General features: G+C 67.1%; 97 protein-coding genes, 1 tRNA gene and 1 pseudogene (1 of these 99 only partly in view). 56 read left to right on the top strand and 43 right to left on the bottom strand.

Going from position 1 to position 115,343, the window contains the following annotated elements; genetic code table 11:
• From ACT54L_RS13680 to ACT54L_RS13590, 19 genes are all read left to right on the top strand, one after another.
• A protein-coding gene (locus ACT54L_RS13680) for an EscU/YscU/HrcU family type III secretion system export apparatus switch protein (protein WP_476086135.1) crosses the window boundary here: on the top strand, nt 1-435 show its 3' portion. 648 nt of this gene lie to the left of the window's left edge; only the last 435 of its 1,083 coding nucleotides appear in the window; the start codon falls outside the window, past its left edge; its stop codon occupies nt 433-435.
• On the top strand, nt 413-865 hold the full coding sequence (locus ACT54L_RS13675) for a hypothetical protein (protein WP_476086133.1): 453 nt from the start codon (nt 413-415) through the stop codon (nt 863-865). The genes ACT54L_RS13680 and ACT54L_RS13675 overlap by 23 nt, the downstream gene beginning before the upstream one ends.
• 107 nt (nt 866-972) lie before the next feature.
• Nucleotides 973-1,353, top strand: a complete 381-nt coding sequence (gene flgB / locus ACT54L_RS13670; RefSeq protein WP_476086132.1) for a flagellar basal body rod protein FlgB — start codon at nt 973-975, stop codon at nt 1,351-1,353.
• The gene (flgC, locus tag ACT54L_RS13665; RefSeq protein ID WP_476086347.1) at nt 1,353-1,769 is read left to right on the top strand and encodes a flagellar basal body rod protein FlgC; all 417 of its coding nucleotides are present in this window, start codon (nt 1,353-1,355) and stop codon (nt 1,767-1,769) included. Before flgB ends, flgC begins: the two co-directional genes overlap by 1 nt.
• Nucleotides 1,769-2,101 (top strand): flagellar hook-basal body complex protein FliE, encoded by a 333-nt coding sequence (gene fliE / locus ACT54L_RS13660; RefSeq protein ID WP_476086131.1) that lies wholly within the window; start codon nt 1,769-1,771, stop codon nt 2,099-2,101. The genes flgC and fliE overlap by 1 nt, the downstream gene beginning before the upstream one ends.
• Before the next feature lie 9 nt (nt 2,102-2,110).
• A complete protein-coding gene (gene flgG, locus ACT54L_RS13655; protein WP_476086130.1) occupies nt 2,111-2,899 on the top strand; it encodes a flagellar basal-body rod protein FlgG in 789 nt (262 codons plus the stop codon).
• The gene (gene flgA / locus ACT54L_RS13650) at nt 2,899-3,549 is read left to right on the top strand and encodes a flagellar basal body P-ring formation chaperone FlgA (RefSeq protein ID WP_476086129.1); all 651 of its coding nucleotides are present in this window, start codon (nt 2,899-2,901) and stop codon (nt 3,547-3,549) included. Before flgG ends, flgA begins: the two co-directional genes overlap by 1 nt.
• Nucleotides 3,546-4,670 carry a flagellar basal body P-ring protein FlgI gene (gene flgI, locus ACT54L_RS13645; protein WP_476086128.1) on the top strand — a complete coding sequence of 375 codons (1,125 nt, stop codon included), beginning with the start codon at nt 3,546-3,548 and terminating at the stop codon, nt 4,668-4,670. The genes flgA and flgI overlap by 4 nt, the downstream gene beginning before the upstream one ends.
• A 225-nt stretch (nt 4,671-4,895) precedes the next feature.
• On the top strand, nt 4,896-5,891 hold the full coding sequence (locus ACT54L_RS13640; RefSeq protein ID WP_476086127.1) for a MotE family protein: 996 nt from the start codon (nt 4,896-4,898) through the stop codon (nt 5,889-5,891).
• Complete coding sequence (locus tag ACT54L_RS13635; RefSeq protein WP_476086126.1) at nt 5,891-6,619, top strand: flagellar basal body L-ring protein FlgH; 729 nt, start codon at nt 5,891-5,893, stop codon at nt 6,617-6,619. Before ACT54L_RS13640 ends, ACT54L_RS13635 begins: the two co-directional genes overlap by 1 nt.
• Before the next feature lie 12 nt (nt 6,620-6,631).
• Complete coding sequence (locus ACT54L_RS13630; RefSeq protein WP_476086125.1) at nt 6,632-7,147, top strand: flagellar basal body-associated FliL family protein; 516 nt, start codon at nt 6,632-6,634, stop codon at nt 7,145-7,147.
• Entirely contained in the window at nt 7,147-7,992 is an 846-nt protein-coding gene (locus ACT54L_RS13625) for an EscR/YscR/HrcR family type III secretion system export apparatus protein (RefSeq protein ID WP_476086124.1), read from the top strand. The genes ACT54L_RS13630 and ACT54L_RS13625 overlap by 1 nt, the downstream gene beginning before the upstream one ends.
• 272 nt (nt 7,993-8,264) lie before the next feature.
• The gene (locus ACT54L_RS13620; protein WP_476086123.1) at nt 8,265-9,308 is read left to right on the top strand and encodes a flagellin N-terminal helical domain-containing protein; all 1,044 of its coding nucleotides are present in this window, start codon (nt 8,265-8,267) and stop codon (nt 9,306-9,308) included.
• A gap of 304 nt (nt 9,309-9,612) precedes the next feature.
• Nucleotides 9,613-11,283 carry a flagellar basal-body MS-ring/collar protein FliF gene (gene fliF, locus ACT54L_RS13615; protein WP_476086122.1) on the top strand — a complete coding sequence of 557 codons (1,671 nt, stop codon included), beginning with the start codon at nt 9,613-9,615 and terminating at the stop codon, nt 11,281-11,283.
• A 3-nt stretch (nt 11,284-11,286) separates the two neighbouring features.
• Nucleotides 11,287-11,949 carry a hypothetical protein gene (locus ACT54L_RS13610; RefSeq protein WP_476086121.1) on the top strand — a complete coding sequence of 221 codons (663 nt, stop codon included), beginning with the start codon at nt 11,287-11,289 and terminating at the stop codon, nt 11,947-11,949.
• Nucleotides 11,950-11,959: 10 nt separating this feature from the next.
• Nucleotides 11,960-13,222 (top strand): MotB family protein, encoded by a 1,263-nt coding sequence (locus ACT54L_RS13605; RefSeq protein WP_476086120.1) that lies wholly within the window; start codon nt 11,960-11,962, stop codon nt 13,220-13,222.
• Between the two features lie 359 nt (nt 13,223-13,581).
• Nucleotides 13,582-15,294 carry a chemotaxis protein MotC gene (locus tag ACT54L_RS13600; protein WP_476086119.1) on the top strand — a complete coding sequence of 571 codons (1,713 nt, stop codon included), beginning with the start codon at nt 13,582-13,584 and terminating at the stop codon, nt 15,292-15,294.
• Complete coding sequence (gene fliK, locus ACT54L_RS13595) at nt 15,291-17,345, top strand: flagellar hook-length control protein FliK (protein ID WP_476086118.1); 2,055 nt, start codon at nt 15,291-15,293, stop codon at nt 17,343-17,345. The genes ACT54L_RS13600 and fliK overlap by 4 nt, the downstream gene beginning before the upstream one ends.
• Entirely contained in the window at nt 17,302-17,883 is a 582-nt protein-coding gene (locus tag ACT54L_RS13590; protein WP_476086117.1) for a lytic transglycosylase domain-containing protein, read from the top strand. Before fliK ends, ACT54L_RS13590 begins: the two co-directional genes overlap by 44 nt.
• Nucleotides 17,884-17,895: 12 nt before the next feature.
• Here ACT54L_RS13590 and ACT54L_RS13585 read toward each other — a convergent pair whose 3' ends face one another.
• Nucleotides 17,896-19,491, bottom strand: a complete 1,596-nt coding sequence (locus tag ACT54L_RS13585; protein WP_476086116.1) for a gamma-glutamyltransferase family protein — start codon at nt 19,489-19,491, stop codon at nt 17,896-17,898.
• A 211-nt stretch (nt 19,492-19,702) separates the two neighbouring features.
• Between ACT54L_RS13585 and ACT54L_RS13580 the strand changes: the two genes are divergently transcribed.
• Nucleotides 19,703-19,942 (top strand): hypothetical protein, encoded by a 240-nt coding sequence (locus tag ACT54L_RS13580; protein WP_476086115.1) that lies wholly within the window; start codon nt 19,703-19,705, stop codon nt 19,940-19,942.
• 112 nt (nt 19,943-20,054) lie between these two features.
• Here the strand turns inward: ACT54L_RS13580 and ACT54L_RS13575 are convergent, their stop codons facing one another.
• From ACT54L_RS13575 to ACT54L_RS13565, 3 genes are all read right to left on the bottom strand, one after another.
• Nucleotides 20,055-21,737, bottom strand: a complete 1,683-nt coding sequence (locus ACT54L_RS13575; protein ID WP_476086114.1) for a B12-binding domain-containing radical SAM protein — start codon at nt 21,735-21,737, stop codon at nt 20,055-20,057.
• A gap of 323 nt (nt 21,738-22,060) precedes the next feature.
• Complete coding sequence (locus ACT54L_RS13570) at nt 22,061-22,702, bottom strand: nitroreductase family protein (protein WP_476086113.1); 642 nt, start codon at nt 22,700-22,702, stop codon at nt 22,061-22,063.
• Nucleotides 22,703-22,711: 9 nt separating this feature from the next.
• Nucleotides 22,712-24,406, bottom strand: a complete 1,695-nt coding sequence (locus tag ACT54L_RS13565; protein ID WP_476086112.1) for a SulP family inorganic anion transporter — start codon at nt 24,404-24,406, stop codon at nt 22,712-22,714.
• Nucleotides 24,407-24,914: 508 nt separating this feature from the next.
• On the opposite strand from ACT54L_RS13565, the gene ACT54L_RS13560 reads away from it, so the two are divergent.
• Complete coding sequence (locus ACT54L_RS13560) at nt 24,915-25,436, top strand: cold-shock protein (protein ID WP_476086111.1); 522 nt, start codon at nt 24,915-24,917, stop codon at nt 25,434-25,436.
• Nucleotides 25,437-26,217: 781 nt separating this feature from the next.
• Nucleotides 26,218-26,409: a hypothetical protein gene (locus ACT54L_RS13555; RefSeq protein WP_476086110.1), complete on the top strand. Its 192-nt coding sequence runs from the start codon at nt 26,218-26,220 to the stop codon at nt 26,407-26,409.
• Between the two features lie 538 nt (nt 26,410-26,947).
• Here the strand turns inward: ACT54L_RS13555 and yihA are convergent.
• The 7 genes from yihA to ACT54L_RS13520 all read right to left on the bottom strand — a co-directional run bounded on the left by yihA (nt 26,948) and on the right by ACT54L_RS13520 (nt 34,181).
• The gene (gene yihA / locus ACT54L_RS13550; RefSeq protein WP_476086108.1) at nt 26,948-27,613 is read right to left on the bottom strand and encodes a ribosome biogenesis GTP-binding protein YihA/YsxC; all 666 of its coding nucleotides are present in this window, start codon (nt 27,611-27,613) and stop codon (nt 26,948-26,950) included.
• Between the two features lie 127 nt (nt 27,614-27,740).
• A complete protein-coding gene (gene yidC / locus ACT54L_RS13545) occupies nt 27,741-29,579 on the bottom strand; it encodes a membrane protein insertase YidC (protein WP_476086107.1) in 1,839 nt (612 codons plus the stop codon).
• Nucleotides 29,576-29,956, bottom strand: a complete 381-nt coding sequence (gene rnpA / locus ACT54L_RS13540) for a ribonuclease P protein component (RefSeq protein ID WP_476086106.1) — start codon at nt 29,954-29,956, stop codon at nt 29,576-29,578. The genes yidC and rnpA overlap by 4 nt, the downstream gene beginning before the upstream one ends.
• 27 nt (nt 29,957-29,983) lie before the next feature.
• Nucleotides 29,984-30,118 carry a 50S ribosomal protein L34 gene (rpmH, locus tag ACT54L_RS13535; RefSeq protein WP_274775623.1) on the bottom strand — a complete coding sequence of 45 codons (135 nt, stop codon included), beginning with the start codon at nt 30,116-30,118 and terminating at the stop codon, nt 29,984-29,986.
• A 204-nt stretch (nt 30,119-30,322) separates the two neighbouring features.
• Complete coding sequence (gene ybaL / locus ACT54L_RS13530) at nt 30,323-32,305, bottom strand: YbaL family putative K(+) efflux transporter (RefSeq protein ID WP_476086105.1); 1,983 nt, start codon at nt 32,303-32,305, stop codon at nt 30,323-30,325.
• Nucleotides 32,306-32,544: 239 nt separating this feature from the next.
• On the bottom strand, nt 32,545-33,150 hold the full coding sequence (leuD, locus tag ACT54L_RS13525; RefSeq protein ID WP_476086104.1) for a 3-isopropylmalate dehydratase small subunit: 606 nt from the start codon (nt 33,148-33,150) through the stop codon (nt 32,545-32,547).
• Nucleotides 33,151-33,503: 353 nt separating this feature from the next.
• The gene (locus tag ACT54L_RS13520) at nt 33,504-34,181 is read right to left on the bottom strand and encodes a hypothetical protein (RefSeq protein WP_476086103.1); all 678 of its coding nucleotides are present in this window, start codon (nt 34,179-34,181) and stop codon (nt 33,504-33,506) included.
• Between the two features lie 209 nt (nt 34,182-34,390).
• Here ACT54L_RS13520 and ACT54L_RS13515 point away from each other — a divergent pair, with 209 nt between their 5' ends.
• Complete coding sequence (locus ACT54L_RS13515) at nt 34,391-36,238, top strand: sulfotransferase (RefSeq protein ID WP_476086102.1); 1,848 nt, start codon at nt 34,391-34,393, stop codon at nt 36,236-36,238.
• A gap of 207 nt (nt 36,239-36,445) precedes the next feature.
• Here ACT54L_RS13515 and ACT54L_RS13510 read toward each other — a convergent pair whose 3' ends face one another.
• The 11 genes from ACT54L_RS13510 to ACT54L_RS13460 form a co-directional block, all read right to left on the bottom strand.
• Nucleotides 36,446-36,994, bottom strand: coding sequence for a cytochrome b (locus ACT54L_RS13510; protein ID WP_476086101.1), 549 nt, complete (start codon nt 36,992-36,994; stop codon nt 36,446-36,448).
• Between the two features lie 109 nt (nt 36,995-37,103).
• Entirely contained in the window at nt 37,104-37,553 is a 450-nt protein-coding gene (locus ACT54L_RS13505) for a metallopeptidase family protein (protein WP_476086346.1), read from the bottom strand.
• A gap of 413 nt (nt 37,554-37,966) precedes the next feature.
• Nucleotides 37,967-39,385, bottom strand: a complete 1,419-nt coding sequence (leuC, locus tag ACT54L_RS13500) for a 3-isopropylmalate dehydratase large subunit (protein WP_476086100.1) — start codon at nt 39,383-39,385, stop codon at nt 37,967-37,969.
• An 89-nt stretch (nt 39,386-39,474) separates the two neighbouring features.
• The gene (locus ACT54L_RS13495; protein ID WP_476086099.1) at nt 39,475-39,645 is read right to left on the bottom strand and encodes a hypothetical protein; all 171 of its coding nucleotides are present in this window, start codon (nt 39,643-39,645) and stop codon (nt 39,475-39,477) included.
• Between the two features lie 86 nt (nt 39,646-39,731).
• The gene (locus ACT54L_RS13490) at nt 39,732-40,988 is read right to left on the bottom strand and encodes an MFS transporter (RefSeq protein WP_476086098.1); all 1,257 of its coding nucleotides are present in this window, start codon (nt 40,986-40,988) and stop codon (nt 39,732-39,734) included.
• 143 nt (nt 40,989-41,131) lie between these two features.
• Nucleotides 41,132-41,905, bottom strand: a complete 774-nt coding sequence (locus ACT54L_RS13485) for a hypothetical protein (RefSeq protein ID WP_476086097.1) — start codon at nt 41,903-41,905, stop codon at nt 41,132-41,134.
• 275 nt (nt 41,906-42,180) lie between these two features.
• Nucleotides 42,181-43,794, bottom strand: a complete 1,614-nt coding sequence (locus ACT54L_RS13480) for a phosphoenolpyruvate carboxykinase (protein ID WP_476086096.1) — start codon at nt 43,792-43,794, stop codon at nt 42,181-42,183.
• Nucleotides 43,795-44,082: 288 nt separating this feature from the next.
• Nucleotides 44,083-44,967, bottom strand: coding sequence for an NAD(P)-dependent oxidoreductase (locus tag ACT54L_RS13475; protein ID WP_476086095.1), 885 nt, complete (start codon nt 44,965-44,967; stop codon nt 44,083-44,085).
• Between the two features lie 172 nt (nt 44,968-45,139).
• Nucleotides 45,140-47,254 carry a xanthine dehydrogenase family protein molybdopterin-binding subunit gene (locus ACT54L_RS13470; protein WP_476086094.1) on the bottom strand — a complete coding sequence of 705 codons (2,115 nt, stop codon included), beginning with the start codon at nt 47,252-47,254 and terminating at the stop codon, nt 45,140-45,142.
• Entirely contained in the window at nt 47,251-47,718 is a 468-nt protein-coding gene (locus ACT54L_RS13465; RefSeq protein WP_476086093.1) for a (2Fe-2S)-binding protein, read from the bottom strand. The genes ACT54L_RS13470 and ACT54L_RS13465 overlap by 4 nt, the downstream gene beginning before the upstream one ends.
• Nucleotides 47,719-47,892: 174 nt before the next feature.
• Nucleotides 47,893-48,603, bottom strand: a complete 711-nt coding sequence (locus ACT54L_RS13460; protein ID WP_476086092.1) for a HugZ family pyridoxamine 5'-phosphate oxidase — start codon at nt 48,601-48,603, stop codon at nt 47,893-47,895.
• A 201-nt stretch (nt 48,604-48,804) separates the two neighbouring features.
• Between ACT54L_RS13460 and ACT54L_RS13455 the strand changes: the two genes are divergently transcribed.
• From ACT54L_RS13455 to ACT54L_RS13420, 8 genes are all read left to right on the top strand, one after another.
• Nucleotides 48,805-49,506: a response regulator transcription factor gene (locus ACT54L_RS13455; RefSeq protein WP_209103452.1), complete on the top strand. Its 702-nt coding sequence runs from the start codon at nt 48,805-48,807 to the stop codon at nt 49,504-49,506.
• A gap of 26 nt (nt 49,507-49,532) precedes the next feature.
• Nucleotides 49,533-51,302, top strand: coding sequence for a stimulus-sensing domain-containing protein (locus ACT54L_RS13450; protein WP_476086091.1), 1,770 nt, complete (start codon nt 49,533-49,535; stop codon nt 51,300-51,302).
• Between the two features lie 3 nt (nt 51,303-51,305).
• Nucleotides 51,306-51,770, top strand: a complete 465-nt coding sequence (locus ACT54L_RS13445; RefSeq protein ID WP_476086090.1) for an HPr kinase/phosphorylase — start codon at nt 51,306-51,308, stop codon at nt 51,768-51,770.
• Between the two features lie 114 nt (nt 51,771-51,884).
• Entirely contained in the window at nt 51,885-52,286 is a 402-nt protein-coding gene (locus ACT54L_RS13440; RefSeq protein WP_274775608.1) for a PTS sugar transporter subunit IIA, read from the top strand.
• The gene (locus ACT54L_RS13435; RefSeq protein WP_476086089.1) at nt 52,255-52,611 is read left to right on the top strand and encodes an HPr family phosphocarrier protein; all 357 of its coding nucleotides are present in this window, start codon (nt 52,255-52,257) and stop codon (nt 52,609-52,611) included. The genes ACT54L_RS13440 and ACT54L_RS13435 overlap by 32 nt, the downstream gene beginning before the upstream one ends.
• A gap of 286 nt (nt 52,612-52,897) precedes the next feature.
• The gene (locus tag ACT54L_RS13430; RefSeq protein ID WP_476086088.1) at nt 52,898-54,376 is read left to right on the top strand and encodes an ATP-binding protein; all 1,479 of its coding nucleotides are present in this window, start codon (nt 52,898-52,900) and stop codon (nt 54,374-54,376) included.
• A gap of 208 nt (nt 54,377-54,584) precedes the next feature.
• Nucleotides 54,585-54,661: transfer RNA gene (locus ACT54L_RS13425), tRNA-Arg, on the top strand.
• A 205-nt stretch (nt 54,662-54,866) separates the two neighbouring features.
• Nucleotides 54,867-55,982 (top strand): hypothetical protein, encoded by a 1,116-nt coding sequence (locus ACT54L_RS13420; RefSeq protein WP_476086087.1) that lies wholly within the window; start codon nt 54,867-54,869, stop codon nt 55,980-55,982.
• On the opposite strand, the gene ACT54L_RS13415 is transcribed toward ACT54L_RS13420, so the two are convergent.
• From ACT54L_RS13415 to ACT54L_RS13405, 3 genes are all read right to left on the bottom strand, one after another.
• On the bottom strand, nt 55,979-56,968 hold the full coding sequence (locus ACT54L_RS13415) for a DNA-methyltransferase (protein WP_476086086.1): 990 nt from the start codon (nt 56,966-56,968) through the stop codon (nt 55,979-55,981). The genes ACT54L_RS13420 and ACT54L_RS13415 overlap by 4 nt on opposite strands.
• A 975-nt stretch (nt 56,969-57,943) precedes the next feature.
• A complete protein-coding gene (locus tag ACT54L_RS13410) occupies nt 57,944-58,708 on the bottom strand; it encodes an SDR family oxidoreductase (protein WP_476086085.1) in 765 nt (254 codons plus the stop codon).
• Nucleotides 58,709-58,743: 35 nt separating this feature from the next.
• Nucleotides 58,744-59,538, bottom strand: coding sequence for an SDR family NAD(P)-dependent oxidoreductase (locus tag ACT54L_RS13405; protein WP_476086084.1), 795 nt, complete (start codon nt 59,536-59,538; stop codon nt 58,744-58,746).
• Between the two features lie 120 nt (nt 59,539-59,658).
• On the opposite strand from ACT54L_RS13405, the gene ACT54L_RS13400 reads away from it, so the two are divergent.
• Nucleotides 59,659-60,606, top strand: coding sequence for a GlxA family transcriptional regulator (locus ACT54L_RS13400; RefSeq protein ID WP_476086082.1), 948 nt, complete (start codon nt 59,659-59,661; stop codon nt 60,604-60,606).
• Nucleotides 60,607-60,660: 54 nt separating this feature from the next.
• Here the strand turns inward: ACT54L_RS13400 and pbfA are convergent, their stop codons facing one another.
• The 9 genes from pbfA to ACT54L_RS13355 all read right to left on the bottom strand — a co-directional run bounded on the left by pbfA (nt 60,661) and on the right by ACT54L_RS13355 (nt 70,895).
• Nucleotides 60,661-61,998: a (R)-1-hydroxy-2-aminoethylphosphonate ammonia-lyase gene (gene pbfA / locus ACT54L_RS13395; RefSeq protein WP_476086081.1), complete on the bottom strand. Its 1,338-nt coding sequence runs from the start codon at nt 61,996-61,998 to the stop codon at nt 60,661-60,663.
• Nucleotides 61,999-62,033: 35 nt separating this feature from the next.
• Nucleotides 62,034-62,843 (bottom strand): phosphonoacetaldehyde hydrolase, encoded by an 810-nt coding sequence (phnX, locus tag ACT54L_RS13390; protein ID WP_476086080.1) that lies wholly within the window; start codon nt 62,841-62,843, stop codon nt 62,034-62,036.
• Complete coding sequence (locus tag ACT54L_RS13385; protein WP_476086079.1) at nt 62,840-63,979, bottom strand: TIGR03364 family FAD-dependent oxidoreductase; 1,140 nt, start codon at nt 63,977-63,979, stop codon at nt 62,840-62,842. Before ACT54L_RS13385 ends, phnX begins: the two co-directional genes overlap by 4 nt.
• Nucleotides 63,976-65,997, bottom strand: coding sequence for a putative 2-aminoethylphosphonate ABC transporter permease subunit (locus tag ACT54L_RS13380; RefSeq protein ID WP_476086078.1), 2,022 nt, complete (start codon nt 65,995-65,997; stop codon nt 63,976-63,978). The genes ACT54L_RS13385 and ACT54L_RS13380 overlap by 4 nt, the downstream gene beginning before the upstream one ends.
• Nucleotides 65,990-67,150 (bottom strand): putative 2-aminoethylphosphonate ABC transporter ATP-binding protein, encoded by a 1,161-nt coding sequence (locus ACT54L_RS13375; RefSeq protein WP_476086077.1) that lies wholly within the window; start codon nt 67,148-67,150, stop codon nt 65,990-65,992. The genes ACT54L_RS13380 and ACT54L_RS13375 overlap by 8 nt, the downstream gene beginning before the upstream one ends.
• A 226-nt stretch (nt 67,151-67,376) precedes the next feature.
• The gene (locus tag ACT54L_RS13370; RefSeq protein WP_476086076.1) at nt 67,377-68,390 is read right to left on the bottom strand and encodes a putative 2-aminoethylphosphonate ABC transporter substrate-binding protein; all 1,014 of its coding nucleotides are present in this window, start codon (nt 68,388-68,390) and stop codon (nt 67,377-67,379) included.
• A gap of 364 nt (nt 68,391-68,754) precedes the next feature.
• Nucleotides 68,755-69,093 (bottom strand): NIPSNAP family protein, encoded by a 339-nt coding sequence (locus ACT54L_RS13365; protein WP_476086075.1) that lies wholly within the window; start codon nt 69,091-69,093, stop codon nt 68,755-68,757.
• 70 nt (nt 69,094-69,163) lie between these two features.
• Nucleotides 69,164-69,565: a cupin domain-containing protein gene (locus ACT54L_RS13360; protein ID WP_476086074.1), complete on the bottom strand. Its 402-nt coding sequence runs from the start codon at nt 69,563-69,565 to the stop codon at nt 69,164-69,166.
• Between the two features lie 100 nt (nt 69,566-69,665).
• A complete protein-coding gene (locus ACT54L_RS13355; protein WP_476086073.1) occupies nt 69,666-70,895 on the bottom strand; it encodes an ABC transporter substrate-binding protein in 1,230 nt (409 codons plus the stop codon).
• Between the two features lie 339 nt (nt 70,896-71,234).
• Here ACT54L_RS13355 and ACT54L_RS13350 point away from each other — a divergent pair, with 339 nt between their 5' ends.
• Nucleotides 71,235-72,089: an IclR family transcriptional regulator gene (locus ACT54L_RS13350; protein ID WP_476086072.1), complete on the top strand. Its 855-nt coding sequence runs from the start codon at nt 71,235-71,237 to the stop codon at nt 72,087-72,089.
• A 366-nt stretch (nt 72,090-72,455) separates the two neighbouring features.
• Nucleotides 72,456-73,232, top strand: coding sequence for an SDR family NAD(P)-dependent oxidoreductase (locus ACT54L_RS13345; protein ID WP_476086071.1), 777 nt, complete (start codon nt 72,456-72,458; stop codon nt 73,230-73,232).
• 45 nt (nt 73,233-73,277) lie between these two features.
• On the opposite strand, the gene ACT54L_RS13340 is transcribed toward ACT54L_RS13345, so the two are convergent.
• Nucleotides 73,278-73,973, bottom strand: a complete 696-nt coding sequence (locus ACT54L_RS13340) for a helix-turn-helix domain-containing protein (RefSeq protein WP_476086070.1) — start codon at nt 73,971-73,973, stop codon at nt 73,278-73,280.
• Between the two features lie 458 nt (nt 73,974-74,431).
• Between ACT54L_RS13340 and ACT54L_RS13335 the strand changes: the two genes are divergently transcribed.
• From ACT54L_RS13335 to ACT54L_RS13285, 11 genes and pseudogenes are all read left to right on the top strand, one after another.
• Complete coding sequence (locus ACT54L_RS13335) at nt 74,432-77,200, top strand: nitrate/nitrite transporter (RefSeq protein WP_476086069.1); 2,769 nt, start codon at nt 74,432-74,434, stop codon at nt 77,198-77,200.
• 14 nt (nt 77,201-77,214) lie between these two features.
• Entirely contained in the window at nt 77,215-80,970 is a 3,756-nt protein-coding gene (locus tag ACT54L_RS13330) for a nitrate reductase subunit alpha (RefSeq protein WP_476086068.1), read from the top strand.
• A complete protein-coding gene (narH, locus tag ACT54L_RS13325; protein ID WP_476086067.1) occupies nt 80,967-82,490 on the top strand; it encodes a nitrate reductase subunit beta in 1,524 nt (507 codons plus the stop codon). The genes ACT54L_RS13330 and narH overlap by 4 nt, the downstream gene beginning before the upstream one ends.
• A 5-nt stretch (nt 82,491-82,495) precedes the next feature.
• On the top strand, nt 82,496-83,209 hold the full coding sequence (gene narJ, locus ACT54L_RS13320) for a nitrate reductase molybdenum cofactor assembly chaperone (RefSeq protein WP_476086066.1): 714 nt from the start codon (nt 82,496-82,498) through the stop codon (nt 83,207-83,209).
• Between the two features lie 12 nt (nt 83,210-83,221).
• The gene (gene narI, locus ACT54L_RS13315) at nt 83,222-83,998 is read left to right on the top strand and encodes a respiratory nitrate reductase subunit gamma (RefSeq protein ID WP_476086065.1); all 777 of its coding nucleotides are present in this window, start codon (nt 83,222-83,224) and stop codon (nt 83,996-83,998) included.
• Nucleotides 83,999-84,003: 5 nt separating this feature from the next.
• A complete protein-coding gene (locus ACT54L_RS13310) occupies nt 84,004-84,849 on the top strand; it encodes a peptidylprolyl isomerase (RefSeq protein WP_209103493.1) in 846 nt (281 codons plus the stop codon).
• Between the two features lie 10 nt (nt 84,850-84,859).
• Entirely contained in the window at nt 84,860-85,234 is a 375-nt protein-coding gene (locus tag ACT54L_RS13305; RefSeq protein WP_476086064.1) for a hypothetical protein, read from the top strand.
• A pseudogene (locus ACT54L_RS13300) lies at nt 85,215-85,838 on the top strand (carbonic anhydrase); the annotation flags it as partial. The gene ACT54L_RS13305 and the pseudogene ACT54L_RS13300, both read left to right, overlap by 20 nt.
• A 227-nt stretch (nt 85,839-86,065) precedes the next feature.
• A complete protein-coding gene (moaA, locus tag ACT54L_RS13295) occupies nt 86,066-87,088 on the top strand; it encodes a GTP 3',8-cyclase MoaA (RefSeq protein ID WP_476086063.1) in 1,023 nt (340 codons plus the stop codon).
• Nucleotide 87,089: 1 nt separating this feature from the next.
• On the top strand, nt 87,090-87,617 hold the full coding sequence (gene mog / locus ACT54L_RS13290) for a molybdopterin adenylyltransferase (protein ID WP_476086062.1): 528 nt from the start codon (nt 87,090-87,092) through the stop codon (nt 87,615-87,617).
• A 60-nt stretch (nt 87,618-87,677) separates the two neighbouring features.
• Nucleotides 87,678-88,373 carry a Crp/Fnr family transcriptional regulator gene (locus ACT54L_RS13285; protein WP_476086061.1) on the top strand — a complete coding sequence of 232 codons (696 nt, stop codon included), beginning with the start codon at nt 87,678-87,680 and terminating at the stop codon, nt 88,371-88,373.
• Between the two features lie 14 nt (nt 88,374-88,387).
• Here the strand turns inward: ACT54L_RS13285 and ACT54L_RS13280 are convergent, their stop codons facing one another.
• The 6 genes from ACT54L_RS13280 to tagH all read right to left on the bottom strand — a co-directional run bounded on the left by ACT54L_RS13280 (nt 88,388) and on the right by tagH (nt 98,421).
• The gene (locus ACT54L_RS13280; RefSeq protein ID WP_476086060.1) at nt 88,388-89,611 is read right to left on the bottom strand and encodes an NnrS family protein; all 1,224 of its coding nucleotides are present in this window, start codon (nt 89,609-89,611) and stop codon (nt 88,388-88,390) included.
• Between the two features lie 206 nt (nt 89,612-89,817).
• A complete protein-coding gene (gene tagF, locus ACT54L_RS13275; protein WP_476086059.1) occupies nt 89,818-90,516 on the bottom strand; it encodes a type VI secretion system-associated protein TagF in 699 nt (232 codons plus the stop codon).
• A 5-nt stretch (nt 90,517-90,521) separates the two neighbouring features.
• Nucleotides 90,522-94,088: a type VI secretion system membrane subunit TssM gene (tssM, locus tag ACT54L_RS13270; RefSeq protein WP_476086058.1), complete on the bottom strand. Its 3,567-nt coding sequence runs from the start codon at nt 94,086-94,088 to the stop codon at nt 90,522-90,524.
• A gap of 64 nt (nt 94,089-94,152) precedes the next feature.
• Entirely contained in the window at nt 94,153-95,640 is a 1,488-nt protein-coding gene (icmH, locus tag ACT54L_RS13265; protein ID WP_476086057.1) for a type IVB secretion system protein IcmH/DotU, read from the bottom strand.
• Complete coding sequence (gene tssK, locus ACT54L_RS13260; RefSeq protein ID WP_476086056.1) at nt 95,637-96,974, bottom strand: type VI secretion system baseplate subunit TssK; 1,338 nt, start codon at nt 96,972-96,974, stop codon at nt 95,637-95,639. Before tssK ends, icmH begins: the two co-directional genes overlap by 4 nt.
• A gap of 58 nt (nt 96,975-97,032) precedes the next feature.
• Nucleotides 97,033-98,421: a type VI secretion system-associated FHA domain protein TagH gene (gene tagH / locus ACT54L_RS13255; protein WP_476086055.1), complete on the bottom strand. Its 1,389-nt coding sequence runs from the start codon at nt 98,419-98,421 to the stop codon at nt 97,033-97,035.
• Nucleotides 98,422-98,748: 327 nt separating this feature from the next.
• Here tagH and ACT54L_RS13250 point away from each other — a divergent pair, with 327 nt between their 5' ends.
• Nucleotides 98,749-99,192: a PAAR domain-containing protein gene (locus tag ACT54L_RS13250; RefSeq protein WP_476086054.1), complete on the top strand. Its 444-nt coding sequence runs from the start codon at nt 98,749-98,751 to the stop codon at nt 99,190-99,192.
• Between the two features lie 128 nt (nt 99,193-99,320).
• On the opposite strand, the gene ACT54L_RS13245 is transcribed toward ACT54L_RS13250, so the two are convergent.
• Nucleotides 99,321-99,881, bottom strand: coding sequence for a DUF6931 family protein (locus ACT54L_RS13245; RefSeq protein WP_476086053.1), 561 nt, complete (start codon nt 99,879-99,881; stop codon nt 99,321-99,323).
• A gap of 10 nt (nt 99,882-99,891) precedes the next feature.
• Complete coding sequence (gene tssI / locus ACT54L_RS13240) at nt 99,892-101,685, bottom strand: type VI secretion system tip protein TssI/VgrG (RefSeq protein WP_476086052.1); 1,794 nt, start codon at nt 101,683-101,685, stop codon at nt 99,892-99,894.
• A 373-nt stretch (nt 101,686-102,058) separates the two neighbouring features.
• Here tssI and ACT54L_RS13235 point away from each other — a divergent pair, with 373 nt between their 5' ends.
• From ACT54L_RS13235 to ACT54L_RS13190, 10 genes are all read left to right on the top strand, one after another.
• Nucleotides 102,059-103,369 carry a type VI secretion system protein TssA gene (locus ACT54L_RS13235; RefSeq protein WP_476086051.1) on the top strand — a complete coding sequence of 437 codons (1,311 nt, stop codon included), beginning with the start codon at nt 102,059-102,061 and terminating at the stop codon, nt 103,367-103,369.
• Nucleotides 103,370-103,556: 187 nt separating this feature from the next.
• Nucleotides 103,557-104,090 carry a type VI secretion system contractile sheath small subunit gene (gene tssB / locus ACT54L_RS13230; RefSeq protein WP_476086050.1) on the top strand — a complete coding sequence of 178 codons (534 nt, stop codon included), beginning with the start codon at nt 103,557-103,559 and terminating at the stop codon, nt 104,088-104,090.
• On the top strand, nt 104,087-105,568 hold the full coding sequence (gene tssC, locus ACT54L_RS13225) for a type VI secretion system contractile sheath large subunit (protein WP_476086049.1): 1,482 nt from the start codon (nt 104,087-104,089) through the stop codon (nt 105,566-105,568). The genes tssB and tssC overlap by 4 nt, the downstream gene beginning before the upstream one ends.
• Nucleotides 105,569-106,009: 441 nt before the next feature.
• Nucleotides 106,010-106,504, top strand: a complete 495-nt coding sequence (locus ACT54L_RS13220; RefSeq protein WP_476086048.1) for an Hcp family type VI secretion system effector — start codon at nt 106,010-106,012, stop codon at nt 106,502-106,504.
• A 379-nt stretch (nt 106,505-106,883) separates the two neighbouring features.
• Nucleotides 106,884-107,432: a type VI secretion system baseplate subunit TssE gene (gene tssE, locus ACT54L_RS13215; RefSeq protein ID WP_476086047.1), complete on the top strand. Its 549-nt coding sequence runs from the start codon at nt 106,884-106,886 to the stop codon at nt 107,430-107,432.
• A 6-nt stretch (nt 107,433-107,438) separates the two neighbouring features.
• Nucleotides 107,439-109,400, top strand: a complete 1,962-nt coding sequence (tssF, locus tag ACT54L_RS13210) for a type VI secretion system baseplate subunit TssF (RefSeq protein WP_476086046.1) — start codon at nt 107,439-107,441, stop codon at nt 109,398-109,400.
• Nucleotides 109,397-110,428 carry a type VI secretion system baseplate subunit TssG gene (gene tssG / locus ACT54L_RS13205; RefSeq protein ID WP_476086045.1) on the top strand — a complete coding sequence of 344 codons (1,032 nt, stop codon included), beginning with the start codon at nt 109,397-109,399 and terminating at the stop codon, nt 110,426-110,428. Before tssF ends, tssG begins: the two co-directional genes overlap by 4 nt.
• Nucleotides 110,429-110,444: 16 nt before the next feature.
• Nucleotides 110,445-113,093 carry a type VI secretion system ATPase TssH gene (gene tssH / locus ACT54L_RS13200; RefSeq protein WP_476086044.1) on the top strand — a complete coding sequence of 883 codons (2,649 nt, stop codon included), beginning with the start codon at nt 110,445-110,447 and terminating at the stop codon, nt 113,091-113,093.
• 28 nt (nt 113,094-113,121) lie between these two features.
• The gene (locus ACT54L_RS13195; RefSeq protein ID WP_476086043.1) at nt 113,122-113,895 is read left to right on the top strand and encodes an NlpC/P60 family protein; all 774 of its coding nucleotides are present in this window, start codon (nt 113,122-113,124) and stop codon (nt 113,893-113,895) included.
• Nucleotides 113,892-115,313, top strand: a complete 1,422-nt coding sequence (locus tag ACT54L_RS13190) for a tetratricopeptide repeat protein (protein WP_476086042.1) — start codon at nt 113,892-113,894, stop codon at nt 115,311-115,313. The genes ACT54L_RS13195 and ACT54L_RS13190 overlap by 4 nt, the downstream gene beginning before the upstream one ends.
• The last annotated feature ends 30 nt before the right edge of the window (nt 115,314-115,343 follow it).

Raw genomic sequence — 115,343 nt, 5'->3', positions numbered from 1 at the left:
TGGCGCACGGACCTGCGCATGTCGCACCAGGAATTGAAGGACGAGTTCAAGCAGGCCGAAGGCGATCCCATGGTGAAGGCGCGCATGCGCTCGCTGGCCCAGCAGCGCGCGCGCCAGCGCATGCTGACCAATGTGCCACGCGCCTCGGTGGTGATCGCCAACCCCACCCATTATGCCATCGCGCTCCAGTACGACCGCCAGAAGGGGGGCGCGCCGCTGGTGGTGGCCAAGGGGCTGGACCTGGTGGCGCTAAAAATCCGCGAGATCGCGGAGAGCAATGGCGTGCCGGTGGTCGAGGACCGGGCGCTGGCCCGGGCCATGTACGACGCGGTGCAGGTGGACCAGTGGATTCCGGCTGAATTCTATCGTCCGGTCGCCAAGATTCTATACTTCATCTATTCAAAGGCCTCCAATGGACCAAAGCAGCGCTCGTAATCTGTTGAACGTCCGCGCCCTGCCCCCGGTCGAGGCGATGACCTATGAGCGGCTGCTGGCGACCGCCCTGCGGCCGCTGCTGTCCGAGCTCGTCTATACCAATGCCGGCGTGCTGATGGCCTATATCCATGCCGGCAAGACCAATCTCATCGACGACATCATGGAATCCTCCGCCGAGCTGTCCTTGAAGCCCGGCGCGCTGCGCTATGCCAGGAATGCCACCACCCATACGGACTGGGGGACGGCGCCGGTGGTGACCATCGACATGGAATTCCATCAGGACGCCCTGTCCTCCTTCTTCAAGATCGTGTTCGACGCGAAGACCGTGGGCGTGCAGATCGACAGCGTGCTCTATCGCGACGGGATCAAGGACGGGCCGGCCAACCTTGCCCGCTTCGCCGACGCCCTCGCCGCCGCCCGGCACGACTGAGCCGGGGGGCGCCCCCGGCGCTCAAGCTTCGTGCAAGGTTCCTCGGAGAGGCTGGCCACACCCAGGCTGGAGGTCCTTTTTTCCGCCAGCTCATCCGGGAGGCGACCGTGGAACCGCTTTATCTGTTCAAGCTGGCATCGCAGCAGGCCCGTTGGGCCTCGGTGCGGCAGGCGGCCATCACCGGCAACATCGCCAATGCCAATACCCCCGGCTACAAGGCCGTGGACGTGGTGCCCTTCAACGCCATCCTGGACAAGACCCATTTGGATATGGCCCGCACCCGCTCCGGCCATATCGAGCCCGCCGGCGGCCGCGACCCGGTCACCAAAGTGGGCAAGGACGAGGCCTGGGACGTCAATCACAGCGGCAATTCGGTGAGCCTGGAGCAGGAAATGCTGAAGGCGTCCGAGGTCAACCGCACCTTCTCCCTCAACACGAGCATCGTCCGAAGCTTCCACCGGATGGTCCTGGCGAGTGTGAAATCATGATCGATCCGCTGCAGACCGCCATCGGCGTTGCCAGTTCCGGCCTCCAGGCGCAGTCCACGCGCCTGCGCATCACCGCGGAGAACCTGGCCAACGTGCATTCCACGGGCTCGAGCCCCGGCGCCGATCCCTATGCCCGCAAGACCGTCCAATTCGCCGCCGAGTTGGACCGGGCCTCGGGCGCGGCGTCGGTGAAGATCAAGCGCGTGGGTGTGGACCCCACCCCCTTCTCGACTGAGCTCGACCCCGGCAACCCGGCCGCCGATGCCCAGGGCCGGGTCAAGATCTCCAACGTCAACGCCATGGTGGAAATGGCCGATATGCGCGAGGCGGGCCGCTCCTATGAGGCCAACCTCCAGATGATCAAGCAAACCCGCTCGATGGTGATGGCTACCATCGATCTCCTGAGGAACCCGTGATGATCGACGGCATCTCCTTCTCCTCCTCCCTCTCGCGCACCGGGACCCTCTCACAGGTGCGCACCACGACCCAGGCCAGCGGCCCCGACGTGGCGGCGGCCTCGGCGGCCTCGGCGGCGGACTTCTCCACCATGCTGGCGCGCATGTCCTCCGACGCGGTGGATTCGGTCCGCACCGGCGAGGCCACGGCCATTTCCGGCATCGGCGGCAAGGCCTCGGTCCAGCAGGTGGTGGAGGCCATCATGAATGCGGAGCAGACGCTGCAGACGGCCATCGCGGTGCGCGACAAGGTTGTCGCCGCCTACCAGGAAATCAGCCGGATGGCGATCTGAGGATAGATTATGAGAGCCCTTGCAATCGCCGCCACCGGCATGGCCGCCCAGCAGACCAATGTTGAGGTGATCGCCAACAACATCGCCAACATCAACACCACCGGCTTCAAGCGCGCCCGTGCCGAGTTCACCGACCTGCTCTACCAGGCCGAGCGCGCCCAGGGCGTGCCCAACAAGGACGGCGCCGGCCCGGTCCCGGAAGGCGCGCTGGTGGGCCTCGGCGTGCGCACCGTGGGCATCCGCAACCTGCATCTTCAGGGTCCGCTGGCGCAGACCGGCAACCCGCTCGACCTCGCCATCAACGGGCGCGGCTGGTTCCAGATCACCAGCCCCTCGGGCGAGACGCTCTATACGCGCTCTGGCACCTTCAACAAGGGGCCCAACGGCCAGCTGGTGACTGTGGACGGCTATACGGTGGACCCGGCCATGACCTTGCCGGCCAATGCCACTTCCATCGTCATCAACGAGACCGGCCAGCTTTATGCCCAGATCCCGGGTCAGCAGGCGCCGCAACTGGTGGGCCAGCTGACGCTGACCAATTTCGCCAATGATTCCGGCCTCCACCCGCTCGGCAACAACCTCTATCGGGAGACCGAGGCCTCCGGCCAGCCGGTGGTGGGCGTGGCCGGCGACGTGGGCTTCGGCTCGGTGGTGCAGGGCTATCTGGAAGGCTCCAACGTGGACCCGGTGAAGGAAATCACCGAGCTGATCTCCGCCCAGCGCGCCTATGAGATGAATTCCAAGGTCATCACCGCCGCCGACGAGATGGCCAGCACCGTCTCCAAGGGAATCCGGTGATGAACCACCCGTCGATGAAGGATCGGCAACGGGCAGACCGCCGGCCGTCTTGGGCGCGCCGCGGCGCGGGCCGCGCACCGGCCCTCGGCCGGCTCGGCGCGATCGGGCTTGCGTGCGTCCTGGGGCTTGCCGCCCCGGCGGGCGCGCAGTCCATTTCCAGCCTCGCCGCCCGCGCCGCCGACGCCAATGCCGCCCCCCCCGCACCGGCGCCGGCCGCCCCGCCCGTCCAGGCGGCGGCGCCCGCACCCCTGGCGCCCAACACCATCCTCGTGCCGGTCCCGGCCGTCACGCTTTATGCCGGCGATGTCATCACCGAGGCCGTGCTGACCGACCGCGCCATTCCGGTGGCGACACTGGAGCGCGGCGGCATCGTGGGCGGGCGCGGGGCGCTCATCGGCAAGGCGGTGCGCCGCACCGTGCTGGCCGGCGTGCCGGTGCCGATGAATGCGGTCGCGGACGTTCAGGTTGTCACCAAGGGGGTGGCGACGCGGGTCCGCCTCCAGGAAGGCGGCCTCACCATTTCCGGCTATGCCACGCCGCTGGAATCGGGATCGGTCGGGTCGGTCATCCGCCTCAAGAACATGGAAAGCGGCCAGACCATTCTTGGCACGGTGCAGTCCGACGGCTCCGTGCGCGTGACCATCCAATGAGCGCCCGCCCTCTCCTTTTCCGCCTGGCGGGCCTGGCCCTTGCGGTCCTCGCCGTGGTGGCGGCCGTCGCCCCCGCGCGCGCCCTCACCCGCATCAAGGACATTTCCGGCATCCAGGGCGTGCGCGAGAATCAGCTGGTCGGCTACGGCCTGGTGATCGGCCTCCAGGGCACCGGCGACACGCTGCGCAATTCGCCTTTCACCGAGCAGGCGCTGCAGGCCATGCTCGATCGCATGGGCATCAATGTGAAGGGCATCGCGCTGCGCGCCCGCAACGTGGCGGCGGTGGCCGTGACCGCCAACCTGCCGCCCTTCGCCACCGTGGGCACGCGCATCGACGTAACCATCGCCTCGCTGGGCGATGCCACCTCGCTGCGCGGGGGGACGCTGCTCATCACCCCGCTGAACGCCGCCGACGGCCAGGTCTATGCGGTCGCCCAGGGCCAGCTCGTCTCCGGCATCCAGATCACCGGCCAGGCCGAGACGCTCAGCCAGGGCGTGCCCACCGCCGGGCGCATCGCCAATGGCGCTCTGGTGGAACGCCAGCTGCCCGGCCAGTTGCGGGATCTGGGCGAACTGACCATCGAACTGACCAATCCCGATTTCAAGACCGCCGCCATGATCGCCGACGTGGTCAACGCCTATACCAAGGCGCGCTATGGCCGGGAGCTGGCCCGCGAGCGGGATCTGTCCACCGTGGTGGTGCAGCGCCCGCCCAATGCCAATCCGGCCCGCTTCATCGCCGAACTGGGCGACCTCAGGGTCGATCCCGACACCCCGGCCAAGGTGGTGGTGGACCAGCGCACGGGCACGGTGGTCATCGGCCGCAACGTGCAGATTTCCACCTTCGCGGTGACCCAGGGCAATCTCACGGTGCAGGTGACCGAGATGCCGGTGGTGTCCCAGCCGGCGCCCTTCTCCAATGGCGAGACGGTGGTGGTGCCGCGCACGGAGATCACGGCGCAGGAAACGGGTGGCCCCATCGGCATCGTGAACGGCACCAATCTCCAGACGCTGGTGAACGGGCTGAACCGCTTCGGGCTGAAACCGTCCGACATCATCTCCATCCTCCAGGCGGTGAAGACCTCGGGGGCCTTGCAGGCGGAGCTGGTGTTCCAATAGCCCGGCCGGCGCCGGGAAGGAGTGTGAGGGCGCGTCCTGCGGGGCGCGCCCTTTCGCGCGTGCGCGTGTCCGGCGCCGACGGCGGGGGACAGCGTCACGCAAGGCAAGCTTCCTAGAACCCCAGAAGACGCAGGGCGCCATGAGGGCGCCCACGCGCCTTCGATAGGAAGTCGGCCCATGCCCTCGTCCCTGCCGGACATGTTCTCGTCCCTCCCGGGCGCTCTGATGCAAGACGCCCCCGTGATCGCCGCCGCAGCCGTCGGGTCGCTGGCCTTGACCGCGCGGCGTGCGCCTCGCCTGCGTGCCCTCGCCGTCCGCCGGCCTCCCCTGCTTGGCCTCGCCGTCGTCTGCGCGCTGGCCGGACTGGGGCTTCCTGCGGCCCCCGCGTGGGCCCAGTCGGCCCCCGCCGCGACGGTTGCGGCCCCCACCCGGGTCTCGCCCATGACCTTGCAGCCCTCGGGCGCGCCGGCGGCGCAGGCCGCTCCCGCCCAGCCGGCGCCCGCAGCGGCGGTTCCCGTCCAGACCGTTCCGGTTCAGGCGGTTCCGGTGCAGACCCAGCAGGTGATTCAGGCCCAGCAGGCGGTCCAGGCCCAGCAGATCATCCAGGCGCAGCAGGCCGCGCAAGCCGTGCAGGCGGCCGCCGCCGCAGGTGCTGCCGCCCGCCCGGCGCCCGTCCCGGCCAAGACCGCCGGAGCGACAGCTGGCCCCGCCACCGCGGCGTCCGCCGCCGGCATTGCCATTCCCGCCGCCTATTCCACGCAGGGCGAAGCCCCGGCGCTGCCTCCGGCGACGCCGGTGGCCGTCGGTGCGCCGGACAATGAGAACGCGCTCCAATATTGCAGCTCCATCATCAATGCCGCCGCCGATGCGCGCTTCGTGCGCCAGAAGGAAGCGCTGGCGGCCATGGAGAAGCAGATCCAGGAACGCATCGCCCAGCTGGAGGCCAAGCGCGCCGAATATCAGGAGTGGCTGCAGCGCCGGGAAGCCTTTCTCAAGAAGGCGGACGAGGCCCTGGTCCAGGTCATGTCCCAGATGCGCCCCGACGCCGCCGCCGCCCAGCTGACCGCCATGAGCGAGGATGCCGCCGCCGCGGTCCTGGCCAAGCTTTCGCCCCGCGTCGCCAGCGCCATTCTCAATGAGATGGAACCCGCCCGCGCCGCGCGCCTGACAACCACCATGGTGGGCATTTCCCGCCGGACCCTCGATGGGAGGGCCAGCTGATGCGCCCCACTGCCCTGCTTGCCGCCGCCCTCCCCCTCGCGCTCGCGCTCGGGGGCTGCCAGACCACCTATGACAGCCTCGCCTTTGGCCCAGCGCTGACCCCGGTGGGCAACGGCCTCGATACCACCCGCCAGCCGGTGCCGGTGGCATTCCAGAAGCCGGAGCAGAAGACCTTCCGCTCCACCTACGACCTGGCCAACACCCAGAGCATGTATCGCGACCTGCGGGCCTCCAAGGTGGGCGACGTGATCCGCGTGTCCATCGCCATCGACGACAAGGCCCAGTTCGACAATGCCACCGACCGCTCCCGCAAGGCCAAGACCGGCCTCGGGGTGGATGCCGGCCTCGACATGAGCGGCTTCGGCAAGGGCGCCAATGCGGGTTCGCTGTCGGGCAATCTGGACATCAATTCCGACACCAGCACCAAGGGCAAGGGCACCATCGACCGGTCCGAGAAGCTGCGCCTGTCCATCGCGGTGGTGGTCACCGAGGTGCTGCCGAACGGCAATCTGGTGATTTCCGGCTCGCAGGAGATCCTGGTGAATTACGAGGTGCGCGTCCTCAACATCGGCGGCATCGTCAATCCGCTGGACGTGTCGGCCAACAACATCATCGCCTATGACAAGATCGCCGAGGCGCGCATCTCCTATGGCGGGCGCGGGCGGTCCATGGACGTGCAGCAGCCCGCCTGGGGCCAGCGCATCTACGACCTCGTCGTGCCGTTCTGAGGGGGGCGCGACATGGCCAAGGACAAGGACAAGGCGTCCAAACCCCAGGCGGAAGGCGCAGCCCCCAAGAAGGGGGGCGGTGCCCTCATTGCCCTCATCATCCTCACAGTGCTGGCGGGCGCCGGCGGCGGTGGGCTCGGCTACAAGATGGCCGGCACGGTGGAGCATGTAGTGGAGGCGCGGATCGCCGCCGAGCCGCCCAAGAAAGAGGAAAAGCCCCTGAAATTCGAGGGCGACCTGGGCTCCCAGGGACTCAAGCCCGTGGTGGTGAACCTCGCCGCCCCCTCCAGCACCTTCGTCCGGCTTGAAGGCACGCTCGTCTACAAGAACGGCGCGCTCCCCAACCCGGCCGTCACCGCCTCGGAGGTGCGCGAGGACATCATGGCCTATATGCGCACGCTCACGCTCAGCCAGCTGGAAGGGCCGAGCGCGCTCCAGCACTTGCGCGAGGATCTCAACGAGCGCGCGTCGGTGCGCTCCCAGGGCAAGGTCAAGGAACTGATCCTCGAAACCATGGTGGTTCAATGATGACCCGCGCCGCTGCGCGCTGCGCCGGGCGGACGCCGCGCGCCGGAACGGGCCTTCTCCTCCTCGCCGCGCTCGCCGCCGGCCTGCTTCTGGCCGCCGCAGGCCCCGCCGCGGCCCAGATGCCGAGCCTCGACCAGTTCATCCCGGCGGGCGACGGGTCCACCTCCGGGCGCATCATCCAGATGCTGGGCCTGCTCACCGTGCTGTCGGTGGCGCCGGGCCTGCTCATCATGATGACGAGCTTCACCCGCTTCGTCATCGCCTTCTCCTTCCTGCGCTCGGGCCTCGGCCTGCAGACGACGCCGGCGAACCTGGTGCTGGTGAGCCTGTCGCTGTTCATGACCTTCTATGTCATGGGTCCCACCTTCGACCGGGCCTGGCAGAACGGGTTGCGCCCGCTCACCGCCGGTGAGATCACCGAGCAGGAGGCGGTGGAGCGGATCGCCGATCCCTTCCGTGACTTCATGCTCACCCAGGTGCGCGACAAGGACCTGCGCCTGTTCGCCGATATGTCCGCCGCGCTGAAGACGCCCGGCGCCAAGGACGGCCGGGCCGGCCCCGCACCGGCCGCGCCCGCCGACCCGGGGGCGCCCGCCGAGAAGGTGGAGATGCGCGTGCTCATCCCCGCCTTCATGATTTCGGAATTGCGGCGGGGCTTCGAGATCGGCTTCCTGATCGTGCTACCCTTCCTCATCATCGACATGGTGGTGGCGACCCTCGTCATGTCCATGGGCATGATGATGATGCCGCCTGCGGTGATCGCCCTGCCGTTCAAGATCTTGTTCTTCATCCTCATCGACGGCTGGAACCTCCTGGTGAGCGGGCTGGTGCGCTCCTTCATGTAAGGCTTCCCCCCTTTTCCCGTCCCGACGCCGCCCCCGGACCTCCGGCGGGCGGCGTTTGCTTGGGGAGGCCCATCCGCCCCCCGCCGGCCGCGCAAGCCTCGCGCAAGCTTGACCGGTCAAGGTCGCATCCATGGCAGGTTGGCTGCTCGAAAGGGCAGCGTGCCGCACCCCGCAAGGGACGGCCGACAAAGGCATGACGCCGCCCTGCCATGCCGGTGTAAGTCCGGCATGTCCCTGACAAACGTCACTTTCTCGAACGAGGGACATTCATCATGACCAGCATGATCACCAATACTTCCGCGATGGTCGCCCTGCAGACTCTGCGGACGATCAACAGCACGCTCGACACCACCAACAATCATGTCTCCACCGGCAAGCGCATCAACTCCGCTTCCGATGGCGCGGCTTATTGGTCCATCGCCACCACGCTTACCTCCGACAACGGGGCGCTCGGCGCGGTGAAGGATGCCATGAGCCTGGACAAGAACTCGGTGGATGCGGCAAGCAGCGGCGTGAACGCCGTGATCTCCTCGCTGTCCAAGATCAAGAACAATCTCACCGCGGCCCTGTCTCCGAACGTCGACCGTGCCAAGCTGCAGACGGAAATCTCCTCCTATGTGAGCGAGATCAAGACCACTGCCAACAACACGGTGATGAACGGCAGCAACTGGCTGTCGGCGGATTCGAGCGCCACTGGCTTCAATGCCACCAAGAACCTGCTGTCCTCCTTCTCCCGGACCGGCAGCACGGTGACCGTTGGCTCGACCTCCATCGACACCGGCGCCTTCGCCATCTATGACGCCGCCACTGCCGGCACCTCCACTGGCACCAGCACGACCATCGACAAGGCGGTCACCGCTGTTGCCACCGCGGCCAATGTCTCGGGCGGCGCCACCGTCGCCGTGGATACCGCGGCCGGCAGCCTGAAGGGCTTCATGGACACCAAGTTCAAGATCGGCGGTACCGCCACGGCGGGCACCGAATCGATCGCGCAGTTCGACGTGTCCACCCTGGGCAACACGACTGCGGACCTGGCGAAGATCCAGGCCTACGTGAAGGTTGTCGACGCCACCATGCAGCAGCTGCAGAACGGCGCCACCACGCTCGGCACCACTTCCACCCGGCTTGGGTCTCAGCAGACCTTCGCCCAGAGCCTGATCGACCTCAACACGTCGTCCATCGGCTCTCTGGTCGATGCCAACATGGAAGAGGAATCCACCAAGCTGAAGGCGCTCCAGACGCAGCAGCAGCTGGCGGTGCAGTCGCTGTCGATCGCGAACAACTCCACGCAGAACGTGATGACGCTGTTCCGTTGATCGGTGAAAAAAGCCCGTCCCGGCCGACGCCGGGGCGGGCATCTTCTTGACTACCTTTTCTCTTGAGTCCTGTTGGGTCAGCCGCTCTCCTGCGGCCAACTGGCCACGCTCCGTCCCCCTCGGAGCGTGGCTTTTGTGTTTCAAGGCCCCTGCAACGCCCAGGCAAGGTTGCCTGCCGAGATTGCGCCAAGGCACATGAGCGCGGATCCGCAAGGAACCGTGCGTGCCGGACCCGAATGTCCCCGTTCCCTTCCCGTAGCGCCAGCGCGTGCGGGGACGGGCCGCAATCGCGAGTGACCCGCCGATGATCGGCCGCATGCAGCTTGAAGCCATCCTTGCCAATCTCCGCAATCTGGGCGCCCGCCGCCTGATTGCGCTGGGCCTGATCGGCGCCACCGTGGTGGCCGCCATCGCCCTTGGCGCCTATTTCCTCAGCCAGCCGGAGCGCGAGACGCTCTATGCCAACCTCAATCGCGAGGATGTGGGGCGCATCGGCGGCGCGCTGAAGGACGCCGGCATCTCCTTCGACGTGAATGCGGACGGCACCTCCGTCCTCGTCGCCCATTCCGACACCGCCCGCGCCCGCATGCTGCTGGCCGTCAAGGGCCTGCCCCAGAGCGCCAACACCGGCTACGAGCTGTTCAACGACATGCGCTCGTTCGGCCTGACCTCCTTCATGCAGGAAGTCACGCGGGTGCGCGCCCTGGAAGGCGAGATCGCCCGCACCATCCAGACCATGAAGGGCATCAAGGCGGCGCGGGTGCATATCGTCCTGCCCGACCGCGGCTCGTTCCGGCGCGACCAGCAGGGCGCCTCGGCCTCGGTGGTCATCCGCACCGAGAATGCCGACGACAGCTCCACCGCCGCCGCCATCCGCCACCTGGTGGCCGCCGCCATTCCCGGCATGAAGCTCGACAATGTCACCGTGCTCAACACCGAGGGTGCGGTGCTCGGCTCCAGCGAGGACGGCGCCAATGCCTCCGCCGGCAAGAAGGCGATGCTGCAAAGCCAGGTGAACCGGGAGACCGAGGAGAAGATCCGCCGCACCCTCATTCCCTATCTCGGCCTCGGCAATTTCGAGGTGTCGGTGTCCTCGCGCCTCAACACCGACAAGGTGACCACCAACGAGACCGTCTTCGACCCCGCCTCCAAGGTGGAGCGCTCGGTGCGCGCGGTGAAGGAGCAGGGCCAGTCCCAGAACCGCACCAAGCAGCCCAACGCCTCGGTGCAGCAGAACATCCCCAACGCCCAGACGCCTCCCGATGCCGGCAATGATTCCAACGAGAACAGCCAGCGCCGCGAGGAGCTGACCAATTTCGAGATTTCCTCGCGCACCGTGCAGACCGTGCGCGACGCCTATGCGGTGCAGAACCTGTCCATCGCGGTGCTGCTCAACAAGGACCGGCTGACCGCCGCCAATCCCCAAGGCGGGGAGGTCATCCCGGTGGAGCAGCAGATCTACGAGGTGGAGCAGCTGGTCGCCTCCGCCGCCGGCTTCGACAAGGAGCGCGGCGACAAGCTGAAGGTGGCGGCGGTGGCCTTCGCCAATGGCGGCCGCGACATGGACGCGGTGCCCGCGCTGCCCTGGACCGAGCTGCTGCTGCGCCAGGCGGGCACCCTCATCAACGCCATCACCATCCTCATCGTCGCCGGCCTCCTGATCTGGTTCGGCCTGCGCCCCGCCGTGCGCTCCATCCTGGAGCGGCCGCGCGAGCAGGAGATCGCCGAGCTGGAGGCGCGCGAGATCGAGGCCACCATGCTGGCCGCCCAGCCGGGCGCCCCCGCGCTGGCCGGCCCCGCCGCCGAGGAGGAGCCCACCGGCCCCATCGCTGGCTCCACCTTGAACCTGATCGAGAACCTCACCGGCCAGATGTACCGCAACCCGCAGAAGCGCCTGGAGCAGATCGTCGACTTCGACGAGGAGCAGGCCGCGGCCATCCTGCGCCAGTGGCTGAACCAGGAAGCGAGGGCCTGATCCATGCACGCTCTGTCCCGCCACCTGCCCCATTTCGGCCCCCTGCCGGCGCTGACGGCCCGACCGGCCGCGCCGGCGGAAAAACCCGCGCCCGCCCCCGCCCGCTCGGCCCTGGTGGCGGAGCGCCCGCGGCAGGACGCCCGCTTCTCCCAGGACGAGCTGTCCCGCGCCGTGGACTTTGCCCGCACGGAAGGCCGGCGCGAGGCGGAGGAAGCGGCGCAGGCCGCCCTCGCCGCCGCCGAGGCGGCCCGCCTGGAGGACCAGCAGGCGTTCGAGGCCCGCATCGCAGCCATGCGCGAGGAATGGACCCTCCAGGAGGCCGACCGTCTGGCCAGCGGCTTCAAGGACGCCCTGGACGGCCTCGGCGCGCAGTTGTCCGACGCGCTCGCCCCCATCCTCGCGCCGTTCGTGGAGGAAAAGGTCCGCGCGCACGCGCTGCGGGATCTGGCCAGCCTCGTTCGCCAGCAGATGGCACTGGGCTCGGGTGCCATTCGCATCAGTGGTCCGCAGGACCTCATCGACGCCCTCGACGCCCGCCTCGGCGCGGCGAGCGGCATCACCTTTACCCCGGCCGCGACGGCAGAGGTGCGCATGGAAGCCGACGGCGCGGTCATCGAGACCCAACTTGAAGCCTGGCGCCACCGGCTCGCCGGCCTTTCGGACTGAGGAGACGGCCATGTCCGACAAGGAAGGTCACGGCGAAATCATCATCATCAAGCGTCACGAGGACGACGAGCACGAGGCCCATTCCAGCGCCTGGAAGGTGGCGCATGCGGACTTCATGACCGCCATGATGGCCTTCTTCCTCGTCATGTGGCTCATCAACGTCACCGACAAGGATGTGCGCAAGGCCATCGCCCAATATTTCAACCCGGTGGACCTTGCCTCCTCCGTCACCGACGTGAGCGGCCTCAACGATCCCGACGACACCGTCGCCAAGGGCACCTCGTCCAATGGAGACAAGCAGTCGTCGCTGAAGAACACGGTGGGTGAGAAGACCGGCGCCGGCGCCGACCGCCAGCAGGGCGACAAGGAGCGCACTGCGTTCCAGGACCCCTATGCGCTCTTGGACAAGCTGGCCGGCGATGCCGAGCCCACCCCGGGCGCCACCCCCGACGCCGCCATTGGCGAGGTGGGGGCTCAGGGCAATGCGTTCGGCGACACGGTCCGCGATCCCTTCGACCCGACCTATTGGCAGATGAGCCAGGGCCGCAAGCCGCGCTCCGACGAGGGCGGCAAGCCCGCGCGCATCACCATGCCCTCGCCCGGCGGCAAGCCCGACGCGGCCGCCGCCCGTCAGATCCCCGGCCAGCCCGACGCGACCAGCGGCGATCAGGCCAAAGGCGACCAAGGAAAGGGCGACCAGGGCAAGAGCGATCCGGCCCAGAAGGCCGGCGTCGCTGGCGCTCAGGCCGGCATGCCCGTGCCCGGCACGGGCGGCGGCCAGGGCGGTTCCGCCGGCCAGACCGCGGCCCAGGCCCAGCTTCAGGCGGTGCAGCAAGCGGTGCAGCAAGCGGTCAAGGACACCATGACCGGCCCTGGCGCGCCCCGCGTGGACGTGCGCCTCACCAAGGAAGGGCTGGTGGTCAATCTGACCGACGACACGGATTTCTCCATGTTCCCCGTGGGCTCGGCGGTGCCTGATCCGCGGGTGGTGCGGATGATGGCGAAGATCGCGCAGATCCTGGCCGCGCGCCCCGGCGAGATCGTGGTCCGCGGTCATACGGATGCCCGCCCGTTCCGCTCCGACACCTATGACAATTGGCGCCTGTCCACCGCCCGCGCCCACATGGCCCATTACATGCTGGTGCGCGGCGGCCTCGACGAGAAGCGCGTGCTGAAGATCGAGGGGCTCGCCGACCGCGAGTTGAAGAACACCACCGATCCCAACGCCGCCCAGAACCGGCGCATCGAGATCCTGCTGCGGAGCCCGTCATGACGGCGGGGCGCCCTCTCCTGTCCCCGGCGCTGGCCGCGCTGGCGGTGGCTTGGGTTCTCGCGCTGGCGCCGCATCCGGCGGGCGGCGCGGAAGCGGACCCGTGGGGCGGCATGCGCGCGGCCGGCGAGCAGCCGAAGGCCGCGGCCAACGCGCCGACGCCGGCGTCTGCCAAACCCGAATCCGCCAAGCCCGATTCGTCAAAACCCGCTCCCGCAAAGCCCGCTCCCGCAAAGCCGGCCGCGACGCCCGCCCCCCCGGCGGCTTCGCCCCCGGCACTCGCCTTCCCCGTGCCCCTGCCTCTGCCCCGCCCGGCTCGGGCCCCCGGCCCGGCGGTGATAGCGGACGCGCCGGCGGAGGCCGTGCCGCAAACGGACGGTCCTTTCGACGGGGCGGTGAACGCCTTTGCCGCGCCTGACGCCGCCATGTCCGTGCCCGGCTCCGCCATGTCCGCGACTGGACCTGCCATGTCCGTCCCGGGGGCTGCCTTGGCCGCGCCGGAGACTGCCTCGCCCGCGACGGCTCCGGCAGCGCTGGGGGCCGTGGATGCCCTTCAGGCCGCGGTCTTCCCGTCGGCCGCCGCCGCGCCCGCCGCGGCGGGCGGCGCAATCCCCGTGCCCTCTCCCGCCGCAGCGCCGGCGAACCAGGAGGCGGCGGGCGCCGCTCTCCCCGCCGCGCCGGCGTCTGACGCTCCGGCCGCTTCCGAGCGCGCGCCCGGCCAGGAGCCGCAAATGGCCCAGGCTCAAGGTCAGAACCAGAACCCGGCCGGCGATGCATCCGCCACCGGGGCCGAGGGCGAGGCCGGCTCCGACGCGCCAGGTCCTGCACAGGCCGATGGCCATGCCGAGGCCTCAGCTCCCGCCAGCACCGCAGCCGCAGCGCCAAGCCAGGGTGACGGCCATGGTGACGGGCACGGCGATGGCCACGGCGCCCCCGCCGCGCCGCCCCGCGACACCCGGCCCGTGGACCTGCTCCGCCGCCTCCAGCGCCTGCAGGACCGGCTCGCCGCCGGCACCAGCGAGGGGCTGCCCGCCCAGCGGGACCTCATCAACCAGATCGATGCCGCCTATGCCTCCTACCCCCAGGAGATCTGGCAGGACGAGCGCAATGCGCGCGCGCTGGCGGTCTATTTCCTCAGCGGCGGCACGCCCGGCGTGCTGCGCAAGATCATCGACCGCGAGCCGGCGCCGGCGGGCGACATCCGCATGCTGCGCGGCATCCTGGCCTATGCGGAAGGGCGCGGCGAGGAGGCCCTGCGCTTTCTCGGCGAGGTGGATGCGCGCGCCCTGCCCAATGCGCTGGGCGGCCAGATCGCGCTTGCCCAGGCGGCGCTGGTGGTGCGGCAGGACCCGTCCAAGGCGTCCGGCCTGCTCGACCTCGCCCGCCTGCTCCTGCCCGGCACGCTGGTGGAGGAAGCCGCCCTGCGCCGCCAGATCCTGGTGGAGAGCCAGGGCAATGACATCACCCGCTTCGAGCGGCTGACCCGGCAATATCTCTTCCGCTTCCGCCATTCCATCTATGCGGGCAATTTCCGCCAGCGTTTCGCCGCCGCGCTCACCCGCATGGCGTTCGTGAACGATCCCGCCCAGTTTGGCCGGCTGGAAGAGATGCTGAAGCCCATCGAGACCGAGGGGCAGCGGGACATCTACCTGCTCATCGCCCGCGCCGCCCTCACCCAGGGCCGCACCACGGCGGCGGCGCTGTGCGCCCAGCGCACCCTCGCCCTTGCTCCGCCCGCCAGCATCGACGCGGAGCGGGCGCGCCTTTACGGGGCGGCGGCGGCGGCGGCTTCCGCCACCGGCCACGAGGCCGCCCTCAAGACCTTGGCGGGCGTCGACCGCAGCCGGCTCGACCCGTCCGACATTGCCCTGCTGGACGCCGCCACCGAGGCCGCGCGCACCGTGCGCGACGCCTCCCGCGTGAACATCCAGGCGGTATCGACGGCGGCCCCGCCCGCCGCGGCCCTGCCCCCCACCGCGCCTGCCGCCACCCCGGCGGAAGAACCGGACGCCATGAAGGGCGCCCGGGCCCGGATCGAAGCCGTGGACGCCCTGCTGAAGGAGGCCCCCCGATGATGCCGCTGGACGCCCGTTTCGCCACCATTCCCACCCCGGCCAATGACACCCGCGCGCCGGACGAGGGCGATGCCCGCCGCCCCGGCGAGGGCAATCCGTTCGGCGGCCTTCTGGCTGAACTGGGCCGCCCCGGCGCGGCTTCGGATGAGCCCTCCTCGGGGCACGCGGCCGCGCCGGCGACGGACGCGTCGGCCGACCCGGCCCAGGGGAACGTCAAAGCGAACGTCAAAGCGGACGCCAGAGAAGAGGCGATGGCGGACGCCCTGGGCGAGCCGAACGGTCCCGCCGATCTCGCCCGCCTCATCGATCGGGCGCTGGGCCGGACCGCGCCCGGCCAGAAGGGCACCGGGCGCGCCGGCGCACCTGGCCAGGGCACCGGCCTTCACGGCACCGGCGCGCCGACCACCCTTGCCGCCCAGCTCAGGGCGGCCTCTGCCGCCGCCGCCGAGGCGCTGCGGGGCGGCGTGTCCGAGGCCGATCAGGACAATGCCAAGGCGGTCCCGACCGACGGGGAGGCCGCCGCGCTCCGGGAGGAAGGTCTCACCTCGGACACCGTCAGCGCGGGCCTTGCCAATCCCGGCACCGCGCAGATGGCGGCCACGGCCGCCCTGGTGGTCGCCGCCCCATCCGCCGGTCCGCCGGCCGCGTCCGGTCCGTCGGACGATCCGCATCCGGCTGGGCGAGCGCCGGCCGAGGGTGCCGCTGGCGGCCCGGCGCTGCCGCAGGCCGCCGAGAACGGCGACCTAGACGCGCCCGCCTTGCGGGCGACCGTCATCGATGTGCAGACCCATTTTGCGCCCATCCGCTCGCTCGCCTCGGGCGGAAGCATCGCCACGGCGAGGGACATCCCCGCCGCCGGCACCGGCGCCAGCACCCGAGCTGCGCCCGTGCCTCAGGACGGCGGGCAAGCGGATGCCACTGCTGGCGTGAACACGGCGGTGGGGTCTCCCGCCGCCGGCCCCCCGGGGCCGGCTGTCCCGTCCGCTCCGTGGGGCGCGTCCGCCGCGAGCCTCTCGCGCACCGCCATGCCGGCCGCCAGCACCCCGCAGGCCGTGGACCGGCCTGGCTCCGGCCCGCAGGTGGTGCCGCCCCGCGCGGACACCGCTGGCCAGGCGCAGGCCGTGCAGGCCCTGCCGGACAGCCCCGATCGCGCCGGACGGCAGGACGCGGCGCTCGCCGCCGCGGCGGAGACCGACCGCCCGCTGCGGCGCGCCGAGCCTGCCGCCGCGCCCCGCCCTGCGCTTGGGGCCAGCCCTGTCGCCGACCCTGCGCCCGGAACCCGTCCCGTGGAAGGCATGATCCCTGGCCGGGAGGCCGACGCCCATGGACGGGGACGGGATGACGGCCGCGAGGACCATCGCGCCCCGGCGCTTGCCTCGGCCAGCGCCGGCGTGGGTACCGGCGGCCTGACGGCACCTGACGCCACCGGCGCCCTTTCCGGCGCCGCTTCCGCCGCCACGCCGGGAACGGCGGCCGTGGCCAGCGCCATCGCCGAGGCGGCGGGCCGCCTGACGCGGGCCAATGCGGGCGTCGACCTGTCCGTTGCCCCGCGCCCGGGCGATCCCGTGCGCATCATGGAGATCGCGCTCGCCCCCGAGGGCCTCGGCACGGTGACGGTGCGCCTGCGCCTCACCTCCGACGGGCTGGAGGTGCGGGTGCGCGCCAGCGATGCCGGCACTGCCGCCCTGCTCCAGCAGGACAAGGCGCAGCTGGCGGGCATCCTGCGGGAATTCGGCTGCAGCGAGGACCGGATGGACGTGTCCGGCCCCGATACCAGCGCCATCGGCGCGAGCGCGGGGGCGGACCTGCGCCCCACCGCCGCCTCCGCCAGCGACGACAGCCGGGGGGATGGCCAGCGGGGACAGCAGGGGGACCGCTCGCAAGGCGGATTCCAAGGGGGATTCCAGGGGGGATCTGGACGCAATGAGGGACGACATGACGACCAAGGCTCCCGGACGCCGGCACGCGGCGCCGTTCGCGATCCCGGCTTCGATTCAAGCTTTGATCTTGGCATTCATCCTGGCTTCGACCCTGGCCTGCGGCGGACCTAGCCCCGCCGCGGCGGCGAGCCCCGCCCCCGGCGGGCCGCCCAATGTGTGCGAGCGCGAGCTGCAACGGGCCTCGGTGAAGTACAACGTGCCCCTGCCCATCCTCTATGCGGTGGGGCTGACGGAGAGCGGCTATCGCGGCTTTCTCCAGCCCTACACGCTCTATATCGAGGGCAAGGATTACATCTCCAGCAACCTGCAGGACGCCCTGCGGCTGTTCAATGCGGCGCGGGCGCGGGGCGTGCAGCTCATCGACATCGGCTGCATGCAGGTGAATTATTACTGGCACAAGCAGGAGTTTCGGACCGTCGAGGAGATTTTCGACCCGCGCCTGAATGTGGAACAGGCGGCCCGCTTCATTCAGGAACTCAAAAAACGCCACGGCACCTGGACCATGGCGCTCGCCCGCTACAATGCGGGCCCCAACAACACGCCGGCCCAGAAGCGCTATGTCTGCCGGGTGATGAAGAATCTGGTCGCGGCCGGGGTCGGCTCCTGGACCCCGGACGCGCGTACCTTCTGCATCGGCGAGAAGGTCTGAGGCGCTGATACCTCAGATGCCGTCCGCCCCGCCATCGGCGCGCGGATCATGGGCGCCTTCCAGGCCCCCCTTGGGATGCAGGATCACCGCGCCCGCATGGCCCATGGTGTCGGAGAAGGCCTCCGGGATCACCTCCAGGTCATGGCCGGCGGAGACGAGGGCGCGCACCAGGCTCTCATCGAAGCGGTTTTCCAGCCGCAGATTGTTGTGGCTGGAGCCCCAGGTCCGCCCCAGCAGCCAGCGCGGCGCGGCGATGGCCTCGCCCAAAGGCTCGCGGAAAAGCACATGGCGGGTGAAGACGGCGGCCTGCGTCTGCGGCTGGCCCTCTCCGCCCATGGTGCCATACGCCATGATCCGCCCGTCGGCCAGTTCGGCCAGCGCGGGATTGAGGGTGTGGAAGGGCCGCCGGCCAGGGGTGAGCGGATTTACCGCCTTCGGGTCCAGCGAGAAGGAGGCGCCCCGGTTCTGCATCAGCACGCCGGTGGCCGGCAGCACGCAGCCCGAGCCGAACTCGAAATAGATGGACTGGATATAGGACACCGCCAGCCCCGAGGCATCGGCTGCCCCGAGCCAGATGGTGTCGCCATGGGCCGCCGGCTGCGGCCAGGGCAGCGCGCGCTTCATGTCGATGCGGGCGGCTTCCGGGTCGAGGAAGGCGGGGGCGAGATAGCGCGTCACGTCCTCGGCGAGGAGATCATGATCGCGCACCACGGTGTCGCGCACCAGGAAGGCGCGCTTGGTGGCCTCCACCAAGCCATGCACATGATCGAAGCCCTCCGGCGCCCGGACATTCAGGCGGTCGAACAGGCCGAGAATGATGAGCGAGGCCAGCCCCTGGGTGGGCGGGGGCGCGTTATAGACGGTGCCGGCCTTCAGCTTCACCTGGAGCGGCGCGCGGGTCACCGCCCGGTAGCGTTCAAGATCCGCGCGGGTCACCGGGCTGCCGATGCGCTCCAGGTCGCCGGCGATCTCCCGGCCCACATCGCCGCGATAGAAATCGTCGAGGCCCGCGCCCACCAGATGCTCCAGCGTTTCCGCAAGGCCCGGCTGCACCAGCACCTGGCCCAGGTCCGGCACTTTGCCGCCGGGCAGGAAGGTGCGGGCAAAGCCGGGGGACGGCTCCAATTCCGCCCGCCGGCTGGCGGTCAATTCCACCTGCGAGCGCGACACCGGCACGCCGGCGCGGGCATGGCGAATGGCCGGCTCCAGGATTTCGGCGAGGCCCAATTTGCCGCCGAAGGCACGCGCCGCCTCATGGGCCAGTGCCCAGCCGCCCACGGCGCCGGGCACGGTGAGGGCCGCCAGCGGCCCCCGGAAGGGAATGGCGTCATGGCCGAGGTCGCGATAATGGGCGATGGTGGCCTTGGCGCCGGCAAAGCCGCAAGCCTCGATATAGCGCACCCGGCCGGAAGGCTCGCGGATGAGCCAGAAGCCGTCGCCGCCCAGATGGTTCATGTGCGGATAGACCACCGCGATGGCCGCCGCCGCCGCCAGCGCCGCCTCCACCGCATTGCCGCCCTCGGACAGGATCTGCCGGCCCGCCTGCGTGGCGAGATGATGGGGGGTGGCGACCATGCCCCGGCCGGTGCGGGTGCTCTCATGGCTCATTGCGGGTGTCTCCGAAGCTGGCGATTCGCCCCGCCGGGGCGCCGTCGCGCCTCTATATCAGGTCCGCAGCCCTTGGGCCCCGCCCGCAACGCTTGACCCGCCGACCTTTGGGGCGCAGTGTCCGGCGCGAAACGCCCGGCCCCGCCGGGGCGAATGGATCGATGTGAGGTCGCCTGCCGCAAGAGTGCCGGGCGACAGGAGAGGACGGGACATGGCAGGGAACGCACGCACAGGCCGCGCCAACAAGATGACGGTGGCGAGCGCGACGCTGTTCGTGGCCCTTGAGGCCCTCGCCACGGCGCTCGCCGCCGGCTGGGCGGTGGCCGGCCTGCTCAATCTGGGCGACATCGGCGAATATGTGCTGATGGGCCTGTTCTCGCTGGTGGCTGCCTATGGCGCCTATCGCTATGCCCGCATGGCCGCCATTGCCGAGGCCAAGCTCGCCAACTGACCTTGCGCGCGCCGGTTTCTTAAGAGCCCGTCCCGAAAGGGCCGAGCGGCCAGGCGATTCACCGTGAAGGGATCCGGCTCTCAAGAAACGTATGGTCTCTCAACTCAGTATGTCAGCACGCGGCCGCGCCAAGGGAAGCGGGACTCTGGCCAAGAATGCCACACCCGTTCAACATGCTGAGATAGTCGACATCATACCGATGAGCCAGCTCGCGCCACCAGGCATCCCGTGCGAACACCTCGAGAGCCTCGGCTGCGTGATGCGCAGCTAGAGATGCCTCTTCCAGCCCCTTGTAACACAAAGACATGTAAAGATGACCAAATGCGTGATCTGGATACTTGACAACGACATTCTTCAGATAATGTAAAGCCACGTCGTAGCGGCCGATTTTCATGTTGTAATTTTCAACGAAATTAACACGCAACTGTGTCTCGTACGCATACTTCTCCAATTTTTCCGGATCGACGCCCGGCGAGCGGATGACCGACTTGGTGGCGACGAAGTTGGCATTGTTGGTATTTTCGATGTAGCCGTTTTCGACGCAAATGTCATACAAGCGACTTCCGAAAATGGGGATCGCCAGAAAGACGTGAACCCAATCAAACCCATTCTCGATCAACATCTCTAGCGTCTCCTGGCGATGCTCATCCTGCTCGCCGGGGAGGCCGACAACAATGAAGACATGCGAGCGCACGTTGAATTTGCGCAACGCCTCGACCGCAGGCCGGATAAGCTTCTTTTTCAGAGGTTTCTTGATGATGTTATTGAGCACATGGTCAGAGCCCGATTCCACTGCCAGCGCCACGGCGGACACGCCAGCACGGGCGAACAATTCCGCCACTTCCTCGTCGATGGCATAGACCGCCACGCCGTTGGGAAATTCCAGGCGGATGCCCAGGCTCGCCAGTTCCCGCAACAACCGCTTGGCGCGGTCACGGTCGTGGAAGAAGTGATCGTCTTCCACCATCAACACGGTCATGCCGAACTCGTCACGCATGCGCGTAACGTCTTGAATAATCCGCTCGATGGACATGAAACGCACGTCGCGGCCATGCAACGCCGGATTGGAGCAGAACACGCACAGGAACGGGCATCCGCGCGACGTATGAATGGCCATCTCGCGCTTGGGCAGATCGGTGTAACGCTTGTCGATTCCGCGATTGTTATAATGATCGAGATTGAGCATCGCGTAGTTCATCTGCGGAATGTCATCGAGATTGGCGATGAACGTATGCTCCGGTATCTTGCCGGCCGCCGCAGCCGAGCGGCTGACCCAGGACTTGTGATTGGCGATCACCGCGTCGGGATCGGGGGAATCGATCAGTTCCTTCAGCGGCAGTTCGCCCTCGCCTTTGCAGATCGCATCGAGATCAGGGCACTGCTCCAGCATCAGCTTATAGGCAGCCGACGGCAACCCGCCGCCGGCAATGGTCAATGTGTTAGGATCGAAATCCTTCACCGCCTTCACCAGGCTCTGGATGTAGTCGAAAGAGGAGTTGAACAGCGCGGAAACACCTACGATATCCGGCTTGAACGCGTTGAGAACGGCCGTCACTTCCGCGCGAAAGACCGCTTCATAGGAGTCCACGGACCGCTCTTCCACGAGCCGCTTCAGCGTCAGATTGAGGTCAAGCAGTTGCAGGCCGCCAAGGCGTTCGCAATGCTTGGTCAGATAGGCTTCCATGGACAGGATGCCATAGGGAATGGTGAAAGCAGGAAGAACAGCTGCACGCGTCTTGTCGAGATAGTCTGCCGCGTTGAAATAGGGGGGAATGACGAAGAGCAGCTTTTTCATCGATAGGCACCCCGCAGCGGCAGACCAGAGCTGAAATGGACGTTTCACGTCGGGGCGATATTAGTCGGCGGTCCTGTCGCGAGGCTTGTGGATTGCCAGAGCAGACACGTTCTTGCGCCCTGTAGCCTGATGCGCTCTGCCGTCCACATCCAGAGCTTCAATCACAGCCACCCGCACAGCGGAATTCCCAAAACCCGAATGTCCAAACAGGCTCTTAGAGTGCGATCCGACTGGACGGTGAACAGCCCTCCACCTCCTTGAATAGAGAGGGATAGACCGAGGGCATGGGATAGCCATGTGATTCCATGAGCTCGAATCCGGCTCTAGGGGCGCCAACGCGTGACGATGGCGGCCATGTCCGGCCGTTGACGGTCGGCGACCCTTTCCGCCGGCCTTCCCAGATGCAGGAAGCCCGCCACCTTCTCCTGCGCCGTGACGCCCAGCAGCGCCGCCGCCTGCGGGTCTCGCCCCGGCCATTTCAGCAGCCAATGGGCGGCATAGCCCATGGCGGTCGCCGCCGCGATCAGGTTCATGCAGGCCGCGCCCGCTGAGAGCACCTGGTTGAATTCCGGCACCTTGGCGGCGGGGTCGGGCCGGCTCACGGCCACCACCGTCACCGGTGCGCGCATCATATAGTCCTGCCACATCTGCGCCTTGGCATCGGGCAGATCGGGATTTTGCGCCTTATAGAGCGCATCGAACCGCCGCCCCGCCTCGGCGCGGGCCTCCCCCTCCAGCACGATGAAGCGCCAGGGCACGAGGCGGCCATGGTCCGGCACGCGGGCGGCGATGACGAGCATGGCGTCCAGTTCCTCGGCGCTCGGGCCGGGCGCGACCAGGGCGCGCAGAGGCAGCGAGCGGCGATGCGTCAGAAGCTCCAGCATCTCCCGCGAGGTGGGCGCCGGGATCGGCGTGCCGTCATGGGCGGGGGCGGCAGGGGCGGCGTGATGGGGCGCGTGCGCCATAAGTCTCCCTCAGGCGATGGACGGCGTGGCCGGGTCGGCGGCGGACAGGTGCAACGCCGCCTCGAAGCTGTCCACCCACACAATAGCGGGGGGCTCCGGCTTCAGCCCCATCTGGCTGAGGACACGGGCGGTCTGGGGCCTGAGGCCGCACAGGATCACCCGCGTGCCGGCATTGCGGCAGCGGCGCACGAAATCGCCGATGGCGCCGGCGCCGGTGGCATCGATGAGCGGCACGTCCTCCATGCGCAGGATGAAGACACGTGGCGGCTGGCCGATCTGGTCGAGGACTTCGGACAGCCGCGCGGCGGCACCGAAGAAGAGCGGGCCGGACACGTCGAACGCTTCCACCCCCGGCGGCAGCAGGGCGCGGGCATCGTTCTCGTCCGTGTCGGGCAGATGGGCGACGGAAGACGCCTCCGCCATGCGGTGCATGAAGATGACCGCCGCCAGAACCACGCCCACGCCGATGGCGACCGTCAAATCCACCACCACGGTGAGGAAGAAGGTGGAGAGCAGCAGGATGCGGTCGCCCATGGGCGCGCTCATGAGATGGCGCATCTTGTCCATCTCGCTCATATTCCAGGCCACCACCATGAGAATGGCGGCAAGGCTCGCCAGCGGGATATAGACCGCAAACGGCGCCAGCACGAGCATCACCGCCAGCACGAAGGCCGCATGCAGCACCCCCGACATGGGCGAGCGGGCGCCGGCGCGGATATTGGTGGCGGTGCGGGCAATGGCGCCGGTGGCGGGCAGGCCGCCGAACAGGGCCGAGGCGGTGTTGGCGACGCCCTGGGCCACCAGTTCCGCATTGGGCCGATGCCGCCCGCCGGTCATGCCATCGGCCACCACGGCGGAGAGCAGGCTCTCCACCCCCGCCAGGAAGGCGATGGTGATGGCACTCGGCAGCAGATCGGAGAGGCGCGCCAGCGTCACGGTGGGAAAGGCCGGCGCCGGCAAGCTGCCGGACAGCGCCCCGAAGCGCGAGCCGATGGTGGCCACGGGCAAGTGGAACACCGTCACCACCACCGCCCCCAGCAGCACCGCGATGAGAAAGCCGGGCGCCTTGGGCGCGACTTTCCGCAGCACCAGGATGAGCGCCAGCGCCGCGACCGACACGGCCGTGGTGACGGGGGAAAGGGTGGACACTCCGCCGATGAGCGCCTGCCACTGACCGAGGAACTCGGCCGGCAGATGGGCGATGGACAGGCCGAAGAAATCCTTCACCTGGCTGGAAAAGATGATGACGGCGATGCCGGCGGTAAAGCCCGTGACCACCGGCTCGGGGATGTAGCGCATGAAGGTGCCCACCTTCAGGACGCCTGCCACCAGCAGCATGAGGCCGGCCATGAGGGTAGCCAGCAGCAGGCCGTCATAGCCGTGCTGGGCGATCACATGGGCGACAACCACCACGAAAGCGCCGGTGGGCCCGCCAATCTGGTAGCGGCTGCCGCCCAGCGCCGAAATCAGGAAGCCAGCCACCACCACGGTGACGAGGCCCTTCTCCGGGCCGGTGCCGGAGGCGATGGCGAGCGCCATGGCCAACGGCAGGGCGACGATGGCGACCGTGAGGCCGGACACCGCATCGGCCCGCAAGTCCTTGAATCCATAGCCTTGGCGGAAGGTGGTGACGATCTTCGGCAGCAGCCCGTCGCGCCGCGGCGCGCGGCTCTGCCCTGTTGCGAGGCCGGCCAGATCTGCCATGATTGCCCCCTGAGCTTCGACGGTGTGCGGGTGCCCTGGGCCGCCCGGCCTCCGCGCCCTTTTTCCCCTCGGCGAAGCTTGCTCCAGAAGAACCAACAATTCATGTACCAAAACGTCACAGATGTGTGTTACTGTCATAAATGCCGATCTGCTACGCGTATTCCGTTTGGCTCGCGTGGCAGGTTGGTGTGTCCAGTAGGCTGAAAGGCAAGACGCGGGTGGCTGACTTGAGCGTGTCGTCAGGACTTCTGTTGGGTCGTCTGAGGATGTGAGTATCAAAAACGCAAACAAGTTCAGCAAGTGGATGGCCCTGGCCAAGATTGGCGACCTGACCTCAACGGAAATACACATGAGCCGTAACCGAGACTTCCGAGAGCCGCGCCGTCGCGGATTTGATGACGACTTTGCACCGCCGCGTGACCGTGGTTTTGGAGGAGAGCGCGCGTTTTCCTCGCCGAGCAGCAGCTTCAGCTCGCCCGCGCCGTCCGGCCCGCCGATCGACGCGACTGTGAAGTGGTTCAACCCTGAGAAGGGTTTCGGATTCGTCGAACTGTCCGACGGCTCCGGCGACGTGTTCCTGCATGCCCGCGCCCTTGAGGCTGCCGGCCAGGAAAGCGTTCCTCCCGGCTCCAAGCTCTCCGTGCGCGTGGGCCAGGGCCAGAAGGGCCGTCAGGTCACCGAAGTTCTCGACGTGGACACCTCCACGGCGGAAGCGGCTCCCCCGCGCCGGGCTCCCGGCGGCTTCGGCGGCGGCGCTCCCCGTTCGGGTGGCTTCGGCGGCGGCGCTGGCGGTGGTCCCCGTGCGGCCAGCGGCCCCACCGAGGAGCGCGTCGGCACCGTGAAGTGGTACAATCCCGATAAGGGCTTTGGCTTCATCGCGGTGGAAGGCGGCGGCAAGGACGTGTTCGTCCACGTGACCGTGGTGTCCCGTTCCGGCCTGTCCGACCTCAGCGAAGGCCAGCGCGTCGTGGTGCAGGTCGGCCAGGGTCCCAAGGGTCCCGAGGCGCGCGGCATCGAAGTCGCCGACTGATCTCGACTTGAAGAGATGACAGCCGACGGGCGGAAGAGACCCTCTTCCGCCCGTCGTGCCATCTGGTCACAGGGATCATCTGGTCATAGGGATCATCTGGTCACGGCCGTCTGGCGCTTACCTCAGGCTCCGGCCCTCTGGTCTTTGCCTCTGATGCCTGCCTGTTGTTCCCCCGCCCCTTGATGCGTCAGGGTCGCCAGTGCACGCGGGCTTTCGCCGAAGGCGGCCGCGAGGCGCTCGTGTCAGACGCGGACCATGGCGGATTGGACGCGCAAGTTCTGGACGCGGAAGTCTTGGACGCGCAAGTCTTGGACATGAGGGTCTTGGACATAAGGGTCTTGGACATAAGGGTCTTGGAAGGGCGGCTCCGGCTGGATTGTCTTGTCTGGATCGGGCGGCCTGGCGTGTGCAGGGGCCAATGTCGGGCTTGCCTTGCGGCACCTGACGCGGCCTTGACCGTGATGAATGTGCGGTCTCCCGCTTGAAGCGGTGGGGCTTTGCATGGCGGGACCGGACGGAGCCTTGAGATCGGCTCTTTTCCGGCGTTCCCGTGTCGGTGCGCCCCATTCGGCCGGTCCGGCCGAGGGATCGGCGCATGAAGCCATGCGCAGGCGGATCGGTGATCCCTGCCGGCCCATGGCTTTAACGTTTTCTTGGTGGCGAGGGCGCAGGGTTCCCCAGAGGCTTTGACCTTGTTGGAACCTGCCGCGCCCTCTCAGTCGACAGTCCGGCGTTGTCAGGGCGGCGCCGCCTTGTCTTTCAGCACGGAGCAAAACCCATAATGGCTCAACAAACGGAGGCGGACCTCAAGGGTCTCCTCGAACGACTGAAGAACGCCCAGCGTGACCTCCTGCTCGCCGCAGCGCAGGCCACCACTGTTCCCTCCGACGGCGCCCTGCGGAAGATTTCCGAGCTGGAGGGGGCCATCGCGGCGACGGAAGCCCTCATCCAGGACGAGCGCAAGAAGCGCTGAGGCAGGGTGGTCGGCCGTGCGGGCCCGTTCCGCCCGGCCCCCTTGCCAGGGTATGGCGGGTCGACCCGAACGGGCCGGCCTCGCCCGGGCCCGCTCCCCATCCCGCCCCCGGGGCTGATCGCAACGCGCGCACCGCTTCGGACAAGGCGGCTCTCGGCTCTCGGCCAGCCGCTTCCTTTGTCCATGCCCGCTTTGGACATGCCCGTCCCGTGCGCCGCGCCTTGGCCGGCTGGGGACATGCGGCAGACAGAGGCACGGCGGGACGTTTCCCCCTCCCCGGCCCCCTTCCAGATCTTTGCTGCATGCTGGGCGACATCGCTCGAGCGCAGCCCCGAACGCCCGCCCTCGCCTCCACGGGCGCACAGATGCTGCGCGCCGAGCGCACGCCGAGCGGCCGGCGGGACCGAGGCGGGCATGCGCCCGACATGCGCCCGTCCCCTCCTTGAGCTGCCAGCCGCGGGCCCGCGCGCCAGGACCTCGCCGGCGAAGGGAAATGAGGCTTACTCGCCCCCCGGAAGCCGCGCCCGCCGGCGTGCCGTCAGGCGACGCCGCGCTCGGCCATCAGCTGCGCCACCGCCGCGCGCAATTCGGCAAGGCCGGCACCGGTCTCGCTGGAGGTGGGGAAGATCACCGGATAGGCCGCCGGACGCTTGCGGATGCGCTCCTGCGTTTCCGCGAGCCGCACCTTCATCTCGGTGGGCTTCACCTGGTCGGCCTTGGTCATGACGATGGCGTAGGACACGGCCGCCTTGTCCAGGAGGTCGAGGATCTCCTCGTCCACCGGCTTGATGCCGTGGCGGGAATCGATGAGCACGAACACCCGGGCCAGATTGACCCGCCCGCGCAGATAGGCGCGGATGGTGTTGGTCCAGGCGTCTACCTTCTCCTTGGGCGCCTTGGCAAAGCCGTAGCCGGGCATATCCACCAGGGTCAGCCGCGGGTCGACGCGGAAGAAGATGAGCTCCTGCGTGCGGCCCGGCGTCACTGAGGTGCGCGCCAGCGTCTTGCGGCCGGTGAGCGCGTTGACGAGGCTCGACTTGCCCACATTGGAACGGCCGGCGAGCGCGATCTCCAGCCCCGTCATGGGGGGCAGCGCCTCCACCGTGGGCGCGGCCGTGATGAAGTTCCATTCCGCCGCGAACAGAAGCCGGCCGGGCTCGATGAAGGGATTGTCTTCGGCGGTCTCGCCAGCGTTCGTGCTCATGGCCCGCTTATGGTCTCAAGGCGCGCGCGGCGCAAGGTCCCGCCCCGCTCCGCAACACCGCCGCTCAAAAACGCAGAACGGCGCCCGAAGGCGCCGTCCCGATGGATCTCGCCCCGCTGGGGGCTCCTCAGGCCTTGGTATTGGCCTTTGGCTTCTTCTTGAACGTCGACTTCAGATTGTCGAACAATTCGATCTTCACGCCGTGGCGCTTCATGATGACCGACTGCTGGATCACCGAGAGCGTGTTGTTCCAGGCCCAGTAGATCACCAAGCCGGCGGCGAAATGGGCCAGCATGAAGGTGAAGATGATCGGCATATAATTGAAGATCATCTGCTGGGTCGGGTCCGGCGGGGCCGGGTTCAGCTTCATCTGCACCCACATGGTCACGCCCATGATGAGCGGCCAGGCGCCGAGCATCAGGTAGGTGCCGATGACGGGCACCGAGGACGGGTCCCAGGGAATGAGGCCGAACAGGTTGAAGATGGTGGTCGGATCGGGCGCGGACAGGTCGTGGATCCAGCCGAAGAAGGGCGCATGCCGCATCTCGATGGTCACGAACAGCACCTTGTAGAGGGCGAAGAAGACCGGGATCTGCACCAGGATGGGAAGGCAGCCCGCGATGGGGTTCACCTTCTCCTTCTTGTACAGCTCCATCACCGCCTGCTGCTGCTTGGTGCGGTCGTCCTTGTAGCGCTCGCGGATGGCCTGCTGCTCCGGCTGCAGGGCCTTCATCTTCGCCATGGAGGCGTAGGACTTGTTGGCCAGCGGGAAGAACAGGGCCTTGAGCGCCACGGTCACGATCAGGATGGCGATGCCGAAATTGCCGACAACGCGATAGATCCAGTCGATGACGATGAACAGCGGCTTGGTGATGAAATAGAACCAGCCCCAGTCGATGAGCAGGTCGAAGCGGTCGATCTGGTACTGGCGCTGATAGCCATCCACCACGGACACCACCTTGGCGCCGGCGAACAGGCGCGCCTGGGAGGCCTCGCTGGCGCCGGGGGCGACCGTCTTGCCGGCGGCCAGATAGTCCGCCTGGAAGGTGCGCACGCCCGCCTGGGTGGAGGAGGAGAAGCGCGCATCCACCGCCGCCGCCTGATCGGGGATCACGGTCGCGGCCCAATATTTGTCGGTGATGCCCATCCAGCCGCCCGTCGCCTTGAAGGTGCGGGGCTGGTTGTCCTCCATCTTCGCGTAGGTCACTTCCTGCAGGCCGGAATCGCCCATCACGCCGATGAGGCCTTCATGCAGGATGTAGAAGCCGGCGGTGTGCGGCAGACCGTGGCGGGAGACCAGGGCGTAGGGGTAGAGGGTCACAGGGGCGGCGCCCTTGTTCTCCACCTCGTCCTTCACCGTGAACATATACTGGTCGTCGATGGTGAAGGTGCGCTTGAACAGCAGCCCTTCGCCATTGTCGAAGGTCAGCACCAGCGGGGCGGCGGGCGTCAGCTTCTGGCTACCGGCGGTCCAGACCGTGTCCGGCCCGGGCAGCTTCAGGTTGGAGCCGGGCGCGCTGGTCCAGCCGAATTCCGCATAGAAAGGATTGGGCGCGCCCGAGGGCTCCAGCAGCACGATGTTGGGGCTGTTGGGGTCCACCGTCTCGCGATAGTCGTTCAGCGAGAGGTCGTCCGCGCGGCCGCCGCGCAGATTGATGGAGCCGCGCACCCGGGGGGTGTCGATGGCGACGCGGGGCGAGGCGGCCAGCGCCTGCTCGCGGGTGAGCGCCTTGGCCGGGCCCTGCGCGGCGGTGCCGCCGGGCACGCTGGCGCCGCTCTCCGCGCCAGGCGCCGGGGTGGTGCTGCCCGCCTGCGGCTGGGCCGGCTGGGCCTGCTGCGTCTGGCGCTGCTGCTCGGCCAGCTGGCGCTGCTTCTCCGCCTGCGGAATGCCGAAGAAATACTGCCAGCCGAGGAGGATCGCCAGCGACAAGCCGATGGCGATGAACATGTTGCGATTGTCGGTCATGCCGGACGGCCTCCGTTGGCGGGGGCGGACGTGTCTTTGGGTTTTTTAGAGGGCGCGCCGTGCAGGCGGGCAATGGCGCGCTCGAGATCGCGGGTGAGATCCGAGAAGGGCGCATGCAGGGCATGCGGGCGCGCGACCAGGACGTAATCGTAGCCGGCCCGGCCATGGGCCGGCAGGATTTCCCCTGCCGCCGCCCGGAGCCGCCGCCGGATGCGATTGCGCACCACGGCATTGCCGATTTTCTTGGTGACCGTCAGGCCGAGGCGCACAGTGTCCTCACCGCGACGGTTTCGCCCCTGAAGCAGGAACGAGGCGACGCCGGCCTTGTCGGCCTTGGCTGCCGCCAGGAAGTCACGCCTTTGGCGGAGGCGATCCACGGGACGCAACTCCGCCGGGGGCATGCCTCACGCCGACAGGCGCTGGCGGCCCTGGGCCCGGCGAGAGGCGATGATCTTACGGCCGTTGCGGGTCGCCATGCGCGCACGAAAGCCGTGCCGACGCTTGCGCACGAGCTTGCTCGGTTGATAGGTGCGCTTCACGGTACTTGTCTCCGGGGTTTTGGCGACACCAACTGCGTTCCAGAAGCCTTGGCCTGCGACCGTGTCGCTTGCCCCTCATTCGAGTCCAACTCGAAAATAAGGTTTGGCTCCCGGGAGCCGGAGCCGCCCGAGTTCGGGTCGGGCTTATAGGGGGAGGCGGCCCGCACGTCAACGGTGTAGGCGCCTGCCCCGCTTTCCTTGGCCTCAGGCGGCGGGCTTGGAGGGCTCCGCCTCCGGGGCGGAAGCTGCGGCGGGCGCTGGCGCATCCTGCGGAAGGTCTTCTGCCAGAACGACTTTCACTTCATTGTCCGGGACACCCTCGCGGGTGATGGCGTTTTCCGACGTGGAGGTGAGAACATCGCCCAGATCCGGCAAGGCGGTGCCCGGCGCCAGCAGGTCGGAGCTGGAATCGCCTGCGAAGGGAACTTCCACCGCATCAATGGCGCGGGCGGCCGCATTCTCGGTCTCTCCCTCCGGGCCAGTCGTCGGGGCGTCAGCGGTGGCCTTCTTGTCGAGGCCGAAGACGTGGCCGAGCATGCCGCGCGCCACTTCCCGCTCGCCCATGATGATGAAATTCGCCCCGCCCTGTTTCAGCCGGTCGATCTCCGCATCCGAATGGGCGCGGGCGATGATGTCGAGCTTGGGATTGAGGGTGCGGGCCTTCTTGAGCACGCCGGCGGCGGCAAAGCCGTCCGGAATGGCCAGGATCAGGCGCTTGGCATGGGCAATGTTGGCGGCGACCAGGGCCTCCAGGGCGGCGGCATTGGCGTTCACCACCTCTATGCCGGCCTTGTGGAGGCGCTCCACGGCATCCTCCTGGTCTTCGATGACCACGAAGGGGGTGCCGGCGGTTTCCAGCCCCGCCGCCACCAGGCGGCCGACGCGGCCATAGCCCACCAGGATGGTGTGCTCGGTCTTCTCGGTCTGCGGCAAGGCCGGAACCTTGGCCGCCTCGGGCGTGGGGGCCGCCTTCACCAGATAGGGCCGCAGCTTGTCGATGGCCAGGAAGAAGAAGGGGTTGAGGACGATGGAGAAAATCGCCGCCGCCAAAATCAAGTCCCGGCCTTCCTCCGGCAGCAGTCCAAGGCTCACGCCCAGCGCCGCCAGGATGAAGGAGAATTCACCCACCTGCGCCAGGCTGGCGGAAATGGTCAGCGCGGTGGCATTGCCATAGCCGAACATGCGCACCAGCGCGAAGGAGGCCAGCGACTTGCCCACCACCACGATGAGCAGGGTGGCGATCAGCTCCAGCGGGTGCTTGAAGATGATGGACGGGTCCACCAGCATGCCGACGGACACGAAGAACATGACCGCGAAGGCATCGCGCAGCGGCAGGGTCTCTTCCGCCGCCCGCTGGGAGAGCGGGGATTCCGACAGGACCATGCCGGCAAAGAAGGCGCCGAGCGCGAAGGACACGTCGAACAGAAGCGCCGAGCCATAAGCGACGCCCAGCGCGATGGCGAGCACAGCCAGGCGGAACAGTTCGCGCGAGCCGCGATGGGCCACCCAATGCAGCACCCAGGGAATGACCCGCCGGCCGACAATGAGCATCAGGGCGATGAAGGCCACCACCTTGCCGAGCGTGATGGCCAGGGTGACCGCAATGCCGGCATTGGGGCCCACCAGCGCCGCCGTGGCGGTGGCGGTGGCCGGACGCCCGCCCAGGGCCTCGGAGAGGGCCGGCAGCAACACGAGGGCGAGGACCATGGCCAGGTCCTCGACGATCAGCCAGCCCACCGCCACGCGCCCCTGCTCGCTTTCCAGGATGCGCCGCTCCTGCAAGGCCCGCAGCAGCACCACGGTGCTCGCCACCGACAGGGCGAGGCCAAAGACGAGGCCGCCGCCAAAGCTCCAGCCCAGGAAGTGGGCCAGCCCGATGCCCAGCACGGTCGCCACCGCGATCTGCACGATGGCGCCGGGAATGGCGATGGCCTTCACCGACAGCAGGTCGGCCAGTGAGAAGTGCAGGCCGACGCCGAACATGAGCAGGATGACGCCGATCTCCGCCAGCTCCAGCGCCAGCTCGGGGTCCGCCGTGAATCCGGGCGTGAACGGGCCGCACAGCACGCCGGCGATGAGATAGCCCACCAGCGGCGATAGTTTCAGCCGCTGTGCCAAGGCACCGAGGAGGAACGCCAGGACAATGGCGCCCACGATGGTGGCGACGAGCGGCGAATGATGCGGCACGGGCTACTCCGGAAGTTGGGAATTGATGTTATGGCGGCAGGATCGCCCCAATCCGTTGCAGCCTCGCGACATTCTAGGCGAAAGGCTTGCACGGACGGGAGATTTTCCTCCCCGGACATGACAAAAAAAATGGGCGCCGAAGTGGCGCCCATCTCACGTTACGTCATTTTCCTGAACTTTTTTCCGGTTCCCGCAGCGGGAGCGTGACGGAACCGGCCGCGCCGGGCGCGGCCGCCCCCTCACAGCCAGGGCTGGGTCTGGCCGCGGGCGCCCTCAAAGCGGGTGATGCTGGTTTCCTTCTCCAGCGTCAGGCCGATGTCGTCCAGGCCCTCCAGCAGGCAGCGCTTGCGGAAGGGATCGATCTCGAACGCGATCTTGCCGCCGTCGGGGCCACGGATTTCCTGGGCTTCCAGGTCCACGGTCAAGGTGGCGTTGGCGCCGCGCTCGGCGTCGTCGAACAGCTTGTCCAGCTCCTCGGGGCTCACCACGATGGGCAGGATGCCGTTCTTGAAGCAGTTGTTGTAGAAAATGTCGGCGAAGCTGGTGGAGATCACGCAGCGGATGCCGAAGTCCAGGAGTGCCCAGGGGGCATGCTCACGGGACGAGCCGCAGCCGAAATTATCCCCGGCCACCAGCACCTTCGCGTTGCGGTAGGCGCTCTGGTTGAGGATGAAGTCGGGATTCTCGGTGCCATCCTCGTTATAGCGCATCTCGGAGAACAGGCCCTTGCCGAGGCCGGTGCGCTTGATGGTCTTCAGATACTGCTTGGGGATGATCATGTCGGTGTCGACATTGACCAGCTTCAGCGGCGCGGCAACGCCTTCGAGGACAGTGAACTTTTCCATGTTCCGGGCGGCTCCCTTGCGGCCGGTGGGCCCTTTGGAGCCGTTCTTAGAGCCTGCGCGAGCAAGGTTCAATCGCCGGGTGCGGCCATTGCGCCTTCAGGTCTTCGGATTCGGGACGACAGGACGCTTCGGCGGCCGGGGGCGGCCCGCCAGTCCCACACAGCGATCCGTCCTGAGTGAGAGGGACATCCCGACCAAGCGGGCGCTCCAAATCCCCACAAGCCCTGAGCACTTTGCGCCTGATCTTAGGCGCCAGGATTGCGGCCTGAAGCCCGCTGGATAGCGGCGCATCACTTTCAGAGACGCGCGGCGGGTGGCCCCATGGCGGCGCGGAGACAATCGCTCGTCCTCACCTAACTTTCTCCGGCCACAGCCGCATCGCCCGGGTGGTGTCCGAGCGACAGCCGATCGAACAGGATGCCCTGCTGACGCAGAAAAGTGGCAATTTCGACCGGGGCGGCCAGCTTGTCGATGAGAAGGCCCAGCAACGGCACGAGCACGCCCTGCCGCTTCAACGTCCTCGCAACATCGTGGCCGCAACCATGAACGACAAAGGCCGCGGCACGGCCCGATGCGTGGTTCAGGATCATTTCGGCATGGCGCACATCGTCAGGAACATCGGCGCCGCAAAAGACCACATGGTCAAGCGGGAGCGCCGCGTCTGGGGCTGGACCGGGAAGACATGTCTCGAATCGCCAGTGGTCAATCTCCCGGGTTTGCTCGCGCCAACGGCTCTCCCACGGACAATGGGCAGGATGGACCGAAAATTGCGGGCAAAACGAAATGGAGCGGCGCACACCGGGTAGCAGCCCGCCGAACAGGATGGCAGCGAATCCGCCCATGCTGTTACCCAGCGTAACGATGGTGCGATTGCGATGTGCGGTCAGGAAAGGTGCGAGCATGGTTTCGTCCAAGCTGTTGCACCATAACGCTGGCCGTTCCCGCACAAACGCCACCGGCCACTGGCAGGCACCGCCGGCAGCACTGTTCAATGTCTTGGAGAACTCTTGCGGTTCGATCCCGTCAAACATCGCCTGTACTCCGGCAAAGGCAATCACCGCTTTTTCGGAGCTAGAACTCCCTTCCACAGACAACACCGCGTCCGACGCATTTTGTCGCCAAGACATCCTGCAAAGCCCTTACTGAAAAACACTGCGGACCATAAGATCAGTCATATCATCTTGACCGTTGAAACATAACCGGATTTTTATGACTGCAGTGTAGAGGCCAGGGACCCATCATGACTAATGTTCTTATAACGGGAATGCCACGGAGCGGGACGACGCTGGCTACATTCATGATGAATCACCAGCCGAACGTCATCGCTCTTGCAGAGCCTTTCGGGCTATCGCGGGAATGGGACCGGAAGCACGCGGTGGAACAGATCATCGGCTTGATGCGCGAATACCGCGCCACGGCGCTGGCGCGGGGGGCGCTGATCACAAAGCACGTTGACGGGAAGATCCCGGAAAACTGGGTGGAGCCACCGCAAGACAGCGGGCGCCTCCGGCGCGTTCTGGAACAGCGCGGTCCCCTTACGTTCAACAAGCCACTGAGCGACGATTTCACCTTGGTGGTGAAGCATCCGGCCGAATTCACCGCCCTGGCCGATCTGCTCGTGACCCGTGTCCCTCTTTTCGCAATCATTCGCGACCCCCTTGCCGTGATGGCCGCCTGGCAAACCGTCGACATGCCCGTCCAGCGCGGCCGCATGCCAATGCTGGAGAGCTTTGCGCCAGACAATCTCAAGGCGCGGCTGGATAGCATCGACGATCCGCTGGACCGCCAAGTCGAATTGCTCGCGTTCCAGATGCGAACTTATCTTTCGCTCGGGATGGACAGGATCATTCGGTATGAGGACCTTGTCGCAGATCCGAAAAAGGCTCTTGCGCAGGTGTGCGCTTTACCGGTTCCTGTCCCAGAACACTCTGCCTACGATCCGCAGGAACGGTACAAAGGGGTGGATTTTCCACGGCTTGCCGCACGTCTCCTGCCTATTCTGCCCCTGATAGAGGAGTTCTATCCGGACTTCCGGCAACGCTGGCCGGCGCTCCTGCCGTCGAAGACCGTCGTTGCTGGAAGCTCTGTCATCGACGAGCCAAGCCAGGTGCCCCGTTCGGCTGGCCCCGGGCCAGGTGATGAACCTCGAGTTTTCGTAATGGGCGCGTACATCGCGGCCGGCGGGACGCATATGGCCTATGAAATCGGCCGCGTTGCCAAGCAAAGGCTTGGGCTGTCATGCTATGCCGTGACTTGGGAAAATGAGACCGCTGGCAACTCCGTATTCGACTATCCTGACCATTTTGAATGCGTAACGCGCGACGAACTGGCCACAATCTTACGGCCTCAGGATATTTTGATCTGCAATCCGTCGTTTTCGGACGGCTTGGTGGGGCTGAGCCACCACTGCCGCAAGCTGATGTATGTGCAAGGCTTCAACTCGTTCCGGACGCTGGATTTGTGGTTCGACCGGCACATTGCCGTAGGTGGCTTCACCCGCGATTTCCTCGCGAATGTCTACGGGCTCGAAGCCCCGATCATCAACCCGTTCATAACGACCGGCCATATGCCTCTGGAACCGTGGTGGAGCAGGCCGGCCAACTCGATCTGGTTCTACCTCAAAGGCGATGGGCAGACGCAACTGGCCTTGCTCAAGCGGTTGCGGCAAGAGATCAGCAATATCGATCCGGTGGCCGCCGCGGGGATTGACTGGGATGGATCGATCCTATGGGCGGGAGAGTACAAGCAACGAGCCTTGTTCGCTAAAATCGCAGAGCGGCGCCACTTGATCACCTTATCCGTGTGCGAGGGCTTTGGGCTGGTGCCTTTGGAAGCCATGGCGATGAGCCTGACCGTGCTTGGCTTCGACGGCTTCGGCGGGCGGGAATACATGCGTCGCGGTGTCAATTGTCTCGTCCGGTCCTCTCCCGACCTGACCGGCGTGGCGCAGGATGTACTCGACTGTCTGAAGGACCCGGACAGCGCAGCGGCATTGGCCGCAAATGGCCCCGCCACGGCGGCGCTGTATTCGCGAGCGCGCTTCGAGGAAAGCTGGGAAATGGAATTGCAGGCCATGCTTCAGCGCTGAGACACCTCCCCCCAGGCTTGCCCACGGGGGACAAGCCTGGATCGGCCGGGGTGGGCTGCGAACAGCCACTTTTCGCGCTTCTGGTCCTAAGGCAGCGGAACGTACGCTGCACAGCGGCTACCCAAACTCAGCCGCTCTCGCTTCCGTTGCCGCACATCCCCGTCATCCCTGGTGCCAAACCAGGCGCGGAAAAGGCGCCGGTCACTTTCAGTGGCCGGGCAGCATGCGCCGGAGGACGTCGTCCTTTTTCACAAAATGGTGCCAGAGCGCCGCCGCCGCATGGAGGCCGGCGAGGACGAGAAGGCTGTCGGCCATCAAGCCGTGCACGTCCTCCAACTGATGGGCGAGGGTCCGGTTGGCGGTGAGCGGCGAGGCGATGTCGATGAGGCCGAACAGCGTGATGGCCTTGCCGCTCACGAAAGCGGTGGCCACGCCCAGCGCCGGCACCGCGATGAGCAGCAGGTAGAGCAGCCCGTGCACCGCATGGGAGGCGATGGCCACCGGGCGTGAGAGAGCCGAAGAGGTGGGCGGCACCGTGGTGGTAAAACGCGCCACGAAGCGGGCGGCCACCAGCAGGATCAGCAGGCAGCCGAAAGAAATGTGCAGCCACCAGGTTGTGTTGCGCTCGGGCGTGCCGCGGGCGAACAGGTCCACCACATAGGTCAGCCCATAGGTGGTGAGCACCACCAGCACGGTGAGCCAGTGGATGGCGCGCATGGGCGCCGAATAGCGGGTGACTTCGGGCGAACCGGCCATGACACGTCTTCTCCTGCGACGCTTAGTTTATATTTGTTCTAATGTGGCAGGAGCATGTCGCAATGCGGCATGACGTATCGGCAGACCCGCAGGGCGTCCCCTCCCCGGCTCATGCCTCGGGCTCGGCGTCCAGCGCCTCCGCCTCGATGCGCTCCATGTCCTCGTCCGACAGGCCGAAATGGTGGCCGATCTCATGCACGAGCACATGGGTGATGACGGCACCGAGGCTGTCCTCGTGCTCCGCCCAATAGTCGAGGATGGGACGGCGATAGAGGTGAATGAGGTTGGGCATGCGCCCCGTCTCGGTGACGGCGGAGTCCTGGGCGAGGCCAACGCCCTGGAACAGGCCGAGGAGATCAAAGGGGGTCTCCGCCTCCATCTCGTCCAGCACCTCTTCGGTGGGGAAGTCGTCCACCCGGATGACCACCCCCGCGCACAGGCGCCGGAACGCCTCGGGCAGGCGCGCGAAGGCCTCATCCGCGATCACCTCGAAATCGGCGAGCGTGGGCGCCGTGCGCGGCCGCCAAGCCAAGGCCTCCGCCACCTCCGCCTCGGTCATCTCGATCACGACATCTTCGGCGTCAGACATGCGGCACCTCTGTGGAGTGGCAACGATCAAGGTCTCGTGAGGCGAAGGGGTTTAAGGAACCATTAACCCTGACGCTTCGTTGACCTGCCAGAACATGTGAGGAGGCTGACCATGCTGCGCAAGCTGGCGGTCACCGCGGGTCTGGTGACCATTCTGGGTGTTGCTGCTTATTTCGCGCCCCATGAGCCGCGTGACATTCACGCGTCCATCGAAACATCTGCCATTCTGTGATCCCTGCGCGCCTCAGGCGCGCGTTCTGTGATCATCCGCGCCTCAGGCGCGCGGTCTTTGGTCGCGCGCCACAGGCGCACCGGACCAATAAAAAACCCCTCCGGCGAACCGGAGGGGCTGGGATCGCGTGGGCTCAATGCGCCACGTCGGCGTCAGGCGCGCGGCCACTCCCGCACGTCGACGAACCGGCCGGCAATGGCCGCCGCCGCCGCCATGGCGGGGGAGACCAGGTGCGTGCGGCCCTTGAAGCCTTGCCGCCCCTCGAAATTGCGGTTCGAGGTGGACGCGCACCGCTCCTCGGGAGAGAGTCGGTCCGCATTCATGGCCAGGCACATGGAGCAGCCGGGCTCGCGCCAGTCGAAGCCGGCTTCCTTGAAGATCTTGTCGAGACCCTCGGCCTCGGCCTGCGCCTTCACGAGGCCAGAGCCGGGCACCACCATGGCGTTCACATTGGCATTGACCTTGTGGCCGGCGATCACCGCCGCCGCCTGGCGCAGGTCCTCGATGCGGCCATTGGTGCAGGAGCCGATGAACACGCGATCGAGCGCGATATCCGTGATCTTGGTGCCGGCGGTGAGGCCCATATAGGCCAGGGCCCGCTTCTTGGCGGCGCGCTTGGCCTCGTCGGCGATCTGGTCCGGATCGGGCACGAAGCCTTCCACGGAGATCACGTCCTCGGGGCTGGTGCCCCAGGAGACGATGGGCGGCAGCTTGGCGCCGTCGAGCCGCACCTCGGTGTCGAAATAGGCGCCCTCGTCCGTGCGGAGAGTCTCCCAATAACGCATCGCCGCATCCCAGTCGGCGCCCTTGGGGGCCTTGGGACGGTCCTTGATATAGGCATAGGCCTTCTCGTCGGGGGCGACCATGCCCGCGCGCGCACCGCCCTCGATGGACATGTTGCACACGGTCATGCGGCCTTCCATGGACAGGGCCTTGAACACGTCGCCGGCATATTCGATCACATAGCCGGTGCCGCCGGCGGTGCCGATGGTGCCGATGATGGCCAGCACCACGTCCTTGGCGCCCACGCCTTCGGGGAGCACCCCGTCGACGGTGACGCGCATGTTCTTGGCCTTCTTCTGGATCAGCGTCTGGGTGGCGAGCACGTGCTCCACCTCCGAGGTACCGATGCCGTGCGCCAGCGCGCCGAAGGCGCCATGGGTGGAGGTGTGGCTGTCGCCGCACACGATGGTGGTGCCGGGCAGCGTGAAGCCTTGCTCGGGGCCGACCACATGGACGATGCCCTGGCGGCGGTCGAAGCCGTCATAATATTCGATGCCAAACTCGCGGGCATTCTCGGCCAGCGCGGCGATCTGCGCCACGCTCTCCTCGTCCGGGTTCGGCAGAGTGCGGTCGGTGGTGGGGACGTTGTGGTCCACCACGGCCAGGGTCTTCGACGGCGCGCGCACGGTGCGGCCGGTCATGCGCAGCCCCTCGAAGGCCTGCGGGCTCGTCACCTCATGCACGAGGTGACGATCGATATAGAGCAGGCACGTGCCGTCTTCCTGGCGTTCGACCACGTGGTCGTCGAAGATCTTGTCGTAGAGGGTGCGCGGGGCGCTGGCGTTCATGGTTTTGTGTCCTGAGGAACGGGACCCGCCTGCGCAAAGGGGCAGCGGGCGACGTCGGTGACGAGAAAAAGGCAGCTTGGACGAGGCTATCAGCGCCGAAGGGCGGCGAGCGCAGCGGTCGTGAAGCGGCCGAAAAAGCGTCCCGGCAATCGGACATGATCGGGCACCGCCGCAAATTCCATGGTGGTGCGCGCGAACGACCCGGCGGCGCAATACGCCTCCAGGGAGCGGCACGGACCATTTTCGCGGATCCCGATCATGGCGCGCTTTTTAGCAGTTCCAGTCACGCCCGACAATGCGCTGGCGCGCTCACATCCCGGTGCGGCAGGGGCACGGCGAAACCCGCTCAGGCCCCGCCCGGCGCGGAAGCGGCGGGCACAACGCCCCGTTCGCCCCGGCGCACGGTGGGCGTGCAGATGAGCCAAAACACCACCGCGACCGCCGCCACCCCCGCCAGGGTGCAGAAGGCGGCGCCATAGCCGAACTCCACCGCGATGAAGCCGCCAAGCGAGGGGCTCAGTGCCGCGCCCACGCCCTGCAGGGTCATCACCGCGCCGAGGCCCGCATTCACATGGCCTGTGCCGCGCAGGATGCGGGCGACAATGCCCGGCGTCGCCACCCCCATGAGGCCAGCGCCGACGCCGTCGAGAATCTGCACCGGCAGAAGCGCGGGCAAGGCCGGCCACAGGCCTGCCACCAGCCCGCGCACCGGAAGGGCCAGGAGGGCAATCAGGAAGACGATCTCATAGCCCCGGCTATGGGCAAGGCGGGCGGCGAGCAGCGCCATGGGGATCATGGTCAATTGTGCCACCACCACGGTCGCCGCCGTATAGGCTGCCGGGTCCGCGCCGCCCCGCGCCGCCACCGCCTGGCCCAGCAAGGGCAGCATGGCCGCGTTGGCGAGGTGAAACAGCAGCAAGGTGAGCCCCACCGCCACCAGGGGCCGGGACTTCAGCAACAGCCGGAAGCTGGGTTCCGGGGCGCCATGGGCTTGCGCACCCTTTTCAAGGCCCCGTGCCACGTCATTGTCGATGAGCGCCGGATCAATGCGGGACAGGGCAACAAGGGAGCCCGCCGCCATGGCGATCATCAGCCAGAACACCGCTTCCACCCCATAGGCATAGCCCAGCCAGCCGGCCAGCAAGGCAGCCACCATGTTGCCCGCATGGTTGAAGGCCTCGTTGCGGCCGAGCTGGGCCGGCAGGCCGTCCTGGCCGACGAGCCCTAAGGTGAGCGCGGCGATGGCCGGGCCAATGGCGGCGCCCGCAAGGCCGGTGAGGATCTGGGAGGCCACCACCATGGGTCCGTGCGGCACATAAAGCAGCGCCAGCGAGGCGAGGATCACCACCACGGCGCAGACGGCGATGAGCGCCCGCTTCATGGCGGTGGCGTCCGCCAGCGCGCCGAGCGGAGCCGCCGCCAGCATGCCGGCAAGGCCGCCGGCGGTCATCACATAGCCGATCTGGTCGGGCGCCCAGCCCTGGCCGATGAGGAAGATGCCGAGAAAGGGCCCGAGCCCGTCGCGCACGTCGGCGAGAAAGAAATTGAGCCCGCCCAGCGCCCGCGCCGATGCGCGCTGCGCTGCCCCCCTTTGGTCGCTCATGATGCCTGGCCCCCGCCGGTCCGTCCCCGGCCGCGTGTCTCGCGGCCAGAGCGGATAACCCGATCAGACCCGATTGGCGGACAAACGCCAAGCTTTGGTTTCGGTTCCACGCCAAAGCCTTAGGTCCCGCAGGGGAAGCGGGATCACGATTGGGAGAGGCTCGCCGCCCACGCATCCACCCCGGTGTCCGCCTCCACCACCGGGTCATTCAACGTCCAGCGGGGGATGGTGCGCATGCGCTCCAGCCCGGCAAACAGGGACGTGAAGCCGCCATCCGGGGAGATGTCCCGCAGCGCCGCGTCGAGCACCTGGCCGAAGCCCTGGAAGCCCTCCGCCTCCACCTCGCTCAGATGGATCTGGTTCCACGTGGTGCCGAGCGCCGGGTCCTGGAGGAGGACGGCCGTGGTCTCCAGCGTGCGGAACGTGCCGAGCGTGCCCAGTTCCACCAGCCGCGCGGCGCCCGGCCCGATATAGCGCCGCATGATGTTCCGGTAGGCGGCGAGGAAGGCGAGACCCACGTCCAGATATTCGATGGAGGGCTTGCGATGGGCCCGGTGGGCCGATCCCGCCCAGCCCTTCGGGAAATGGAAGGCGCCAGGCGTCGTCACCAGAAGCTCCGCCCGCAGCAGCCGCACGCCGGGCGGGGGCGCGTCCTGAACCAGCCGGGCGATGGCCTCGGCGGGCACGAGGTCGCGGAAATACACGAACTCCGCATGGCTCCAGACGGGCGCGTCCGACTGGCTCTTGAAGATGGAATGGTGGCGATAGAGCGAGCGACCGAGGCAGGTGGGGCCGAGCTGGTCGCACGCCCCCGCCTCCCGCGCCAGGGCGTCGTCGCCTTCGGCGGAGGGCGCATCCAGGGTGCGCGCCAGCACCACGAGGCGCTGGTCCTGTTCGATGGAGATGAGCCCCGTCATGCGATCCGCCCTGCCGCCTCAGGAAAAGAAGAGGCCGGCGGGATGCCCGCCGGCCCTGTCCGAACTTACATTCGAGGCCCCTCGCCTCTCGAAACGACAGACAGTCACACGGCCTTGCCTCCTGGTCCCAAGAACCACCGTCATGGCCGGGCTTGTCCCGGCCATCCACGGGGTGCCACCAGGAGCGGCATGGGGTGAAGGCGTGGATGCCCGGGACACGCCCGGGCATGACGGTTCAAGGGGTCGGCATGCGTCTTGCCAACGATCCCTCGGCCTCACTCCGCCGCGAGGCGGACCTGCGGCTGGGCCTCGCGCACGGCGGCGTCCACATGCTTCTCGAACTTGGCGAAGTTCTCCTGGAACATGGTGACCAGCTTGCGCGCGGTGACGTCGAACTCCGCCTTATCGGCCCAGGTCTTGGACGGATAGAGGATGTGGGGCTCGATGCCGGGCACGGAGGTGGGAACCGCGAAGCCGAAATAGGGATCGGTGCGGAACGACACGTCCTTCAGCGAGCCATCCAGCGCTGCGGCCAGCAAGGTGCGGGTGACCTTGATGGGCATGCGCCGGCCGACGCCATACTTGCCGCCGGTCCAGCCGGTATTCACCAGCCAGCAGTCCACGCCATGCTCGGCGATGAGGTCGCGCAGCATGTTGCCGTAGACGGAGGGGTGGCGCGGCATGAAGGGGGCGCCGAAGCAGGTGGAGAAGGTGGCCTCCGGGTCCTTCACGCCCTTTTCCGTGCCGGCCACCTTGGCGGTGTAGCCGGACAGGAAGTGGTACATGGCCTGGGCCGGGGTCAGCTTGGCGATGGGCGGCATGACGCCGAACGCATCGGCGGTGAGCATGATGATGTTCTTGGGCTGGCCCGCGCGGCCCGTGGGGCTGGCATTGGGGATGAAGTCCAGCGGGTAGGCGGAGCGGGTGTTCTCCGTCAGGCGGCCGTCATCGAAGTCCGGCACGCGGGTGACGGGATCGAGGATGACATTCTCCAGCACCGTGCCGAAGCGGTCCGAGGCAGCGAAGATCTCGGGCTCGGCCTCCTTGGAGAGGCGGATGGTCTTGGCGTAGCAGCCGCCCTCGAAATTGAAGACGCCGTCCTTGCTCCAGCCGTGCTCGTCGTCGCCCAGGAGGGTGCGGTTCGGATCGGCGGAAAGGGTGGTCTTGCCGGTGCCCGAGAGGCCGAAGAACAGCGCCACGTCGCCGTCCTTGCCCACATTGGCCGAGCAGTGCATGGGCATGACGCCCTTGGCCGGCAGCAGATAGTTCAGGAAGGTGAAGACCGACTTCTTCATCTCGCCCGCATAGGACGAGGAGCCGATGAGCACGATGCCGCGCTTGAAATTGACGGCGATGATGGTGTCGGAGCGCACGCCGTGGCGGGCGGGATCGGCCTTGAAATTGGGCAGATCGATGATGGTCATCTCGGGCACGAAGTCCGCAAGCTCGGCCACTTCCGGCCGGCGCAGCATGGTGCGGATGAACAGGGAGTGCCAGGCATACTCGGTATAGACGCGCACCTTGATGCGGCAGGCCGGGTCGGCGCCGCCATAAAGGTCCTGCGCGAAGAGGGTCTTGCCTTCTGCCTCTTTGAGGAAGTCCGCGTAGAGGACGTCGAACTGGGCTTCGGTGATGGCCCCGTTATTGTCCCACCATACCTCGCCCTCGGTGGTCTCGTCGCGTACGACGAACTTGTCCTTGGGGCTGCGTCCCGTATGTACACCCGTCTCCGCCATCAGAGCGCCGCCGGCGGCCAGCCGGCCTTCCATGCGCTCCAAAGCGTGCTCATAGAGCGCCGGCGCCATCAGGTTCCAATGGACGCCGGTAAGGTGCCGCAGCCCGAACCTGTCCGCGCCGTACGCGCTGTTGCGATGTCCAGTCTCGAGCACGGAGTATCTCCTCTTCCCTCAACATGATGTGGGGCATTCTCGCAGGCACCCCTGAAGGGCGGCCGGTCACGCGGGCGGAGGTTAGTGCCACGTGACCATTCTGTGAACAGGCCCTGCGGAACATCAAAACGATTAAAATGGGCGTGACCTCAACTTTCACGTAACTTCCCGGAGGCCTCGCTTTACCTTTGCACTGCACCATTTCCTTTGGTGCAATGCCGAAGACACCCAGCGGCCGCCGCCGGGGTAACGCCCGGCGCGGCATGATGCGGCCGGGCGGAAAGGGCCTCAATCGGAGCTGTTGGCCCAGAACCCCGCCAGCATGGAGCCATCCTTGGAGCCAAGGCCCTTGGCGGCGGCGGCGTCATAGGCACCGAGCGCGGCACGGGTGACCGGCAGGTCCTTGTGAAGGGCCTTGGCCTCTTCCAGCATGGTGCGCAGGTCCTTGCGGATGCCGTCCACGGAGAAATTGGCGGCCCCCGTGTCCTGCCCGGCCAGGGAGGCCGCGAGCGGTTCGGGGCGGGCTTTGAGGACATTCATGCCGCCCGAGGTATCGGCCAGGAAGTCCACCAGCCAGCGCGGGTCGAGGCCCACATTGCGGCACAGGGTATAGGCCTCGCTCAGCGACTGGTAATAGACCAGCAGCGGCAAGTTGATGGTGAGCTTGAGCGCGGCCCCCGCGCCCACCGGCCCCACATGCTCCACCCTGCGGCACAATTGGTCGAGCAGCGGACGCGCCCGTTCCACATCTGCCGCCTCCCCGCCCACCAGGCCCAGCAGCTTGCCGGTGCGGGCCGGACCGGTGGTGCCGCCCACCGGGCATTCCAGGAAGGCGCCGCCGGCCGCGCGCACCTTTTCCGCCAGCGCGATGATCTCGCGGGTCAGAACGGTGCTGAGATCGATGAAGAGCTGACCCGAAATGGTGCCCGACAAGAGCCCCTTTTCGCCCAGATAGACCTCCTCCAGCGCCGGCCCGTCCAGCAGCGAGGCCATCACCACGTCCGCCCCCTCGACGAGGCCGGCGGGCGTGTCCGCCACCTTGGCACCGGCGGCGATCAGGGGCTGCAGCTTGTCCGGGCTGCGATTGCAGACCGTGACCTCATGGCCGAGCTCCAGGAGGCGCAGCGTCATCGCGCTGCCCATGCGCCCCATGCCCGCAAACCCGATCCTCATGTGCGTCCTCCGTTCGGCCGCCCGCGGTGCGGGGCCATATTCTTGATCTTATATTTATCATACGATCACTTACACCGAGCCAGGGAAAGCGAAAAATCGCACGCCCGGGGTGGTCCCACCTTACAGATTCGCCAACCGCATCCGCCGCCGCTTTCTGGCGCCGCCGGCGAGGTCATTCCTCCAGCAGCGCCGCCATGATGCGCTCGCGCGTCAGCGGCAGATGGCGCAACCGGGCGCCCAGCGCCCGGGCAATGCCATTGGCCACGGCGGCGGCGGTCGGCCCCTGCGACACCTCGCCAAGTCCGAGCGGAGGATGGGCGGGATCGCCGACGAGGCGGGTCTCGATGCGCGGCACCTCGGAAAAGCGCAGGATGGGATAGGTCTCCCAGGTGTTGGAGGAAACCGCCCCCTCGGCGAAGCGCACCTGTTCCTTCAGCGTCCAGGACAGAGCCTGGATGACGCCGCCCTCGATCTGGTTGCGCGCGCCGTCGGGATTGACGATCAGCCCGCCATCCACCGCGCACCACACCCGCGAGACGCGCACCTCCTCTTCCACCGCCAGCTCCACCGCCATGGCCAGATAGGCGGCGGAATTCTTGTAGCGGCTGAATGCGAAGCCCCGCGCAAAGCCTTCCGGGGGTGGCGCGTCCCAGTCGCTCATGCGGGCGGCTTCTTCGATCACCGCGCGGGCGCGGGGGTCGGACATGAGGGAGAGGCGATAGGCCACCGGGTCCAGGCCCGCCGCCTCCGCCACCTCGTCCAGGAAGGACTCCAGCGCGAACACATTGGCGAAGGCGCCGAGGCCGCGCATGGAAGAGGTGCGCACCGGCGCGTCGGTGATGAAATGGTGCACCAAAGTCTGGTGCGGGAAATCATAGAGCAGGAAGGCGTTGCGCGAGGCCCCTCCCCCCGCCGCATCCGGCAGGTCCGCGGGGGCGGGATCGTGGGGCGGCGTCTCCAAGGCGGCCGCCGTGAGCAGGTTGACGGCCCCGTTCATGCCGGGCCGCCCGCCATGGCTCGGGCTGAAGACCTCGATGGTCCAGTCCACCGGCCGGCCAGTCGCATCAAGGCCGGCGGCGAGCTTCACCACCATGGCCGCGCCGAAGGGGGCAACCCCCAGCTCGTCCTCCCGCGTCCACAGCACCCGCACCGTGTGCCCCGGCCGCGCCAGGGCGACGAAGGCGGCGTCGAAGGCGGCATCATCCGCCCCGTTATGACCATAGCAGCCGGCGCCCTGATGGTGGATCACATGGATCGCGGCCGGATCGAGCCCCAGCGCCCGGGCGATGGACCCGCGCAAGGCGAAGACGCCCTGGGAATGGGTCCAGACCGTCAGCCGGCCCTCCTCGAACCTGGCGAGGCCGCAGGAGGGGGCGATGGAGCCGTGGGCGATATAGGGCTTGGAATAGGTGGCCTCCAGTCGCTGAGCCACGGACGCGCCCGACGGGGCGCCGCGCTCCACCACGCGGGGTGGGGCGGCGGAACGGTCCAGCAGGGAGACGGCATCCGCGTCGGTGTCCTTCAGGTCCACGCCGCCGGTCCAGCGGGCGCGGTCCCTGAGGCGGGTGAAGGCGGCTTGTACCTGCGCCTCATCTTCGCCGATGACCGCCACCACATCGCCGGAGCGATGGAAGGTGACGGCGCCGAGGCGCGTGGCGCCGGCCTCGTCCAGCGCCTCCAGATGCGCGCCCCGGCGGGGACGGTGGAGAACGCGGGCATGGAGAAGGTCCGGCGGCGCCAGATCCTGGATGAAGGGCGCGCCGCCCAGCTTTGTGGGCAAATCGATGCGCGGCAGGTCCTGCCCCACCAGCCGCAGCTTGCCCGCCGCCTTGACCGGCGCGGCGCCGGTGGCGGCCCGCGCCAGATCGAGGCCGGGTGCGAGACGCCAATAATCCAGGCCGCTCGGGGCGCCGTCCTTGAGGATGACGCCATCCGCCACGGCGAGCCGCGCCGTCTCGCAGTGCAACTGCCGGGCCGCCTCTTCCAGCAGCAGGGCGCGCACCTCCGCCGCCACGAGGCGCAGCGCCGCGCCCCCCACCTGAATGGAGAGGCTGCCGGCGGTGAAGCCCTCATTGGGCGTGCACGCGGTGTCGCCGGACACCATCGTGACGCGCTCCGGCGCCACGTCCAGCTCCTCGGCGGCGATCTGGAGCAGCGCGGTCAGCACCCCCTGCCCCAGTTCCACCTTGCCGGTGCGCACGCTCACGTGTCCCGGCGCGGGAAAGGCCACCCATTGGTCGAGGCGGGGATTGTCCAGCAGGCTGGCCGGCAGCGCATTGGGGATCATGCCGCCGCCCCCCGCAGGCGCGCGGCGGCCAGCGCCACGGCGCCGATGATGCGCTCATGGGCGCCGCAGCGGCACAGATGGGGATCGAGCGCGGCGATGATCTCCTCCCGTGCCGGATCGGGGGTCCGGTCCAGCAAGCCCTTGGCGGACATGAGGATGCCGGAGAGACAATAGCCGCACTGGCCGGCCTGAAGCTCCAGAAAGGCCGCGCGAAGCGGATGGGCGGCGAGCGCCTCGGCGGTCTCCACCTCCCGTCCCGCGGCCTCGGCGGCGGGGAAGGTGCAAGAATAGGTGGGCTTGCCGTCCACCAGCACCATGCAGGCGCCGCACTGCTCCTGCCCGCAGCCATAGCGCGTGGCCTTCAGGTCCAGAAGGTTGCGCAACACATGGAGGAGCGGGACGCCCTCGTCCGCCGGGGCGGATCGAGGCTGGCCGTTCACGCGCAAAGCGATCTCAACCACCATTCACACTCCTGGAACGCCCCCCTTGGACCGGGAAGGCTGGACGGGCATTGGGGCGCGCGCCGCCCGGTCCACCTGGTCCGGCCGGCGACCGGCCGACCTTTCCCGGGGATCGCGACGGCCTTGGGCCGCATGCCTTATGTTATCGCCCGATCATCCCTGCCCCGCCACCATCCCTCAATCGCCGCCGCGCACCAGCGCAACCAGCATCTTGCGCGCCTCGCCGGCCGTGGTGATGCGAGTGGGAAAATCCAGCCGGCGGGTGCGATCCTCGCGGATCAAGGTGGTGCCGTCGGGATCGATGGACAGCATGCGCCAGCCGGTGCCAGTCTCCTTCAGGAGGCGATGGGCATAGCCCTCTACGGCGTCCAGGTGGTCCTCGTTCATGTGCGAGACGATGCCCTCCACCGCCGCCTTGAGGGCCTCGGCGCCGGTCCAGTCCACGCCCACGTCGGCGCCCGGCAGGGTGACGATGCGCCCGAAGCCCTCCACCAGATGGGCCTCCCGCACGGCCATGCGATAGAAGGAGAAGTCCGTGAAGTCCGCATAGCCGGCGGCCAGGGGATGGCGGGCGAGATAGGTCGCCTTGGCCTCTTCCGCCGGCACGACGGCGATCTCGCCCAGCAGGCTGACGCGCGGGGCATTCAGCGGGTCCTCCCCGCGCGGCCCGGCGAACAGGAGCGAGACGCGGGAATCGGCCGCGAGGTTGCGGGTGTGGCGGGCAAGGGTCGACAGCAGCAGCAGGGGGCGGCCGGCCAGATCCGGGGCCACCGCCACCAGCGAGGCATAGGGCGCCCCTTCCGGCTCCAGGGTCGCGAGCGCCGCGAAACCGGCCTCCGCCACCACCTGCCGCGCCCGCGCGGCCGCATTTTCCCCAGCCTGGGACATGGCCTTTTCTCCTGCTCCGAGGGGGCGATGTGCGATCCCTGTCCCCATCCGTCAAGCAAAGCAAACGGGAAGGGTTTGGAGATTGTGTGATTTCCCGTTATTTTCCGGGAATGATCGGAACCGGTGTCACATTTCGGCCACGCGAACCGGCTTCACCGAAACAGGCTGAAAACAGCCGCTCCGACGCATGAAAGAGGTGTCATGCCCACGATCGCCCTGGTCGACGACGACCGCAACATCCTGACCTCGGTCTCCATTGCTCTGGAGGCGGAAGGGTATCGGATCGACACCTATACCGACGGAGTGTCCGCGCTCGACGGATTCAAGACCAATCCGCCGGACCTTGCCATCTTCGACATCAAGATGCCCCGCATGGACGGCATGGAACTGCTGCGCCGGGTGCGCCAGAAGACCGACATGCCGGTAATCTTCCTCACCTCCAAGGATGAGGAGATCGACGAATTGTTCGGCCTCAAGATGGGCGCCGACGACTTCATCAAGAAGCCCTTCTCCCAGCGCCTCCTGGTGGAGCGCGTGAAGGCCATCCTGCGCCGCATCGGCGCGAAAGATGGCACGGCGCCGCGCGAGACCGACAGCGCCAAGGTGCTGGAGCGCGGCCAGCTGCGCATGGACCCGGAGCGCCACACCTGCGCCTGGAAGGGCGAGCCCGTCACCCTCACGGTCACCGAGTTCCTGATCCTCCAGGCGCTCGCCCAGCGCCCCGGCGTGGTCAAGAGCCGCAATGCCCTGATGGATGCGGCCTATGACGATCAGGTCTATGTGGACGACCGCACCATCGACAGCCACATCAAGCGCCTGCGCAAGAAGTTCAAGTCGGTGGACGACAATTTCGACATGATCGAGACCCTGTACGGGGTCGGCTACCGCTTTAAGGAAATGTGAGGCCGGGCGCTCCGGCGCCCACTGCCATGGCGGCCCAGACCGAAGATCTCCCGGCGGACATGCGTCCGGCCCGGCCCCCGCGCGGGCTCTGGGGCCTGCTGCGGCGCATCCGCCAGTTCGTGGCGTTCAAGAGCTTCTCCAGCCTGACGCAGCGCATCGTGCTGCTCAATCTGGCGGGGCTGTGCGCGCTGGTGTCGGGCATTCTCTATCTGTCCGAGTTTCGCGCCGGCCTCATCGATGCGCGGGTGCAGAGCCTCCTGGTGCAGGGCGAGATCATCGCCGCTGCGGTCGCCGGCTCCGCCCAGGTGGAAACCAACGCCATCACCATCGACCCGGAAAAGCTCCTGGAATTGCAGACCGGGGACAGCTACGGGCCGGCGGAAGAAGGCTTCGCGCCGCTGGAATTTCCCATCAACCCGGAACGGGTCGCCCCGGTGCTGCGCCGCCTCGTGGGCCCCACCGGCACCCGCGCGCGCATCTATGACCGCGACGGGGTGATGCTGCTCGACACCCGCTCGCTCTATTCCAAGGGCGAGATCCTGCGCTTCGACCTGCCGGCGCCCACCGAAACCCCGCCCAGCCTCCTGCTGCGCGCCTGGCGCGGGGTGCAGGCATGGATCGGCCGGCGGGAATTGCCGCTCTACAAGGAGCTCGGCCCCCAGAGCGGCAAGGAATACCCGGAAGTCGCCTCCGCCGCCCTCGGGCAGAAGGCGTCCGCCGTGCGGGTGGACGATCGCGGCCGGGTGGTGGTCTCGGTGGCGGTGCCCATCCAGCGCTTCCGCGCCATTCTGGGCGTGCTGCTGCTCTCCACCCAGGGTGGCGAGATCGACCAGGCGGTGGAGGCGGAGCGCTTCGTCATCGTGCGCGTCTTCCTGGTGGCGGCGGTGGTGATGGTGCTCTTGTCCATCCTGCTCGCCGGCACCATCGCCGATCCCGTGCGCAAGCTGGCTGCCGCCGCCGAGCGGGTGCGCCGGCGCATCAAGAGCCGGGTGGAGATCCCCGACTTCACCTCAAGATCCGACGAGATCGGCCATCTGTCCGGCGCCCTGCGCGACATGACCTCGGCGCTCTACAACCGCATCGAGGCCATCGAGAGCTTCGCCGCCGACGTGGCGCACGAATTGAAGAACCCGCTCACCTCCCTGCGCTCGGCGGTGGAGACCCTGCCGCTGGCCAAGACCGACAAGTCCCGCGATCGCCTCATGGAGGTGATCCAGCACGATGTGAAGCGTCTGGACCGCCTCATCTCCGACATTTCCGATGCCAGCCGCCTAGATGCCGAACTCCAGCGCCAGGAGGCGGGCAATGTGGACCTCCGCCAGATGCTGGAAATGGTGGTGGGCATGGCCCAGGACGTGCGGAAGGACGACGGGGTGAGCGTCGCCTTGTCCTTCGAGCGCGCCCCCGGCGCGCCGGCCGACTTCGTGATCGTCGGCCACGCGTCGCGGCTGGGGCAGGTGGTGGACAATCTGGTCTCCAATGCCCGCTCCTTCTCGCCCCGCGGCGGCACGGTGCACGTCACCTGCCGGCGCCTCAAGCAGGGCGCGGAGATCATTGTCGACGACGAAGGGCCGGGCATCCGCCCCGATGCGCTCGCCAAGATCTTCGAGCGCTTCTATACGGACCGTCCGCACCAGGGCTTCGGCCAGAATTCGGGCCTCGGCCTGTCCATCTCGCGCCAGATCGTGGAAGCCCACGGCGGCAAGATCTGGGCCGAGAATCGCATGGGCAAGGACGAGGCCGGGGAAGAAACGGTGCTCGGCGCGCGCCTCATGGTGCGCCTGCCGGCAGGCTGAGCCATGTCTTCAGGTCCGGCCCCAGGTGCCCCCTCCCCCTCCATCCATGCCAGTTGCGTGCTGGTGGGCGAGACCGGCATCCTGATCCGGGGGCCGTCCGGTTCCGGCAAGTCGTCGCTGGCCTTGTCCCTCATCCTCGACCCGCCACGGGTGCTGCCCGCCGCGCGCCTGGTGGCCGACGACCGGGTGCATCTGACGGCCACGCAGACGGGCCTTTTCGCCCATGCGCCGCCGGCGCTCGCCGGCCTCATGGAGGTGCGCTACCTGGGCATCCGGCGGTTCGACCATGTGGACCGCGCGCGCCTCGGCCTGGTGGTCGATCTTGCGGCAGCGGATGCCGCCCGCATGCCGGACGGCGCGGGCAGCGTTGCAAATTTAGACGGCTTTGCGCTTCCTCGCCTTGCAATTCCGCCCGGCATGACCGCGCGCCTCGTGCTGGCGGCCTTCCTTCAGGGCAAGATTCCCTGATCCCTTATGTGCTTTTGTGCGATGCACCCCTTGCGTAATTTTTGAGCCGCTCTGAATATGTCGGTCCCGCAGTGCGGGAGGCCTCCGCCCCGAACTGGCTGAGGCGGAGGGAACATGATCGGTCTCGTTCTCGTCACCCATGGCCGCCTGGCCACAGAATTCTGCTCCGCTTTGGAGCATGTGATGGGCCCACAGAGCCAGATTGCCGCGGTCACCATCGGCCCCGACGACGACATGGAGCGCCGCCGCCACGACATCATCGAGGCGGTGGATCGCGTGCGGGCGGGCCAGGGCGTCGTCATCCTCACCGACATGTTCGGCGGCACGCCCTCCAACCTTGCCATATCCGTGATGAACGCGCCCGACGTGGAAGTGGTGGCGGGCATCAATCTTCCCATGCTGGTGAAGCTCGCCAAGGTCCGCGCCGAACTGCCTCTCGCGGAGGCGGTGAACGTGGCGCAGGAAGCGGGCCGGAAATATATCAATGTCGCAAGCCGTGTCCTTGCCGGAAAGTGAAAGCGTGTCAGCGGAGGCCGTAACCGAGGCCTGTGGCTCTCCCGCTCCTGCCGGCGCCCTCGTCCGGGTGCTTCCCATCATCAACAAGCGCGGCCTGCATGCGCGGGCGTCCGCCAAATTCGTGCAGACGGTGGAGCGCTTCACCGCCTCCGTCACCGTGTGCCGCAATGGCGAGGCGGTGGAAGGCAATTCCATCATGGGCCTGATGATGCTGGCCGCCGCTCCCGGCACCACCGTCACCGTCACCGCCACGGGCAAGGAGGCCCGCGAGGTGATGGAGGCGCTCACCACCCTGGTGGCCGACCGTTTCGGCGAAGAGGAATAGGCGCGCCACCGGCGCCGCCGCCCCCCGATTTGCCTCCGGGACATGCCCCCCGGCGAAAGCCCCCCACCCCCGAGTGACACGCAAGCGCCTCGGCGCGTCCGAAAATCCGCGCGGGGCCGTCCGCCCGGGTGCGCGAGCAGAGGCTTCAGCGTGACTGTTGACGACGCCCCGGAGCGCCTGTGCTGACGCAAGGCTGGCCTTCCAGCCCGCCGAAAGCCACAATCACGGGGTTATGAACGCAAGGGCGACCGCCAGGACCGGCGGCTCCGCCCGCGGCATGGAAGGCATGTTCAGGCTTCAGGACCCTTTCTCCGGCTCCTACCGTGCCCTCAAGGAGCGGCGCGTGCGCCTCGGCCTGTCCGGCAAGCTGCTGCTGCTCACCATCGCCTTTGTGACGGCAGCGGAACTTGCCATCTTCGTGCCGTCCATGGCCACCTTCCGCCAGCGCTGGCTGTCCGACCGGGTGGCGGCGGCCCGCACCGCGGCCCTGGTGCTGGAAGCCGCGCCCGAGGAAGCCGTGCCGCCGGACCTTGCCCGCCAGCTTTTGGAGAGCGTCGGCGCCCAGGTGGTGGTGGTCAAGCGGGAGGACACCCGGCGCCTGCTGGCCATGTCTGACATGCCCCCCGCCATCGACCTGCACATCGACATGCGCCAGACCACCATGCTCGAAGCGGTGTGGGAGGCGGTCGACACCCTCGTCTCCGGCGGCGACCGCACCTTGCGCGTGGTGGCCGCGGCGCCCCGCGACGGCGACTTCCTGGAGATCGTGGTCGCCGAAAAGCCGCTGCGGGCGGCCATGCTGCGGTTCGGAGCGACGCTGTCCGTGCTCTCGCTGCTGGTCTCGGCCATTGCCGGCTTTTTGGTCTATGTCAGCCTCCACCACATGTTCGTGCGTCCCATGCGGCGCCTCACCGAGCGCATGAGCGCCTATCGGGAGGCGCCCGAGGATGCCTCGCGCATCATCGTGCCCTCCGGGCGGGGCGATGAGATCGGCATCGCCGAGGAGGCGCTGGCGGAGCTCCAGCGCGGGCTGTCCCAGACCCTGGCGCAGAAATCCCATCTGGCGGCCCTGGGCATGGCGGTGTCCAAGATCAATCACGACCTGCGCAACCTGCTGGCCTCCGTGCAGCTCATCTCCGACCGCCTGGCCGCCCTGCCGGACCCCACCGTCCAGCGCTTCGCGCCCAAGCTGATGAGCGCGCTGGACCGCGCCATCACCTATTGCGAGCAGACCTTGTCCTATGGCCGCGCGCAGGAGGCCTTGCCCGTGCGCCGCAAGGTGGAGCTCGGGCCGCTGCTGGACGAAGTGCGCGAGACGCTGGGGCTCGGCGCCGATTCGTCCATCGGCTGGATCGCCTCCCTCGATCGCTCCCTCGCCGTGGATGCCGACCCCGACCAATTGTTCCGGGTGCTGCTCAACCTCACCCGCAACGCCCGCCAGGCCCTGGAAGCGCGCGCGCCCAACGATCCCGCGCGCGACCAGATCCGCCTGTCCGCCCGCCGCCGGGGCACGGTGGTGGAGATCGAGGTGAGCGACACCGGCCCCGGCATTCCCGCCGATCGGCGCGAGCGCCTGTTCGCCGCCTTCCAGGCCTCGGCCCGGCGCGGCGGCACCGGGCTTGGCCTGCCCATCGCCGACGAACTGGTGCGCGCCCATGGCGGCGAGCTGCGCCTGGTGGAAGGCACCATGGGCGCCACCTTCCTCATCTCCATTCCCGATCGCACGGCGGACCTGCGCCTCGCCTCCCGCCGCGCCAGCGCTTGAACACCGGGTCCTGCCCCGGCGTGTCATGCCCGCGTCATCCACAGGCCCGCGCCGTCGGCATGGCCAATCTGCGCGATGGGCCTTGCCTTCAAAATGAGAGGCGGGTAAGAGACAGCCCTCGCCGACGCACACCGTCGGTGAGCCTCTCGCCGGACCATCCGACCGGCACGGTGGACAGCCCTTTCGGGTCCCACTGAAGAGGCGGCAGGCGCCCGTAGCTCAGCTGGATAGAGCACCAGACTACGAATCTGGGGGTCAGAGGTTCGAATCCTTTCGGGCGCGCCATTTTTTGTTAATGAAATCAGCTATTTACACGGAAGCCACCAGCGAGCGGGCGTTGATGCGGCCCGGAATAGGCCCGACGCGCTCGGCTGCCCTGAGCCGTGGGCATGGATCGAGGCCGCCAGCCCGTCCAGGGCATCGGGCGTGATGAAGTACCTGCCCGCGCACTGAGCACCTCTGATCTTATCTAGACCGGAGCGAGACCGTCATGCAGACTGATAGGATGATCAATCTCCAAGAAGCGATCGACTTCATCAGGCGGAACAAGCAGGAGGATGTCTCTCGTCGGAAAAAGAGCATCCAGGAAGCATACATCAACCGGTTCAACCCGCAGCCGTTCCGCAGTGTGTATGCGGGCGATGGCTATGCCCTGCGGTTCTCCGAGGCGAGGACCGGGGCGTTCTCGAACACTGTGCTCTCGCTGTCGGCCCTGAAGTTACACGACGCGCGCCCGTTCCTGGTCGTCGTCGTCCGGGAACGCACGGTGGACTTCCTTCTGGCGAATGCGACCTTCCTAAAGAAGATCAGCCACAGCTCCCGCGAGTTGCGGCCGGACAATATAAAGGGAAGCTTCAACGGCACCGACATCATGGTGGATTACGAGGGGATACTCAATCGCCCCGAGAACTTCGACGATCTATTCGCGCTCCACGACGCGTTCACCTGGGAAGAGAACGTGGGCCGGCTCGTCGAAGCGACGAACGCCATTGAGGGGCGGGACAGCCGATTTCTACCCAGCGATGCCCAGCGCGAGGTCTTGATGGCTGCTCCCGAGCGGGCTGCGGCGGCCATCGCATCCCAAGCCTTCCGGGATGTGGAGTGCGAGCTCGTAAAGACGGTGGCAGCGAGGAGTAAGGACATCATCGAGGCGGCCCGCATCGACAACGTCAACCTCAGGGGCAATGCCATCGAGCAGGTCCTCACAGGCGGCCCCAACCGGCACGACCTGGGAGACCTGGTGAAGGAGCTCGCAGGCGGCTCGCTGGTGATCGACATCAAGACGAAGCTGCTCGACCGGGCGTCGGCGCCGAAGGCATACAACGTGGACAAGATGCTGGACTTCTTGGCCCAGCCCGGCTCCGTCTTCGCCTTCCTTATGCTCGCTGTGGACACGCGGTCCGGCGAGCTGTCGGCGCGTCTCCTGCCCGTCCTTGAGACGTCGCTGCTGGAGGTCACGGTCGTGCAGCACCATTGGGCCGGCCGATCGTCCAGGGGCGTAACCCAACTGTCCGGCCGGTTTGCCCGCGGCAGCGCCCCCGGCTACCGGCCGAGCATAGACGTAGACCGCGCGAGGAGGTTCCTGGCCGACCTGCTGGCGCTCTAGATGAGCAGGGCCGGTCCCTCGTCGCCGGCCTCTTCGGAGCGCTTGGCTCGGCCGTTCACGATGTTCAGCGTGTTGCGCTCCCAGAAGACCCCCTCGGCGTAGCCCTGGATCGTCCGATCTTGGTCCGCCAGCTCCAGACGACGCTCTGCGAGCAGGGCGTACTCCTCCTCTATCTCGATGCCGATGTAGCGGCGGCCGAGCTTCTTGGCCACGACCGAACTGGTGCCGCTACCTAGGAAGGGGTCGAGTACCAAGTCGCCGGGGTTGGAGCTCGCCAATACCAGCTTCGAGAGCAGCTTCTCGCTCTTCTGAGTCGGGTGGTCCGTGTTCTCGGGCATCGACCAGAAGGGGATGGTGATGTCCGACCAAAGATTGGAGGGGTGGGTGTCGCGAAAGTTTCCATCCCTGGTCTCCGACCAGTCCTTGGGTGAGCCATCCTCGGCCCTGTAGGGAGCGATGACCTTCCGCCTGAGCTTCACGTCGTCCACGTTGAACGTGTACTGGTCGCCGACCGTGCAGAACCAGACGTCTTCGCTGGAATTCTTCCAGTTGGCCTTCGCTCCGCGGCCCTTCTCTCGCTCCCAGGTGATCCGGTTCCGCACCTTCAAGCGGGGCGCGACCGCGGCGAATATAGAGTTCGACGTGTGCCAGTCGCCGCAGACGTAGACCGTACCGCTTGGCTTGAGCAGCGGAAGCAGCGCGTCGAGCACGGCGCCGAGCCAGCCGGCGTAGTCGTCCACGGACCTTCGCGAGAAGGTCGTGTCGCCGAAGCGCTTGTTGAGGTTGTAGGGTGGGTCTAGGATGAGCAGATCGACCGAGCCCGCGCGCAACGCCCGCGATACCGCCACGCAGTCAGCGTGGATCGTGCAGTTCTCCGCCGTCGAGTCTACCCCCTCTTGGCCGACTAGCTTGGCCCGAAGGCGCACTCGATCCGCCTCGCTCAGCGTGAGTGTGCGGTTTCTGGGCGCGCGTTCTTTGCCTGACATGGATACCATCCGACCGAATCAAAAGTTCAACCTCATGTGCCCCTGAGAGGATAGCCGGACGGGGCGTGCCTCGTACCGCGCTCATTTGGCCGACCGCACCCTGGCGGTTCCCTCGACGCCCCGCATCCGCATCTGGTGCGAGTACCACCTGACGATCTTCTCGGAGGAGGCGGCGCCCGCGATCCCCAGGCGACGAGGACGAGGCAGACGGGGTGGCCGGCTATCGACAGCAGCGATAGCGGGAGCTGGACCGAGAGTGCGAGCGCGGCCGCAAAGCCCATCTGCCGGACGGCGGCGACCAGCTGGCGCAGGTGGACGAGCGCGGTCACGGCGAAGCCCTTCAGCCAGCGGCCGCGCTGCTTCACCCAAGCGCCGACCGAGACCGGCGCCTCTTCCCACGTACTGCTGTCGATAGAGGACCTTCCTCCCCATCTTGATGTGGCGCGGGCCGCCGCCGCGCGAGCGCCACTCGGCGAGTTGCACCGTGCTAATGCTGGTGAACTCGGCCGCGGCCTCAGTGTCGAAGTACTCCTTCGGCGGTGCCCTTAGGCCCGCCTCGATCCGGTCGAGGCGGGGAGCGCCTCCCTGATGAGCTGTTCCATGTCCCGGTTCCTTTCCGATCGGTGTCGATGCGGTAAAGGCTGCCGAGGCCGTGGGTCTCGACAGATGGCCTTCAGAGCCCGCATGGCGCCATTGGCGCAGTAGGCGGCCGCTCCGCTTCGTGACCTTCTCGTGGAGGGAGCGGGCCGTCTCCCGGTCGAGCCTGTCCAGCGGCAGGTCGAGTACGTACGGACTTGAGCGTCTTCTCGACCTTGTCACTGTGCCACTCCAGAGCGCGGGGCCAGGCCACGGCCAATCGCCACCAGGCCGAGGGGTGGCGGACGCGCATCCGCCGTGACCTGTGCGCCCCCCAACAGCGGTGGCACGCGCCGGACGGGCCTTTGGCTCCGTCGCGGCACGGATCGCCCGGCGCCCTCAGACGCCGACGGGTATCGGGTTGTCGACGATGCTCTGGTTGAAGGCGGTGACCAGCCCGTGCTCCTTTGCCCCCGGATTGTCCCGCAGGGGACGGACGGCCTCCACGATCACCTCGGGATCGTCCGTGGCCAGCGCGGCAAGGGTCTGCTCGATGAAGGCCGGCAGCGGCATGGCGCGGGGGTCCCCGCTCTTATAGATGAGATCGGTGTCCACCCAGGGCGGCGCGATTTCCTGCACCCGCACGCGGCTGTGCCGCAGCTGGAACCGCTGGGACAGCGCATAGGAATGCAGCGCCGCCTTGGTGGCGGAATAGACGGCATTGGTGGCGATGGGCACGAAGGCGAGGATGCTGCTGGTGTAAAGCACGGTCGCCTCCGGCTTGGTCTTGAGATGCTCGATCAGCGCGGATGTCATCCGGATGGGCCCCAGCAGGTTGGTGGCGATGAGCGCCTGCATCGCTTCATCGTCCACCGGACCGGACACATCGTCGAAGGGCATGATGCCGGCATTGTTGAACAGCACGTTCAGATCGGGATAGGTCGCGATGAGGGTGCGCGCGGCGGCCGCGATGCTGTCCGGCCGGCTCACGTCCAGCGGGATCGCCGCCATGCCGGGATTGGCCGCGGTCACCGCCGCCAGCAGGTCCGCGCGGCGGCCGGAAATGATGACCTGATTGCCCAGGCGGTGGAAGGCCTCCGCCAGGCCCCGACCAATGCCGCTGGTGCCGCCGGTGATGAAAATGGTGTTGCCAGTGAGTTTCATGGAATGCTCCTGTGGCCGCGCGGGCGGGGATGGGGTCAGGCCGCGACGGCGAACCGGGCCGCGGGATGGGTGGCGGACAGCTGGGGACCGAGCGCGCGACGGGCGGCCTCGTAGGCGGTCCACAAATCCACGTCCTGCAGCGCCGGAATGGTGCTGGTCTCGCCGAGGTCGAGCCCCGCCAGGGCCGCGTCCACCATGAGGTCGGCGGGCATCACGATCTCGCTGGGCAGATGTTCCACCGGCAGGCCCCCAATGGCCCAAAAGTCGGTGGCGGTGGCCCCGGGAAGCACGGACTGGGCCCGGATGCCCTTGTCGGCCAGCTCATGGTTCAGCGACGTGGTGAAGGCCTGAACGAAGGCCTTGGTGCCCGCATAGACGCCGTTCAGCAGCTCCGGCGCCACCGCCACGATGGAGGAAATGTTGATGATCGTGCCTTTGCCGCGCGCCACGAGGCCGGGCACGGCCGCATAGGTCAGCCGCATCAGCGCGGTGACGTTGAGACGCACCATGGCATCCATGCGCTCCACATCGCTGTCGAGAAGCGCGGTGTGGGTGCCGATGCCGGCATTGTTCACCAGTGCCGTGATGCTGGCATCTTCGCGCAGCACCTGTTCCACGCGGGCAAGGTCCGCCCCCTCGCCCAGATCGGCGGCCAGCACCTCCACCGCCCGGCCGGTGGCGGTGGACAGCTGGGCCGCGCGTGCGTGGAGCTTGTCCTTGTTGCGCGCCACCAGGATGAGATCATAGCCGCGCCGGGCAAGCCGGTCGGCATAGAGGGCACCGATGCCGGTGGAGGCGCCGGTGATGAGGGCTGTTCCAAGAGAGGTCATGGTCGGGGTCCTTGCAATCCGGGGAGAGCGCTTGCTCTCGACCCGATCGTTATGGACCCGATGGAAAATGTCTTAAATGACGTATAACATCCGTTTTACGGACACCGCTCGGAGGATGCCTTGCCGCACATTTCCATGGTCCTCACCCCCGGCTTCCAGTTCCTGGCCCTGGGCGTCCAGGCGGCGTTTGAACTGGCCAATGCGGCGAAGGGCGAGACCTTCTACACCTTGTCCATCGCCTCGCTCGAAGGCGGGCTGGTGCACTCCTCGAGCGGCTTCTGCGTACCGACGCAGAAGCTGTCGGAGGTGGGGCCCGTGGACACGCTGCTGCTTCTGGCCGGCCTCGTCCCTCCGCCCCAGCAGGATGCGGCGACGCTGGAGGGCCTGCGGGCCAGCGCGAGGACGGCGCGCCGCGTTGGCGGGCTGTGCACCGGCGCATTCCTCCTGGGGCAGATGGGATTGCTGGACGGGAAGCGCGCCACGACCCACTGGTCCTATGCCCGCCAGATGCGGGAGGCCTTTCCCAACGTGCGGGTGGAAGACGACCGCATCTTCATCAATGAAGGGCAGGTGTGGACATCGGCGGGGCTGACGGCAGGCCTCGACCTGGCCGTGGCGCTGGTGGAGAAGGACCTGGGCCGCGAACTGGCCAGTGCGGTGGCCCGGCGCCTCGTCATGCACCACCGGCGGGCGGGCGGGCAGTCCCAGCACTCGGAACTGCTGGAGCTGGCGCCCAGCAGCGATCGCATCCAGAAGGCGCTGATCCACGCCCGCAGCCATCTCGCAAACCCGCTGACGGTGGAGGAACTGGCGGAGGTCGCCGCCCTCTCGCCGCGCCAGTTCAGCCGCGCCTTCCGATCGGAAACCGGCCAGACGCCGGCCAAGGCGGTGGAGCAGATCCGGCTGGAGGCTGCGCGGCTGATGATCGAGGGCACGCGACACAGCATGGAGCATGTGGCGCGCGAAAGCGGCTTTGCCGACCTGCGGCGCATGCGCGAGGCCTTCATGCGCCAATATGGCCAGCCCCCGCAGACCCTGCGCCGCCTCGCGCGCGCCGGTGCCGCCTAGAGCATTTCCGCCCGAAGCGACGCCCACGTGCGGGATCGGTGGAGCTGGCGCCTGTCAGGCCTCCACCGCCGCGAAGGCCGCGTCCAGGATGTCCAGCGACCGGGCGAAGTCGGCATCGGTGATGGTGAGGGGCGGACAGAGGGTGAGCACCTTGCCGCCGCCCACCTTGAAGCTGAGGCCCCGCTCCAGCGCGGCATAGAGGATGCGGTCCGCCCGCGCGCTCGCGGGCAGGCCGCCATGATCGCGCAGCTCCACGCCGAAGAATGCGCCGATATGGCGGACCTCCGCCACTTCCGGCCGCGCCGCCGCAAGGGCGTCGAGGCGCGCCCGCCCCGTCTCGCCCAGATGCCGGGCCCGGGCGCACAGATCCTCGTCCTCGATCACCTGAATGGCGGCAAGGCCGGCGGCGCTGCCCAGCGGGCTCTTCTCATGGGTGTAGTGGCCAAGCGCCACCTGGCCGGCAATGTCCAGGTCGCGCCGCACCAGAAGCGCCGCCTGGGGCACGATGCCCCCGCCGAGGCCCTTGCCCAGCGCCACCATGTCGGGAACGCAGCCCATCTGCTCGAACACGTAGAAGGTGCCGCAGCGGGCGAGCGCGGAGGGGATTTCGTCGAACACCAGCAAGGTGCCGTGGCGGGCGCAGCTTGCCTTCACCTTGGCCCAGAAACCGGCCGGCGGCGGCTCCACCATGGTCCAGCGCACCGGCTCGGCGATGAGGGCCGCGACGTCGCCCTGCACCTCCAGCACATAATCGATGTAATCGGCCAGCCGATCGATGGCGCCGTCATCATCGCCGAAGAAGCGGCGGGCCATTCCGGGCGGCGGCACATGCTCCGCGCCGGGCAGGAGCGGGCCCACATCCTTGCGGAACAGCGCCTCGCCGCCCACCGAAATGGCATCGAGATTGGCGCCGTGGAAGGCGTCCCACATGGACAGGGTCTTGTGCCGGCCGGTGGCATAGCGCGCCAGCTTCAGCGCCATGCCGATGGCGGCCGAGCCGGACGGCGCGAGCAGCACCTTGCCCAGCGGTTCCGGGGCTAGGTCCGCCAGCTTCTGCGCGAAGCTCACCGCCTCCTGGCAGGTGAAGCGCCGGGGGCAGAAGGGCAGGCTGTCCAGCTGCGCCTTGATGGCCGCCACCACGGCGGGATGGCCGTGGCCCAGTTGGTGCACGCTGTTGCCGTGGAAGTCGAAGATGCGGCGGCCGGACTGGGTCACCAGCACGGAGCCTTCCGCTTGAACGACCACGTCGAGGCAGGGCGAGGAAAGGGACTGATGGAGGAAGACATCCGCATCCGCCGCCAGGAGGTCCCGCGTGGGTGCGTCGAGCCCGGCGCTCCAGGCGGCGCGCAGGGGAGAAGTGTTGACGTCGCCTTCGCTGGCCCCGCCCTGCATGATCCCGCCTCCCGACACCATTGCCTCGCCCGCGCTCACGGCCGCTCGCCCCGCGCCATGGCGCCTTCGATCTCGTCCAGCACGTCCGGCAGGTCGGCGACGCTGTCGATGACGAAATGGGCGCCGGCGCGGGTCAGCTTGCCGTAGGCCTCGGCGCGGCGCGCCTCCAGTTCGTCGTGGGACAGGGCATCGGTCTCGTCGGCATCCAGGCCGAACACATTGCCGGTGAGCGCGACGCCGACGCTCCAGCAGCCGGCATTCAGGCCCTCGGCGACGCCCACTTCGGTGTCATCCACCTTCACCACGGCGGCGGCGGGCCACACGCCGAGGTCGAGGAAGGTCTTGTACATCATGAGCGGGGTGGGCCGGCCCGCCGGCAGGTCGCCGGCGCACACCAGATTGTCCGGCGCATAGCCCTGCGCGGCCGCGCGCGGCAGAAGCGGCGCCATGATCTCGCGGGTATAGCCGGTGGTGGAGCCGATCTTCAGCCCCGCCGCGCGCAACTGGGCGGCGGTTTCGGCGGCGCCGGGGATGAGGTCGGAAAAATCGGTCACCACTTCCACATTGAGCGGCACGAAGACATCGTAGATGGCATCAATGTCCGCCTCGCCGGGGGCGCGGCCATGCACCTTTTCCCACTGGGCCGCGATGCGCGGCAGGCGGATGAGGGTGGAGATGTGGTCGCGCTTGGCCATGCCCATGGGGCCTCGGGCCTCGTCGATGGAAATGTCCACGCCGAACTGCGCAAAGGCGCGCTGGAACACGCCCATGGGCGCCTTCGAGCCGTGATCCACCATGGTGCCGGCCCAGTCGAACACGACGGCCTTGAGATGGGTAAAGGTCATGCGGCGTCTCCAAACAGCTCGGCCAGGGTTTCCTCGGCGATGGCAAAGGCGGTGGAGGCCCCGGTGCCGCTGGTGACGATCACCAGCCGCACATCCGGTTGAGGGGCCACGCGCACCATCAGCTTGTCGGGCAAGGAGGCATAGGTGCCCATCCAGCGCTCCGCCACCCGCGCGCCGGACAGGCGCAGCACCGCGTGGAGCTCGTCCAGCATGATGTTGTCCAAACTGTCGGAGGAGAAGGGCGAGGGGCTGAAGCCATAATGATGGCTGTCGCCCACGATGAGCCCGCCATCGGCCCCCTGCACGGCGATGAGATGGACCCCGTTGGCGAGCGCCTGCGGCTGCTCCTGCTCCAGCCGGGCCCGCAGCGCCGCCGCCTCGGGCAGTTCCGCATAGCCCAGATAGCGCACCAGGGAGAGATCGGACATGACGGCCGCCGGCAGGCGGAAACCGGGGTCGGCGGGCATGACCTTGAGCATCTGAAGCCAGCAGCGCTGGATGCCCAAGGCGGCGATCTCCTCCGGGAAGAGGGTCACCAGGTCATCATTGGTGCACACCACCACGCGGGCGCCGTGGATCTCGCCCTGGCTGGTGCGGACACGCCCCTCGTCCACCGCCGACACATGGCAGCGGCGGCGGAAGGTGACGCCCTTCGCCTCCTCCAGCCAGCGGGCAAGCTTCGGGATGGCGAAGCGGCTTTCCACCCGCCGCTCATGGGGGCTGTAGAGGGCGCCTTCCAGCAGCGTGTCATTGAGGACCGCGCCATAATGGCGGCGCGTCTGCTCGGCAGTGAAGAGTTCGCAGTCAGCGCCCATGTCGGTGGCGCGGAAGGCCTCCAGCACCGCCAGGGCCTCCGGCCGCTGCGCCACCACGATGAGGCCCTCATGCTCCACCACAATCCCGGCCTCCGGCGCCACCTCCAGCCAGATTTCCTGGGAGCGCCATGCGCGGCGCCAGCAATCGCCGGCCTGCTGGCCGGTGACGGTGACGAAGCCGAAATTGCGGACGGAGGCGCCGATGGCCTCGCTCTCCCGGTCCACCACGCAGACCGAAAGGCCGCGGCGGGTGGCGATGAGCGCATGGGCGAGGCCGACAATGCCGGCCCCCACCACCACGAGGTCATATTTGGAGGTCATCGGACGCGCCATTCCTGGGTGCGGGCAAGACCCCGGGAGAGCACCGCATGGACGCCCCGGGCCGCAAGGTTGGTGTAGAAGATGAGCATGCACATGGCCGCCGCCGACTGGATCTGCCCGGCATCATCCATGTTCAGCGCCGCCACCGCCGCGAGGGTGGTGGAAGGCGCATAAAGGAACACCACGGCCGACACGGTGGTCATGGCATTGACGAAATAATAGGCCGCCACATCGAGGCCAGTGGGCATGCAGACCGGCATGGTGATGCGGGTGAACATACGCGTCACCGGCTGCTTCAAGGAGGCCGCCACCGCCTCGAACTCCCGGTCCATGGCCTTCAGCGCGGTCAGGGCCGTGAGGTGCGAGACCGTGTAGAAATGGGTCACCGTGCAGATCACCAGGATCGCCATGGTGCCGTAGAGCGGGTTCAGCGGGTTGGACTTGTCGTTGAAGAAGAAGATGTAGGCAAGGCCAAGCACGAGGCCGGGGATGGCCATGGGCAGCATAGCGAGGAAATGGAGCCCGGTCCGCGCCGCCAGGAAACCCCGCCCCTTCTCCACCAGATAGGCGCCCACGAACACCACCACCGTGCCGATGACCGCAGTGTAGAAGGCCAGGCGCAGGGAATTGAAGTAGGAGCCCCAGCCGCCGCCGTCCACGCCCTCGAAGGCGAAATGAGTCAGGCTCATGGACAGGTCATAGGGCCAGAAGCGCACCAGGGCGGCATATTGCGAGACGCCCAGGATCAGCAGCAGCAGCCCCGCCACCACGCAGCAGAAGGCAAAGGCGGCCCAGTCGAGTGCGCCATTGCGCTGCGGCGCATAGGGCACGGCGCGGGCGGTGAGCAAGGCCACCTGGCGGGCGGTGACCAGCCGGTCAACGAAGAAGGCCACCACCGCCGGAATGAGCAGGATCACCGACACCACCGCGCCCATGGCGAAATTCTGCTGGCCCACCACCTGCTTGTAGATGTCCACCGCGAGCACGTTGAAGTCGCCGCCCACCACCTTGGGGACACCGAACTCGGTGATGGTGAGGGTGAACACCACGAAGGCCGCCGAGATGAGGCCATAGCGGGCGCCGGGCAGCGTCACGGTGAAGAAGGCCCGCCGGGGCGGTGTGCGCAGCACCCGCGCCGCCTCATAGAGCCGGGCATCGGAGACCGCGAGGGCGGTCGCGATGATGAGGAAGGCGTGGGGGAAGGTGTAGAACACGCAACCCGCGATGATGCCGCCGGCGCCGTAGATCTTGGCGCCGAACAGCATTTCCTTCAGCAGGCCCTGATTGCCGAACAGATAGACCAGCGACAGGCCCGCCAGCAGCGAAGGCACCAGGATGGGCACCATGGCGATGGTGCGGAACAGGCCCTTGGCGGGCATGCAGGTGCGCGTGAGGGCATAGGCGAAGCCGAAGGCCAGCAGCACCGTGATGAAGGTGGTGGCCAGCGACACCGCGAAGCTGTTGACGATGGACTGGGTCAGCGCGGGATTGCTGAAATAGGCGATGTAATTGTCGAGGCTGCGCACGGTGCCGGCGCGCAGCACCAGGCGCCGCAGGTCCTGGGCCGAGACCTCCGCCCATTCCCCAGGCGCCACCGGCTTGCCGGACAGATCGAGCGTGCCGTCGGCGGTGCCGGTGAGGCGCATGCGCAGCCCCTTCAGCGGCACGCCATCGAAGGCGCGCTTGGGAAACAGCTGCGCCGCCGTAAGCGAGGTGGAGCGGCGGGCCTGGTCAATGGGCGGAGCAAGAGCCAGCTTCTGGGCCAGCGCCTCCAGGGTGCCGGCGGCCACGAAGCCCGCGCCGGTGTCCACCTGCACGTCCACCGTCTCATAGGGAAAGGCGCGGACCTCGGTGGACTTCCACAACATGAACAGAATGGGCAGCGCTAGGCTGACCACCAAATAAAGGCCGATCATCAAGGTGAAGACCAGCATCAGCCGGTCATCGCGCCCCACCTTGGGGCGGATGGCCGGCGCGGGCGGCAGGGCCGTCATGCGGGCGGCGGCGGCATCAGACATGATGTGCTCCCGCGCCCTTGGCCTTGTCCTCATATATGCGCAGCCGTTCGGACGGCAGGCTTATCTCGACCGGCTTGCCGGGAACGATCTGGAGCGCACGCACCAGTTCCTGGGACGACTGCGCCACCAGCAGGGCGGGACGGAAGTCCCGATGGGAGAGGCTCAGGCGCACATGGGAGCCGAGGAATTCCACATGCTCCACCACCATCTCCACCCGGTTGCCGGACTGCCAGTCGGAGTGAGGGTCGGCGCCGATGATGCGCACATCCTCCGGGCGGATGGCGGCGGTGACGCGCACCCCGTCTGCCGGCAGGCCGCGGCCGGCCCGCAGCCGGACCTCGCCCACATGCACCTCTCCGCCATTGGCGATCTCGCCCGGAAAGAAGTTCATGGCGCCGATGAAATCGGCGACAAAGCGGGTGGCGGGGCTGTTATAGATTTCCGCAGGCGTGCCCACCTGCTCCACCACGCCCACATTCATCACCACCACGCGGTCCGCCATGGAGAGCGCCTCATCCTGGTCGTGGGTGACCATGACGGTGGTGACGCCGAGGCGGGCCTGGAGCTGCTTCAGCTCATTGCGCAGATGAAGGCGCACCTTGGCATCGAGCGCGCTCAAGGGCTCGTCCAGCAAGATCAGGCCGGGGCTCGGCGCCAGGGCGCGGGCCAGGGCCACGCGCTGCTGCTGGCCGCCGGAAATCTGCGAGGGATATTTGTGGCCGTGCTCCCTCAGCCCGACCAGGTCGAGCAATTCCTCCACCCGCGCCGTGATGGCGGCGCGCGGCATGCGCCGGTTTTCCAGGCCGAAGGCGATGTTCTGGCGCAGCGTGAGGTTGGGGAAGAGGGCATAGGACTGGAACACGATGCCGAAGTCGCGCTCCTCCGGGGGCAAGGCGGAAATGTCCTGCCCGGCCTGATGGATGGTGCCCGAGGATTGGATGTCGAGGCCGGCAATAGCGCGCAGCAAGGTGGTCTTGCCGCATCCGGACGGGCCGAGAAAGCACACGAACTCGCCTTCTCCGACCTCCAGCGAGACGCCCTTCAGCGCCACGAAGTCCTTGAACCGCTTGGTGACATTCTCCACCACCAGATAGGGCGAGCGCGCGGGCGGCTCAAGGGCAGCCAGCGCCAGCTCGACGGCATGCTCAGTCATATGGAAGCCCCTCGCTCTGCAACGCCGGCCCCCCTGCGGCCCGGGCTGCCCTGATCCCCCCGTCGAAGGCTGCCGCATGGGCCATGCCTCCGGCGGTTCCCTTGCGATGGCCCGCTTGCGATGGCCGGGTTTCCATGGCCGGGTTGCCACGGCCAAGCTTCCATGGCCCGCTGCCGACGTGCCGGACGCGGCGCGCCGGACAAAAGGGCTGGCTCAGCCCTTCGTCTCAGCCCTTGGGCTCGGACTTGCTGCCGAAGCGCTTCTGCCACTCTTCGAGGATGGCGGCGCGATGGGAGGCGGCCCATTCAAAGTCGTTCTTGATGAGCTTGGCCTTGATGTCCGCCGGCACGTTCTTGATGGCCTCTTCCAGGGCGGGATTGCCCAGGATGGCGTAGTTCTTGGCGTAGATCTTCATGGCATCGTCGGAGACGGCCCAGTCGATCAGCTTCTTGGCATCGGCCTCATTGGGCGTGCCCTTGACGATGGCCGAGGCCTCCACGTCCCAGCCGACGCCTTCGGTCGGCACCACGGCCACCACCGGCGCGCCCTGGTTGATGACGCGGGCGGCGCGGAACTCGAAGGAGATGCCGATGGGATATTCGCCGGACGCGGCCAGCGTGCAGGGCTTGGAGCCGGAATGGGTGTAGGTGGCGATGTTGTGGTGCAGGGCGTCCATATAGGCCCAGCCCTTCTGGTCGCCCCACATCTGCAGCCAGCTGGACACATCCAGGAAGCCGGTGCCGGAGGACGCCGGATTGGGCATCACGATGAGGCCCTTGTATTCCGGCTTGATGAGGTCCGCCCAGGAGGTGGGAATGGGCAGGTCCCGCTTCTTCATCTCCACCGTATTGACGCACAGCGCCGCCGCCCAGGCATTGGTGCCCACCCAGGTGGGCGGGGTGTCCTTGGAGACGAAGCGCGGGTCGATCTTGTCGAGGCCCTTGGGCGCATAGCCCTCCAGCATGCCTTCCGCGTCCAGCAGTTGCAGCGAGGTAGCGGCGGTGCCGAGCACCACGTCCGCCTGCGGATTGTCCTTCTCCGCGAGCAGCTTGGCGGTGATGATGCCGGTCGAGTCGCGGACCCAGCGAATGCTGACGCCGGGGTTCTTTTCCTCGAAGCTCTTCTTGTAGACCGGCAGGAGATCGGCCTCCAGCGCAGTATAGACCGTCAACTCTCCCGCCTGCGCCACACCAGACAGCAGCGCGAGGCCTGCCACCAAGAGACCCGTCATGCGCGTCATTGGCTTCTCCCGGACCTGAACCATCACGTCCGCGCGAAAGTTGTGCGCGGCGCTGATGTCACGCCCAAGTTAACGCCCCGCCCGGTGACGGCTGTGTGACCGCCGGACGCCTGAGGAGAGCGACCAGCCCGCCACGCCGAGGGCCCGGCGCCATGGTGGCGCGCAAGGTCAAATTCAGGCTGCCCCGCCCCGGGGGTCGGCGGCGATTGAACCTTGACGGACCTGGAGCCGGATCCCCTCCCATTGAATCGCTTCGGAGATACAATGGGAGGGGTGAATCCGTCTCTATCCAATACGTGAGAGAGCGAGTGACGGACGAGATGGAACCGCAGGCGGTGCCATCCGGCCGGATCGCGCTCCGAGGTCAGGCAGGGTCGGAGCGCGCACCGGGACAGGGGGAGAAGGCGGTGGGCACCAGGATGCGGTTCTCCATGGTCATAATCATCGGGCGGATCTGGGCGAGGCAGGCCTGCCAGCCCGGCTGTTGGGTCAACCGCTCGCGGCGGATGCGGCGCTCCTCCAGCGTGTCATAGGCCCAGAAATGAACCAGTTGATTCTGCGTGCCGAACTCCGTTGTGAAATAGCCGAGGAAGCCGCCCAGGATCTCCTTCTGAAGCGGCAGGCCCTCCGTGCTGTAGATCCGCAGATAATCCGCCATCACCGCGTGGGTGTGCAGCACATAGATCCGCTCTTCCACGATCATACCCGGTCCTCCCCTGGTGCGCGCGCGCAAGGCCGGGGCGCGGACAGGTGCCCGCCCCGGCCGGTCAGGCCTATTTCAATTCCTGCCCCGCCAGATCGCCGTCCAGGAACTTGTTGGGACGCAGGAACATGGACAGGACGAGGGCGCCATGGGGGGAGCGGGCCACATGCTGGTTGCCCGCCGGACGCCAGACATAATTGCCCGCCAGCGCCTCGCCCTCGCCATCCACGATGCTGCCCTCCAGCACGTAGGTCTGCTCGATCTCCACATGCTCGTGGCGCGGCAGCACGGTGCCCGGCTCCCAGCGGAACAGCGCGGTCATCAGGCCGGTCTCCTCGTCGATGAGGAGGATCTTCATGTCGATGCCCTTGGTGGGCGTGGGCTTCCAGGGGAGGCTCGCCACGTCCACATAACGGGAATCGGTGGGGGCAAGCTTGTCCTCACCGGCAAGGCCGGGGGTGATGGCGACCATGATCTGCTCCTGAGAGGGTGCGGGGTCGGGAGGTGCGAGGCCTTCGGCCGGGGCCCGCTGCCCCCGGCCGTGCCTGTGTTCGGTCTTGGGGCCGCCGCGATCAGTTCGGCTTCACGAGGGAGCAGGCCGGATCGAGCGGCTTGAACGCCTGGTCGGCGGGGGTCTCGCCGATCTTCATATAGAGGTCCCACGGCCCCTTGGATTCCGCCGGCGTCTTCACGCGGAACAGATACATGGGGTGCAGCTTGCGGCCGTCGATGCGCACGGAGCCCTTGCCGAAGGCGGGGTCGTCCGTGGGCAATTCCTTCATCTTGGCGACGATGGCGCGCCCGTCCGCGTCGCTGTTCAGGGCAGCCACCGCTTTCAGATAATGCAGCACACCCGAATAGACGCCCGCCTGGAAGGAGGTGGGCATAGCCCCGCCATGGCGCGCGGCGAACTTGTTGGCGAAGGCCCGGGTCTCGTCATTGAGGTCCCAGTAGAAGGGCTCACTGAGATAAAGCCCCTGCCCGCTGTTCAGCCCCAGCGACTTGATGTCGGTGAGATAAACAGCCAGCGCCGCCAGCTTCTGGTTGCCCTTGGTGATGCCGAATTCCGCCGCCTGCTTCATGGAATTGGTGAAGTCGGCGCCCGAATTGGCAAAGCCGATCACCTGCGCGCCCGAACCCTGGGCCTGGAGCAGGAAGGAGGAGAGGTCAGACGTGCTTAAGGGATGGCGCACGGACCCCATCACCGAGCCGCCGGCCGCCTTCACGATCTGCCCGGCCTCCCGCTCCATGTCGTGGCCGAAGGCATAATCCACCGTGACAAAATACCAGCTCTTGCCGCCGGATTTGAGCACCTCGGTGGCCGTGCTCTTGGCCAGCGCATAATTGTCCAGCGTCCAGTGCACATGGTTGGGGGTGCAGGAATCCCCCGTCAGGCGATTGCTGTTGGAGGTGGCGATGACGGCCACCTTGTTCTTGTCCTTCACCAGTTGGACGATGGCGAGCGAAATGGAGGAATTGGGGATGTCGGCGATCATGTCCACGCCGTCCACGTCCAGCCATTTCCGGGCGATGTTGAGCCCCACGTCGGGCTTGTTCTGGTGATCGCCGACGATCACCTCGATGGGCGTGTTGCCGATCTTGCCGCCGAACTCCTCGACCGCCATCTTGGCCGCGACCACCGAGCCGGGCCCCGCCATGTCCGCATAGATGCCGGACTGGTCATTGAGCACGCCGATGCGCAGCACGCCGTCGGTGAACTGAGCGTGAGCCGCGGACGCGGCGAACAGCGAAAGGGTGCCCACCGCCATGGACATCCATGTGCGGGCCGATACGCGCTTCATCTTCAAGTCCTCCCCCAACCATGGACCGCCTGAGGACGTCCCATGCTCACCCGTCTGCGCGGGTCGTTTCGCTCATTGGATGGCGAATAATTCAAAAGTCTCAATATGAGAGATTTTTGTCAACCTTCATTCCACCTCTTTTGCGCGGGTTTTTTCCGCCATCCCGCGCCGTTAGGTCGGCGCGGGATCGGCGCCAGGACCCGCGGGCGCCGCCCCGTCTGCGGCAGGCAGCCGCCGATTTGAAACTCTTGGCAAATTTCAATTCTGGCCAGGGCCGCTATAATGGCGGGCAAGGGTGCGTCCCGTGCGCGCCGGCCCCGCCAGCCGAGGAACGGTGCCATGAGCAGTCTCGACAAGATGCTGAAGGTCCTCGATCTTTTCGGCGAGGACCGGATGAGCATCCAGCTGGAGGACGTGCAGGCTAACGGCGCCTCCCGCGCGACGGCCTATCGCTACATCCAGGCCCTGTGCGATGCCGGGCTTCTCGCCCCCACCACTGGCGGCTCCTATGTGCTGGGGCCGCGCATCATCGAGATGGACCGCCTGGTGCGGCGGGCCGATCCGCTGCTCACCGGCGCGGGTGGCCCCATGCGGGACGTGAGCGCGCGGCTCGGCATCAATGTCATGCTGTGCAGCTATTATGGCGACAAGGTCATGTGCGCCGACATCGTCTGGCCGGAGCGCTCGGTGCCAGAGCATTATGAGCGCGGACGGCCCATGCCCATGTTCCGGGGGGCCATGGCCAAGACCATCCTGGCGCATCTGACCCCCTATCAATTGCGCAACATCATGCTCTGGCACGGGGACCAGGTGCGTGAGGCGGGCCTGGGCGAAAATTGGGAACAGTTCCGCGCCCACATGTCCCGGCTGCGGCGCGACGGCTTCTGCATCACCCAAAGCGAGGTCATCCCCAATCTGGTAGGCATTGGCGCGCCCGTCTTCGATGCGGAGCGGCGCATCCTGGGCAGCGTTGTGTTCGCCGTGCCCCAGGCCCGTTTCGAGACCGCCGACAAGGATGCTTTGGTGAGCGAGATCAAGCAATTGGCTGCTCGCATCACCAGCGGCATCGCTGGCGAGAGCGGCACGCGCCCGGCCCAGAGAGCTGCCCGCCCCCGGAAAATCCGCACCCCGCCGGCAGAGGAAAGCCCGGCGGTGGACGAGACCAGGTCTGGAAGCGGGACCCGGTCCGCCTGAAGGACAGGGGCCGAACCAAAGAGTGAGGTCGCGTCCGCCCTTCCTGAAGCCGTGAAGCGATCGGGAAGCACGGCCCACGCCGAGGGAAAGCGCCTTCCCTGGGCCCGCCGGCCTCGGACGCGGGCGGGCAGGCCTCCGCGCAGACGGTGGGGGATGAGGAGGTTTTCTTCAAAAATCTCCTATTGTGCGATATTTGTTTTATCCTAATTTGCACCCACGGCCTTCGGGATCGAGGCGCGACCGCCGTTCCGCCGCCGACGGCCACGGACACCGCCACCCCTCGCACGGGCGCGGCGCCCAACCGGGCCGGGGTTCGAGACGCAAGAGCCTGGGGCAACAGGCTGAGGCTGAGGGAGAGGACACGTCATGAGGGAACTGCAGGGGCGCGTCGCGCTGGTCACCGGGGCGGCGCGCGGCCAGGGCGCGGCGGAAGCGCGGCTGTTCGGCCGGCAGGGTGCGGCCGTGATGGTCTGCGATGTGCTGGCCGCCGAGGGGGAAGCCTTTGTGCAGGAGCTGGCCGCCGAGGGGATCGAGGCCCGCTTCCGTTCCCTGGACGTGACCGACGAAGCCGATTGGGACGCAACCGTGGAGGCGATCCGGGCCTGGAAGGGGCGCCTGGACATCCTGGTCAACAATGCCGGCATCATCAATCGCAGCACCGTCGCCGACACCGCCCTTGCGGCCTGGGAGCGCCTGCTGAAGGTGAACCTCACTGGCGCCTTCCTCGGCATCCGCGCGGTGGCGCCGCTGATGGAAGCCTCCGGCGGCGGCAGCATCGTCAATATCTCCTCCAACAGCGCCTTTTCCGGCCATTACGACCCGGCCTACACCGCCAGCAAATGGGGCCTGCGCGGCCTCACGCGCAGTGCCGCCATGGAATATGCGGGGCGCGGCATCCGCGTGAACGCGGTCTGCCCGGGCCTGGTGGTGACCGCGCTGAACGCCACCAGCCCGCATCTCCAGCCCATGATCGGCATGACGCCCATGGGCCGCAGCGGCACGCCGGAAGAGATTGCGGAACTGGTTCTGTTCCTGTCCTCGCCCCGCTCCGCCTTCATCACCGGCGAGGATTTCGTTATCGACGGCGGCTTCACCGCCGGAGCGGCCTATCGGCGCGTGGCGGTGGAGACCGGCATCTATTGAGGCCGGAGGGGGCGGCGTGCGTCCGGCCGTCCCCCGGCCCTGCTTTCACTCCGGCCCGTCGATGAGCGGATTGGGCCGTGCGAAGGCCTGAAGAGCCTGCGCATCGGCAATGCGGACGGCGGGGCCGGCGCTGGTGACGCCATGGTCCTTCAGGGCCGAAAAGGCGCGGGAGAGATTCTCCGGCGTCATGCCGAGCAGCGAGGCGAGCTTGCGCTTCTCCACGTCCAGTTCGAGCCCCGCGCCATCGCCGGCCCGCTCCTGCTCCTGGATCAGCCAATTGGCCAGGCGCTCGGCCCCCGAGCGCAATTTCTGGTTCTTCACTTCCTTGATGGTGCAGCGGTAGCCGCGCGCCAGCTCCGCCACCACCGCACGGGCAAAGCCCTCGTCCGTGCCCATGGCGGCGCGCACATGGGTGGCGGGGATCATCAGCAAGCGGGACTTCAGCACCGTGCGGGCCGATTGCAGATAGACCTGATCGGTCAGCACCGCCGCCAGGATGAACGTACCCACGGGACGCACCAGGGACAGCGTCGTCTCGCGCCCGCCATCGGTGGCGTACATTTCCACCAGGCCATCCACCACCACGTGCAGGAAATCGGCGGTATCGCTCTCGCTGATGAGCGTGACGCCGGGCGGAAAGCGTTGCAGGAGCACGCCCCGCAGGATCCGGGCAAAGGTCTCCTTGCGGGCCTCCCAGAACAGGGGAAGCTGCCGGACGGCATCCACATCCTCGGTCTTCATTTAACCTCCCGGCACCCGCGCGACGATTAGAAGCCGATCTCCCGCACTAGAATCAAGCCGGGCCGCAAAGTTCCCCGGGACAGCACCCGCCCCGCCGCCTCCTGTCACGGCGCGCGCGGGGGCGAGGAGCGGGCAACGCGCGGCACCCCTTGATTGACGAATATCAATCAATATAGAAATAAAGATCAATTACACAAAGACCAAAAATTAATCAGAATCTATACCGAATATAATCATCATCTGAATCTGAAAACTATTCATTTAAGCTGATACAAATCAAAGTTACGCCCGCCAACATCAGCCATTTTGCTGTCGCACGCCGCAAGCGTGCAGTTCGGGCGCGATCTGACCCTGGTGACGTCTCCCGGCGCACCGAGGTCGCCCATCGGCCTCCAACATCTTGAACGGGTTCGGTTTTCCACAAACAGGAAAGCCGGCTCCGAGCGCGAGATCGAGCCATGCAGACATCTTCGGATGTGAACCCCGCCGACCAGCGGACCTCCCTCACCTTAAGTACACTCGCCTTCACCGTGTGTTTTGCGGTGTGGACGATCTTCTCCATCATCGGCATCCGCATCCGCCAGGATCTGGGGCTCACCGATACACAGTTCGGCCTTCTCATCGGGACGCCCATCCTCACGGGCTCCCTGATCCGGGTGGCGCTGGGCATCTGGACCGATCTTTATGGCGGGCGCGTCGTCTTCTCGCTCACCATGCTGGCGGCGGCGGTGGCCACCTTCCTGCTCACTTTCGCCGGAACCTATCCGCAATTCCTCCTGGCGGCGCTGGGGGTGGGCATTGCCGGCGGCTCGTTTGCCGTGGGCGTCGCCTATGTCTCGCGCTGGTATCCGGCCGAAAAGCAAGGCACGGCGCTCGGCATATTCGGCGCCGGAAACGTGGGCGCGGCAGTCACCAAGTTCCTGGCGCCTTTCGTGCTGGTGGCGTTCGGCTGGCAGATGGTGGCGCAAGTCTGGGCGGCCGCCTTGGTGGTGATGGCCGTCCTCTTCTTCGTCTTCACCAAGGACGATCCGGTGCTGGTGGAGCGGCGGCGCCTTCACGTCCGCCCCAAGAATGCCTGGCTGGAGCTGGAGCCGCTGAAGAACGTCCAGGTGTGGCGCTTTTCGCTCTATTACTTCTTCGTCTTCGGCGCCTTCGTCGCTTTGGCTTTGTGGCTGCCGCAATATCTGGTGAAGGTCTACGGCCTCGACATCAAGACCGCCGGCATGATCGCCGCCTTCTTCTCGGTGCCGGCCAGCATCTTCCGCGCCTATGGCGGGCATCTGTCCGACGTCTATGGCGCCCGGCGGGTCATGTACTGGACCTTCCTGGTGGCGGTGGCCGCCACCTTCGTCCTGTCCTATCCGCCCACCGATTATGTGGTGCGCGGCATCAACGGCCCCATCGCCTTTCACATGGAAATGGGGGTCGTCGGCTTCACCGTGGCGGTGTTCGTCCTCGGCTTCTTCATGGCGCTGGGCAAGGCCGCCGTCTACAAGCACATCCCCGTCTATTACCCGCAGAATGTGGGCGCCGTGGGCGGTCTCGTGGGCATGATCGGCGGCCTCGGCGGCTTCGTCCTGCCGCTGCTGTTCGGGGTGCTGAACGACCTGACCGGGCTTTGGACGAGCTGCTTCATGCTGCTCTTCGTCATCGCCGTGGTCGCGCTCACCTGGATGCACCTGTCCATCCGCCAGATGGAAAAGGAAGCCTCCGGCGACATCCTCAAGGCGCTGCCCGAACTGCCGGAGATGCAGGGCCTCGCGCCCGTGCCGCCCGCCCCTCTCCCCGCCAAGGCCAAGGCGCGCGGCGCCGTGCTCACCGACTGGCGGCCGGAGGACCCGGACTTCTGGCAGAAGACCGGGCGGGCCATCGCGCGGCGCAATCTGTGGCTCTCCATACCCGCCCTGCTTTTGTCCTTCGCCATCTGGCAGGTCTGGTCGGTGGTGGTGGCCAAGCTCCCGCTGGTGGGCTTCCGCTTTACCACCGAAGAGCTGTTCTGGCTCGCCGCCTTGCCGGGGCTCACCGGCGCGACGCTGCGCATCTTCTATTCCTTCATGGTGCCCATCTTCGGCGGCCGGCTCTGGACGACGCTCACCACCTGGTCGCTCATCATCCCCGCGCTCGGCATCGGCTATGCCGTGCAAAATCCCGACACGCCCTATGTGGTGCTGCTGATCCTGGCGCTCCTGTGCGGGTTTGGCGGCGGCAACTTCGCCTCCTCCATGGCCAACATTTCCTTCTTCTTTCCCAAGAAGGAAAAGGGCAACGCGCTCGCGCTCAATGCCGGCCTCGGCAATCTTGGGGTCAGCGTGGTGCAGTTCGTGGTGCCGCTCGTCATCACCATGGGGCTGTTCGGCGGCCTTGGCGGCGATCCGGCGCTGGTGAAGACGGCGGCGGGCCCGGCGCCGGTCTGGCTGCAGAATGCCGGCTTCTTCTTCGTGCCCTTCATCGCCCTGTCGGCGTTTGCCGCCTGGTTCGGCATGAACGACATCGCCTCCGCCAAGGCCTCCTTCCGCGAGCAGTCGGTGATCTTCCAGCGCAAGCACAATTGGATCATGTGCTGGCTCTACACGGGCACGTTCGGCTCCTTCATCGGCTATTCCGCCGGCTTCCCGCTGCTCACCAACATCCTGTTCCCGGATGTGAACGCCCTCCAATACGCCTTCCTCGGCCCGCTGGTGGGGGCGCTCGCCCGCTCCGGCACCGGCTGGCTGGCAGATCGGTATGGCGGGGGACGGGTGACCATCTATGTCTTCCTGCTCTCCATGGTGGGGGTGAGCGGCGTGCTGTGGTCCATCGGCATGCGGGCCGAGCCCTGGGCCTTCTCCGCCTTCTTCGCCGCCTTCCTGGTGCTGTTCTTCGCCACCGGGGTGGGCAATGCCTCCACCTTCCAGATGATCCCGGCCATCATGGCCAAGGAGATGGACCGCCTGCTGCCCCACGCCGACGCCGAGACGCGGCGCCGGCAGGCGGAAAAGGAGGCTGCGGCCATCACCGGCTTCACCTCCGCCATCGCCGCCTTCGGGGCCTTCTTCATCCCCAAGGGCTACGGCACCTCCATCGCGCTGACCGGCTCGCCGGAGGCCGCGCTCTGGGCCTTCCTGATCTTCTATGTGAGCTGCCTCCTCCTCACCTTCGCCGTCTACACCCGCAAGGGCGGCCTCCTGCATGACATCGAGCGCGGGATCACCCCGCGCGCCATCCCCCGTCCGGCCACGGCCGCGTAACGGAAGGCATTCCCATGTCCCATTTCCTTGACCGCCTGACCTTTTTCCGCCGGCCCACAGAGCCCTTCGCCAATGGCCACGGCATCGTCACCCACGAGGATCGCTCCTGGGAGGACGGCTATCGCAAGCGCTGGCAGCACGACAAGATCGTGCGCTCCACTCATGGGGTGAATTGCACGGGGTCGTGCTCCTGGAAGATCTATGTGAAAGGCGGGATCGTCACCTGGGAGACCCAGCAGACCGACTATCCCCGCACCCGCCCGGACCTGCCCAACCACGAGCCGCGCGGCTGCGCCCGGGGCGCGTCCTATAGCTGGTATCTTTATTCCGGCGCGCGGGTGAAGCATCCCATGGTGCGCGGGCGCCTCCTGAAGCTGTGGCGCGAGGTGCGGGCCAAGCTGCCGCCGGTGGCGGCCTGGGCCTCCATCGTGGGGGACGCGGAAAAGCGCGCCGCCTACACCTCCATTCGCGGCCATGGCGGGCTGGTGCGCGCCAGCTGGGACGAGGTGAACGAGCTCATCGCCGCCGCCAATGCCCACACCATCCGCGCCCATGGGCCGGACCGGGTGGCGGGCTTCTCGCCCATTCCGGCCATGTCCATGGTCTCCTATGCGGCGGGGGCACGCTATCTCTCGCTGCTCGGCGGCGTGTGCCTGTCCTTCTACGACTGGTATTGCGACCTGCCGCCCGCCTCCCCCCAGACCTGGGGCGAGCAGACCGACGTGCCGGAAAGCGCCGACTGGTACAATGCGGGCTTCATCATCGTGTGGGGCTCCAACGTGCCCCAGACCCGCACGCCGGACGCCCATTTCTACACCGAGGTCCGCTACAAGGGCACCAAGAGCGCGGTGGTGACGCCCGATTATGCCGAGGCGACCAAGTTCGCCGACATCTGGCTGAACCCCAAGCAAGGTACGGACGCGGCGCTCGCCCTGGCCATGGGCCATGTGATCCTCAGGGAATATCACCTCGACCGGCAGGTGCCCTATTTCGACGATTACCTGCGCCGCTATTCCGACATGCCCTTCCTGGTGCGGCTGGCGGAGCGGGACGGGCGGCTCGTGCCCGAACGTCTGCTGCGGGCCAGCGACCTGCCGGGCGCGCTGGGCGAGACCAACAATCCCGACTGGAAGACGGTGGCCTTCGACGAAGCCGCGGGCGAGCTCGTCGCGCCGGTCGGCTCCATCGGCCACCGTTGGGGCGAAAGCGCCAAGTGGAACCTGGAGGAAAAGGACGGCACCGGCCGCGACATCCGCCTGAAGCTGACGCTGGCGGGGGCCGAGGACGACATCGCCGCCGTGGACTTCCCCTATTTCGGCGGGCGGGCCACCGCGCATTTCGTCGCGACCGACCACGGCGAAGTGCTCACCCGCAATCTGCCGGTGCGCCTCATCCAGGGGGCGGACGGAGCAGTGATGAAGGTCGCCACCGTCTACGACCTCATGATGGCCAATTACGGCCTCGACCGGGGCTTCGGCGGGGAGAATGTGGCCTCGTCCTATGATGCGGACGTGCCCTTCACCCCCGCCTGGGCCGAGCGCATCACGGGCGTGAAGCGCGATGCCATCATCACCGTCGCCCGCGAATTCGCCACCAATGCGGAGAAGACCAACGGCCGGTCCATGGTCATCATCGGCGCGGCCATGAACCACTGGTACCACATGGACATGAACTATCGGGGGGTGATCAATCTCCTGGTGTTCTGCGGCTGCATCGGCCAGTCCGGCGGCGGCTGGTCCCATTATGTGGGCCAGGAGAAGCTGCGCCCGCAGACCGGCTGGCAGCCGCTGGCCTTCGGCCTCGACTGGTCCCGCCCGCCCCGGCACCAGAACGCCACCTCCTTCTGGTATGCCCACACGGACCAGTGGCGCTACGAGACGCTGACCGCCGGCGAGATCCTCTCCCCCACCGCGCCCAAGGGCGACTGGGATCAGAGCTTTATCGACTACAATGTCCGCGCCGAGCGCATGGGCTGGCTGCCCTCCGCCCCGCAACTGAAGCAGAACCCCCTCGACATCGCCCGGCGCGCCAAGGCCGCCGGCCAGGAGGTGAAGGATTATGTGGCCACCGCGCTGAAGAGCGGCGCGCTGGACCTGTCCTGCCACGATCCCGACCATCCCGACAACTGGCCGCGCAACCTGTTCGTCTGGCGCTCCAATCTTCTGGGCTCATCGGGCAAGGGGCACGAATATTTCCTCAAACACCTGCTGGGCACCCAGCACGGCGTCATGGGCAAGGACCTCGGCGCGGAAGGCGCCGTGCGCAACACGGAGGTGGAATGGCGGGACGAGGGGCCCCAGGGCAAGCTCGACCTGCTGGTGACGCTGGACTTCCGCATGTCCACCACCTGCGTCTATTCCGACATCGTCCTTCCCACCGCCACCTGGTACGAGAAGAACGACCTCAACACCTCGGACATGCATCCCTTCATCCACCCGCTCTCGGCGGCGGTGGACCCGGCCTGGGAAGCCCGCTCCGACTGGGACATCTATAAGGGCATTGCCCACGCCTTCTCCAAGGTGGCCCCCGAGGTGCTGGGCGTGGAGGAGGACACCGTCCTCACCCCCATCCTGCACGACACCCCGGCCGAGATCGCCCAGGCCATGGACGTGAAGGACTGGAAGCGCGGCGAGGTGGAGCCCATCCCCGGCAAGACCATGCCGGCCGTCACGGTGGTCGCCCGCGACTATCCCGCCACCTATGCCCGCTTCACGTCCCTCGGCCCGCTGATGGAGACCATCGGCAATGGCGGCAAGGGCATTGCCTGGAAGACCGGCCATGAGGTGGATGCGCTGCGGGCCCTGAACGGCGTGCATCGCGAAGGCCCGGCCAAGGGTCTGGCCAAGATCGAGACCGACATCGACGCCGCCGAGGTCATCCTCATGCTGGCGCCGGAGACCAATGGCGAGGTGGCGGTGAAGGCCTGGGAGGCCCTCTCCCGCAACACCGGCCGCGACCATGCCCATCTCGCCCTGCCCAAGGAGGACGAGAAGATCCGCTATCGCGACGTGCAGGCCCAGCCGCGCAAGATCATCTCCTCCCCCACCTGGTCGGGCATCGAGAGCGAGAAGGTCTGCTACAATGCCGGCTATACCAATGTCCACGAACTGATCCCCTGGCGCACGCTCACCGGGCGCCAGCAGCTCTACCAGGATCATCTGTGGATGCGGGCTTTCGGCGAGGAACTCGTCACCTGGAAGCCGCCCGTCGACCTGAAGACCATCGCCGGGCACAAGGATGCGCGGCCCAACGGGCACACGGAAATCGTCCTCAACTTCATCACCCCGCACCAGAAATGGGGTATTCACTCCACCTATACGGACAATCTCCTGATGCTCACCCTCAACCGGGGCGGGCCGGTGGTGTGGATCTCCGAGGACGACGCCAAGAGGGCCGGCCTCGTCGACAATGACTGGGTGGAAGTCTTCAACGCCAACGGGGCGCTCACGGCCCGGGCGGTGGTCTCCCAGCGCGTCATGCCGGGCATGGCGATGATGTATCACGCCCAGGAGAAGATCATTAACACGCCCGGCTCCGAGCAGACCGGCAAGCGCGGCGGCATCCATAATTCGGTGACGCGCACGGTGCTCAAACCCACCCACATGATCGGTGGCTATGCCCAGCAGTCCTACGGTTTCAACTATTACGGAACCGTCGGCTCCAACCGCGATGAATTCGTCGTCATCCGCAAGATGAGCAAGGTGGACTGGCTCGAAGACGAGCTCCAGCCCGCCGCATCCACTTCTTCGGCCAAGGAGACGGCCCAATGAAAATCCGCGCGCAGATCGCCATGGTTCTGAACCTCGACAAATGCATCGGGTGTCACACCTGCTCCGTCACCTGCAAGAACGTGTGGACCAGCCGGCAGGGCGTCGAATACGCTTGGTTCAACAATGTGGAGACCAAGCCCGGCATCGGCTATCCCCGCGAATGGGAGAACCAGAAGAAGTGGAACGGCGGCTGGCGGCGCAAGGCCAACGGCAAGATCGAGCCGCGCATGGGCGCGAAGTGGCGCATCCTCGCCAATATCTTCGCCAATCCCGACTTGCCGGAGATCGATGATTATTACGAGCCCTTCACCTTCGACTATGAACATCTGCACAACGCCAAGGAGTCCAAGGCCTTCCCCACCGCGCGCCCGCGCTCCCTCGTCTCCGGCGAGCGGATGGAGAAGATCGAATGGGGGCCGAACTGGGAGGAGATCCTGGGCGGCGAATTCGCCAAGCGCCGGAAGGATGTGAATTTCGAGGGTGTGCAGGCCGACATCTACGGCCAGTTTGAGAACACCTTCATGATGTACCTGCCGCGCCTGTGCGAGCACTGCCTCAACCCCACCTGCGCCGCCGCCTGTCCCTCGGGGGCCATCTATAAGCGGGAGGAGGACGGCATCGTCCTCATCGACCAGGAGAAGTGCCGGGGCTGGCGCATGTGCGTCTCGGGCTGCCCCTATAAGAAGATCTACTACAATTGGTCTTCGGGAAAATCCGAGAAGTGCATCTTCTGCTATCCGCGCATCGAGGCGGGACAGCCGACCGTGTGCTCGGAAACCTGCGTCGGGCGCATCCGCTATCTCGGCGTGCTGCTTTATGATGCGGACCGCATTGAGGAGGCCGCCAGCGTCAAGGACGAGAGGAAGCTCTACCAGGCCCAGCTCGACCTCTTCCTGGACCCGAAGGACCCCGCCGTGGTGGCGCAGGCCCGCGCGGATGGCGTGCCCGACGCTTGGATCGAGGCGGCGCGCCATTCGCCCATCTGGAAGATGACCATGGAGTGGAAGGTGGCCTTCCCCCTCCATCCCGAATACCGCACCTTGCCCATGGTCTGGTACGTGCCGCCGCTCTCCCCCATCCAGTCCGCCGCCGCGGCCGGCAAGATGGGCATGGACGGCGACATGCCGGATGTGCGCTCGCTCCGCATCCCACTGAAATACCTCGCCAATCTCTTGACCGCCGGCAATGAGGAGCCGGTCGCCCGGGCGCTGGAGCGCATGCTGGCCATGCGCGCCTTCATGCGGGCCAAGACCGTGGACGGGCGCCTCGACGAGGCGATCGCAACGCGTGTGGGCCTGACCGGCGCGGCCATCGAGGACATGTACCAGGTGATGGCCATCGCCAATTACGAGGACCGCTTCGTCATCCCCACCGCCCACCGAGAGATGGGCGAGGACACGTTCGACCTGCGGGGTTCCTGCGGCTTTTCCTTTGGCAATGGCTGCTCGGGCGGGGAGAGCGATCTCAACCTGTTCGGCAGCCCGGCCCGCAAAGCCCGCACCCCCATGGAAGTGGAGTGAAGGCCATGACCACCGCGACCCCGCACGATCTGACCTTGCGCGCCCTGTCCGCCCTCCTCACCTATCCACAGCCCGCCTTCATCGCGGCGGTGCCGGAGCTTTCGGCCGCGCTGCGGGGGGAGGGTCGGCTCGGCACCGCCCAGCTCGACGCCCTCGCCCCGCTGCTGGAGAGGCTGGCGACGGCGGACCTCTATGCGCTCGAAGAGGAGTATGTGGCCCTCTTCGACCGCACCCGCCGCCTCAGCCTGCATCTGTTCGAGCATGTGCACGGCGAGAGCCGGGACCGGGGCCAGGCCATGGTGGATCTCGCCGCGCTCTATGAGCAGGGCGGGCTCCTCATGGCGGCCAACGAGCTGCCGGACTTCCTGCCGCTGTTCCTGGAATATGCCGCCACCCGCCCCCGCGCCGAGGCGGAGGGTCTGCTGGCCGACGTGGACCATATCCTCGCCGGCCTGGAAGAGCGCCTGACGGCGCGCGCCACCGCCTATGCGGCTGTCATCACCGCATTGCGCAGCCTGGCCGGCACGGCGCGCCTTGTCTCCGCCCCACCCGCCGAGGCCCTGCCCTCGCCCGCCGATGAGCTCGCCGCCCTCGACAAGGAATGGGAGGAGACCGCCGTCACCTTCGGCCCGGGCGACGCCATGGGCGGCTGCTCCGTGGACCGCTTCCGCACCCAATTGCGCGCCGCCCAGCGGGACGTGCGCCATTCCGCCGCCTGAAGGAGGCCGGACATGTCAAACGCCATCAACGCCGCCTTGTTCGGCTGGTATCCCTATCTGTGCCTCACCGTCTTCCTGATTGGCAGCCTGATGCGGTTCGACCGGGAGCAATACACCTGGAAGACCGGCTCCTCCCAGTTGCTGCGCAAGCGGCAATTGCGCTGGGGGTCCAATCTCTTCCATGTGGGCATCCTGGTCATCTTCCTCGGCCATGCGGGCGGGCTGCTCACCCCCATCTGGGTGTTCGATGCCCTCGGCATTTCCCATTCGTTCAAGCAGGGGCTCGCGATCACGGTGGGCGGCATCGCCGGGGTGCTGTGCTTCATCGGCATTTGCCTGCTCGCCCACCGCCGGCTGTTCGATCCGCGCATCCGCGCCACTTCCAGCTTCGGCGACACGGCCATCCTGCTCATCCTGTGGGCGCAGCTGACGCTCGGCCTGTCCACCATCCTCGTCTCGCTCCACCACATGGATGGGCATGAGATGGTGAAGTTCATGAACTGGGCGCAGGGGATCCTCACCCTCCAGCCGTCGGCGGCCGCCTATGTGGCGGACGTGGACCTCGTCTTCAAGGCGCACCTCCTTTTGGGCATGACGATCTTCCTCGTCTTCCCCTTCACCCGCCTCGTCCATGTGTGGAGCGCCCCGGTCTGGTACCTCGGCCGTACCGGCTACCAGGTGGTGCGCTCGCGCCGGCCCGCCCGCCGCGCGGCCCCCATGGCCGTGGGCCATCCGATCGCGGCCGTCCACGCCGCGGCCACGCAGCCCGCGCGCCGTCCTGCGGAGTGAAGGCCATGACTGAGATCATCAGCCCCCGCATGCCGCGCCCCGTCCGCGCCGCCCGCACCGAGGAAGTGTCGGTGAACGGCGTCCTCATCTCCCGCGCCGAGATCGCGCGGGAGATCCAGAACCATGAGGCCCGCACGCCGGCGGAGGCCTGGCACGCAGCCGCCCGCGCGCTGGTGGTGCGCGAGCTGCTGCTCGCCGAGGCCGCGCGCCTGGGCATCGCGGCAGAGCCCGCCCGCCATGGGGACGGCTCACGCGAGACCGATGAGGAGGCCACCATCCGCGCCTTGCTGGCCCAGGAGGTGAAAGTGCCCACTGCCGACACCGCAACCTGCCGGCGCCATTTCGAGCGCAACCGCGCCAGCTTCCGCTCGGGCGACCTCTACGAAGTGGCCCACATCCTCCTCCCCGCCGCGCCCGACGACATGGCCGGCCGCGCCGCTGCGCGTGCGCAGGCTGAGGCGATCCTCGCGGACATCCTGGCGGGCCGCGCCGCCTTCGCCGACATGGCGCGGGCCCATTCCGCCTGCCCGTCCCGGGAGGTGGGCGGGAGCCTCGGCCAGATCGGCCGTGGCCAGACGGTGGCCGAGTTCGAGGCGGCGTTGGCGCAGATGGTTCCGGGCGCCGTGCATCCCGCCCCCGTGGAAAGCCGCTACGGCTTCCATCTCGTCGTCCTCGCCCACCGCATCGAGGGCCGGGACCTGCCCTTCGAGATGGCGGAGGCGGCCATTGCCGGCCATCTGGAATTGACCGCCTGGCATGTGGCCACCCGGCAATATCTCAGCCTGCTCATCGGCCGCGCCGACATCCGGGGCGTCACGCTGGAGGGGGCGGCCTCGCCCCTCGTGCAATAGGGAGTCCGCCATGCTTCTGGGACATCTGCTCAAGCAGCTCCAGGATGACCGCTTCGCGGCGGAGATCCTGTTCGGGCTCGGCGACATCACCCTTTCCCGGCGGGCCGGGGAGGCGGGCGCGCCTTATTGCGAGAGCGCCGGAGCATATGCCGCCTCCGCCTGCGCCCGTTTCAGCGCGGACGCCTCCGACGAGGATTGGCTCGCCTTGATGACGGCGCTGGAAAAGGGCGCGGACCCCGCCGCCACCTGCCTGCGCACCATGGTCGACTGGTCCATTCGCCAGGATGCGGAAGAGGCGGCCGAAGGGGCGCAGGCCGCAGCCGAGGGCGGCTGCGGATGCGGCGGCGCGGGCGGCTGCGGGGGCCATGCCCATGGGCCGGCCTGACGCGCGCCCCCGCCGGCCGGACACGGTGCTGGACGAATTGTTCGACAACAATCTCGCCTGGGCCAATGCCAAGCATGCGGCGGACCCCACCTTCTTTCGTCGCCTCGCCGAGCAGCAGGCGCCCCGCTTCCTATGGGTGGGCTGCTCCGACAGCCGGGTGCCGGCCAATGACGTGGTGGGCCTCGATCCCGGCGAGATCTTCGTCCACCGCAACATCGCCAATGTCGTCCATTCCAGCGACATGAACCTCCTGGCGGTGCTGGAATTTGCCGTGGACGTGCTGGAGGTGCGCCACGTCATCGTGTGCGGCCATTATGGCTGCGGCGGGGTGCGGCGGGCCATCGAGAATGGCCAGGGCGCGGGCGGCGGCGGGCTGGTGGACCATTGGCTCGCCCCCATCGTGGAGCTTTATGCCCGCCACCGCGCCATGCTCGACGCCCTGCCCGAGCCGGCGCGGCTCGACCGCCTGTGCGAGCTGAACGTGGCCCTCCAGATGCGCCGCCTCGCCGCCACGCCTGTCCTGCGCGCCGCCTGGGCCCGCCAGGCCCCCCTCACCCTCCATGGGTGGATCTACGGCATTGGCGATGGCCTGCTGCGCGACCTGCGCACCACCGTATCCTGCGCCGAGGAATGTGCCGCATTGCCACCCCTGGACCTCCTGGCAGCGGCAGGCGACGAGCCGCTCAGCGCCCGCCGGCTTCAGGCCATCGCCGCCTTCCTGGAACTGGACGCGGGCGCGCTCGCCCCGTGCGGGCCGGCCTGTACCTGCGGCGCCTATGCCGCCGCGCCGTCCGGACCGACTGGCCGGGCCCTGTGAGCTGGAGTCGCGTCATGCCCAACCCCTACCTCCCCTCCCCCGCCGGCTGCGCCATGGTGGACCTGTTCGGCCGCCACATCCGCTATCTGCGCCTCTCTGTCACCGACCGGTGTGACCTGCGCTGCGTCTATTGCATGGGCGAGGACATGGCCTTTTTGCCCCGCGACCAGGTGCTGTCGTTGGAAGAACTGGACCGGCTCGCCAGCGCCTTCATCGCCCTCGGCGTCACCAAGCTGCGGCTCACCGGTGGCGAACCTTTGGTGCGGCGGGGCATCCTCGACGTGATCGCCAGCCTCTCCCGCCATCTGGCCAAGGGCACCTTGAAGGAACTCAACCTCACCACCAATGGCACGCAGCTCGCCCGCCACGCCGAGGCTCTGGCCCTGTGCGGCATCCGGCGCATCAATGTCTCGCTCGACACCCTCGACGCCGCCCGCTTCCGCGCCTTGACCCGCCGCGGCTCCCTGGCCCAGGTTCTGGATGGGATCGGGGCTGCCCGCGCGGCCGGGCTCAAGGTGAAGCTCAATGCGGTGGCGCTGGCCGGCTCCACGGAGCAGGAAGTCTTCGACCTCATCTCATTCGCCCACGGCCAGGGCATGGACATCACCTTCATCGAGACCATGCCGCTGGGCGATGTGGGCGTCGACCGCATCGACCAGTATCTGCCCCTCCACCGCTTGCGCGCCGTCATCGAGACCCGCCTTGGCCTCACCGACACGGCGGAACGCACCGGCGGCCCAGCCCGCTATGCGCGGGTGGCGGAAACCGGGGGGCGGATCGGCTTCATCACGCCCATGAGCCATTCCTTCTGCGAGAGCTGCAACCGGGTGCGGGTGAGCGCCACCGGCGTGCTCCACACCTGCCTCGGCCAGGAGGATGCGGTGGACCTGAAAGGGCCGCTCCGGGCGCGGGGCGAAGAGGGGCTGCGTGCGGCCATTGCCGGTGCCATAAAGGCGAAGCCGAAAGGGCATGATTTCGTCATCCGTCGCGGCGAGGCGCCCGCCCTCGCGCGCCACATGTCAGTTCTTGGAGGTTGAAGTGGTTCGCATTGGCATCCTCACCATTTCCGATCGCGCCAGCGCCGGCACCTATGAGGATCTCAGCGGACCGGCCATCGAGGCGTGGCTGGCGGATGTCATCACATCGCCCTGGGAGGCCCACCGCCTCGTCATCCCGGATGGGCGGGAGAGCGTCGCCTCCACCTTGCGCCGGCTGTGCGACACCGAGGGGGTGGACCTCGTCCTCACCACCGGCGGCACCGGCCCCGCGCCCCGCGACCTCACGGCCGAGGCCATGGCGGATGTGATCGAGAAGCCCCTGCCGGGCTTTGGCGAGCGCATGCGCCTCGTGAGCTTTGCCGAGGTGCCCACCGCCATTCTCTCCCGCCAGGAAGCCGGCGTGCGCGGCCGCACCCTCATCATCAACCTGCCCGGCAAGCCGGCGGCCATCGCCACCTGCCTCGACGCGGTGTTCGCCGCCGTGCCCTATTGCCTCGACCTCATCGGCGCCGGGCGCATCGAGACCGATCCCGCCCGCCTCGTCGCATTCCGTCCGAAGGGGGCGTGAGGCCGGCACAGGCGGCACACGCCCGCGCGGACGACGGCGGCGGGAAATAGGAAGGCCCCCATGGGATTGGCCCCCAGCAGCCTGCGCGGCCTGCCGCTGTTCGCCGACCTGGACGCGGCCACATGCGCCCGCCTCGGCCTTTGCGCCACCACGCGCCATGTGCGCCGGAACGCAGCGGTGTTCCGGCAGGGCGAAAGCGCCGACGCCTTCTTCCTGCTGCTCCATGGCCGGCTGAAGGTAACGCAGGTCACGCCCGCCGGCGCGCAGGTCATGGTGCGCATCGTCCATCCCGGCGACCTGTTCGGCATCGTGCGCGCCCTGGGGCGGACCGACTATCCCGGCACGGCCACGGCCGCCGTGGACAGCCTTCTGGCGCGCTGGCCGACACAGGCCTGGGACGGCTTCGTATCGGCGAGCCCCGGCCTGGCCATGGGCGCCCTGCGCATGATGGGCCAGCGGCTGGAGGAGGCGCAGGCTCGCATCCGCGACATGTCGACGGAAGCGGTGGAGCGCCGGGTGGCGCATGTGGTGCTGCGCCTCGCGGCGCAGGCCGGCGCCCCGGAGGCGGAGGGGGTGCGCATCGACTTTCCTCTCTCCCGCCGGGACATTGCCGAACTCACCGGCACCACGCTCCACACCGTCTCGCGCATTCTCAGCGCCTGGGAGGCCAAGGGCCTGGTGCGCGGCGGCCGCCGAACGCTGCTCGTCCGCGACCGGACGGGCCTTGCCCGGCAGGCGGATGCGCCGGCGGCCTGAGGTTCAAGCGCCTCTCATCGGGCGGGGACCGCCGGTCGGCCGGTGGGCGCGCTCGGCGCCTTCTGCGCCAGGCGGGCACCGGTGAGCACCGGCCAATAGGCGAGCGCGAACAGGAGGAAGCCCAGCGACCAGCACAGGCCGGCGGCATCCAGCAGGGCGGGCGGGCCGAGATCAAGCGCTGAGGCGATGCGGGCAAGGCTACCCAGCACCACCAGACCATAGCAGGCCTGTGTGGTCGCGCCCGCCTCCAGCGCCCGGCCCGTATGGCCCAGGCTCGCGCGCGACATGACGGCGAGCGTAAGGGTGCCGAAGGCGCCCGCGGTCCAGGCGTGCAGGCCCGCGCCGGGCGGCACGCCGCCGAAGCAGGCGGCGGCGGTCAGGCCAAAGCCCACGGGCACAAACGCATAGGCCACATGCAGGATGACCAGCAGCGGATTGCGCCAGGTCCGATCCCCCGCCCAGCGCAGCAGGCGCACCAGGTGAAGGCCCGCGCACAGGGCAAGGAGACCGCCGCTCCATGCGGCTTCCGGCCGTGCCACCCAGAGAGACAGGGACAGGATGGTCGCCGCCAGAACCGCCTTGTCATAGGCACCGAACGGCTGCGGCAGCCGCCCCGGCCCGCGCGGGGCGAGCCAGTTGCGGGTGAAGCTTGGAATGATCCGCCCGCCGATCAGCGAGACCAGCACCAGGATCGCGGCGATGGCGAGCCGGCGGGCAAAGGCGGCCTCGCCCGAGACATGTGCTTCCAGATGAAAGGCCAGATTGGCGGCGCCGATCAGGCCGAGGAGGCCGACCACGGGGAGATTGCGCCAGTTCTTGCCGGCGATGATCTCCCGCAGGCAGGCGGCGGACAGAAGGACGAGGAAGGCCATGTCCAGGCCCATGGCGGGCCCCCAGCCGATGCGGGCGGAAAATGCGACCGCCAGCCGCCCGGCGATCCAGGCCAGCACCAGCACCAGAAGCGGCCCGCCCCGCACCGGAAGGCGTCCGGTCCAATTGGGAATGGCGGTGAGCAGGAAGCCGCCGATGGCCGCCACCTGGAAGCCGAAGACCATCTCATGGATGTGCCAGTCCACCGGCGAAAAGGCAGTGGGCACCTCCACATGCCCGGTGATGACGGCGATCCAAACGAGGAGGGTCACGCCGGCTTGCAGCGGGGCGAAAAGGAAGAACGGCCGGAAGCCGTAGGACAGGAGGGCCGGGCCCTCATGGGCCCTCGATCGGGACATGGCCGGCATGGGGCGCGGCTCCTTGCTCTGGAGGCGCCCGGCTCCGCCGCAGCGGGGGCGCACAGTGCAGTCCTATCCGCGCCGGGGCGCGCCGAGTGTGTGCCAGCGCAAACTCGCAGGCGAAAGCAGGGGGCGCGGCAAACCACATCGGCTCCCCACCGCCGCAGCCGGCGCAGCGCGAGCTGCCGCGCGGGGGCCCGGTCCAATCGGCGCGATCAGGCCGCGCCATCCGGCGGAGGCGGACGGGGAGACCAGTCCCCCGTCAGCATGCCGGAGAAGCCGTCCGCGTCGGGAAAGCTCCGCCCGCACAGGGCCGAAGCGGGAAAGGCGGCGCCCCCCACCGTCCACCAGAAGGAGGAGAAGACCGCCCCCAGATGGGCATCGGCCTGCGCCACCGCTTCCAGGGGCGCCTCCACAAAGGCCTGCCCGAGCACCGCCAGGGTGCCGCTGAGGGCGGTGACGGCCTCCGGCAGGAGCGGCTGATCCGCATGGGTTGGCGCCTCCAGCGCGGCCCGCGCCGACATGATCCGCGCGAAGTCGCCAATGTCCAGCGTCGACAAGAGGAAGGCCTCCAGGGCCTCGAACCAGGCCTCCTGAGGATCGGCCAGCGGCGAGGGAAAGGTGCGTCCCTCGGGGGCGGCGGCGAAGGCCACCAATGGAAAGGGCCGGCCGACTCCATCCACGGAGGGCATGAGGGCGCCCAGCAAGGCCCGCCCGCAATGCCCCGGTCCAAGATGGAAGCGCCACAGCGGCGCCCCATAGAAAAGCCGCTGCCACTCGGTCCCGAGCCGCAACCGGCTAGCCGCCAGCATGCCTTGCAGCCAGGGTTCAAACGTATCGAGAAAGCCCCGCGGGACCGCCTCGGCGATGAAGTCCCGCTTGGCCGGAAGCTTGCCATAGAGCGCGATGGGCATGGCGGCTATTGCAGGGTGGTCGGGCACTGGAACTCCCGCAAGGCGGTGAGCGTCAGCGGATTGACGGCCGAGGCCACATTGAACTGATAGCGGATGTCGCGCGCACTCTCGGACCCCGCCCGCATGGCAAGCACCGTATCATTGCCCTGGCGAATGACCTTGCTGGCGTCGAAGGCACGGAACAGGGCCCAGGTGCCGGTCTTCTCGAACAGGGTGTAGGGATTGGCGGTGCTGACCACCGGCGTGGCGATCAAGCTCACGCGCGAGGCGCCGACCGGGCCAGGCCACTGCAGCGTGACCGGAGCCGGCGGGGCGGCGGCAGGCGCCGGCTGCGGGCGGGGTGCGAACAGGCCGGCCGCCTGGGGCTGGGCCGGGGCCGCCGGAGAGACGATCCGCGTGCCGTTGATGTCGAGGACGATCTGGGTCATCGGATCATTGGCGGTCAGCGGCAAGACGGAGAAAGTGAAGGAGGGCTGGTTTCCGCCCGCCGCAAAAAAGGCGTCGCGGATCAGGGCCGCCCGCTGGAAGTGCTGGAGCGCCGCCGGCGACAGGAGGGCCCCCACTTTGCTTTCGCGCCTCCAGACCATGTCCGTTCCCCGCTGCTCCACCAAGGGCGCAAGCTCCTCCTTGAAGAAGCGGTCCATGATGCCGCCGGGGCTGAAGAGGCGGCCGAACTCGATCGGCTGAACCTCAAGCTCGGCGTTCCGGCTGAAGGGGTAGCGGCCGGCAATGATCTGCTGGCAGGCCTGCGTGACCGTCTCGGACAGCGACTTCTGCAGATCGCCCAGAACGACGCTGGCCACATTGCCTTCCAGGTCGTCGGTCGCCGCCCGCAGCATTTGCGCGAACGGCGCGGGGAAGCGCGTGGCCAGAACACGCAGATTGCGGACGCTCTCGCGCGTGGCGGCCGTCATCTGGTTGGAGCGGGACGCATCGTTCAAGGTTCCGACCAGGCCGTTATAGATGTCGCTGAAATAGCCCACCGCCAGATCCACGGGCCGGCCGCCCTGCCCCTGGTCGAGCACTGCGTAGAAGGGACGGAAATAATCCTCGATGGCCCGTCCGGCCGACGTGCCGGTGGAAAAGACCACCGGCGGCCGCGCCGGCGCCGCGCCCGCAGTGGCATCCGGCGCCTTGGCCGGGCGGGAGAGCTGCGTCTGGGTGCGGATCTCCTCGAATATCTGCTTGAACGGCGAGGCGGCGGCGGAGATGGCGTAGAGCACCGCATATTGGGGCTTGTCCGCCGTCAGCGGCCGGATGCGCAGGCGGTTGAGGGCGTCCGCCCAGGCCTTGATGAAGTCCCTCGCATAAAGCTTCAGGATGTCGTCCGACAAGGTGTCGAACTGCGCGCCGACGACCGCCATCTGACCGCCCTCCCCCAGGACCCAGCGGTCCTTCTCCAACTGGGCGGAGATGCCGGGCAGGGCCTCGATCAAGCCCACCTGGAAGCCGTCATAGGTGAAGAAGCCGGGCACGCGCACCGTGTCGATGCCGGAGCCGTTGACAGTGGCGAAGACGGAAGCGGCATCGGTGACGGCCTTGCCGAGGACCCAGTCGGAGACCCGGCCGGAGTGGGTGCGCGACCGCAGGATCTGGTAGGCGCGCTCGGCCACGTTCATGCGGATGAGCATCCGTCGCACGTCCTCAATCAGCGGGCCATTTAGCGGGATATTGGCTGCGGTGCCCGTGTCGAGCTCGAGCATGGCGGCGATGTGGTCTTCCAGCGCCCGGCGCATGCCGGCCTTTTCGGGCCCGGGATAGAGCACATTGGCGAAGTCCTCGCGGGCCCAGTCCAGGATGATGCCCTTGTCCACCGGGCCTTGGCCGCCGAGCATGAGATAGACTTTGAACGGCTCGTAAAGCTTGCTCTGCACGGCAGTCGGCCCGGCGGCGCTGGCGGCATTGAGCTGCTCCTCCAACCGGTACAGGAGGCGCGGGCGCAGGTATCGCTCCAGACCGGCCCGATAGGCGGCAAGGCCCGACGAGGTGAGCCGGTCGCGCTGAGACAAGCCAAACTGCTCGGTAAGCGGGGTGGGATCGTCCTTTGTGGCATATCCCGCCGGCAGCCGGCGCAGCTCCTCCAGCCGCGGCAGGATCTGCTCGAATTTCCGGTCACCCACCACCTTGATGTCGAGCTGAGCGGCGGCGTTGCGCTTATAGGTGGCGGCCTCGTCCTGCGTGCGGGCGATCAATTGCTCGTTGCGGGTATAACTGGTGGTCCACGCCGCCACCGCACCGGCGGTCGCCAGAGCCAGAACAACATAGCCGCAGGTGGTGAGGATGAAATTGCGGCGAACAGCGGCGCGGTCCGTGGAGACCCAGGCGGCTTCGCCGATGATGACCTTGCGCACGAGATCGTTGAGGAAGAAGCTGCGGCCCGTTCCCGACAGATAGCCCTCCCCGAGCGCCTGCGCCCCGAAGGATTGGGAGAGCGACCCGATGATGCGGTCGATAGGCGTGCCCTGCTGGGTGCCGGACGTGAAATAGAATCCGCGCAAGGTGGCGTTGGAATGGTAGCGGGTCGGCTCAAAGATCCGGCCCAGAAACGTGACGATGGGGGTCTTGAGCGTGACGAACTGCGCCGGGAAGCCGAAGATCCGCAGCCGCGCAGTGGGATCATTCTCGGCCTGAAGGCGGTCGGGCAGGAATTCGGAGAGGCGCTCCAGCAGCGCGTCGAATTCCTCGGGCACGCGCCCCACCAGATTCTGGTTCTTCTTGGGGTCCTGGAAGGTGGCGCCCCAGACCCGGCGCCGCTGCATCTCGCCAAGGTCGGCGAAAAACTCGGTAAAGCCCGCGATCAGGTCCATCTTGGTGAACAGCACATAGACCGGGAAATCGATCTTCAGCAGGTCATGCAGTTCGGTGAGCCGGCTGCGCACGGCGGCGGCATGGGCCGTGCGTTCGGCCTCGTCGAGGGATACCAGATCGGCGATGGATAGGGCGATGATGACGCCGTTGATGGGCTGGCGGGGGCGGTGCTTTTTCAGCAGCCCCAGGAAGGACAGCCAGCTGCGCCGATCGAGGGCCGCATTGCTGTCCTGCGTGGTGTAGCGGCCGGCCGTGTCCACCAGGACCGCGTCCTCGGTGAACCACCAGTCGCAATAGCGCGTGCCGCCGATGCCGGCGATGGCCGCGGGCGTCTGCCCGCCCGCCAGCGGGAATTTCAGCCCACTATTGACCAGCGCCGTGGTCTTGCCCGAGCCGGGCGGCCCGATGATGATGTACCAGGGCAGATCATAGAGATAATCCGCATTGGCCTTGCCGGAGGCGCGCAAGGTCTCCAGCGCCTCCTTCATGCGGGTGCGCAGGACGGCGCTGTCGTCCTCATCCTGGCCTTCGGCCATGGCCGAGCCCAGCGCGCGGCTGGCCTTGATGCTGCTATAGGCCATCCAGGCCGCAGAGCCCATGCCGCACAGGCACACGACCAGAACGGACACCAGGCGCACCCCTTCGCTCTCGAAGGGGTGGACACCGGCAATCGCCAGCAATGGCGCCGCAAACCAGATCACGGCCGAAAGCGCCACCACGCCCGCTGCGATCACGGCCATGTTGATCCACAGATTGCGCGTCATGTTCGACATTCCATCCCGTTCATCCCCATCGCAGGCCCCTTCGCAGACCCCATCCGGTCGGCGGTCAGTCGGCCCGGTCGATCCAGATCTCGACCCGGCGGTTCTTGGCCATGTTGGCGGCATTGGTATTGGGCGCCACCGGCTCGTCCTCGCCGCGGCCTTCTGCAACCACGCGGTCGGGCGGGGAGATCAGCTGGCGCAGGTCCTTCTGCACCGCCTTCGCCCGTGCCACCGAGAGCTCGAAATTGGATTTGAAGCGCGCACCCGAGACCGGCTCATTGTCCGTGTGGCCGACCACCTTGATGGGGCCGGGCTCCGGGTTGAGGACCTCAGCCAGCTTGCCGGCCATGGCGGAAAACTGCGGCTTCACCTGCGCCTTGCCGGACTCGAACAGGAGACCGTTGGAAACGCGGATGATGATATGGCCGCCCACCGCCGTGGCCGACACCTCTCCGGCGGCGATCTCCGGGGCGAACTGCAGGCGGATGCGCTGCAACTGGGTCAGCGTCTGCGTCGGCCCGGGAGGCGGCTCCGGCGGCGGTGGCGGCGGTGGCGGTGGCGGCACCGGCGCCCGCCGGAACAGGGCCAGCTCCACCGGCGGATGAAGGCCGGCAAGATCCCGCGCAGCCAGTTCCGCGTCGCCCGACAGCAAGGTCCAATAGGTGACAAACAGCGCCACCAAAGCGGCGGAGACAAGTGCGCCGGACACCCAGAAGGGCACCCGAGCCCGGCCGTGCCGCGACTTCAGGTCAAGCCCCACCCAGCGCGGCGAAAGCTCCTCGGGGGTCTGGCGGCGCACGCCTTTCATGACCTCATAGGTCCGCCGCTGCAGCGATTGCAGGGTCGCCTGACCATTGGCCATGGTGCGGTACTTGCCCTGGAAGCCCAGGGCGAGGCAGGCGTGCAGCAGTTCCAGCAGGTCGGCATTATGGACGGGATCGGCGATCGCCTTGTCCAGCTCCTCGAAGAAACGCACGCCGCCAATGCGCTCGCCGAAGAAGCGGCTGAGCATGGAATATTGCGCCCAGAGCTGACGATCCTCATTGGGGATGTGCTGGACGATGTCGTCGGCCGTCGCGCACAAAAGATACTTGGCGGCGGTCGCCTGGGCGGGCGGAACCTGCGCGCGCTTCATCTCCGCGTCGAAAGCCGTGATGGTCTCCGCCGCCGTCTCCATGAGTTCGGCGAAGGATGCGCGCATGAGGGCGATGCGCAGCCGCCCGAGCAGGAGCAGGAGGGGACCCGCCGACCGCATGATCGGGTTCTGATGCGGCAGGATCATCTGCTCCCGCTCGAGCAGGGCCGGTCGGGCGAAGGAGGCCCTTGGCGCTCCATCCGCATCGGGCGCGCCCCACTGGTCCTGCGGTGCTCCGGCCTGGCCGGGATGCACGGCCGCCACCGGCGATTGGGGCGCCGCGATGGGCGCGGGCTGCGCCGCCCAGCCCGATGGCCCCGGTGCCTCCTGCGGGCCGGAGGGAGAGGGCGTTCGCCGCCCCCCCGGATTGGGTCGGAAAACGGTACGATCCCCTGGCTCGTTGAACGGATCGTTCATCGCCGGTCCTCAAGCACGGCCCAGAGCTCCAGTGCGAGCCCCGGCCAGTCGCCGGAAAAGTGCATGCCGATGGAAGTGGCGGTGCTGAAGTCGCCCCAGAGCGGGGACGACTTGTCCAAATGGAAATAGACATGGTTCGTCAGCGCCCGGATCTGCTGGGGCGGCGTCGGCATATGCAGCAGGGCGATGCCGGGCAGGTGGGCGTTGACGATCTCGTTCATCTTGGAATTCGGCCCGACCTTGAACAGATGCGGGAACTGCGTCTGGATGTCCGCCAGGGGCCGGTCGGCGCCCACCTCCAGGACGAAGGTGGCGGTGCGGAACAAGGACCGGTCGCGAATGATGGAGATGAAGGCGTTGGCGGCGCGCTCGACGATTTCCAGCCGAATGACCCGGCGGCCGAGCCGCGCACTCAGATAATCCTGGATGTCCCGCAGCACCGGGGCGAAAATGCCCTCCAAATCATCATGGTCATAGGGCGCATAGACGCGCGCGCGCCGATCGGGCGCGGCAAAGGTGGCCAGTTCGCCAGCAAGGCGCAGGAGTTCAATATAAAGCCGCTCGGGATGCACGAAGGCCGAGCCGCGCATGTGGCGGAACACCGGCAGGCTGCGGTTGAGCAATTGCAGGATGAGATAGTCGACGCTCTGTAACCCCCCACCCGCGGTCGGGTCGGCCGCGTAGCGTGCCAATTCCTCCAGCTTGGTGTCCAGCCAGCCGATGACCCGGTCGATCCACCCCGTCACCACCGGGCTTGCCATGGTGACCAGCAGCGGCGGCACAAATTTCTCGTCGATCAGCACGGTCCGGTCGCGCACCTCCAGGATGCGCGCCACGGCGATGTTGACATAGCCCGCCTTGGGCGCGCGCCCGAGCTTGAGGACCAGGCGCGGGTGGGCGACATCGATCTCTTCCTCCTGGCGCAGGTCGGCGGTGGAATCGATGAAGATCTCGGGCGCTGAAAAATAACGCGAGGCGCTCTCGCGGTCCTTGTGATCCACCTCCCGCGTATTGACCGCTTCCATGGGCAAGGTCAGCCAGACCAGCTGGTTGGATGCCTCAGCGGTGATGTCGATGGGATCCAGGGCGGGGCTGTTGCCCGGCAGGTCGAAGGGCGTCCCGTCCGGCAGGATGCCACACGCCCGGCGCAAGCCGAACTTGGAGCGCTGCGCCAGGTCCCGGTCGATCTCGATGTCCGAGAAGCCCCAGGGATAAGGCGTCGTGTGGGAGACACGGGACTTCACCAAGCCTTCCACATATCGGTCGGCCTGTTGAAAATGCTGGGGCTTCAAGAACAGCCCTTCAGACCACAAGACCTTGCTGTGCCAAGACATCAATGCTCCCCTCGCGTCCGCACCGCTGGTCTCGGCCATCGCGGCGAACCATGCGCGTTCATCTCCTGCTGTCGTCCCGCCCGTTCTGAGCAAGCCGGTCGTAGCATTCCGCGAAATAGATCATGAAGAGCCCCGCCATCCCCTCCTCCGTACGCTGCGTCTTCGCGCGCCACGTGGTGCAATACGTGTCCCAGAGCCGGGCTTTGCGAGACGAGAGCAGGGACGACATGGTTTTATCTTCGCGGGCGCCCGCCTCTATTGAGGCGGGATCGAGATCCTCCAGCAGCATTTTCATCGCCTGCTGCATGGCGCTGAAGATCCGCAATTGGTGGCCGGCAATATCCTCGAAGCCCTGCTTGAAGGCGGTCCGGCCATGCAGATAGCTGCGCGTGGCGGACCCGAACGTCAGGCGCAGCGCATCCTCCGCGGTGGGAGAGAATTTGAACGGGTTGTTGTCGAAGGCGCCGATGGTGGTGTGGTCGGAACTGCGCATGGAGCGCTTGGCGCTCGAACGGGCCGACAGGAGCTGCATCAGATGCTCGCTGACCACCCGCAAGCTGGCGCCGATCTCGCCCAGAAGCTCCGCCCCCTCCCGGCGGGCGAAGGCATCTGCGGGCAGTCCCGCCCCGCGCGAGATCAGCGCCAGCGCCTCCTGGACGTCGGTGCCGGACCGCGGTGGGCCGGAGGCCGCGGGCGCAGGCTCGGGTGGGCGCGGCTCGGCGGCGGCGCCCCGCCGGTCCGGTTCGTGGAACGCGAGAGGCTGGGCCGCCGGTGGGGGCGCCTCCTGGCGCATGGCTTCGCCATCGGAAGCCGGCGCCCGCCCCGGCCGCGCCTCCCGATCACCCAGCGCCCACGCGCCGGTGGGGCTGGAATCCACCCAGACGGAACGGCGGGGCGGCTCGGCAGGCGGGGGAGCTTGCGGCGACGGGGCTTGTGGCGGGGGGGCAGGCTCCGGCCGCACCGCCGGCAAATCCATGGCCCATTCCAGGAAATCCGGCTCGACCGGCCGCGCGCTGGCGCGCGGCACGATCTCGCTGCGGCTTGCCGGGGGGGCGGCACCGGTTGCCTCCCATAAATCCCCGCCGGCCAGCGCGGGCGGGGCCGAGGGCGGCGGCGGCGCGTTGCCCTGCCCCCCAACCGCCGCAACGATGATGTAGTTGCCGATCAGGATTCGGTCGCCATTGCGCAGCACATGGGGGCCATGCATGCGCCGGTCATTGCCATTCAGGAAGGTTCCGTTGGTGGAAACATCGTAAAGAACATAGTCGCCATTCTGATAGCGCACTTCGCAATGCTTGCCCGAAATATAGCGGGTGGGGTCCGGCAAGGTCCAATCCAGGTAGGTGTCGCGGCCCACATCAAAGCCGCGCGCTCCCGTGACGGTGAACGTCACCGGCCCGCCGTCGGGCAAGGTCTTGAAATTCTCAATGGTCAACGTCAGCGCCATGAGTCGCCTTACCAGAAAGTTGGAGCTTCACTTTTAAAAAGTAACGACTTACCAGAGACTAGCCACCTCAAAGCAGCTCGATCTTATCATCTATCGCACACGCGAACGGATTGGATATGCCAAATTTTCCCGCCCGGGCTCCAAGTTTTTTGGAGCAATCTGTACCAGGATTTACATGAACCGACGCCTTGCGCGGAGCAAATGGCATCGTTAGCCTCGACGGGAAGGGGGAGCTTTGCGCTCCCCCGCAAGAAAGCTCGGGAAGTTTGAGGCATGTCGCGGCCGGCTGCGAGGGTGATGGATCCGGTGGCTCACCCGATGCCTGGCATGCTGTCTCCGGGGCCCGGCAGCACGGATGTGATCATCGGCGGCAAGCCCGCCTGGCGCGGAGTGCCCGCCGCCACCGCGGCCGCCATCCAATCGGCGAAGGCCGCATCGGACGCCACCATCCAGGCGGCGGAAATGGCGACGCTTGCGGCCTCCGGAACGCCGGGCTTCCCGGCAGCCAAGGCCGCCGAAGAAGCGGTGAAAGCGGCAGCGGCGGCCAATATGGGCGCCACCATTGCCAGTGCCGCCGGCGGCGCGGACCTTCATGCCTGCACCACCCCCTTGCCCATGCCGCCCCACGGCCCCGGCGTGGTGGTCGACGGTTCGCAGACCGTCTTCATCAATGGCCTCCAGGCCTGCCGACAGGGCGACACGATCATCGAACCGGTGGGACCGCCCGATAAGATCGTGGCAGGCCTGCCGACCGTGCTGATCGGCGGCTAGAGCATGTGCGAGCGAAGGGGCGCGTGAAGGACATCAGCCACAACAGAGCGGGAAATCGCTTCCGGGTGTCTTTGACGCCCTGAAGCACTCTCGGCCGCCGCCAATCCTATGCCAAGCCTATGCCACGCCTATGCCAGATCTAGCGCCAGATTCGACGCCTGGGCGATACACGCTCCGCAGGGCGCCGCCGCGGCGCCGGGCGGCAGTTGCGCCAGCACGAGGAACAAGCCGGTTCGCACCGCCCGCGCCGTCTGCTCGGGCGGTGCCCGCAAATGGGGAAATTCAGGCGGACCGATGCTGCCCCCCGACCACCCCGCCGCCAGTGCCATCCAGGTCTCCGGCTCGCCGGCATCGGCCTTCGTCCCAAGGTCCAGCGCCAGGCGACGCAGCCCCTCCTCGGGCCGTGCCGCCCACGCCTCGGCCACCTTCAGCGCCTGCTCGGCTCCCGGCGGCGGGACAGGCCGGGCGCCTGAAAACCGGCGAAGGGACTGGCAACCCCAGGCCACCGCATCCCGGCGAGACAAGAGGTATGCCGCAAGGGAGATGGCCGCCGGCCACGCCTCCTCCCGCGCAAGGTCGGCCAGGACCTGCACGCAATCCGCCGCGCTGGCGGGCAGCCCGATATCCGCAGCTGCGGACGGGAAGGCTTCATAAAGCCCCGCGAGGGACGGAAAGCGGGGACCCGCCATGGCCGCGCGCTCAGTTGATCTTCACGGGCACGCCCTGGATGACGCACGTGGTCCCGGCCTTGATGGTGATGGTGGGCGCATTCAGGGTGATGCCGCTGGGGTCCAAGGTCAGCGTGCTCGGCCCGACCTTGAGGGTGATCTTCATCTTCGCGGACACGGACATCTCGCCCTTGGCCACATCAATCTCAAGGTCGCCGTTCTGGACCCGCGTGCTGTGGGACGGGCTGCCCGTGGCGGGCTTGAACTTCTCGCCCACGGTCTCCGCGCGGGCGTTGAGGATGGTGCCCGTGAAGTTGCGCTGCGCGTGCAGGCGCACCTCTTCCGCCGCCTTCCGGTCCTCGAAGATCAATTCGTTATAACCGCTGCCGCCCTTGGACGAATTGGTCTTCCACCCGCTGATGGTCTTGTTGGCGGGCAGATCGTAGGGAACGGCATTGTTGCCGTTATAGAGCGCACCAACCACCAGCGGCCGGTCGGGATCCCCCTCCAGGAACTCAACGACCACCTCCTGCCCGATCCGGGGCCGGAACACCCCACCCCATCCCGCGCCCGCATACACATCCGCCACGCGCACCCAGCAGGACTGCTTTTTCTGCCGATCCCAATGAAATTGCAGCTTGATGCGGCCATAGCGATCGACCGTGATCTCCTCGCCGCCATCCCCCACCACCTTCGCGGTCTGGATGCCATGGACCACCGGCTTGGGCGTGGTCAACGGCGCGCGATAGGGCCGGTCCGCGGGCACCAGCACATAGGTCCCCTGATAATGGGTCTGCCCTGCGGAGGCCCGGCCGGTGGAAACGTAGGATTGCTCTGAAATGGTATGGATCGCCCGCACGGCCATGTACTCGGCATTCTCCGCGGCGCGATGATGCTCCTGCAGCGTGAACTTCGCCCCCGCGGAGAGGCTGGCGGCATCGCCAAAGGCCACGCGCCGATGGTCGAAGGCTTGCTCAGCCTCAAGCCGGACCTTGGCCAGGGCTTCTCCCTGGCCGGCGTCCTTGTAGCGGCCGGGGTAATCATAAATCTCCACGCTGGACCGCTCGTATTTCTCGTTCGCCTGCCGGAAAGACAGAAGCTTGGCTTCCGGCCTCTCGAAATCATAGTCATTCAGCGCGAATTTGCCGGCCCGGAACCGCCTCTCGCTGTTCCATTGCTGGATATGCTCGCGGTCGCGAACATAGGCCCCCACCAGCGGGATGAGCGGCAGCTTGCCGTCTCCCTCCACGGTGGGATGGGCACCCATGGCATCGGCCAGGACCAGGAGATGCTTCTCGGCACTGTGCTTGAAGAAGTAATAAATGCCGAACTCTTCCATCAGCCGGGAGACGAAATTGAAATGCGTCTCCCGGTACTGCACGCAAAACTCAAGCTTTGGATAATTTTGCGCGAGCCGGAACTCATAGTCCGAGAAGCCGGCCTCCTCGAATACCTTGCGAATGATGTCGGGCGCCGTCATCTCCTGGAAGAAGCGGCAGTCGGCAAAGCGGGTCAGCAGCCACAGCCAGGGACGCAGGACCAGACGATAGCTATAGAGCCCGTCCCGGACGCCCGACCAATGCGCCTCCGTCAGGAGGCCGTGGAAGAACCGGTTTCGGCCGTGGGTCTCCAGCGTAACGAGACAGGGGCGCGCAAGAACCGGGTCGAAATCGAGGCCTTCTTCAACGCTGAGAGCCTCCACCGACACCTCGAACGGCTCACTGACGGCCTCCTGCGCCTGGAACCGCGAGAGCACAAGCGTATCCTCGCCGAGCGGGGTCCGAAGACGCGCCAGGCGATTCTTCTGGTCAAGACCTGTGGCCATGCACCACCACCTCACATCAGGAAATCTTGAAGGACGTCAGGCAGGAAGGACGTCAGGCCGGCATTCTTTCTTGCACTCAGGTCATCCCGAGGCGTTTTGGTCCGCCGGGCTCATCATACCCGGCGGATGTCCTCAAACTCCAGGCGCGAAACGCCAGGCGCAAAACTCCATGAAAGAGACCCAGAGCCCGCCCCCGCCGACAGGCCCTGCAAGCGGATGGGAGGAAGGCCCGCCAATTGCGATAATGCAGCCAAGAATGCTCGCAGCACCAGCAAGAATCAAGCGTGTATTTGTGACGAAAAAATATTGACCTTTCAGCAGAATGAAAGCAAGGCTTTGCCCTCGCACGGGACCGGTGGTGGAGGAATGGGCGATGGCGCAGCTCAACGCGGACGCTTTTTTGGAGCCGTTGTCGCCGGACCAGCCATGCGGGCCAGACCTCGAGCGCGCATTCGATAACGATTTTACCGGCCTTGTGGTCAATGCCGAAGGTCTCCTGCCCCTGTCGTTTTTTGAATTCAAGCGGGATGAGACGGAACTTCAGCAGCAACTGGACAGTATCGTCGCCCTCACTGGACGGACGCGCGACCTTCGCCTGCTCGCCCTCTACGCCAAGTTTTCGATCCTTAACCGAGATCTGACCGCGTTTTCAAACACGCTCGCGCTCATTGCCGATGCACTGGAGCGCCGGTGGGATGACATCCACCCGCAGGCCGAGGACGGCGATTTCAGCCTGCGCAGCGCGGCCCTCGCCAGCCTGGACGACACGCCCCACGTCATCATGCCGCTGCAGCATGCGGTGCTGCTGCGCCATCGGGCGCTCGGGGACATTTCCTATCGCAGCATTCAGTTGGCTCGCGGCGTCATGGCGCCCCGGGCCTCAGAACCCGTTCTCGACCTGTCCGCGGTCGAGCGCGCCTTGGAAGCCGCAGATGCGGAGCAGTTCGCGGCGCTCCGGGACCTGTTCCGATCCATCGGCCTGTCGGTGAAGCGAATGGCCGCAGCGTGCCTCAACAAGCCGGGCATGCCGCTGTTTTCTCTGCCGAAACTCTCTTCCCTGGCAACCGCGATCGCCGACCTGATCGGGAGCCACCTGCCAGCTGCTCCCTCGGACGATGCCGCCCTGCCGGCCGCCGAAGACGCCGAGGATGGCGAACCAGGCGACGGCATGAGGCCGGACGCCCCTCCCAAGCCTCAGTCCGGGCTCCAGACCCGCGCCGATGCTGCCGCGGCACTGCGAAGAATAGAGCGCTACTTCCAGCGTTGCGAGCCATCCAGCCCAGCCCTAGCCCTGGTTGCTTTTGCAACTCGGGTCATGGACCGCCCCTTCTACGAAGTTCTGAAGATGATTACCCCCGACTATGCCTCGGATGCGGAATTAAAAATCGCAGGCAATACGATCAGCATGTCTGTGAGCCGGATTGCTGCCGCGCTCGATGAACCCGCGCCCATGTCCTATGACGTGGCGGAGGGGGACGATGACAGCCCTCCCATAGAGACGCGCCGCGACGCCTTGCAGCAAATGTCGGAGCTTTCGCGCTACCTGCGCACGACCGAGCCCGCCAGCCCCATCCCCCTGCTTCTGGGCCGTGCGGCTGACCTGGCCGGGAAGGATTTTTCTTCGCTCCTCAAGGACTTGTACACGGAAGCCGCGCTGCGATCCTTGAAGGGGGGCGACACCTAGCAGCGCCCCACGCCAAGGAAGGAAGAGGCAGCCTCAAGAGCTACAATATTATTGGAACGCACAAAATTTCGTGGAGCTATACACTTAAAAATGAGGCCATCCAGCGGCGAAGCTTGACGGACTTACGCTTGCATTACTTAGGGGCGCCGCTACCATACGCGTCGGGTGAGGTAATGGGGGCGGGTCAATGGCGGCTGATAGCGGTCAGAAGTTCATCTCACGCAATCGCAAGCCAAGGGTCCACGTCACCTATGAGGACCCTTATGACGCCAATCGGCAGGTGGAACTGCCGTTCGTCATGGGCGTCCTTGCCGATCTCTCCGGCAATGCGTCCGACGTGCCTCGCCCGGATGTGGCCGATCGATCCTTCCTCGACATCGACATGGATAATTTCGAGCGCCGCATGGCTGCCATTGGCCCTGCGGCGGCCTTTCGTGTGCCCAATCGCTTGGTCGAGGGCTCCGGTGAGGAGCTTCCGGTCAAGCTGAACTTCAACCGGATGGACGATTTCGGTCCGGCCTCGGTGGCGCGCCAGGTTCCTGCCCTCGCCAAGCTCCTGGAGGCGCGCACTCAACTGGCAAATCTTCTGCGTTACATGGACGGGAAAGTGTCCGCCGAGGATGCACTGAAAAAACTTCTGTCCGATAAGGATCTGATGCGGGCGCTCAGCGGGCGGCCTCAGGGCAAGGCCGCGGACGTGTCCGGGGAGCATGACCAATGAGCGTGGCATCCGTTCAGCAGGGAGCCGGGGTCGTCGGCGAGCACCTGGACGACTTCGACCAATTGCTCAAGCAGAGCTTCAAGCCGCGAACCGAGCGGGATGTCACCGAGGTCGAGAATGCGGTGGGAACGCTCGTCGCCGAGGCCTTGAAGGACGCAAGCGTCATCAAGGAGGATGTGCTCGAAACCATCGAGGGGATCATCGCCAGCCTTGACCGCAAGCTTTCGGAGCAGGTCAACGAAATTCTTCATGCGCCTGAATTTCAGCAGATCGAAAGCGCATGGCGCGGACTTCATTACCTTGTCTATAATTCCGAGACCGACGCCAATCTCAAAATCCGGGTTATGAACGTCTCCAAGTCGGAGCTTTATCGCAACCTGCGCACCTATCCGGGTGCGAAGTGGGACCAGAGCCCCCTCTTCAAGAAGGTGTATGAGCAGGAATTCGGCCAATTGGGCGGGGAGCCCTATGGCTGCCTCATCTGCGACTATTCTTTCAGCCATGTTCCCGTGGACGTGCAATTGATGCGGGATCTTTCCCGGATCGCCTCCGCCGCCCATGCGCCGCTCTTCGCCGCCGCCGAGCCCACCTTGCTTGGCATGGACAGCTGGCGCGAATTGTCGAACCCGCGAGACCTGTCGAAGATCTTTGATACGCCCGCTTATGCCCAATGGAAGAGCCTGCGGGACTCGCCCGATGCCCGTTATCTCGGGCTGTGCCTGCCCCGCGTGCTGGCCCGGGTGCCCTATGGCGCCAAAAGCGAGCCCGTGGAGGAATTTGCCTTCGAGGAAGAGACGGACGGTCACGGCGGCGAGAAATACGCCTGGATGAGTGCGGCCTATGCCATGGCCGTGAATGTGAACCGCGCGTTCAAGGAAGTGGGCTGGTGCACGCGCATTCGCGGTGTCCAGTCGGGGGGCGAGGTGGTCAACCTCCCCACCCATACCTTCCCGACCGATGATGGCGGCTGGGACATGAAATGCCCCACGGAGATCGCCATCAGCGACCGCCGGGAGGCCGAGCTTTCCCAATCGGGCCTCATTCCGCTCATCCATCGCAAGAATACGGACAAGGCGGCGTTCATCGGAGCGCAGTCGGTCTATAAGCCGCACAAATATGACGATGTGGACGCAACCGCATCGGACAATTTGTCTGCGCGGCTTCCCTACATGTTTGCCGTCTCTCGTTTCGCCCATTATCTGAAATGCATGGTCCGCGACAAGGTCGGAACGACCATGGAGCGCGAAGATCTGGAGAGATGGCTTCAGTCCTGGATTTCCAATTATGTAGAATCCAATCCGTCGCTGGCCTCCGAGATCCAGAAGGCCCGGCGCCCCCTCTCGGCCGCCAAGGTCACCGTGGCCGAAGACGAGGAGAATCCTGGCTATTACAGCGCGCGCTTTCATTTGCGCGCGCACTTCCAGTTGGAAGCGGTGGATGTGGGTCTCAGCCTCGTCTCGCGCCTGCGTGCGCCATAAGAGACTTTGGCGACACGCGGCATGGCCACCCTCGCCCGCTGGGAAGGCTGTGAATGGCGCTGAGGGGCCGGGCAAGATCAGGCGGCGCGCGATGGGCGAGGGTGGGTATCCAGCAGAAGCGGCCGGCCATTCGGTTGTTCGCCCCCCCCCCCCCGCGAGAGGAAGTTCTAACAGCCTGGAGAGACGGTCCTTTTCATGTCGTGGACCGAACGTCCTTCCGGCCTTGAATGCGGATCATTCGGTCCACAAAGCTTTCGGGCATTCGATCGGGACGGGGGACGTGGACCTCACCTACAAGGACACCGGCGGTGGGGGGCAAAGGACTTGGCCCTTCGGCCGGTGCCAGCCCGGCCACCTTTGTCTGGGAAGCCGGTGCAACGGGTGGCGCCCCGTCGCAGCGTCCGCACCATGTGACACGTTATGGGGTAACGGAGATCTGTAATGGCTGACGCGGTTTGCGGATATATCAAGATCGGTTCGCTGAATGGCGAATCCCAGGATTCCGATCATAAGGATTGGATCGATGTCCTCGCCTGGAGTTGGGGCATGGACAATCCCACCAATCCTCATGCGGGCAGCGGCTCCGGGGCCACGCTGGCGCATGTGCACAATTTCTCGATCACCAAGCAGGTGGATGCATCGAGCGTGAAGCTGGCCCAGTTCCTGCTCAAGGGTGCCCATTTCGACAAGGCCACCTTCAAGCTGCCCAAGGCCGGCGGCGACGGGAAGGCCATGATTTATTACAAAGTGGAATTTGAGGAAGTGGTGGTGTCTTCCATGAATTTCGGTGGCGGCGGGGGCCCCGGCGTCTTTACTGAAAACATCACATTCAGCTTTGCCAAGTTCAAGGCGACCTACAGCAAGCAGAGCGCCAAGGGCGCCTCCGATGGCGGCGATTCCCTGGGCTGGGATTGCAAGAAGAACCAGGAAGTCTGAGGCCCGGCTCAATGCGTCCTGATGGACCGCCGGCCGGTTCTTGCCGGCGGGCGGTGGCAGGAGACGCGTTCGCTCCAGGCTCCCGGCGACGGCTGCTGGGCGGCTGAAGGCAGCCTGGGTCCGGCGGACTTTTCGGCGGGAGGACTTTTTGGCGGGAGGACATGGCGGGAGCAAGGGGCAAGGCTCCTTCGCCACCGCCAGCGGCGGCGGCGGCGGGTCGCCGCGATCCCCCGGATCGCTCCTGCGGACGAACATGCTCCTGCGGACAGACATGATGTCTCGCAAACACGATGGTTCGGCAGTGAGCCCACTGCCGGATTTCTCCAGGGCAGCGCAAAGGGCCGTCGGGCCTCTTTGCGAAATCGGGGGCAACGAGACCATGCGCAGGCGACGCGATTCCATTCGCATCGGCATCCCCTTGATGCACGCCTTCCGCACGGCCTTCGTCCATCGCGATGCGAAGATCCCCGCCGACGAACGCGATGTCTTCGGCCGGCGGGTGATCTCTGGCCGGCGGACCACCGCCCGGGGCGCCGTCAGCGAAGCCGTGATGCGCGAGGAAATCGTCCGCGACGTGGAAACCCTCCTCAATACGGTCGCCCTGTCCTCGACCGTCCCGCTGGATGGCTGCGAGGAAGTCTCCCGCTCCATCGTCAATTTCGGCATCCCAGACCTGGTTCACCGCACCATTGATGATGCGGATCTGGGCGAGGTGGTCGGGGAGATCGAGACCGCCTTCGGCCACTTCGAGCCGCGCATCGAGCGCTCGTCCCTGGATGTACGCCGCGATCCCCACGTGGATCCGGGCAGCCTAAAGATCCGCTTTGTCATCGCCTGCGAAGTGCAGCTCAGCGAGCAGAATGCCGCGCTCGAATTCTTCGCCGACATCGCGCTCGACACCGACAAAATCGTCGTCAGCCAGACCTGAACCCACATGGACCGGGAATTCCTAGAGCAATACGACCAGGAGCTTCGCATTCTGCGCGAGCACGCCCGGGCGTTTGCCGAGGAATATCCCGGCATCGCGGACCGGCTCGGGGATCTGGTGGAAGACCCGTCCGATCCCATGATCGCCGGCCTGCTGCAAGGCGCGGCCTTCCTGGCCGCCCGTGTCCAGCTCAAGATGCGGCACGAATTCCCGGAATTCACCTCGAACCTCCTGGAACAGCTGGTCCCGGGGTTTCTCGCTCCCCAGCCCTCGGCCATGATCGTCGCCGTGGACCCCATCTATGGGGATCCGGCCCTGGCGGAAGGACGGACCATCAGCGCCGGCGCCTATATGGACGCGACCTTCGTGGAGCAGACGCGGCAGGTGGCGTGCCGCTATGCCTTGCGCAGCGATGTGACCTTGTGGCCGCTGGAGCTTGTGCGGGCGGAATATCATTCTGGCACCGGCCCTCTGCACGCGCTGGGCCTCCCTGCCTTGGCGCAGGAGCGGGCCGGCCTGCGCCTGTCCTTTTCCTGTCGGATGGCCGTCCGACCGGAGGATGAGATCAGCGACGCCGAAGCCCGTGACCTTCCCATCTTCCACGCCGCGGCCTACCGCATCCGCAGCCTCCCCATCTATCTGGCCGGGCAGGAATCCGACGCGGTGGCGCTCTATGAGCAGCTCTTCGCCAATCGGGTGCGCGTCTTCTTCCGCTATCTCGATGCCTTTGGCGATCCGGTTGTCCTGGAGGCGGACGGGGTCACCGTGTCGCAAGTGGGCCTTGGCCAGGACGAAACGCTGGCCCCCGCCGACAGCCGGATCTTCCACGGCTTCACGCTGCTGAAGGACTATTTCCTGCTGCCGCGCAAATATCTCGGGTTCCGGCTGGACGGCCTGGAGACCGTCATGGGGCGGCTCGCAGCCAAGTCGTTCGAGATGATCGTCACGTTCGACCAGAGCAACCCGCGCCTCGCCGCCACCACGCGCGAGGGGTTCGCGCTTTATGCGGCGCCCGCGATCAATCTGTTTGAGAAGACCACGGACCGCATCGCCCTCAAGGGGAACCTGCACGAATATCAGGTGGTCCCGGACCGCTCGCGGCCGTTGGATTTCGAGCCCCATCGGGTGCTGGATGTCTATGCCTATTGCGCCGGCAGGGCAGAACGGATCCCGGTGCTTCCCCTGTATTCGGCCTCGCGCGATCCGGCCGCTCCCCCCGCCAAGCACTTCTACACCGTGCGGCGGCTGCCCCGCAGGCATACGGCGCAAGAGCGCCGCTATGGGCGGGCCTCCGATTATACCGGCACGGAAATGTTCCTCAGCTTGATCGACACCGGCGACCTCGACGCCGAGGGCGGGGTGACCGAGCTTGGCCTACGCACCCTGTGCTCCAATCGCCACCTGACCGAGGCCTTGCCGGTGGGCAAGGGCGGGGCGGACTTCCATCTTCTGGAAGACACGCGCCTGACGCTGCGTTGCCTTGCCGGCCCCACGCGGCCGGGCGAGCCGGTGGCCACCAGCCTGCGCTCGCGGGCCGAGCAGGCCTCCACGGGATCGGTGACGTGGCGGCTCATCAACATGCTCAGCCTCAATCACCTCGGCCTCCTGGCTCGCGGCGCCGGTCGCAATGCGCAGTCGCTGCGCGAGATTCTCGGCCTGTTCGCCGACCTGCGCGACGCCACCATCGAGCGGCGCATCGACGGCATTCGCGCGCTCGACAGCCGCCCGGTGGTGCGCCGGGTGCGACGGGAGACGGGGGTGGGCGCCGCGCGGGGACTGGAGATCACGGTCACCGTGGACGAAAAGGCCTTCGAGGGGTCCGGCGTCTTCCTGCTCGGCGCCGTGCTCGATCGCTTCTTTGCGGAATATGTGGCCATCAACACCTTCACGCAGACGGTCATCGTCTCGGTGGAGCGGGGCGAGATCATGCGCTGGCCGGTGCGCCTCGGTTTCAGGAGGCCCCTGTGAGCTGGCGGGAGGACATAAAAGCCGAGCCCTGGCGGTTCGACATGTTCAACGTCCTGCGGCGACTGGAGCGGTGCCACCCCGATCGGCCCCGCATCGGCCAGAACGCCACCTTGCGGGAAGCATGTGTCCGGCTGGGCCAGAATCCCTTCCTGGCCTTTCCCGCCTCCAATCTGGACGCGGTGCGGGTCGATGAGGCCGGCACGTTTCATGTGATGGTGCGCTTTCTCGGCATGCTCGGGCCGCAAGGGCCCTTGCCGCTGGCCACCACGGCCGAGGCGCTGGAATGGAGCTCCATGCGCGAGGACGCCTTCGCGCGCTTCCTCGACATCTTCAACGACCGCTTCATCGCCCTCTTCTATCGGGCCTGGGCGGATGTGCGGCCCATCGCCCAGCATGAGCGGCCGGACGAGGATCGCTTTGCCGATTATGTCGGCTCCCAGATCGGCCTCGGACGCGGCCTGTTCCGTGACCTCGACGCCGTCCCCGATGCCCAGAAGCTCGCCCATGCCGGCCTTATGGCGCCGGCGGCGAAATCGGCGTCCCGGCTGGAATTCCTGCTGGCTGGCGTCCTCGGCCTGGACGCGCAAGTGGAAGAGTTTGTCGGCACGCGCCTTGCCGTGGAACCGGCCGATCAGACGCGCCTTGGCAGAGCCAACGCCCGCCTCGGCGCCGAGGCCATGGCCGGAAGCAGCGTCTTTTCGGTGAGCGACAAGATCCGCATCCGCATCCGCACGCCATCCTTCCCCGCCTATGAACGGCTGCTGCCCGCCGGCGACCATGCGGAGCCCCTGGCGGACCTGGTGCTCTTCTATCTGGGCGAGACCATCGCGTGGGACATGGAACTGGCCCTCCCGGCGCGCGCGGTGCCGCCGCTGCGGCTCAATGGGCGGGGGGCGCTCGGCTGGACCTGCTGGCTGTCTCCTGCCGCCGCGCCCCCGGCCGACGCGGAACGGGACGACGCCCACTTCAACCTCGCCGAGCGCATCCGCGCCCGGCGGTCATCGCACGCCGCCCACGCGGCCCTCTAGCAAGCGGACCATCGGCATGGCGGACATCAGCCTCGAGGCACTGGGCGGGAAACTCAACCGGGTGGGCTACCAGGCCCTGTTCCAGGCCCTGCGCCACGCCAAGAATGCCGGCAATCGCCGGATCGAACTGGCCCATCTCCTGTTGCACATTCTGCAGCAGGACCGGTGCGATCTCGCCCTCACGCTGGACCGCAGCAAGCTCTCCCGCGCGCGCATTCTGGCGGATGTGACGCAGGCCGTGGACGGGCTGCGCAGCGGGCAGACGGAAATGCCCGACTGGTCCAAGGCGGTGTTCGATGCCATCGAGCGCGGCTGGCTCTATGCCACCCTGGCGTTCGGCGAGACGCAGGTGCGCACCGGCCATCTCCTGGTGGGCGCGCTGCGCTCCGATGAACTGCGGCGCACGCTGTCGAACCTCTCGCCGGAATTCGGCAAGCTCAATGCGGACACCATCACCGACGAGCACCGCACGCTCTGGGCCGGCTCGGAGGAAGAGGTGCTGCAGCCCGTAGACGGCTCGGGCGTGGCGGCGGCGCAGCCGGGCGCGGCGGGCGAAGCAAAGTCCCGCGGCCAGACGGCCCTGGACCGCTTCTCCCAGGACCTCACCGCCAAGGCGGCGGAAGGCGGCATGGACCCGGTCCTCGGCCGCGACGAGGAAATCCGCCAGGTCATCGATGTGCTGCTGCGGCGGCGACAGAACAATCCCATCCTCACCGGCGAGGCGGGCGTGGGCAAGACCGCGGTGGCCGAGGGGCTGGCGCAGCGCATTGCCGCCGGCGACGTGCCCCCGCCCCTCAAGGGCGTGCGGCTGCTGGCCCTCGACATCGGCCTCATGCAGGCCGGCGCCTCCATGAAGGGCGAGTTCGAGCAGCGGCTGCGCTCGGTGATCGACGAGGTGCAGGCCTCGCCGACGCCCATCATCCTGTTCATCGACGAGGCCCACACCCTGATCGGGGCCGGTGGGGCGGCCGGCACGGGGGATGCGGCCAACCTCATGAAGCCGCCGCTGGCGCGCGGAACACTCCGCACGGTGGCGGCCACCACCTGGTCGGAATATCGCCAGTATATCGAGAAGGACCCGGCGCTGACCCGGCGCTTCCAGCCCATCCAGGTGGACGAGCCGGACGCGGTGCGCTGCGCCCGCATGCTGCGTGGCGTCATCGGCCCCATGGAGGCGCACCACAAGGTGCGCATCGCCGATGCCGCGGTGGTGGCGGCGGTGGAGCTCTCGCTGCGCTATGTGCCGGCGCGCCAATTGCCCGACAAGGCGGTGAGCCTGCTGGACACCGCCTGTGCGCGGGTGGCCATCAGCCAGAATGCGGTGCCCGCCGCCATCGCCGACGCGCGGGCGAGCCTTGCGGCGCTCGACAAGGAAAAGAGCGCGCTCCACGCGGACCGAGACCTCGGCATCGACAGCGCGCGGCGGCTGGCGGAGATCGCGGAGGAAGAAGCCGCGCTGGCCGCCACGCTTGCGGAGCGGGAGGCCGAATGGGCGGCGGAGCAGCGCATCGTCGCAGACCTGGCGGAGCTGCGGGGCAAGCTGGCGGCCGCCACTGCGGACGGCACGCCTGAGGATGTAGAGGCCGCGCAGGCGGCGCTCGCGGCCCGCGCCGCGGAGCTTGAGGCCATCCCGGCCGAGCGGCGGATGATCCATGCCTATGTGGATGCGCAGGCGGTGGCCTCGGTGATCTCCGACTGGACCGGCATTCCCGTCGGCCGGATGGTGAAGAATGAAATCGAGGCCATATTGAACCTGCCGGAGGTGCTGAACCGGCGGGTCATCGGCCAGAGCCACGGCCTTGCCATGATCGCCAAGCGGATCGAGACCAGCAGGGCCAAGCTGGACAATCCCTCCAAGCCCATCGGCGTGTTCCTACTGTGCGGCCCCTCCGGCGTCGGCAAGACCGAGACCGCGCTGGCGCTGGCGGAGGCGCTCTATGGCGGCGAACAGAATGTCATCACCATCAATATGAGCGAGTTCCAGGAGGCGCACACCGTCTCCTCCCTGAAGGGCGCGCCTCCCGGCTATGTGGGCTATGGGGAGGGCGGGCGCCTCACCGAGGCGGTGCGGCGCAAGCCCTACTCGGTGGTGCTGCTGGACGAGGTGGAAAAGGCCCATCCGGATGTGCACGAACTGTTCTTCCAGGTGTTCGATAAAGGCGTGATGGAAGACGGCAATGGCCGGCGCATCGACTTCCGCAACACGCTCATCATCCTCACCTCCAATGTGGGCACGGACCTCATCATGGATCTGGCCCGCAATCCGGCCCATCTGCCGGACGCCGAGGCGCTGGCGGCGGCGCTGCGGCCGGAACTCCTGAAGGTCTTCCCGCCCGCCCTCATCGGCCGGCTGGTGCCCATCCCCTATTTCCCGCTCTCGCCCGACATGCTCACCGGCATCGTGCGCCTGCAGCTGGACCGCATCGGCAAGCGCATCCGCGACAACCACAAGGCCCGCTTCACCTATGACGAGGAGGTGGTCGCCCACATCGTCGCCCAATGCAACGACCCGGATTCCGGCGGGCGGATGATCGACAACATCGTCACCAACTCGCTCCTGCCGGCGCTGTCCCGGGAATTCCTGAAGGTGGGGATGACTGGCGCCGAGGTGAGCGAGGCGCGGGTGGGGATGGGTGAGGGTGGGTTTGTGTATGGGGTAGGGTGAGAATTCAAAATTAAAACGGAGAGTGAGCATGCTTATTCTTAAAAAAGGAGATCGAGGAAAGGACGTAGCTCGCCTTCAGATCCTCCTCCTCTCTAAACTTGTACCGCCCTTAAATATAGCCATTGATGGATTTTTCGGCGAGACCACTGAGACTGCTGTGCGCTTATATCAAAAGCAGCGTTCATTAAAAGATGACGGTGTCGTCGGACCCCAGACATGGCTAGCGCTTAATCAGTCAATTTCGAAATGCACAAATATTGATTCCGGAGAAAACGGATTTCAACCGAATGAAATAACAGATTGGATGAATATAGCAAAAGCAGAACTTGGGGTTTCAGAAAACACCCAAGACGGGCAAAGCAATGAAAGAATTATTGAGTACCACAAAGAAACTACCCTGCGCGCCACAAGCGATGACGTCGCATGGTGCTCATCTTTCGTAAATTGGGTTATGAAGCAGGCAGGATATTCTGGAACCAAAAGCGCTGCCGCAAAAAGCTGGCTTACGTGGGGACGTGGGCTCCAGCAGCCGATGTATGGCGCCATCACAGTGATCAAGGGACCTCCGGTCTTTGATCGAAAGACCGGATCTTCGTCCGGGTATCATGTTGGGTTCTTCATTGAAGATAACGATGCTAGAACGAAATTGCTGGGAGGAAATCAAAAGGACAAAGTTTGTAAAATGACATTCGAAAAGAAAACTTTTGAAGTTCAATGCTATCGTTTTCCAGAAAAAAAGCGTGCAGTAAATTTTCACGGACCAGTATATAGAAATTCATACAGATTAATGAATAATATATGAAAAATATTATGTATGAACTGTCACTCCCCCTCTCCAACGCCATCTCCCTCCTCCGCGCGGGCCACCTCGACGCGGCCTCGAGTCTGCTTGCGCAAATTCTCGACGACACCCCCAACCACCCCGACGCCCTGCATTATTCCGGCCTGCTGAAGGCGCGCCAGGGCGATGCGGAAGGGGCGGTCGGGCTGGTGCGGCGGGCGGTGGAGGGGGACCCGGCAAACCTGCCGGCGTGGAACAATCTCGGCAACCTCTTCATGCGGCTTGACCGGCTGGACGAGGCGGCGGAGGCCTATCGCACCTGCCTTGCGCTCCAGCCCGATCATCCCCAGGCCCTCTCCAATCTCGGCCTGCTGATGCGCGTCTCCGGCGACATCGAAGCCGCCGAGGCCCTGTATCGCCGGGCGCTTCAGGCGCGGCCGGATTTTCCCGAGGCGCTCAACAATCTCGGCGCCATCGGCCTTGCCTATGGTGACCTTCCCGCCGCCGAGCTTCTTCTGGCCCGTGCCGTGGAGCTGGAGCCCCACTTCCCCGGCGCCCGGCTCAATCTGGGCAAGGCGCTGGCGGGCCAGGGCCGGCTGGCGGAGGCCGCGACCCATTATTGGGAAGCCATCGCCCTCGGCAGCCGGGAGGGCGTGGCCCACAAGCTCCTCATCTATGCCCTGGTGGAAACCGGGCGCCGCGACGAGGCGCTGGAGACGGCGCGGCGCTGGCATCGGGACGCCCCGGACGATGCCGTTGCCCGGCATCATCTGGCCGCCCTCTCCGGCGAGGATGTGCCGGCCCGCGCCACCGACGCCTATGTGGAGGCCACGTTCGACACCTTCGCCGAAACCTTCGATGCCGCCCTCGACAAATTGGATTACCGCGCGCCGCAGCTGGTGGCCGGCGCGGTCGCCGCGCTTCATCCTACCCCCGAGGCCCGCCTGCTCACGCTCGACGCGGGCTGCGGCACCGGCCTGTGCGCGCCGCTGCTGCGCCCCTATGCGGCGCGGCTGGATGGCATGGACCTGTCTGCCGGCATGCTGGCCCACGCCGCGCGACGCGGGCTCTTCGACCGCCTGGACAAGGCCGAGATCGAAGCCGGCATGGCGGCGCGCCCGCGGGCTTACGACCTCATCGCCTGCGCCGACACGCTCTGCTATTTCGGCGACCTGTCGGGCGTCTTGGCCGCTGCCGCCGGCGCACTCCGGCCGGGCGGGGCGCTCGTCTTCACGGTGGAAGCGCTGGATGGGGACACCGGCGCGTTCCGTCTCCATCCCGGCCATGGCCGCTACGCCCATGCCCCCGCTTATGTGGCAGCATCGGCCGCCGCGGCGGGCCTGGAGATGGCGGGGATGAGCCGCGAAATCCTCCGCCGGGAGGGCGCCCAGGCGGTCCAAGGGCTGGTGGTCGCCTGCCGCAAGCCGGAAACGGCCTGAGCCCTTCCGGGCCATGGGACATCCCAGCGC

This window comes from Aquabacter sp. DMC10 (assembly GCF_056314145.1).
The sequence above is the reverse complement of the archived record's forward strand: the minus strand, read 5'-3'. Positions and strand labels throughout refer to the sequence as shown.

Coding starts and splice junctions, on each gene's coding strand:
- ACT54L_RS13640 (WP_476086127.1), top strand. CDS start 4,896: ATGCAAGACGCCCCCGTGATCGCCGCCGCAGCCGTCGGGTCGCTGGCC.
- yihA (WP_476086108.1), bottom strand. CDS start 27,613: ATGAGCACGAACGCTGGCGAGACCGCCGAAGACAATCCCTTCATCGAG.
- tssI (WP_476086052.1), bottom strand. CDS start 101,685: ATGGCCACAGGTCTTGACCAGAAGAATCGCCTGGCGCGTCTTCGGACC.
- ACT54L_RS13305 (WP_476086064.1), top strand. CDS start 84,860: ATGCTTCTGGGACATCTGCTCAAGCAGCTCCAGGATGACCGCTTCGCG.
- ACT54L_RS13520 (WP_476086103.1), bottom strand. CDS start 34,181: ATGTTTGACGGGATCGAACCGCAAGAGTTCTCCAAGACATTGAACAGT.
- ACT54L_RS13505 (WP_476086346.1), bottom strand. CDS start 37,553: ATGACCGAGGCGGAGGTGGCGGAGGCCTTGGCTTGGCGGCCGCGCACG.
- ACT54L_RS13515 (WP_476086102.1), top strand. CDS start 34,391: ATGACTAATGTTCTTATAACGGGAATGCCACGGAGCGGGACGACGCTG.
- ACT54L_RS13450 (WP_476086091.1), top strand. CDS start 49,533: ATGGCGGCCCAGACCGAAGATCTCCCGGCGGACATGCGTCCGGCCCGG.
- ACT54L_RS13575 (WP_476086114.1), bottom strand. CDS start 21,737: ATGAAAAAGCTGCTCTTCGTCATTCCCCCCTATTTCAACGCGGCAGAC.
- ACT54L_RS13455 (WP_209103452.1), top strand. CDS start 48,805: ATGCCCACGATCGCCCTGGTCGACGACGACCGCAACATCCTGACCTCG.
- ACT54L_RS13335 (WP_476086069.1), top strand. CDS start 74,432: ATGCAGACATCTTCGGATGTGAACCCCGCCGACCAGCGGACCTCCCTC.
- fliK (WP_476086118.1), top strand. CDS start 15,291: ATGATGCCGCTGGACGCCCGTTTCGCCACCATTCCCACCCCGGCCAAT.
- fliE (WP_476086131.1), top strand. CDS start 1,769: ATGATCGACGGCATCTCCTTCTCCTCCTCCCTCTCGCGCACCGGGACC.
- yidC (WP_476086107.1), bottom strand. CDS start 29,579: ATGACCGACAATCGCAACATGTTCATCGCCATCGGCTTGTCGCTGGCG.
- ACT54L_RS13410 (WP_476086085.1), bottom strand. CDS start 58,708: ATGAAACTCACTGGCAACACCATTTTCATCACCGGCGGCACCAGCGGC.
- fliF (WP_476086122.1), top strand. CDS start 9,613: ATGATCGGCCGCATGCAGCTTGAAGCCATCCTTGCCAATCTCCGCAAT.
- ACT54L_RS13570 (WP_476086113.1), bottom strand. CDS start 22,702: ATGGCGCACGCGCCCCATCACGCCGCCCCTGCCGCCCCCGCCCATGAC.
- ACT54L_RS13620 (WP_476086123.1), top strand. CDS start 8,265: ATGACCAGCATGATCACCAATACTTCCGCGATGGTCGCCCTGCAGACT.
- flgA (WP_476086129.1), top strand. CDS start 2,899: ATGAACCACCCGTCGATGAAGGATCGGCAACGGGCAGACCGCCGGCCG.
- ACT54L_RS13330 (WP_476086068.1), top strand. CDS start 77,215: ATGTCCCATTTCCTTGACCGCCTGACCTTTTTCCGCCGGCCCACAGAG.
- narI (WP_476086065.1), top strand. CDS start 83,222: ATGTCAAACGCCATCAACGCCGCCTTGTTCGGCTGGTATCCCTATCTG.
- ACT54L_RS13475 (WP_476086095.1), bottom strand. CDS start 44,967: ATGAGGATCGGGTTTGCGGGCATGGGGCGCATGGGCAGCGCGATGACG.
- ACT54L_RS13340 (WP_476086070.1), bottom strand. CDS start 73,973: ATGAAGACCGAGGATGTGGATGCCGTCCGGCAGCTTCCCCTGTTCTGG.
- ACT54L_RS13235 (WP_476086051.1), top strand. CDS start 102,059: ATGGCGCAGCTCAACGCGGACGCTTTTTTGGAGCCGTTGTCGCCGGAC.
- ACT54L_RS13415 (WP_476086086.1), bottom strand. CDS start 56,968: ATGTCAGGCAAAGAACGCGCGCCCAGAAACCGCACACTCACGCTGAGC.
- flgG (WP_476086130.1), top strand. CDS start 2,111: ATGAGAGCCCTTGCAATCGCCGCCACCGGCATGGCCGCCCAGCAGACC.
- tagH (WP_476086055.1), bottom strand. CDS start 98,421: ATGGCGCTGACGTTGACCATTGAGAATTTCAAGACCTTGCCCGACGGC.
- ACT54L_RS13385 (WP_476086079.1), bottom strand. CDS start 63,979: ATGACCTCCAAATATGACCTCGTGGTGGTGGGGGCCGGCATTGTCGGC.
- ACT54L_RS13490 (WP_476086098.1), bottom strand. CDS start 40,988: ATGAGCGACCAAAGGGGGGCAGCGCAGCGCGCATCGGCGCGGGCGCTG.
- ACT54L_RS13195 (WP_476086043.1), top strand. CDS start 113,122: ATGCTTATTCTTAAAAAAGGAGATCGAGGAAAGGACGTAGCTCGCCTT.
- leuC (WP_476086100.1), bottom strand. CDS start 39,385: ATGAACGCCAGCGCCCCGCGCACCCTCTACGACAAGATCTTCGACGAC.
- narH (WP_476086067.1), top strand. CDS start 80,967: ATGAAAATCCGCGCGCAGATCGCCATGGTTCTGAACCTCGACAAATGC.
- ACT54L_RS13355 (WP_476086073.1), bottom strand. CDS start 70,895: ATGAAGCGCGTATCGGCCCGCACATGGATGTCCATGGCGGTGGGCACC.
- ACT54L_RS13485 (WP_476086097.1), bottom strand. CDS start 41,905: ATGACGGGGCTCATCTCCATCGAACAGGACCAGCGCCTCGTGGTGCTG.
- tssF (WP_476086046.1), top strand. CDS start 107,439: ATGGACCGGGAATTCCTAGAGCAATACGACCAGGAGCTTCGCATTCTG.
- tssB (WP_476086050.1), top strand. CDS start 103,557: ATGGCGGCTGATAGCGGTCAGAAGTTCATCTCACGCAATCGCAAGCCA.
- ACT54L_RS13610 (WP_476086121.1), top strand. CDS start 11,287: ATGCACGCTCTGTCCCGCCACCTGCCCCATTTCGGCCCCCTGCCGGCG.
- ACT54L_RS13420 (WP_476086087.1), top strand. CDS start 54,867: ATGCAGACTGATAGGATGATCAATCTCCAAGAAGCGATCGACTTCATC.
- ACT54L_RS13245 (WP_476086053.1), bottom strand. CDS start 99,881: ATGGCGGGTCCCCGCTTTCCGTCCCTCGCGGGGCTTTATGAAGCCTTC.
- leuD (WP_476086104.1), bottom strand. CDS start 33,150: ATGGAAAAGTTCACTGTCCTCGAAGGCGTTGCCGCGCCGCTGAAGCTG.
- ACT54L_RS13250 (WP_476086054.1), top strand. CDS start 98,749: ATGCTGTCTCCGGGGCCCGGCAGCACGGATGTGATCATCGGCGGCAAG.
- ACT54L_RS13445 (WP_476086090.1), top strand. CDS start 51,306: ATGTCTTCAGGTCCGGCCCCAGGTGCCCCCTCCCCCTCCATCCATGCC.
- ACT54L_RS13440 (WP_274775608.1), top strand. CDS start 51,885: ATGATCGGTCTCGTTCTCGTCACCCATGGCCGCCTGGCCACAGAATTC.
- tssK (WP_476086056.1), bottom strand. CDS start 96,974: ATGTCTTGGCACAGCAAGGTCTTGTGGTCTGAAGGGCTGTTCTTGAAG.
- ACT54L_RS13435 (WP_476086089.1), top strand. CDS start 52,255: ATGTCGCAAGCCGTGTCCTTGCCGGAAAGTGAAAGCGTGTCAGCGGAG.
- ACT54L_RS13580 (WP_476086115.1), top strand. CDS start 19,703: ATGGCAGGGAACGCACGCACAGGCCGCGCCAACAAGATGACGGTGGCG.
- ACT54L_RS13220 (WP_476086048.1), top strand. CDS start 106,010: ATGGCTGACGCGGTTTGCGGATATATCAAGATCGGTTCGCTGAATGGC.
- ACT54L_RS13565 (WP_476086112.1), bottom strand. CDS start 24,406: ATGGCAGATCTGGCCGGCCTCGCAACAGGGCAGAGCCGCGCGCCGCGG.
- moaA (WP_476086063.1), top strand. CDS start 86,066: ATGCCCAACCCCTACCTCCCCTCCCCCGCCGGCTGCGCCATGGTGGAC.
- ACT54L_RS13345 (WP_476086071.1), top strand. CDS start 72,456: ATGAGGGAACTGCAGGGGCGCGTCGCGCTGGTCACCGGGGCGGCGCGC.
- ACT54L_RS13465 (WP_476086093.1), bottom strand. CDS start 47,718: ATGGTGGTTGAGATCGCTTTGCGCGTGAACGGCCAGCCTCGATCCGCC.
- ACT54L_RS13460 (WP_476086092.1), bottom strand. CDS start 48,603: ATGTCCCAGGCTGGGGAAAATGCGGCCGCGCGGGCGCGGCAGGTGGTG.
- tssM (WP_476086058.1), bottom strand. CDS start 94,088: ATGACGCGCAATCTGTGGATCAACATGGCCGTGATCGCAGCGGGCGTG.
- ACT54L_RS13555 (WP_476086110.1), top strand. CDS start 26,218: ATGGCTCAACAAACGGAGGCGGACCTCAAGGGTCTCCTCGAACGACTG.
- ACT54L_RS13630 (WP_476086125.1), top strand. CDS start 6,632: ATGGCCAAGGACAAGGACAAGGCGTCCAAACCCCAGGCGGAAGGCGCA.
- tssH (WP_476086044.1), top strand. CDS start 110,445: ATGGCGGACATCAGCCTCGAGGCACTGGGCGGGAAACTCAACCGGGTG.
- flgI (WP_476086128.1), top strand. CDS start 3,546: ATGAGCGCCCGCCCTCTCCTTTTCCGCCTGGCGGGCCTGGCCCTTGCG.
- ACT54L_RS13605 (WP_476086120.1), top strand. CDS start 11,960: ATGTCCGACAAGGAAGGTCACGGCGAAATCATCATCATCAAGCGTCAC.
- phnX (WP_476086080.1), bottom strand. CDS start 62,843: ATGACCTTTACCCATCTCAAGGCCGTCGTGTTCGACTGGGCCGGCACC.
- ACT54L_RS13430 (WP_476086088.1), top strand. CDS start 52,898: ATGTTCAGGCTTCAGGACCCTTTCTCCGGCTCCTACCGTGCCCTCAAG.
- tagF (WP_476086059.1), bottom strand. CDS start 90,516: ATGCCCATCGCGCTCTATGGCAAGCTTCCGGCCAAGCGGGACTTCATC.
- ACT54L_RS13585 (WP_476086116.1), bottom strand. CDS start 19,491: ATGAGCCATGAGAGCACCCGCACCGGCCGGGGCATGGTCGCCACCCCC.
- ACT54L_RS13495 (WP_476086099.1), bottom strand. CDS start 39,645: ATGATCGGGATCCGCGAAAATGGTCCGTGCCGCTCCCTGGAGGCGTAT.
- tssE (WP_476086047.1), top strand. CDS start 106,884: ATGCGCAGGCGACGCGATTCCATTCGCATCGGCATCCCCTTGATGCAC.
- ACT54L_RS13510 (WP_476086101.1), bottom strand. CDS start 36,994: ATGGCCGGTTCGCCCGAAGTCACCCGCTATTCGGCGCCCATGCGCGCC.
- ACT54L_RS13350 (WP_476086072.1), top strand. CDS start 71,235: ATGAGCAGTCTCGACAAGATGCTGAAGGTCCTCGATCTTTTCGGCGAG.
- ACT54L_RS13675 (WP_476086133.1), top strand. CDS start 413: ATGGACCAAAGCAGCGCTCGTAATCTGTTGAACGTCCGCGCCCTGCCC.
- ACT54L_RS13365 (WP_476086075.1), bottom strand. CDS start 69,093: ATGATCGTGGAAGAGCGGATCTATGTGCTGCACACCCACGCGGTGATG.
- ACT54L_RS13280 (WP_476086060.1), bottom strand. CDS start 89,611: ATGCCGGCCATGTCCCGATCGAGGGCCCATGAGGGCCCGGCCCTCCTG.
- ACT54L_RS13380 (WP_476086078.1), bottom strand. CDS start 65,997: ATGTCTGATGCCGCCGCCGCCCGCATGACGGCCCTGCCGCCCGCGCCG.
- ACT54L_RS13470 (WP_476086094.1), bottom strand. CDS start 47,254: ATGATCCCCAATGCGCTGCCGGCCAGCCTGCTGGACAATCCCCGCCTC.
- ACT54L_RS13405 (WP_476086084.1), bottom strand. CDS start 59,538: ATGACCTCTCTTGGAACAGCCCTCATCACCGGCGCCTCCACCGGCATC.
- ACT54L_RS13375 (WP_476086077.1), bottom strand. CDS start 67,150: ATGACTGAGCATGCCGTCGAGCTGGCGCTGGCTGCCCTTGAGCCGCCC.
- ACT54L_RS13285 (WP_476086061.1), top strand. CDS start 87,678: ATGGGATTGGCCCCCAGCAGCCTGCGCGGCCTGCCGCTGTTCGCCGAC.
- ACT54L_RS13310 (WP_209103493.1), top strand. CDS start 84,004: ATGACTGAGATCATCAGCCCCCGCATGCCGCGCCCCGTCCGCGCCGCC.
- ACT54L_RS13625 (WP_476086124.1), top strand. CDS start 7,147: ATGACCCGCGCCGCTGCGCGCTGCGCCGGGCGGACGCCGCGCGCCGGA.
- tssC (WP_476086049.1), top strand. CDS start 104,087: ATGAGCGTGGCATCCGTTCAGCAGGGAGCCGGGGTCGTCGGCGAGCAC.
- ACT54L_RS13360 (WP_476086074.1), bottom strand. CDS start 69,565: ATGGTCGCCATCACCCCCGGCCTTGCCGGTGAGGACAAGCTTGCCCCC.
- icmH (WP_476086057.1), bottom strand. CDS start 95,640: ATGAACGATCCGTTCAACGAGCCAGGGGATCGTACCGTTTTCCGACCC.
- ACT54L_RS13370 (WP_476086076.1), bottom strand. CDS start 68,390: ATGACGCGCATGACGGGTCTCTTGGTGGCAGGCCTCGCGCTGCTGTCT.
- narJ (WP_476086066.1), top strand. CDS start 82,496: ATGACCACCGCGACCCCGCACGATCTGACCTTGCGCGCCCTGTCCGCC.
- ACT54L_RS13190 (WP_476086042.1), top strand. CDS start 113,892: ATGAAAAATATTATGTATGAACTGTCACTCCCCCTCTCCAACGCCATC.
- ACT54L_RS13635 (WP_476086126.1), top strand. CDS start 5,891: ATGCGCCCCACTGCCCTGCTTGCCGCCGCCCTCCCCCTCGCGCTCGCG.
- pbfA (WP_476086081.1), bottom strand. CDS start 61,998: ATGCAGGGCGGGGCCAGCGAAGGCGACGTCAACACTTCTCCCCTGCGC.